Raw genomic sequence first — 110,975 nt, forward strand, 5'->3', positions numbered from 1 at the left:
TCCGGAATCGGGCGGGCCCCTCTCATCCCTCTTTCACCGAGTGCTCATACGGTGGGGGCATGACGCAGGAGACTCCCCCCGGGTGGTACCCCGATCCCGGGCAGACAAGTGACGGTCCCGCCGCCGAGCGCTGGTGGGACGGCAAGGCGTGGACGGAGCGGACCCGGCCCGCCGGCTCGGCCGCCGCATGGGGTCCCCCGGAACAGGTCGCGAGCCCCGGGGACGCCGGGCAGTACCCGGCCTTTCCGCCGTATCCCGAGCAGCCGCCGGCCGGATCGCGGCGCGGCCGCATGGGCATAGCCGTGGCGGTGGCGGTCGTGGTCCTGGCGAGCATAGGCGTGGGTGTGTACGCGCTGGCCGACAGCGGCAACGGCAACGGTGACTCCGCCACCTCGCAAGGGCCGGGAGGCCAGGGCGGCCCGGGCGGCACCGGGGGCCAGGGCGGGCCCTTCGGTGGCAACGGAGGGTCCGGCGGCTCGGGCGGCTCCGGCGGCAGCGGGGGTTCCGGGGGCGCGTCGCCCTCCCCGCAGGGGTCCGAGGCACCGAAGATCGAGAGCGGTTCGGTGACCGACTCGATCGACGGGATCAGCCTGCCCATCCCGGACGACTGGTACGGCCAGGAGATCCAGGTCGGCGCGTCCGTGACCTCGAACGACTCCTATGCCTGCCCCGGCGACACCTCCGAGAAGTGCACGAAGGGCGGTGCCTACTCGGCGCCCGCGCTGGCGCTGCGCACCAAGGGCAGTACGGCCGAGGCGGTCGCCAAGGCCGACATCGAGGCCAACGCCGAGCAGTCCTACGGCGGCAAGACCTACGGTTCGATCACTTCGCACGACGTCCTCGCCTCCAAGGCGGTGACCGTGGCCGGGCAGAAGGGCTATCTGGTCCGCTGGAAGGCGGTCACCAGCAAGGGCTCCGACGGCTATGTCGAGTCGCTGGCCTTCCCGTCCCCCGCGAACCCGCAGCAGATCGTCGTGGTGCGCTTCGGGGTCGACGTCGAGGAGGGCCAGAGCGTGATCGACGACATCACCAAGGGGATCAAGGTGTCGACGGGCGGCGGCAGCGGCCAGGACGTCTGACGCCGGCCCCGCACACCCGGTCGGCCGGGAGGGGCGCCTCTTTGCTCGAGAGGAACCCCACCCGGCCGGGGGGTGCGCGCCGCCCCCGTCCCCACGGTGCGGCGCGAGCAGGCCACCGTCCGGTCATCCCGTGGACGGCGGCCCGGGTCTCAGCTCAGCCCGAGTGCCGGAAGCAGGGCGGCCTCCACGAAGCGGACCAGGTAGTCCGGGTCGGCGTACTCGCCGTCGATGACGGGCCGGGCCCGGATGACGCCGAACATCTGGGCCGGGATGTACTCCAGCGCCGGGTGCCCGTCGGCGATCTCCCCCCGGTCGACCCCCCGCTGGAGGATGTGCCTCAGTGCGGCGATCTCCGGGTCGATGAGCGCCTCACGCAGGGCCTGCGCGAGCTCCGCGTCCTGGGTGACGGCGTGGCCGAGGGCCTGGTGCAGCTTGGTGTCCTGCATCGACCACCGGCCCGCGGCCCGGGCGGCCTCGCGCAGGTCTTCGGCGAGCGAACCGGTGTCGATCCCGTCGAACTTCGACCTGCGGCGGGAGCGCAGGGCGGCCACCACGAACTGGGGCTTGGTCTTCCACTGCCGGTAGAGGGTGGACTTGCTGCAGCGGGTGCTGGCGGCCACGCCCTCCATGGTCACGGCTTCGTATCCGCATTCGCGGACCTGTTCGAGCACGGCGTCGAAGAACTCCTGCTCACGCTCGGGCGTGATCTTGGAGCGGCGCGAGGCGGCGACCGTCTCCGGTCCGTCCGCGGCCTGCGACGTCATCAGCTCTCCCCTTCACTCGCTCCGCCGGCCGGGCCTGCTGCACGGCCGCCGCGTTTCATTCCCGGATTCCAGTGTGTCGTATGTCAATCGAAACGCCAGTGTACCGGTACCCGACCGTATCGGTACACTGGCGTATCGGTACGGTGTCGTACCGATGAGTTTTGGAATCGGAACGGGTCACCACCTCGTTCGGATTCACCACCTGCACCACCGCCAGCGAAAGGGCCGGGGGAATGAATGCCCGCACCGAGCCTTCAAAAGCGGAGCCGGGCGCCACAGCGCGGCCGCCGCTCGTCCGTGAGCTCCTGCTCGTCGTAGGACTCTTCCTCGTCTACAAGTTCGGCCGGCAACTGGTCACGGGCCACACCTCCGAGGCCTTCCGCAACGCCGACCGGGTGTGGGACTGGGAGCGGGCCCTGCACCTGCCCTCGGAGGGCTCGGCGCAGTCGCTGATGCTGCACGGCGACACCCTCGCGCACCTGGCGAACACCTACTACGCGACCGTTCACTTCCCGGCCACGGTCGCCTTCCTGGTCTGGCTGTACCTGAAGCGCCCCGCGCACTACGTCTGGGCCCGCCGCGTCCTGGCTGCCCTCACCGGCGCCGCCCTGGTACTGCACCTCGTCTTCCCGCTGGCCCCGCCCCGGATGCTCGCGGCGGCCGGTCTGGTCGACACCGCGAAGGTCTACGGCCCCTCGGTGTACGGCCCGCCGCAGACCGACACCCTCTCCAACCAGTTCGCCGCGATGCCCTCGCTGCACTTCGGGTGGGCGCTGATGGTGGCGATCGGCCTGATCGTGGCGACCCGCTCGCGCCAGCGTTGGCTGTGGCTGCTGCATCCGCTGGTAACCCTGCTGGTGATCGTCGGGACGGCGAACCACTACTGGATGGACGCGATCGTGGCCACGGCCCTGCTCGGCATCGCCCTGGCGGTCATCCAGGTGCCGCAGCGCACGGCCACGACCGCGGGCCGGGCGCAGGAGAAGCTCACCCCGGCCGAACCCGAGAAGAACGTCCTGGTCGGAGCGGCCCGATGAACGCCACCCTGCTCGCCCTGGCCCTCTCCCTGCTCTCCTCCGTCGCCTACGCTGCCGCCGCCGTCGCCCAGGAGCGCCTCGCCTCCCGCGACCCCGGCTCCGGTGTGCTGCGGATGCTGAGCTCGGGCGCCTGGTGGGGATCGGTCGCGCTCAACGCGGCGGCCGCGCTGCTGCACGTCGTCGCCCTCAAGTACGGCCCCCTGACCGTGGTCCAGCCGCTCGGCGCCCTCACCCTGGTCGCCGCGGTGCCATTGGGTGCGCGGATCGCGGGGCGCCGGGTCAGCACGACCGAGTGGCGGGGCACCGCGTACACCCTGGCCGGTCTCGCCTCGATCCTGGTGGTGGCGTCCGGGTCCTCGCCCGGGAGGGTGCTGAGCACCTCCGAGGCGGTGGCGGTGGCCGCCGTGACGGCGGCGCTGATCGGCCTCCTGGCCCGTCCGGGCGCCCGGCCCGGCATACGGCACGCCTCGGCGTCCGGGGTCGCGTCGGGCGTGGCCTCCGCGCTCACCCAGACCGTGACGGTGGCCGCGACGGACCGTTCCGAGTCGCTCCTCAGCGTCCAGGTGATCGGTGTGGCCCTGCTCGTGGCGGCCTTCGCCGCGGGCGGACTCCTGCTCTCCCAGACCGCCTACCGCGACGGACTGGGCGCCCCGCTGGCGGTGGTGACCCTGGCCAACCCGTTGGCCGCCGCGGTGATCGGCCTCTCCCTGCTGGGCGAGGGCCTGCGGGGCGGTGCGGCGGGCATGCTGCTCGCGCTGGCGGGAGCGGGCCTGGCGGCCTGGGGTGTGGTGCTGCTGACCCGCAGGCCACCGGTGCCGGCGGACGACGACCACCCGGTGGCGGCGGTGCTGGCCCTGGAGCCTTCGACCGCGTCCGTGGAACCGTCCCTGCGGGACATGACTGTGCCCCGGCAACAGGAGCCGGGGCACCTCACACCGCTCTAGACAGGCTCAGCCGAACCCGCGCGCGTCCTGCTTCAGCGCCGTGTCCACGGTCAACGCGGTGGCGACGACCAGGCTCAACAGCGGCTCGGGCAGCTGGTAGTGAATCTGCAGCACGTAGTTGTCCGCGGTCGTGAACATCGTCTTGGCGAGCCCCTCCCACGTCTTCGTGATCCGGGCCACCTCGTTCTCCGTGTGGTCGACGATCGCGAAGTTCCAGGCCCGCCAGTTCTCCGCCTTGATCGCGCCGACCTTCTGCCCGTTCACCATCAGCGCGAAGTTGATCTTCCCGATCATGTTCTGCTGGACGATCTCACCGACCGGCGAACCGTCCGGACGCTCCACGATCACCCGCGACTTGAAGATCTTCCCCGGCCGGGTGAGCAGCATGAGCGGCTGCCCGTGGGCGTCGCGGATCTCCAGCTTGATCTTCATGAACTGATCGATGCTGTAGAAGAACCGCACGATCTTGCGGAAGGCGCTCTGCCCGACCTGGGTGACGGAGCCGAGCTGGTTGCCGTTCTGATCCATGACCTTGTACTCGTTGGTCAGCTCGATCAGCTTGGCCTTCTGGTTGACCACGAGCACCGGCTCGGTGAACAGCGTGCCGCCGCCCGCCCCGCCCCCGCTGACCCCGGCCTGCTGCTGCACCTGACGCTGCACGCGCTGGTCGGGACCGGCCGACTGCTGAGGCATCTGCGGTGCCTGCTGGACCGGCGGGGCGGGTGGGGCCTGCACGGCCTGAGCGGTGCCCTGCCCCGCCCCCTGCTGGTCCTGGTGGGTGTGCTGGGTCCACTGCGCGCCGTCCCAGTACCGGAGCGTCTGGGCCGCTCCGTGCGGATCGGGGTACCAGCCTGCAGGTGTGTTCGAATGCGTGGTCACCGGGGCACACTACCCCGGGACCACTGCGATCCGGCCAGGTGAACGACAGCTCCGGCCGCGGCTTTACCTGGTGATGACGGCCGGATCGCTCACTCCGGTACGCCCGTTCTCGACATGTCCGGCGAATCGCCTCAGGAACGCCGGGTCGGCGTCGGAGGTGACCGTGAGGTCGTACCAGCGGCGGCTCCTGGCGAGGCGGAAGGTGTGCCGGGCGGTGGCGCCGGCCCGCACGGTGAAGGTCCTCGCGGGGTCGCCGTAGCCGCTCACGACCTTCAGACGGGCCGTGCCGGAGCCCTTGTTGGTGAAGGTCAGCTCGACGTCGTCGCCGGTGTGACGGGCGGTGACCTCGGGACCGGCGTTCTTGTTCGGCCCCTTGAAGACGCGCAGGAAACCGGCCGGGCCGTGCACGGTCAGGTCGTACGACCCCTTGGAGTACGCGGAGTTCCAGGTGTCCGAGACGGTCTTTCCGGCCTCGGTGGTGTAACTCCAGGGTCCGTCGGTGCGGTTGCCGGAGGTCACCAGGAAGGCGGCACCGGCCTTGGCGCCGGAGGCGAAGGTGAGCGTGAACCTGCCGTTCTTCGCGTCCACCGAACCGTCGACGCGCGGGGCGTACTTGAGCGGACGGGCGGGGCGCAGGCCGCGCTCCTGCTTCGGCAGGGCGCCGACGGCGGGCGGAACGGGCACGTAGTCCGGGTGGCGCTCGCGGTCCGGCGGCTCGTAGCCGTCGGTGTCCGGGAGGGCGACCGGCCTGGTGTCCTTGCGGGAGAAGTCGAAGGCGGCGGTCAGGTCGCCGCAGACGGTGCGCCGCCAGGGCGAGATGTTGGGCTCGTGGACGCCGAAGCGCCTCTCCAGGAAGCGGATGATCGAGGTGTGGTCGAGCGTCTCGGAGCAGACGTAACCGCCCTTGCTCCAGGGCGAGACGACGAGCATGGGTACGCGCTGGCCGAGGCCGTAGGGGCCGGCCGGGTGGCCGGTGTCGCCCTTGAACAGGTCGAGGGCGGGGTCGACGGTGGACTTGCCCTGCGCCGCGGAACCCGCCGGGAATGCGGGGACCACGTGGTCGAAGAAGCCGTCGTTCTCGTCGTAGGTGATGAACAGGGCCGTCTTCGCCCACACCTTCGGGTCGGAGGTGAGCGCGTCCAGGACCTGGGCGATGTACCAGGCGCCGTAGTTCGCGGGCCAGTTGGGGTGCTCGGTGAAGGCCTCGGGGGCGACGATCCAGGAGACCTGGGGCAGCTTCCCGGCCTTCACGTCGGCCTTCAGCCGGTCGAAGTAGCCCTCGCCCTTGGTGTAGTCGGTGCCGGTGCGGGCCTTGTCGTACAGCGGGTCGCCGGGCTTGGCGTTCCGGTACTGGTTGAAGTAGAGGAGCGAGTTGTCACCGTAGTTGCCGCGGTAGGCGTCCGGGATCCAGCCCCAGCTGCCGGCCGCGTCGAGGCCGTCGCCGACGTCCTGGTAGATCTTCCAGGAGACGCCGGCCTTCTCCAGGCGCTCGGGGTAGGTGGTCCAGCCGTAGCCGACCTCGTCGTTGCCGAGGACCGGGCCGCCGCCCTGGCCGTCGTTGCCCGTGTAACCCGTCCACATGTAGTAGCGGTTCGGGTCGGTCGAGCCGATGAACGAGCAGTGGTAGGCGTCGCAAATGGTGAACGAGTCGGCGAGGGCGTAGTGGAACGGGATGTCCTCACGGTTCAGATACGCCATCGTCGTGGACCCCTTGTTCGGGACCCACTTGTCGTACTTGCCCCCGTTGAAGGCGGCGTGTCCGTCGTTCCAGCCGTGCGGGAGGTCCTGGATGAACTGCAGGCCCAGATCGTCGGCTTCGGGGCGGAACGGCAGGATCTCCTTGCCGCCGGCGTCCGTCTGGTGCCACACGGACTTGCCGTTCTCCAACGTCACCGGGCGCGGGTCGCCGAAGCCGCGAACTCCCCTGAGCGAGCCGAAGTAGTGGTCGAAGGACCGGTTCTCCTGCATCAGGACGACGACGTGCTCGACGTCCTCGATCGTCCCCGTGCGGTGGTGGGCCGGAAGGGCGGCGGCGCGCTGGATGGTGTTCGACAGGGCGGTGAAGGCGGTGGTGGCGCCCGCGAGTTGCAGGAATCTGCGCCGGTTGACGTCGGACATGAGTGAGGGACCTCTCAATCCTGCGCATCGATGGCCCGAAGGTGACGGAAGGTGCGCGCAGCGAGTGTTCCAAGTGCACCAAACGTCAGGGAAGGGTCCGGTGTCGCTGATGTGAAAGTCGCGGGTGCGGGAGGTGTGCCGGACCTCGATCGGGGGATGGTCGCGATCATGACAGAGACGCCACTTCCGGACGCGCCGCCCACCAAACGGCCCGTACGCCAGCTGCTCGCCGCCTCCGTGGGCAATGCGGTCGAGTGGTACGACTGGTACGCCTACACGTTCCTGGCGACCTATATCGCCGCCGCGGTCTTCCCCAAGGGCGCGGACAACTCGCTGGTGCCGTTGCTGTCGACGTTCGCGGTATTCGCGGTGGGCTTCTTCATGCGGCCGGTCGGCGGGCTGCTGATGGGGGCGATAGCGGACCGCCACGGCCGGCGGGCCGCGCTGACGGTCACGATCCTGCTGATGGGCGGCAGCAGTCTGCTGGTCGGGCTGACACCCACGTACGCGGCGGTCGGCGTCCTCGCTCCGGTCGTGCTGGTGCTCGCGCGACTGCTCCAAGGGCTGTCCGTGGGCGGTGAGTTCGCGGCGTCGACGACCTTCCTCGTCGAGTCGGCGGGGCCCGGTCGGCGCGGGCTGTTCTCCAGCTTCCAGTACGTGTCCACCACGGCGGGGCAGCTCCTCGCGTCCGGGATCGCCACGCTGCTGGTGAACACGGTGAGCGAGGGCCGGATGGACGCCTGGGGGTGGCGGGTGCCGTTCGTGCTCGGGGCCATGCTGTCCCTGGTCGGGTTCTGGATCCGGCAGGGCGCCCAGGAGACCCGCAGCGAGGAGCAGCGGCGGGCGCCGCGTCCCGGGCTGCTGGACGGGTTGCGGCGCCATCCGCGCGAGTCCCTGCTGATCTGCGGGATCACGATGGGCGGCACCATCGCGTACTACACGTGGACGTCGTACCTGCCGACGTACGCCGAACTCAACGCCGGTGTCGACAAGTCCGACGCGTTGCTCGCGGGAACGATCTCGCTCGCCTTCTTCGGGGTGCTCCAGCCGCTGGGCGGGCTGCTGTCGGACCGCTTCGGGCGGCGGCCGCTGCTGCTCTTCTTCGGGGTGGGTTTCGCGCTGCTGAGCGTGCCGCTGCTGCACGCACTGCGGGACTCGTTCGTGGTGCTGCTGCTCGTGCAGTGCGCGGGGATGGTGCTGCTGACCGGGTTCACGTCGATCAGCGCGGCGGTGAACGCGGAGGTGTTCCCGGCGCGGGTGCGGGCGGCCGGGATCGGGTTCCCGTACTCCCTGACGGTGGCGTTGTTCGGCGGGACGGCACCGTATGTGGGCACGCTGTTCAAGCAGTTGGGGCACGCGGGACTGTTCCCCTGGTACGTGGCCGTCCTGTGCCTCGGCTCGTCACTGGTCTATCTGCGCCTCCCGGAGACCGCCCACGCGGAGCTGCGGCGCTAGCACCTGCTTCGCCACCGCTGTGCCCGCCCTCAGCGCGGCCACGGGATCGGCGGCCTCGTCGAGTTCGATCAGGACCGTGTCCGCGCCGGGAGTACCGGACATGGCGTCCGCCCAGCCCGCCCAGTCGACGATCCCCGTGCCCAACTCCGTCATGTACGGCTGCTGCTGGCTGTACACCGTGTCGTCGATCGTGAGGTGGACGTCGATCGGGCCGACCGCGTCCTTCCAGTGGGCCAGGGCGGTGCGCGGGGCGTGGCGGCGGGCCACCGCGACGGGGTCGCCGCCGCCCAGGGCGATGTGGCAGGAGTCGGGGCACAGCCACACGTAGCGCGGGTCGGTCAGGGCCATGAACAGGTCGATGTCCCGCTCGTACCAGAGGGTGCTGTGGGACTCGGTGTGGAAGGCCAGCCGCACCCCGTACCGGGACACCGCCTCGCCCACCGCGTGGGCGATGTCGGCCATGCGGGTCATGTAGGCGGCGTCGACGAAGAAGGGCGGTCGGGTGCCGTACGTCGTCCTCATCGGCAGCCCGGTGACGAGGACTTCGGCGCCGACCTCGGCGAGGAAGGCGGCGCGGCGCTCGGCGTCGGCGACGATCGCGGGGAGATTGTCGCCGTGCCGCCAGTCGGGGGCGTCGCTGTCGGCGACGAAGGCGCTGACCACGGCCAGGCCCCGCGCGGACAGTTCACGGCGGAACGCCTCCGCGCTGCCGAAGGCACGCAGGGCCGAGTCCGCGTCCCCGGGCGCGAACGTCAGCTCGATGCCGGTCACTTCGGTCTCGGCGAGGGTGTGCATGACCCGCTGCCAGAAGCGGTCCGGGTGATCCGCGGCCCAGGAGCGGACCGCGGCGGCGGAGTCGAGGTCCCAGAAACCGGGGTGGTAGAAGGTGATGACGTCGGTCGCGAAACGAGGGCTCATTCCGTTCCCCCGCGCGCGTTGTAGACGACGACCTCGTCCGACTCGTCAATTGCCTTGCGGTAGTTGCGGAACACCGTGAGCGCCTCGTCCCGCAGGACGTCGCCCACGACCTCGATGCCCCGGGTCTCGAACTGCTCGGCCCAGTCCGCGCCGAGCGGGCCCTCGTCGAACGTGGTGATCTCCTCCAGCTCCGGGCCCTGGCCGGCGACCACCAGGCCGCGTACCCCGGACCACATCGTGGCGCCGTAACACTGCACGCAGGGGCGCCAGTTGACGACCAGTTCGTGCGAGGGCAGGCCCTCGCCACCGAGGTCCCAGCTGCCGGTGGCCATCTGGGCGAGGCCGAGCGCGACGACCTCGGCGTGCGCGCTGGAGACTCCGCTGGACAGGACGACGTTCACGCCGACGGAGACGATCCGGCCGGAGTCGCGCTCGGCGACCAGTGCCGCGAACGGACCGCCGTTGCCCTCGCGCCAGTTGCGGTCGGCGAGGCGGTGCACGAGACGCATCCGGTCCTCGCGCAAGGGGACGGTGGCGGGCACGTCGGCGAGTTCGTCGTCGATCCAGGCGGGCAGGGCCACGCGGTATTCCTTGGCGATGTCGATCACTGGGCTGTTCCTCTCGGATGGTTCAGGTGCGTGCGGTGACGGCACGGGCGGCCCGTACCGCGGTGACGGCGCCGGTCAGGGTGACGTTGGCGGCCATTGCCGTGGGGACGACTCCGTTGCCCGCCAGATACAGGTTGTCGAAGCCCCACACCCGGCCGTCCGGGTCGCACACGCTGGTGCCGTCGTCGGTGACGCCTGCCCGGACCGTGCCGGTGAGATGCAGCGACGAGCCCGGCGGAAGCACCGTGGACTCGGTCGCCGGATCGAAGGGGCCGAACTCCTCGGCCACTGATCGGACTTCCTCCAGCGCCCGCCGGATCAGCGCACGGTCGGTCTCGGAGTAGTCGAACTCGACGCGGATGCGGGGCAGGCCGGCCAGGTCGCTCTCGCTCGCCGAGAACACCAGTCGGTTCTGCGGGCGCGACTCGACGGGCACGTACAGCGACAGGCCGACGGAGTGCGCGAGGGGCCGGCCGGTCTCGTCGACGTAGGTGCGGTTCATGATCTGGCCGTGGAAGGGCTGGGCGGGTCCGTTGCGTGGCAGCCACAGTGAGTCCGTGCTGAACTCGCCGGGGCGCGGCAGGGGCAGCACGTCGGGGTGGAGGCCGAACCGGTCGAGGTCGAGCAGGACACGGGCGGTGACGAAGGCGTGCTCGTTGAGGTGACGGCCCAGAGCCTCGGGGCGGATGCCGGAGGCGTACAGGAGTTGCGGGGTGCGCAGGGCGTCGGCGCACACCACCACGGTGTCGGCGCGGAGTTCGGTCTCGGTGCCGTCGGCGACGCGGCGCAGCCGGGCCCCGGTGACCCGGCCGGCGTCGCCTTGGATGAGTGCGGTCACCAGGGTGCCGGTGAGCAGGGTGAAGGCCGGATCACCGCCCGCCGCGAGTGCGGGGAGGATCGTCCCGGGTGCCGTGCGGGGCATGGGGCCCGAGGGTGTGGGCGTGACGGCCATGGGCATGGGCTGCGGGGCCCGGTCGGCGGGCCCGACACCGCCGTAGCGTCGGCGCAGGACGTCGAGGACGAGTTCGCCGACCTTGGTCGGGCCGATCGCGGCGGGGGTGACGGCGAGCAGGCGGTGTGCGGTGGCGAGGTCGGCCGCCCAGGCGTCGGGGTCGCCGAAGTCGAAGACCTCGTCCCCGGCGGGCCACGGGGTCGCGGCGGTCCAGTGGACGCCCATGCCGCCCGTGTTCCAGGCGAGCGCGGCCTGCGGCATCGCCTCGGCGTCCTGGCCGAAGGCGAGCGCGTGGAACATGCCGGGGGTCAGATCGGAGAGGCTGCCCGCGACCTCGCGGACCACCTCCGCTCCCGTGTACATGCCCTGGATGCCGGTGGCGACCCTTTCGTTGTAGCGGGACCACAGGTCGGGGTCGTCGAGGTCGTGCAGATGCCGTCCCGGCGTGCCGCCGATCGGGGTGCCGCCGTCGGCCATGGTGATGTGCAGGGCCGGATCGCTCTCGCGCAGGAGACGGGCCACGAGGGCTCCCATGATGCCGCTGCCCACGACGAGGACTTCGGTGCGGGGGGTGTGGGTCAACTGAACCTCCGGATAAGTGGGTTGTGGGGGTCAGTCGACCGGGGCGAGCGGTCCGAAGAGTTCGGTGTCCATGCGGTCCAGGGCGAGTTTCACCGCGCCGACGAGCGGGGCGTCGTGGCCGAGCGCGGTGGCGCGCAGTTCCACCGCGGGGGCGCGGGCGGCCCGCAGCGCGGCCCGCACCCGGGGCAGCAGGACGTCGGCCGCGTCCTCCAGGCCGCCGCCGAGGACGATCAGCGAGGGGGCGACCGTCCAGGACAGGGTGGTGAGGATCGACGCGATGTTCTCCACGAACTCGTCGACCTCGGCGAGTGCGGCGGCGTCGCCCTTGCGGGCTGCCTCGAAACGGGCCTGGGAGAGCGCGCGTTGGGCGGGCACAGGTGAGGTCAGGGCGGCTACGGGCCAGTCCTCGACCGAGCCGGCCGGCATCGAGGGGGCCTCGACGATCTCGCCCGCGGCGCCGTCGAGTCCGCGGTGCACGGCCCCCCGGATGAGAATGCCGAGGCCGGTCCGGTTGCCGAGCATCGCCCAGACGACGTTGTCGTGATCGGCGGCCACTCCCCGCCAACGCTCCGCCAGCGCGCCGAGGTTGGTGTCGTTGTCGGCGAACCAGGGCACCGGGACGCGGCGGCCGAGTTCCTCGGGCAGGTGCACGCCCTCCCAGCGCGTGGTGTGCACCAGGCGCCGTACGACTCCATCGTCGTCGATGGCACCGCCGCCCGCGATGGCCCCGGCGCGCAGCCGGTCCACCGAGCCGCCGGCGTCGTCGAGGGCGCGGAGGACCAGTTCGGCGGCGTCGTCGAGGGTGGTGTGCGGGTCCTTGTAGGCGCGCAGCGGCCGGTGGGCCCGGCCGAGGATGTGGCCGCGGACATCGGCGACGACGGCGGAGGCGTCGACGGTCGTGACGCGTACGGCCGCCAACAGGGCGTGTTCGGCCCGCAGTTCGTAGCGGCGGGCCGGGCGTCCGGCGCAGCCGCTGTGCGGCGTCCGGTCGAGTTCGGCGACCCAGCCCGCCTCGACGAGCGAGTCCAGGATCAGCTCGATCGTGCGGCGGGACAGGCCGGTCTGCGCGGAGAGTTCGGTGAGCTTGCGCGGTCCGGCCGACACCGCCAACGCCCGCAGGATCACTGAGGTGTTGACCCGCCGTACGGCACTCTGGTTCATCCCCGCCGTCAGCACGCGTCTCCTCCCGTCACCGGGTCGTACACGCCCCGGGTGTCGGCCGCGAGCGGTCGGCCGTACTCACGGGCCGGGTCGCCGAGCCGTCCCGCCGCCCTCCCCCAGGCCGGGGTCTGGCCGCGGACGAAGGTGACGAGGTCGGCGTGCATCCGGGCGGCCAGTTCGGCGGGCGGGTTCGGGCCGAGCGCCTCGGGGACGCCGGGCGCGTCGAGCACGTCGAAGAAGAAGGGGAGGTCGACGCAGTGGACGGCGCCGCCGAGGGCCGGGGAGGGCCATTCGAAGGAGTACAGCCAGGTACCGGAGGGTGCCTCGCGGCGGGCGGCCGCCGTGCGGGGGCACGCGGAACGGAACAGGGTGTCCGTGATCCGGGTGCCGGCCGCGCGCGACCCGCGCCCGCCGTCGCCGTCGAACTCGTCGCCCGTGGTGCCGAGCAGCAGCGGGACGTCCTGTCCGTGCCCGGCCAGCCCCTCGGCGAGCGGCAGCGGCAGGATGTCGTCGCCGACGACCGGGCCGAGCAGGAGTTGGTCGTCGTCCCTGCGCAGGTCGAGCACGCCCCGTTGCAGCAATTCCGGTGCGCACAGGGCGAATCCGGCTCGGGTGGGTGGCACGCCCAGGTGCTCGCCGAGCCGTGCCAGGAGGTCGCGGGTCCGGGCTGCGTCCACCTCGAACAGGCCGCCGGACAGGCTGACCGCCCGCTGGAACCGGCCGCGTCCGGCGGGTGACGACAGCAGTGCGAGCACCATCGCTCCCCCGGCCGACTGGCCCGCGACGGTGACCCGGTCAGGGTCGCCCCCGAACGCCGCGATGTTCTCCCGCACCCAGTCCAGCGCGAGGAGCACGTCCCGCAGCCCGAGGTTGGTGGGGACATCGTCCAGTAGGGCGAACCCGTCGACGCCGAGCCGGTAGCCGACGGTGACGGTGACGACTCCGTCGCGGGCGAAGGCGCGGCCGTCGTACCAGGGGCTGGCCGGGCTGCCCGCGAGGAAGCCGCCGCCGTGGATCCACACGAGCACCGGGCAGCCGTCCGCGTCGGGGGCCGTGACGGAGACGTTCAGTATGTCGTCGCCCGGCTCCGACGGTTCCGGGATGGTGGTCGTGGCGAACAGCGGCACGCGCTGCGCGGTGGCGCCGGGGCGGGAGGCGTCGTACGGCTGCGTGAAGGGCCCGCGTGGCAGCGGCGCGGCGAACCTCCGTGGGCCGGTGGGTGCTTCGGCGTACGGAATGCCCAAGAAGCGCCGCACGCTCCGGTGTCGGCGGCCGACGACGGTGCCCGTCGGAGTCCGGACGGTGACCGGCGTGCTCATCGCAGCCCCGTTCCCGCAATGCCCTGCACGAAGTACCGCTGCAGGAAGAGGAAGAGCACGAGGACCGGCAGCATCACGACGATCGCTCCGGCGAGCAGCAGGCCGTAGTCGGTGACGTGGGCGGCGGCCTGGCTGGTGGCGGCGAGGCCGACCGGGAGGGTGTAGGTGGACATGCTCTGGGCGACCACCAGCGGCCAGATGAAGTTGTTCCAGGAGTTGAGGAACGACATGATCGTGATCGTGGCGACGGCGGGGCCGGCCAGCGGCAGGAAGATCCTGAAGAAGATCCGGAACTCGCCCGCGCCGTCGATGCGGGCCGCTTCGATGAGTTCGTCGGGGACCGACAGGGCGTACTGGCGCACGATGAAGACCGACAGCGGAAGTGCCGCGCCGGGCAGGGCGATTCCGGTGAGGGTGTCCGCGAGGCCCAGGTCCACGGTGATCACGAACTGGGTGACGAACACCGCGGTGAACGGCACCATCATCGCCGCCATGACCGCGCCGAACGCGAACCGCCGGCCCCCGAAGTCGAGCTTGGCGAGGGCGTATCCGGCGGCCGACGCGGCCACGATGTTCCCGGCCACCACGATCAGCGCGACGACCACGCTGTTGACCAGGAACCGGCCGAAGCCCTGGGTCTCGAACAGCCGGGTGAAGTTGCCGAAGGTGAGGTGGTGCGGGATCAGGGCCCCGGGATCGGAGCGGATCTCGTCGAGGCTGCGCAGCGAGCCGCTCACGCCCCAGGCGAAGGGCAGCGTGGTGAGCAGGGCGCACAGCACGAGGGCGGCGTACAGGGCGGGGCGGGCGGCACGGTTCATGTGCGGGACCTCAGCAGCCGGAACTGGACGAGGCTCACCACGGTCACCAGCGCGAGCGTCACGAAGGATGCCGCCGAGGACATCCCGAACTCGCCCGCCCCGAACTGGCGGTAGGTGTACAGCGCCACCGACTCGGTGGAGCCGAGCGGGCCGCCGCCGGTGAGCAGGTAGGGCTCGTCGAAGACCTGGAGGTAGAAGACGGTCAGCAGGACGGAGACCATGAGCGTGGTGGGCAGCAGCAACGGCAGGGTGATGTGCCGGAGTTGGCGCCACCGGCCGGCCCCGTCGAGTGCGGCGGCCTCGTACACGTCCCGCGGGACGGCCTGGAGACCGGCGAGGAACAGCACCATCGCGATGCCGGAGTTGCGCCAGACGCCGAGCAGGATGACGACCGGCATGGCCAGGTGGGGGTCGTCCAGCCAGTTCGGTCCGGCGAATCCGACCGCGCCGAGCAGCTTGTTGACGGTGCCGTCGATGTGGAAGGCGTACTGCCAGATCAGTGCGACGGCAACGACGTTGGTGACGACGGGCGCGAAGAACACGGTGCGCAGGACACCGCGGAGCCGGCTGATGCCGGAGTTCAGCGCGAGGGCCAGGGTGAAGCCGATGCCCATCGTCAGGGGTACGCCCACGGCCACGAAGAGGGCGGTGTTGAGGATGTCCCGTACGAAGGTGTCGTCCTGGAACAGCCGCAGGTAGTTGTCGATGCCGGTGAAGTCGACGGCGAACGGGGTGCGCAGGTCGGCGCCGCGGATGTCGGTGATGCTCAGGGCGAGCGCGGCGACCGTGGGGATCGCCGTGTAGACCAGGAAGACAAGGCCGAAGGGGGCGAGGAAGAGCCAGGCGACGGCGGTGCGGCGGGCGCGGGACGTCCTGTGTGCCGCAGGCTTCGATACGGCCGTCGCCTTCTTGGTGGCCGGTGCGAGCGTCGTGGTCATCACTGCGTGCCCGTGCCGACGCTCTCGGCGTAGGCCTGGATGTTCGCGGCCGCCTTCGCCGCGGTCTGCTTGCCCTTGGCGACGGCCTCCACCTCCTTGCCCAGCCGGGTCGCGACCTGCTGCCACGTGCTGACCTGCGGGAAGGCGCGGGTGTTCTTGAGCTGGGTGAAGAAGGCGGCCAGCAGCGGCTGGTCCTTGATCGCCGGGTCGTCCCAGGCGGAGATGACGGCCGGCAGCGAGCCGTACGCCTTGTACTGCGCGACCTGTGTGCCGGGCTCGGCCAGGTGCCGGACGAGCTTCCAGGCGGCGTCCGTGTTGCCGCTGTCGGCGAGGACGCCCCAGGTGCCGCCCGCGGAGAAGGAGACGCTGCTCGACGCACCGGCGGGCAGCGGAGCGGTGGCGACATGGGAGGCGGTCCAGCCGCGCTTCTTGGCAGCGGTGTCGAGCTGGCCGATGACCCAGGGCCCGGTGATCATGCTCGCTGTCTTGCCGGAGACGAAGTACGGCTGTGCGTCCAGGAAGGTCGGCCCGCCCGTGTCCGCGGTCCCGGCGGTGAAGAAGGACGCGTTGTAGTCGAGGGCGTCGACCATCTGGGGCGTGTTCAGGTTCCACTTGCCGGCGGAGGTGACGAGGGAGCCTCCGGCCTGCCAGGCGTACATGGCGACGTCCTGGCCGTTGAAGATGTCCCATCCGATGTCGGCCCCGAGCGCGTGGGCCGCGCCGGCGCCCTGGAGGGCCTTGAGGAAGGGCTCCATGCCGGCCCAGGTGGTCGGCGCCTGGACGCCCGCCTTCTTGGCCAGATCCGATCGGTACACGAGCGCGTACGTGTACGCGTACCAGGGCACCGTGTAGGCCACGTCGTCCACGACTCCGGCGGCCCAGAGGCTCTTGAAGAAGCCGTCCGGATCCACCAGGCCGTCCGGCACCGGATGCAGGGTCGACGGGTTGAGGAACTGCGCCTGCGACTCGGGGAAGAACTGGGCGATGTCGGGTCCCTTGCCCGCCGCGATCGCCGCCTGGAGCTTGGTGTAGTACTCCGCGTTCGGGATCAGCGTGGTCTTCACGACCAGGTCGGGGTTGGCGGCCCTGAACGGCTTGACGACCGTGCCGAGCACGTCGGCGTCGCCCTGGGCGGCCCAGACGTTCACGGTGCCGGTGGCCGGGGACGCGTCGACCTTCTTGGCGGCGGAAGCGGCGGGCGCGTCGTTGTCGCGCCCGCAGCCGGCCAGGGGAAGCGCGGCGCCGAGCGCCATTCCGGCGGTCAGCCGCAGGGCGGTGCGACGGGAGAGGTTGGGCACGGGGACTCCTGTGACACGAGATTCCTCACGAGTACTGAGGGCGGTGGCGTGATGTGTCCCGACGCTATGAACCGCGTGTTTCGGCCACGTGGCGGTCCTCGCCCCGAATAATTTCGGAACTTGTAGCGAAATCGGCGTGACGAGGGCCCGGTGCGCAGCAGACGCGCACCGGGCCCTCGCCTTGCGGGGTGCCCCCTTACCTGTGACCGCCACTCGTGAACTTCTCGAAGACGTGGCTGAAGGCCCAGGTGTCCTGGGTGATGCCGGAGCAGGAGTCGGAGCCGCCGGTGCCCGGGCAGCCGCCGTTGTCGCGCTGGAGCGCCCAGAAGGAGAGCGTGTTGATCTGCTTGGCCTCGGCCCACTTCTCCACCGCGACCGCGTCCTCGACGGTGAAGGTCTCCTCGGGGCCGTAGTCGTCGATGCCGGGCATCTCGATGATGCCGATCATGCTCCACAGCTTGGCGGAGCTCTTGTGCGGGTGGAGCGCGGCGAGCTGGCCGTGCAGACCCTCGGCGGCCGACTGCGTGTCGGCGGCCATGTCGTGCGTGGCGCCGTCGTAGTAGTCGAAGGTCATGAGGTTGACGACGTCCACGCGCGCGCCGTTGTCGACGGCGTTCCGGAGCACGGCGAGACCGTTGGCCTCGAGGCCTTTCGTGAAGGTCGGGAGGGTGTAGGAGAACCGCACGGTGCGGCCGGTGCGTTCGGCCCAGCGCTGGACCTGGGCGATCGCCTTGTTGCGGCGGTCGATCCCGGCGGCGTTGTTGATCGAGTCGCCCTCGACGTCGAGGTCGATGCGGCTGATGCCGTACGTCGTCACGAGGCTCTTGAACACATCGGCGATGGCGTCGACGCTGGTGCAGCTGTCGGCCAGTTCGGTGCCGGTGGTGTCCGCGGACCAGCCGCCGAAGGAGGGGATGACGTCGCCGCCGCGCGCCTGGATGGCGGCGATGTCACGGCCGAAGGACGCCTTCGCGATCGGCTGGTCCGTCCGGCCGTTCCAGTAGGCGGTGCACGAACCCGCCGTGGCCGTCTGGAGGAAGGCCAGGGTGAGGTACTTGTTGCCGGAGGCGGCGGCGAGCGCGGCCGGGCTCTCGCCGGTCCACGACTCGACGTAGGGGGCGGACACATGGGCCGGCAGGGGCTTGCCGAAGGCCGCGGGCGAGGATGCCGGCGAGGGCGGGAGCGGCGCCGCGAGCGCGCCCCCTCCCCCGAGTCCGACGAGCCCTGCGGACAGCGCGCTGGCGCTCAGGCAGGACAGCAACGCACGAAGGTGACCAGGTCGTCTCACTGACGCTCCCAGGGGGAAAGGGCATGCGGGGACAGCGGAATGGCCGAACCGCGGGAAGAGGAACCGTGCCCATGATTGGACTAGACCACATAACTGTCAAGGTTCTTTACAGTTAGCTTGCCGAGCCCGCCCGGGCAGGGTGCCCGCGCCCTCGACCGCGAACTTCTGGTACAGGTGCGGGTAGGCGACGGTGCCGCCGGGGTAGTTCGCGAGGTGCGAGGCGAACTCCTGTGTCCCGAGCGCTGCGCGGAGGTGCCCGGTGGATTTCCGGACCGGTCCGGTCTCCTCCTTCTGCTGGTCGCGGAAGTGGGTGGACGCGTCGAGGTGGCCGAACGTGAACGTGGTCCTCCAAGAAAAACTGGCGTGTGGCGTGATCGGCCGCGGGCGTGTGGCGTTGTCCGTGCACAGCGAACCGTCGCCCGGGCACCACGTGATCGTCCGGGTCGTGGACGACGGCATCGGCGCATCTTCCACCGCTTCGAACGCCTTGGGCATCCCCGCCGACCTGCTGCCGCCGGCGGCAGCAGGCATCGGTCCGACCGTCGCCCGGGGCGTCGCCCCGGGCCCACGGCGGAGACATCACGACGGAATCCGACGGGCTGGGCAAGGGAGCAGCCTTCACCTTGCGCCTACCGCAGGATGCTCACTGACAGCCGGTCCACGAGTACGTCGGGCCGCATGGTCCGGCGACTACCGCACGCTCGGCGCGGACGATCGCATCGGGACGGTGCTCCGCGTCCAGGGGCCGGAACTCCTCCCCGCGCCGTACGTCCCCTCCTCGTGGTGGATCGGTCCGCCCGCCCCGGTCAGGGGCGTACCCGTCCCGCCCCGCCGAGTGGCGACGATCTCCGCCGCGATGGACAGGGCCGTCTCCTCGGGTGTGCGGGCACCGAGATCGAGTCCGATCGGCGACCGCAGCCGCGCCAACTCCCTTTCCGTCAGGCCCGCTTCACGCAGCCGTCGGTTCCGGTCGGCATGCGTGCGCCGTGAGCCCAGCGCGCCGACGAAGGCGGTCGGCATCCGCAGGGCCGCTTCCAGCAGGGGTACGTCGAACTTGGCGTCGTGGGTGAGCACGCACAGCACCGTGCGCGCGTCGGTCGCGGTGCCGCGCAGATAGCGGTGCGGCCAGTCGACCACGACCTCGTCGGCCTCCGGGAAGCGGGCCCTGGTGGCGAAGACGGGGCGGGCGTCGCACACGGTCACGTGGTAGCCGAGGAACTTGCCCACCCGTGCGAGGGCCGCGGCGAAGTCGATCGCCCCGAAGACGATCATGCGGGGCGGCGGCACACTCGACTCGACGAGCAAGGTCAGTCCGCCGGGGCAGCGCGAGCCGTCCGCCGACAGCTCGACCGTGCCGGTGCGGCCGGCGTCCAGCAGGGCGCGGGCTTCACCGGCCGCCGTACGGTCCAGCTCCGCGTGCCCGCCGAGTCCGCCGTCGTACGAGCCTGCTCCGGACCCCGGCCGGGAGGGCCCCGCTCCCGTTTCGCCCGGCCGCACCAGCAGGGCCGCGCCGAGGAGTTCGGCGGGGCCGCGTACGACGCGGGCGAGGGCTGCCGGCTCGTCCCGCGCGGCGGCCGACAGGGCCGACCGGAGCACCGACCGGGCCGACGCGTCCGTGCCGACCGGGGTGACCATGATGTCGATGGTCCCGCCGCAGGTCAGCCCGACCGCGAAGGCGTCCTCGTCGCTGTATCCGAACCGTTCGACGACCGTCTCACCGTCCTGGAGGGCCTGGACGCACAGGTCGTACACCGCTCCCTCCACGCAGCCGCCGGAGACCGAGCCGATGACCGTGCCCTCGCTGTCGACGGCGAGGGCGGCGCCGGGGCCGCGCGGGGCGCTGCCGCCGACGGCCACGACGGTGGCGACGGCGAACGCGCGGCCCTCCTCGATCCAGCGGTGCAGTTCCCCAGCGAGGTCAAGCACGGACGCCTGCCGTCAGGACGCGGTCGGGGCGGATCGGCAGGTCCCGGTGGCGTACGCCGGTCGCGTGCCAGACCGCGTTGGCCACGGCCGCGGCGGCGCCCACGATGCCGATCTCGCCGATGCCCTTGATGCCGACCGGGTCGTCGGGGTCCGGGTCGTCGATCCAGTCGGCCTCGATGGCCGGGACGTCGGCGTGGGCGGCGACGTGGTAGCCGGCGAGGTCGGCGCCGTAGTGGCTGCCCAGGGCCCGGTCGCGGACCGCCTCCTCGTGCAGGGCCATGGAGATGCCCCAGGTCATGCCGCCGACCAACTGGTTGCGGGCGGTGAGCGGGTTGACGATCCGGCCGGCCGCGAAGATGCCGAGCATGCGGCGCACGCGGACTTCACCGGTGGCGGGGTCCACGGCGACCTCGGCGAACTGGGCGCCGAAGGAGTGCCGTTCCTTCTGCGCGAGGGCGCCGATGGCCTCGGTGGTGTCCGACCGCACGGTGATCCCCTCCGGGGGGATGTCGGCGCCGAGGGCGAGCCGTTCCCGCAGTTCCCCGGCGGCGATCGTGACCGCCCAGGCCCAGGAGCGGGTGCCCATGGAACCGCCGGCGATGAACGCGGGGCCGAGGTCGCTGTCACCGATGTGCACGCGGATGTTTTCCGGTGCGGTCTCCAGGGCGTCGGCGGCGACGAGGGTGAGTGCGGTCCGGGCGCCGGTGCCGATGTCTGCGGCGTTGATCCCCACGGTGTAGGTGCCGTCCGCCTCCGCCGTCACCGCTGCCGTGGACGGGCCGGCGCCGGCCGGGAATGAGGCGGCCGCCGTGCCGGTGCCGAGCAGCCAGCGTCCCTCGCGGCGCAGGCCGGGGCGCGGGTCGCGGTCGGCCCAGCCGAACCTCCGGGCGCCTTCCCGGAAGCAGGCGATGAGGTTGCGGCCGCTGAACGGCAGCCCGGACACCGGGCCCGTCTCGGGGTCGTTGCGGGCGCGCAGTTCGATCGGGTCGAGGCCGCACTTCACGGCGAGTTCGTCCATCGCCGACTCCAGCGCGAACGACCCCGGTGCCTCGCCCGGAGCGCGCATGTACGTCGGGGTCGGCACGTCGAGTCGTACGAGCCGGTTGGCGGTGTGGTGGGCGTCGGCGCCGTACATGGTCCGGGCCGGGCCGGCGGCCGACTCGACGAACTCGTGCACGGTGGAGGTGGCGCTCAGCGAACGGTGCTCCAGCGCGCGCAGCCGGCCGTCGGCGTCGGCGCCGAGCCTGAGGCGCTGCCGGGTGGGGCTGCGGTAGCCGGTGAGGGAGAACATCTGACGGCGGGTCATGACCACGCGGACCGGGCGCTGCAGTTCGGTCGCGGCCATGGCGGCGGCCACCTGGTGGGCGCGGATGCCCTTGCTGCCGAAGCCGCCGCCGACGTGTTCGGAGCGCACCCGGACAGCGGACGGGTCGAGCGAGAACATCTGCGCGAGTTCGCTCGCGACCCAGAAGGTGCCCTGGTTGGAGTCGACGACGTCGAGCCGGCCGCCGTCCCAGCGGGCGGTGGCCGCGTGCGGCTCCATCATGGCGTGGTGCTCTTCCGGGGTGGTGTACTCGGCGTCCACGACGACGGCGGACGCGGCGAGTTCGGCCTCCAGGTCGCCCTTCTCGATCACCCCCGGCCCATGGAAGTCGACCGGGTACGCGTCGGGGTGCTCGCCGGTGAAGTCGACGTCGTGCGGCTCCTGTTCGTAGTGCACGACCAGCGCTTCGGCGGCCTCCCGGGCCTGTTCGGAGGTCTCGGCGACGACCAGCGCCACCGGCCAGCCCGCGTGCGGCACCCGGTCGTGCTGGAAGACGGTCGCGGTCGGGTCCGGGACGCCCAGCAGACCGACGTAGCCGGTCTCGACCCGTGGGGCGTTGCCGTGGTGCAGGACGGCGATCACGCCGGGCATGGCGAGGACGTCGGCGGTGTCGATGGAGCGGATGCGGCCACGGGCGACCGTGGACAGCGCCAGCCAGCCGTACGCGAGGTCGGCGAACGGGATCTCACCGGCGTAGCGGGCGGCTCCGGTGACCTTGTCGCGGCCCTCGACGCGGGTGTGCGCGGTGCCGACGGCGTTCTCGCGTGCTGTGGGGACGGTGGTCATCGGGCGGCCTCCTCGGCGAGTTCGGTCAGCACGGCCACGACGAGGTTGCGCATGAGGGTCACCTTGTACGCGTTGTGCAACAGCGGTTTCGCGGCGGCGAGTTCGGCGTCCGCGGCGGCGGCGAAGCTCCCGGCGTCGGCCGGCGCCCCGGTCAGGAGGCGCTCGGCCTCCGATGCGCGCCAGGGCCGGGCCGCGACCGCCCCGAAGGCGAGGCGCACCTCGCGTACGACGCCGTCCTGGACGTCGAGTGCGGCGGCGATCGAGCCGATGGCGAAGGCGTACGAGGCACGCTCGCGCACCTTGCGGTAGCGGGAGCGGGCGGCCACCGGAGCGGGTGGCAGGGTGACGCCGGTGATCAACGCGCCCGGCGGCAGCGCGGTCTCGCGGTGCGGGGTGTCGCCGACCGGCAGGTAGAAGTCGGCGAGGGGCAACTCACCCGGGCCGTCGGCGGTTTCGTAACTGACGACCGCGTCGAAGGCGGTCAGCGCGACGCCCATGTCCGAGGGGTGGGTCGCCACGCAGTGTTCGGAGGCGCCCAGGATGGCGTGGTTGTGGTGCTCGCCCTCGATCGCGGGGCAGCCGCTGCCGGGCACACGCTTGTTGCAGGGCTTGGTCACGTCGGTGAAGTAGCCGCAGCGGGTGCGCTGGAGCAGGTTGCCGCCGACGGTGGCCATGTTGCGCAGCTGACCGGAGGCGCCGGCCAGGACGGCCTGGGCCAACGCCGGGTAGCGGCGGCGGACTTCGGGGTGGGCGGCGAGGTCGCTGTTGGTGACGGTCGCGCCGATGCGCAGGCCGCCGTCCGCCGTCACCTCGATGTCGTCCAGCGGGAGTTCGCGGACGTCGACCAGGCGGGCGGGCCGCTCGACGCCGGTCTTCATCAGGTCGACGAGGTTGGTGCCGCCGGCGAGGAACCGGGCGTCGGGGTCGGCGTCCAGCAGGGCCAGGGCCCCGGAGACGTCGGGGGCCCGGTCGTAGCGGAACTCCCTCACGCTGCCGCCTCCTCGGACTTCGCTTCCGCCGCCCGGGCCACGGCCTGGACGATCGAGACGTACGCGCCGCAGCGGCACAGGTTGCCGCTCATCCGTTCCCGGATCTCCTCGGCGCTCAGGGGTGGTGGTCCGGCCTCGGGGCGGACGTCGTCGGTGACGGCGCTGGGCCAGCCGGCCGCGTGTTCCTCGATCACCGCGATCGCCGAACAGATCTGGCCGGGGGTGCAGTAGCCGCACTGGTAGCCGTCCAGGTCGAGGAACGCCTGCTGCACCGGGTGCAGCCGGTCCCCCTCGGCCATGCCCTCGATGGTGGTGATCTCGCGTCCCTCGGCGGCCACGGCGAGTTGCAGACAGGACACCGCCCGGCGCCCGTCGAGCAGCACCGTGCAGGCGCCGCACTGCCCCTGGTCGCAGCCCTTCTTGGTACCGGTCAGGTCGAGGCGCTCGCGCAGGGCGTCGAGCAGGGTGGTGCGGTGGTCGACGGGCAGGGTGTGCTTCTCGCCGTTGATGTTCAGGGTGATGTCACTGGACGTAGACGGTGGGGCTGGGGCCATGTTCAGCCTTCTTTCACGTGTCCCGGACACGTCGGGGCGTCGGTTCCGACGCTAGAGTGAGCTCAAGCGGACAATTGTCCGCTACCGATCCGAACGTAATGGACAGCTGTCCGGTTCTCAAGGACCGCTTTCGGACACGAGCCGGCGAGGAGGACGAGTGCGGCAGAAGAACGACCCGCGCCTGCGCTCGGACGCGCAGCGCAACCGCGAACGCATCCTGGACGTGGCCCTCGCCGAACTTTCCCGGGCCGCCGACACCCCGCTGAGCGCGATCGCCAAGAAGGCGGGCGTCGGCCAGGGCACGTTCTACCGGAACTTCCCCAACCGGGAGACGCTCGTCCTCGAGCTCTACCGCCACGGGGTGCAGCAGATCGCCGACTCCGCGTCCGAGCTGCTGGAGACCAGGGAACCCGACCAGGCGCTGCGGGCGTGGATGGACCACCTCGCCGGGTTCGCGATGACCAAGGCCGGCCTGGCGGAGGCGATCCGCCAGGCCACCTCGTCCGGGAAGGCGGCGAAGCCGGGCCACACCCCGGTGACCGACGCGGCCGACCTCCTGCTCCGCGCCTGCGAGGACGCCGGCACGATCCGTCCCGGCGTCACGGCCGACGACTTCATGCTGGCCATCGCCGGCCTGTGGCAGCTCGCCCCGCACGACGACTGGCAGTCGAGGGCGACGCGCCTGCTGGACATCGTCATGGACGGGTTGCGCGCGGGGGCACCCGGACGCCGGGATCTGTCCGGCGGATCAGGCCGGCTGTAGGCGACGGTGCCCAGCCGGCCGAGGGCTGTCCTGTCGCCGAAGCGCTTCGCGAAGTGCCGTGCCTTGATCATCTGCTCGCCCTTTGAACCAAGAGCGAGTGACTGCTGTCCCGAAGATCAGACCAGTCCAAGAAGCGCTTCGGCGTTGCCGAGCGCGTCAGGGGGTCTCGAAGTGGGCGAGGTTGTCCCATCGCTCCACCAGCATGGGCAACGCGCCGAAGTGGGAGTTGTGGATGCGCACGCGGGGAAAGCGCGTGACGAACCCCGGGTGATGAGCTGGGGCCGCTACGACCGTCGGTTCAGTCCACGGCGGGACGGGCGAGGCCGTGGTCGTAGGCGAAGATCACGGCCTGGATGCGGTCACGGGCACCGATCTTGGCCAGGACACGGCCGACATGCGTCTTGACGGTGGACTCGGACAGCACGAACCGCGTGGCGATCTCCCCGTTGGTCCAGCCCTTGCCGACCGCCACGAGGATCTCGCGTTCACGGTCGGTCAGCGAGGTGAGTCTCGGGTCCTCGGCGGGGTCGGAGCGGTGCGAGGGGACGTACTGGGCGAACTCCTCGAGGAGGCGGCGGGTGAGGGCGGGCGCGATGACGGCGTCGCCGGAGGCGACCGCGCGGATCCCGGCGAGGAGCTCCTCGGGGCGCGCGTCCTTGAGGAGGAACCCGCTCGCGCCGGCCCGCAGGGCGGCGTGGACGTACTCGTCGAGGTCGAAGGTGGTGAGCACGAGGACGTGGGAGCGACCGCCGGCGGCGACGATGCGGCGGGTGGCCTCGATGCCGTCCATGCCGGGCATGCGGACGTCCATCAGGACGACGTCCGGGCGCAGTTCGGCCGTCTTGCGGACCGCTTCGGCGCCGTGGGCGGCCTCACCGACGACGTCGGTCTCGGGGACGGAGTCCAGGAGCAGTTGGAAGCCGTAGCGTTGCAGCGGCTGGTCGTCCACGATCAGCACGGTGGTCACCGGTCACCGCCGCTTCCCGGCGTGAGGTCGAGGACGGCCTCGACGTTCCATCCCGCACCGGCCGCCGGTCCCGCGCTGACGGTGCCGCCGTACAGGGCCGCTCTCTCCCGCATGCCCACCAGGCCGTGTCCTTCCTCGTTCGGCGGTCCGGACGGTGCGGCCGGGCCGGTGTCCTGGACCCTGATGGTCAGCCGGCTGTCCTCGACGAGGATCGCCAGGTGGACCCGGGTGCCGGTGTCGGCGTGTTTCAGGGTGTTGGTGAGGGCTTCCTGGACGATGCGGTACACCGTCAGCTGCACCCCGCTGTCCAGGGCGTCCACCTCCCCGGAGGTCCGGTAGACCACCTCCAGTCCGGCGGCGCGCACCGTGGCGCACAGCGCTTCGAGGTCCGCGATGCCGGGCTGCGGGCTGAGTTCGGGCCCGCGCGACGGACCGGTCCCGTCCTGACGCAGCACGCCGAGCACACGCCGCAGCTCGCCGAGGGCCTGTCGGCCGGTGTCACCGATGAGCTGCAGGGCCTCCTTGCCCCGCGCGGGCTGGAGGTCACTGGCGTAGGCGCCGGCGTCGGCGAGGGTGATGATGACGGACAGGTTGTGGCCGACGATGTCGTGCATCTCGCGGGCGACACGGGTGCGTTCGGTGGCCGTGGCGAGTCTGCTGCGCTGGTCGCGCTCGATCTCCAGCCGGGCCGCCCGCTCGCGCAGTCCGGCGAGCTGGGCCCGGCGGATGCGGACCATCAGGCCGAGCGCGAGGGCCGCGGTCGCCGTGCTCAGCAGGAAGAACAGCGCGTCCCACACGGACACGGCCGCGGAGGCGCGCACCGCGACCAGCGCCATGGCGCCCGCCGTGACCGCACAGGCCCAGGGCAGCTGCCGCAGCCGCCCGTGCAGGGCCAGGCTGTACAGCGCGATCAACAGGGCGACGTCCGCGCGCATCGCGGCGCCCAGGGACCACTGCAGGACGAACACCGCGGCGATGGCGGCGAACGCCATCAGGGGTTTGCGTCGCCGCCACAGCAGGGGCAGTACCAGTCCCGCCTGGAAGGCCAGCATCCCCACGACGGGCAGGTGGGTGAAGGCGACCCGGAAACGGCGCGGGCTGTCGCCGTCGTCCACACCGCCGTGGATCAGGTCGGGCAGGCAGAACATCAGGAAGACCAGGACGACGACCGCGGTGTCCAGTACCCAGGGACGTGTCCGGTCGGCATGCCGCAGCCGCTGGCCGCCCCGGGACAGTCGCGCGACCAGCGGTCCCATCCCGCCGAGGTCATCGGTGGCCACGGACGTCACCTGTCCATGGTGCGGGCGTCAGACGTCACTGCGCACGAGCCGGTACGCCGCGCCGCCCAGCACCAGCGCCGTCCAGCACAGGAACACCAGCAGCCCCGCGCCCGGCGACAGGGTCGTGGAGTCGTGGGTCAGGGAGAACATCGCCTGGCCCGCGTTGGACGGCAGGTAGGGGCTGATGCCGTCCTGCCAGGAGCTGGGCAGGAGGGAGATCAGGCCGGGGATCAGCATCAGGGAGGCCACCAGGACCGAGATCCCGCCGGCCACGGACCGCAGCAGTGCACCCAGGGCGGTGCCGATCACCCCGACCAGGCCGAGGTAGAGCCCGGCGCCGAGCAGACTGCGCAGGACACCGGCGTGCGAGAAGCCCATGGCCGCGGGCGTGCCGGAGACGATGCCGCCCCCGATCACAAAGGCGACGAACGCACCCAGCGTGCCCACCGCCAGTGCGACCAGCCCGAACACGGCCGCCTTGGACCACAGCACGGGCAGTCGGCGGGGCACCGCCGCGAGGGTCGAGCGGATCATGCCGGTCGAGTACTCCCCCGCCGTGACCAGTACGCCGAGGACGCCCAGGGCCAGCTGGGCGAAGTTGGTACCGAAGAGGGACAGGCTCACGGTCGTCGAGTCGGCGAAGTCCCGGTCCAGGTTGCCGGAGTCGATCCCCGACTTGTAGCGGCTCGCGGCGATGACGCCGAAGGCCACCAGGAACAGCAGGCCCAGGCCCAGGGTGATCCAGGTCGAGCGCAGGGACCACAGCTTGGCCCATTCGGAGGCCAGCACACGCCGTCCGGTCACGCGGTAGGCGGGGCGGGGGCGGGTGGTCCGGGGTTCCTCGGTGGTTGCGGTGAGGGTGCTCACGCGGTCCTCCCGAGGGCGTCGATGCCGGTCGTGGTGCCGTGGTACTCCACGGCATCCCTGGTCAGGTCCATGAACGCCTCCTCCAGCGATACGGTCCGCGGGCTCAACTCGAACAGGGTGATCCCGTGCTCAGCGGCCTTGAGGCCGATCTCGCGGGCGCTCAGCCCGGTGACCTGCAGCTCCTCGGAGCCGACCTGGCCGGTGACGTCGACGCCCGGCCCGGCCAGCACGTCCCGCAGCCGCGCCGGGTCCTGTGTCGCCACCTTCACCGTGTCGCCGCCCGCCTCGCGGATCAGGTCGGCCACCGTGGTGTCGGCGAGCAGCCGGCCGCGTCCCACGACGATCAGATGATCCGCCACCAGGGCCATCTCGCTCATCAGGTGCGAGGACACGAACACCGTCCGGCCCTCGTCGGCGAGCCCCTTGAGGAGGTTGCGGATCCAGAGCACGCCCTCCGGGTCCAGCCCGTTGACCGGTTCGTCCAGCATCACCGTCTGCGGATCGCCCAGCAGGGCCGCGGCGATGCCGAGCCGCTGGCCCATGCCGAGGGAGAAGGCACCGGCCCGCTTCTTCGCCACGCTGTCCAGTCCCGCGAGGCCGATGACCTCGTCGACCCGGCGGCCCGGAATGCCATGGGTCAGCGCGAGGGCTTTGAGATGGTTGTACGCCGAACGGCCCGGGTGGATCGACTTCGCCTCCAGAAGCGCGCCGACCTCCTGGAGCGGCGCCTGGTGGCGGGCGTAGTGCTGACCGTTCACGGTGACGGAGCCGCTCGTCGGAGCGTCGAGGCCGACGATCATGCGCATGGTCGTGGACTTGCCCGCCCCGTTGGGGCCGAGGAAGCCGGTCACGGTACCCGGCTTCACGACGAAGTCCAGGCCGTCGACGGCCGTCTTCTCCCCGTACCTCTTGGTCAATTGCCGTGAGTCGATCATTCGCGCTCTCCCTCTGGGGCTCCGGCGTCCGTCGCTTGCGACGCCACACCGGCCACGCTAAGCGGCGAATCAGCCCGACCCGGTGGTACCGGGGGGCTGATCTACGCCGTACGCGTGGTACCGCGGTACTACGCGCCCACCTGCGGTGCTGTCCGGCGACGGCCGCCGACGAGTCAGTCCGACTTCTCGCCGCTCTCGGCCAGGATCCTGTCGAGGGCGCCGGCGAGGGCTCCTGCCATGGCTCCCTGCGGCCTGCCGAAGGTCGAGGCGGAGAACCGGGCGGGGCCGGTCTTGGCGGTGAAGGAGTGCGCGTAGGCGAACTCCCGCAGTCCCTCCTCCCCCTGCTTGCACCCGTAACCGCTGTCGCCGCGACCGCCGAACGGCACCGCGGGGTTCATGGAGAACACCAGTGCGTCGTTGATGCTGGTCATTCCGACGCGGAGGCGACGGGCGATGGCTTCGCCGCGGTCGCGGCTGAAGACGGCGCTGCCGAGTCCGTACCGGCCGGCGTTGATGTGGGCGACGGCCTCGTCTGCGTCGGCGACCTTGATGACGGCCAGCGTCGGCCCGAACGTCTCCTCCGTCGCCGCGAGGGCGTCGGGGGCCACTCCGACCAGGACGGTGGGCGTGACATAGCGGTCACCCACCGCGTCGAGGCCGCCTACGGTGGCTGTGGCGCCGCGCTCCAGAGCGTCCTGGATGTGTTCGCGGATGATGGAGGTCTGGCTCGGCAGCGGAACCGGCCCGATCTCCGCGTCCTCGTCGCTGCCGACGCGTACCTGCCCGGCGAGCGCGCTGACCTTCTCGACGAACTCGTCGTGCACCGACTCGACGACGTAGGCCACTTCGAGACTGATGCAACCGTGCCCGGTGTTCTGCATGGCGCCCCACACGACGTGAGCGGCGGCTTCGTCCAGATCGGCGTCCTCGGCGACGATGACGCCGTCCTTGCCGCCGAGTTCCAGCAGTACGGGGGTCAGGGTCTGCGCACACTGGGCGGCCACCGTCCTGCCCGTGGCGACGCTGCCCGTGAACGCGAGCTTGTCGAGGCCGGCCTCGATGAGCGCCTGGCCCGTGGCCCCGTATCCGTTCAGGTTCTGCAGGACGGCCGGCAGGTCCGGAACGGCACGCTGCCAGGTGCGGACGAGCCATTCGGCGACGCCGGGCGTGATCTGGCTGGGCTTGAGGATCACGGCGTTCCCGGCCGCGAGCGCGTCGACGAGGATGGCCGCCGGAGTGAGCAGGGGGAAGTTCCACGGGCCGATGACGCCGACCACGCCGTACGGCTGGTACTCGACCCACGCACGCTGGTTGGGCGTGGTGGGGCCGGCCGGAACCTCCCGGCGCCCCAGGGCGCGTGCGGCGTTGTCGGCGGCGTACTGCACGTGTTCGAGCGTGCCGAGCACCTCCACGCGGGCGTCGTCGAGGGGCTTGCCGTTCTCGGCGTGAATGAGTGCGGCGCTCTCCTCGCCGCCCCGGGCTATCTCCCGCCGCCATGCGCGCAGTCGCTCCGCGCGGCCCTCGAAGCCGAGGTCCCACCAGGCCCCGGTGACCGAGCGTGCGGCGGCGACGGCCGCGGCGGCCTCTTCCTTGCCGGCCACGGGATACCGGGCGAACTCGGCGCCGGTGGCCTGGTCGATGGTGACGACCTCGGTCGCGTCGTATCCGATGACGCCGTCACGTGTGATCGTCGAATTGTTGTCGGTCATGGGTCTTCCCCTACTCGGGTCATTGAGAACGTGTGCCATGCCGAACGCTCGGCAGGTGGGCACGGGTAGCCGCAGAGCGGGAAGCGCTCTCGGCGGACGGGCGGGCGTGGCGCAGCCGTCGGAGGCGGCCCACGGCCGGGTCCTGGGGCGCCGAGGAGGCGCCCGCTTCTACGCCCCCGGGGTGCGGTAGCGAGCCGCGAGGGTGGGCTGGTTGCCGCCGGTGAGCAGCGCGGACTCCGCGGTCAGCAGGGCGTCGAGGGCTGCGGCCTGGTCCTCCAGACCGGGGGCGCACACGGTCTCTCCCAGGCGCAGCCCTACGAGGCTGGCCGAGGCGACGTCCTGCGGGGTCATCGCCCAGGGGATGTGGTGGCCGGCGCCCTGGTTCCACTCCGTGGCCACGACGCCGGGCAGCAGCACCTGCGCACGGATGGGCGTGTCGGCGAGCTCGCCTGCGAGGGTCCGGGTGAAGGCGACGGTGGCGGCCTTCGCCGCCGCGTAGAGAGTGCGCCGGGGTGCGCGGGAATCGGCGAGGCCCCCGCTGAAGGCCAGCAGCGAGGCCACCGTGATGATCGCGCCTTCTCCGGCGGCGAGCATTCCGGGAAGCGCTGCGTGGACCAGCCGAACGGGGGCCACGGCGTTGAGGGTGAGCAGGCGGTCCACGTCGGCGGGGTCGACGTCGACGAGCGGGGCGTAGCCGCCGGCGCCCGCGTTGCTGACCAGCAGGCGCACGTCCCCCGCGGCGAGGCGGCCGGTGACAGCGGTGATGCCTTCGTGGGTGCCGAGATCAGCGGGCAGCACCTCCACGGCCGCGCCCCGGGCGCGGAGCTCCTCCGCGAAGTCGCCGAGCCGGTCCGCGCGGCGCGCCACCAGGACGAGGTCGTGGTCATCCGCCAGGAGTCGGGCGTATTCGGCACCGATACCGGAGGAAGCGCCGGTGATGAGGGCGATCGTTCGTGTCATACGTCGAGCATGCCTCAAGCGTTGGCTTACTGTCAAACGTTTGATACCAATGAAGTGTCGTACCCTTGGCGGGTGATACGTGATGACGATGAACCCGTGGGCCTCGGCGCGCTCGACCGCGTGACCTGGGCATTGCGCCGCGCGGAGCTGGCGGTGCTGACACTCAAGGAACAGCGGCTGCGCCCGCTCGGCATGGCCCCTGCGCACTACACCCTGCTGATGTCGGTGCACAGCGAACCAGGGCTGGCCGGCGCGGAGTTGGCCCGCCGCCTCAACGTCACCCCCCAGGCGGTCGCCTCCCTCGTGGCCCGCCTGGAGGGCCGCGGCCAGTTGGAAAGGCGCGAGCACCCACGCCACCGGCACGTGCAGGAGCTGCACCTCACCGACGCCGGACGGGAAGCGCTGCGCGCGGCAGACCAGGTGATCGCCGACATCGAGCGCCACGTCACCGAGGGGCTGGGACAGGCGGAGAGCACGCAGCTGCGGGCGCTGCTCGACCAGGTGAGCAAGACGGTGCGCAACGCCTGAGCCCGTCGGCCGGCGGGCCACGGGTGCGGTGACGGCACGGGTGCACCCCAGCGGGACCCGTACGTAGGCGGCCACGGCCATCCGCACGAAGCCACCGGTGCGGCCCTGGGGCGTGTCAGGGAACGAGGACGATCTTCCCCGTCGTATGCCTGGTCATGATCTGCCGATGCGCCGCGGCGGCTTCGCTCAGCGGGTGGGCGGCGGCAATCAGGACGCGCAGCCGCCCGGCCCCCGCGGCTTCGGTGAGCTGCAGGCGCGCGGCGGCGCGGACCTCCGTGCCGGGGTCCGCGCCGGGCCCGCCGCCCAGGAGCCTGATACCGGCTCGGGCCCCGCGCTCGAACGCCGCGACGGTCGCGATGCGGGACCGGTCCGCCACCAGTTCCACCGAGACGTCCACCGCCTCGTCGGTGCCCACCAGATCCGCAGCCGCGTGGACGCCCTGCGGCGCTGCCGCACGCACCCGGTCCGCCTGGCCCGGCCCGTACGCGATCGGAATCGCCCCCAGGTCGCGCAGGACGTCGTGCTTGGCCGGGCTCGCCGTCCCCAGCACCCTCGCGCCGCGCTCGACGGCCCATTGCACGGCCATCAGACCGACGCCACCGGCGGCACCGTGGATCAGCACCGAGTCGTTCTCACGCAGGCCGATCGATTCGAGGACGTGCACAGCGGTGACGCCCGTGACCATCAGTCCTCCGGCCTGCTCCCATGAGAGAGCGGCGGGCTTGGGCACCACCGACGAGGCCGGGACGACGAGTTCGGCCGCGTACGCGCCGGGCGCCCGGTACGCGATCACCTCGTCGCCGATCCGGACCGGGCCCGCGGGGCCGGTCGCGTCGGCACCGACAGCGGTCACCACACCGGCCGCTTCGGCGCCGAGCCGCATCGGCAGGTTCGCCGGATCGGTTCCGAAGACGCCGCTGTACATCTTGTGGTCGAAGGGGTTGACGCCGACGGCGCGGACCGCGATGCGCACCTGACCCGGCCCGGGCTCCGCCACATCGACATCGATCACCGACAGCACCTCGGGACCACCGTAGGCACGCGCTACCACTGCTTCGCTCATGTCACGGGACAACGCGCCACCGGAAAGCCCGATTCCCCTTTCCGGGACTTTTTTTGAGCGGAGCGCTCCGCTCCGATAAATTGGGTGATCGATCATCCGACGCGGAAGGACCCATGAACGTCACAACAAAGCCCACGGCCCTGGTGACCGGCGGCAGCCGGGGAATCGGGGCCGCCACGTCGCGGGCGCTGGCCGCTCGCGGCTACCGCGTGGCCGTCAACTACTTCTCCCGGCGCGAGGCGGCCGACCGGGTGGTCAAGCTCATCGAGGCCGACGGCGGCGAGGCCTTCGCCGTGCAGGCCGACGTGTACGACCCCGTCCAGGCGACCGAACTGCTGGAGCGCTCCGCGGTCGGCGGGCGCCTGGACGTCCTTGTCTGCAACGCCGGCGCCCGCTTCACCCCCGCTCCTGTGCAGACCCTCGCCTGGGACGACTTCAGGACGAAGATGACGGCCGAACTCGCATCCGTCTACACCCTCACCCAGCGGGCACTGGAGCTCATGGGAGCCCAGGGCCACGGCCGGATGGTGTACGTCTCCAGCGCCGTGGCCGATGGTCCGCCGGCCCCGGGCATGGCCGCCCACGGCACCGCCAAGGCCGCCCTGAACACCTTCGCCCGCTTCGTCGCCCATGAGGCCGGTCCGCTCGGCGTCAACGTCAATGTCGTGGCACCGGGTTACCTCCGCACGGAGAGCAGCGCGGGCATGCCGCAGGCGTTCCAGCGGCGGCTGGCGGAGAACACGCCCCTGGGGCGGGTCGCGGAGCCGGAGGACGTGGCCCGGGCGATCGTGATGCTCGTCGGCGAGGAGGCCGCCTTCGTGACCGGCGAGGTGATCACCGTCGACGGCGGGTACGGCCTGGCCCGCCGGTAGGGAAAAATACCCGTCCATGGGTGACACGCAGACCGGCAGACCGCGCGGCCGCCGACGGGAGGCGGACCGCAACGACGCCCGCCTCATGCAGGCCGCACGCGAAGTCTTCGCCGAGCTCGGCTGGGACGCCCCCGTCTCGGAGATCGCCCGCCGGGCGGGCATCGGCATGGGCAGCCTCTACCGCCGCTACCCCAGCAAGGAACTGCTGGCTCAGCGGATGCGGATCCTGGGGATGGAACAGCTCGTCGCCCAGGCCCGCACGGCTCTCGCCGAGGAGCCCGACCCTTGGGCCGCCTTCGCCCGCTTCCTGCGGGACGCGCTCTCGGACCAGGGGGCGGGCGGTCCGCTCCTCTCCCTGGTCGGTGGCCGGCTGCCGGCCACCGACGAGACCGTGGCGGCCGCCGAGCAGCTCCGGGCCGCCCTCGACGACCTCGTGGACGGCGCCCACCGCGCAGGAGTACTGCGCGCCGACTTCACCTCCGCCGACGTCCCCTTGCTCCTCGAACACCTCACCGCACGGATTCCCGTCACCGACGAACGCGCCACCACGCTCCACCTGCGGTACCTGGACCTGGTCCTCGCCGGGTTGCGCACGCCGGCCACCGACGGTCCCACCGCGTTGCAGAGCCCGCCTCCGGACTGGGCGGAACTCAGCGCACTGTGGAACGCCTCAGGGGGCTGAGCCCGGCGCCCCGCAGGCAACCGGCCGGCGACTCAGTGCTCCGCAGCGGCGTCACAGGACCAACTGCCCCTGCACGGTGACGGCCACCTGGCCGGGAAGATCGCGGCCGCCGAGGATCCCTACCGCAACCATGGCCACCACACGCCGTCTTGACCATCGCCGACCGACCGAAGTCCGCGCCGGCCGAGGGGCCCCTCAGGCCGCCAACAGCGCCGCCAGGGCGCGGTCCATCGCGGCGTTGAACTCTTCCGACGTCAGCGGCAGACGGGCCTTGACGTCCCGACTCCACTGGTCGGCGAGGACCTCGGCGGAGCCCGCCTCGACACCGTCGAGCGCCGCGTCGGCCAGGTCCGACGGAGCGATCTTGTCCACGGGCCAGCCCGCCGCCATGTCGGTGTCGGCCAGGCCGAGGTGCACCGCTGTGACGAGCGTGCCCTGCTCGGCGAGCTCCAGGCGGACGCCGTTGGTCATGGCCCAGGCGGCGGCCTTGGTCAGGTGGTAGGCGTTGGCGCCCTTGCCCCCGAACCACGACATGGCGGAGAGGACGTTGACGATCGCGCCCCCGCCGTTCCTGGCGAGCGCCGGCGCGAACTCCCGGGTCATTCCCAGGTGGCCGAACATGTTGGTCTCCAGCTCGTGCCGCACCGCGTCCAGCGAACCGGTCACCAGGTCGGTCCCCGTACTGATTCCCGCGTTGTTGATGAGCAGCGAGACGTCCGGGGCGGCCTCGGCGGCGGCCCTCACGGATGCGGGATCGGTGATGTCGAGGGGCAGCACCTCGACCCCGGGCAGGTCCACGGTCTCCGGCCGGCGGGCCGTCGCGTAGACCTTGCCGGCGCCCCGTTCGAGCAGGCGCTGGGCGAAGGCGCGGCCCAGGCCGCGGTTGGCTCCGGTGACAAGGGCTACGGAGTTGTTGATATCCATGGCCGTACGCTAAAACCTGACGTCAACGTCAGAGGCAAGTGCTGTCGTCAGGGCCAGGGCTGAGAGGAATCACCGTGGCTGTCCCAGTGGTCGCGGCCGAGCGGTTGATCCGCATCGGCGAGGTGACAAGAAGTGCCGACGTCTCGGTTCGCGTCCTGGTCCGCGTCTTCCGGCAGACGTTCGCCGCCGGCCTCACCAGCGGCTTACGCACTGCCGCCGGGCGAACAGTGACCCCGTAGCGCCCGCCGTTTCACCGGGCCGGTGTGACGCCGCACCACCGCGTCACCTCGAGAGCGGGCGCCGCGGTGGTGGGAGCGCGTCAGGCGGCGTAGGAGGCGAGCAGTTCGTTGTACTGCTTGGCGGCGGTGGCCAGGTCCTCGTCGGAGAGGCCGAAGGCGGCGCCGTACACCTTGACCATCGGCTTCTGGATGTCGAACTGGCACAGCCGCAGGGTCGCCTCCCAGTTGCTGAGGAGGGTCTCGATGGTGGCCTGGTTCGACCCTTCGGGGGTGTAGTGATCGGCGGGGACACCGGTCGTGACCGCGACGACGGCCTTCTTGCCGGCCAGCTGCGAGGTGGAGCCGTCGATGGTGAAGGCCCAGCCGAAGGTGAAGACCTTGTCCTGCCACTGCTTGAACAGAGGGGTGGTGTTGTACCAGAACACCGGGTGCTGGAAGACGATCACGTCGTGCTCGGCCAACAGCGCCTGCTCTGCGGCGACATCGATCTGGAAGTCGGGGTAGGTGGCGTAGAGGTCGTGCACCGTGACATGGGCCAGATCGCGGACGGCGTCCACGAGCGCCGCGTTGGCCCTCGACTGGGACAGGTCGGGGTGGCCTACGACAAGAAGAACCTTGGACATGAGGAGAAACCTTTTCGGTGATCGGTGATCGGTGAGATGGGTGAGCGGACGCGGGTCAGCGGTCAGTGGTCAGTGGTCAGTGGTCGATGCTGGACATGTTGGCCTCGTCATGGCGTTCTCCCGCGGCCGGTGTGAGGTTGTTGAGCCGGTCGAGCTGGGCGGGGGTGAGTCCGACGGCGTCGGCGGCGGTGTTCTCCTCGACGCGGGTGACGCGGCGGGTGCCGGGGATGGGGGCGATGTCGTCGCCGCGGGACAGCAGCCAGGCCAGGGCGGTCTGGGCGGGGGTGGCGTCGATCTCGGCGCCGATGGCGCGGACTTCGTCGACGATGGCCAGGTTGCGCTGGAAGTTCTCGCCGGTGAAGCGGGGGTTGGTCTTGCGCCAGTCGTCGTCGGTGAAGTCGTCGACGGTGCGGATCTGTCCGGTCAGCAGGCCGTGGCCGAGCGGGGAGTAGGGCACGAACCCGATGCCGAGCTCACGCAGCAGCGGGAGGATCTCGGCCTCGACATCACGGGTCCACAGTGAGTACTCGGTCTGCAGCGCGGCCACCGGGTGGACGGCGTGGGCGCGGCGGATCGTGTCGGGGCCGGCCTCGGAGAGTCCGATGTGGCGCACCTTGCCCTCGGCGACCAGCTCCGCCAGCGCGCCCACCGTCTCCTCGATGGGGGTGTTCGGGTCGACGCGGTGCTGGTAGTAGAGGTCGATGTGGTCGGTGCCGAGTCGCTCGAGGGAGCCTTCGACAGCGGTCCTGACGTTGGCGGGGCTGCTGTCGATGGCGCCGGGGCCGTCGCCGGCGTGGGAGACGAGGCCGAACTTCGTGGCGATGACGACGTCGTCGCGGCGGCCCTTGAGGGCCTTGCCGACGAGGTTCTCGCTGTGGAAGGGGCCGTAGATCTCGGCGGTGTCGATGTGGGTGACGCCGAGGTCCAGGGCCCGGTGGATGGTGCGGATCGACTCGGCGTCGTCGAGCCCTCCGCCGGTGGTGTAGACGCCGGCCATGGTCATGGCGCCCAGACCGATGCGGGAGACGTCGAGGCCGCCCAGTGATACGTGCTTCATCGCATACTCCTTGTCGTGTAGGCCGTCAGGCCTGGTCGGTGGGCATGATCCACAGTTCGGCGACGGAGGCGTGGCGGGGCCGGGTGACCATGTAGGTGACGCCGTCGGCGATGTCCTCGGGGGCGAGGATCTCGGTCGTGTCGAGGAAGGGCTGGATCATCTCGCCGTGGATCTCGGGCCTGTTGTGCGAGTCCAGTTCGGTGTTCACGCCGCCCGGCTCCAGGACACCGACGCGCAGGTGCCGCTGGGTGACTTCCTGGCGCAGGGACTCGGTGAAGCCGTTCACCCCGAACTTGGTGAGGTTGTAGACGCCGTAGCCGTTCCAGGCGACGCGGCCGGCGATGGAGCTGATGTTGACGATGTCGGCGACCCGGCGCGGACCGTCCTCGGCGGCCTGGAGCAGGTGCGGGAGGGCTGCGCGGGTGGTGTGGAGCAGGCCCTGCACGTTGACGGCGATCATGCGTTCCCACTCCTCGGCGTCCGCGCCGACGATCGGGCCGAGCAGCATCAGGCCGGCGTTGTTGACGAGGGTGTCCAGCCGTCCGAAGTGCGCGACGGTCTGCTCGACGGCGGCCTCGGCCTGAGCGCGGTCGGTGATGTCGGCCTCCACCACCAGCGCGGTTCCCCCGGCCTTCTCGATCTCGGCGGCGAGTGCGGTCAGACGGTCCTTGCGGCGGGCCACCAGGGCTACGGAGGCGCCGTGCTCGGCGAGTTGGCGGGCGGTGGCCTCGCCGATACCGCTGCTCGCGCCGGTGACGAGAGCGACGGTGCCGGTCAGTTTCGATGGCATGGGGGTGTCCTGTTCCTTGGTTCTCTGCATGTGCGTGCCGAGGGCGCGGCGAAGCGCCGGTCACCACCTCGGCGTGGGGGGATGCAGGTGAAGTACCGCGCTCCGCTGCTAGGCGGCGGGGATGGCGCCCATCTGCCGAAGGATGCCGAGCATGTCGAGCTGGGCGCGCTCCTCGACGATCTTGCCGTGGGAGAGGCGGTAGAACGCCATGCTCTCCGAGCGGATGGCCTTGCCCGTCGCCTCGACCCCGGCGAAGGGTCCTTCGTGGGTGCCCGTCATGGTGTAGCGGACGGCCACGGTGTCGCCCTCGGCCCGCATGTCCTCGACCGTCCACTTGAGGTCGGGGAACGCCTTCAGGTTCGCCGCGACGATGTCGAGATAGGTGTCCCGGCCCTGCCACGTCCGGCCGCCGGAGTGCACGACGATGTCCGGGCCGACGAACCTGCTCGCCAGAGCGGGATTGCGACCGGGCAGGTACTCACTGGTGTAGCGCTCGATGATGCGCTTGTTCACCTGAGCGCTCCCGTGGTTCCAGGAGACGGATTCCGCCGTGACGCGAGAAGGTGACCCGGAGCCGGTGGTGCGGTCGGCCGTGTCGGCCGAGGCTCCCGACCCGAAGGCCACGAGGCTGAGCGTTCCCAGCGCCGTGACTACGGCGGCCGGCTTGGCGAATCGACGCATGATCGTCCTTCTGGCTCTGGTGCTCACGGCGCCGACGGCGCCGTGAAGGGACGGGAGACCGGCGGCGCAAGCAGCGCCGTTCCGGGCCGTTCACACCGTCGTGGGCGGTGCACCACCAACAGAACCGGTTGTCACCGGCGCGTGGGAGTCCCTGCTGAGGGGGTCACTGACAGGGACCCCCAAGCCGGCGGAAGCGCCGCGATCACCACCGAGCAGCAACCGCCCCGCGCGGGCGCGTCGGCTCGGCGTCGGCGTCGGCGTCAGATGAGCAAGGAACCCCGACGAGCCCGTGCGACACCGCACCTGACGCCCATTGCGGGGAAGCGCTTCGACGCAAGGCTTCTCGGACTCGATGCAGTTTCCATACGGATCAGCCCATTCTCTCTGTCGCAGGGCTGCGCTAGGCTCCCGCAACGTGTCGAAGCGCTTCGACGTTGAGTAGGCGCCGCCGGCATGAGGGCAGGCCTTTCGACTCGATGGAGAGCTCTATGCCGAGTTCAGCCGGTTTCACTCGCCGCCAAGCCATGACGACCTCCGCGGCCCTCGCCGTCGCGGCGTTGTCCACCCCGTCGGCCGCCCAGGCCGCTGCCCGGTCCGCTGACTCCGACGCGTCGGAGTCAGCGCTGGACGTGGTCGCACACATGCAGCCGGGCTGGAATCTGGGCAACACCTTCGAGGCCATCGGCGCCGACGAGACGGCGTGGGGCAACCCGCGGGTGACCCGGGCGTTCTTCCGCAGGCTGAAGGCGCAGGGCTTCAGGAGCATCCGGATCCCGGTGACCTGGGGGCAGCACGAGGGCCCGGCCCCGGCCTACACCCTCGACCCGAAGTTCCTGGCCAGGATCAAGGAGGTGGTCGACTGGGCCCTGGCCGATGGTTTCCACGTCCTGATCAACATGCACGGTGACGCGTGGCAGTGGGTACTGAACATGCCCGCCCAGCATGACGCGGTCCTGGCCCAGTACACGGCAACCTGGCAGCAGATCGCGGCCACTTTCCGGAACGAGTCGCGCCGACTGCTTTTCGAGAGCGTCAACGAGCCCTTCTTCACCGGCAGTTCAGGCGACGAGCAGAACGCCGTTCTGATGAACGAGCTCAACACGACCTTCCACTCCGTTGTGCGCGCGACCGGCGGAGGCAACGCCGACCGGCTGCTTGTCATGCCGACCTTGGGGGACACCCCGGATCAAGCCAAGATCGACAGTTTGCTCGCCACCTTCGCCGCGCTCGACGACCCGAATCTCGTGGCCTCGGTCCACTACTACAGCTTCTGGCCCTTCAGCGTGAACCTCGCCGGCTACACGACCTTCAACGCGGCCACCCAGCAGGACCTGACCGACACGTTCGACCTGGTCCACAAGGCCTTCGTGGCCAACGGGATCCCGGCCGTCGTCGGTGAGTACGGGCTGCTCGGCTGGGACTCCGGCCCCGGCACGGTCGAAGAGGGAGAGACGCTCAAGTACCTCGAGTATCTCGGCCACTACGCGCGATACCAGGGCTTGACCACGATGCTGTGGGACAACGGCAGTCGCTTCAACCGCCGCACCCTGCAATGGAACGACCCGAGCCTCTATGCGCAGATACGGTCGAGCTGGACCGGACGCTCCGGCACCGCCTCCACCGATCAGCTCTTCGTGCCCAAGGGCAGGACCCCGGCGGACGCGGCGATCACGCTGAACCTCAACGGCACCAGGCTGACCAGAATCGATGTCGGCACCCGTCATCTGATCCGGGGGGTGGACTACACCGTCAGCGGCAGCACGCTGACGATCACGGCGGCGACGCTCGGCCGGCTGACCGCGTCGCAGGAGCACGGCACGAATGCCGTCCTGTCCCTCCGGTTCACGGAAGGAACTCCCTGGGCCGTCAACGTCATCACCTATGACAAGCCGGTGCTGACGAGCGCGACGGGTACGACCGCCTCGCTGGTGATACCCACCGCGTTCAACGGGGACAAGCTGGCGACCATGGAAGCCGTATACGCCGACGGCAGCCCCGCCGGCCCGCAGTCCTGGACGACGTACAAGCAGTTCAACGTGGCCTTCACGCCGGACTACACCGCGGGCACGATCACCTTGCCGACCGCGTTCTTCGGCGAGGTCACCGACGGCGCCACCGTGACCCTCACCTTCCACTTCTGGAGCGGGACGCGACTGACGTACACACTGACCAGGTCCGGCACCGCGGTCACCGGTACCTCCGCCTGAAACAGGAACGAGGCCCATCCTCCCTGAAGTGAAATGCCCAAAACATTACAAGGTGGAATAATCGACTTAACTCGGGAAACACCGTCACCGGTGTCCCCCCACTGACCGGGAAAAGGCGGATCGACCATGTCGAAGAAACCACATTCGTCCGAGCCACCGCACGGAAGGGGTCCCAGCCGGCACCAGGGCACCGGACAGCACGGCTGGTCGCCCGATGTGGACGAGACGCGCCAGCAGGACAACCCGAGCGCCGAACGCTCCTTCCGTCCCGAGCACGCCGCCAAGCCCGGTCCGGGCCGGACGAAGTCCGCCGAGGAGACGAAGTCCGTCCCCGGTGACACGGTCAAGAGCCCGAACGCGAGCGGCGAGGAATACGGCGACGCGGACGAGAAGGGCAGGCGCGACACCGGACACAAGGGCCGCTCCCAGCGCCCCAGCGGCACGAAGGACGCTGCCGCCAAGACCGGCGTGGACCCACAGGATCCGCCGCCCGCGCGCTGACCGGATCGACCCTCCGATCGGGCCCGGACGGCAGGCTCCCCGTCCAGCGACACCCCTGTCAGCAGATCCGCGGCAGTTGCTCCCCGATCGGCAGATCGACCACCCGCGTCCCTCCCAGGCCGGTCCGTGCCACGACCATGCCGGGATGCTCCTCCACGGCCTCGCCGATGATCACGGAGTCCGCGCCCAGAGGATGGGCGCGCATCGCCGCGAGGACGGCTTCGGCGTGCTCCCGCGGGACGAAGGCCACCAGCTTGCCCTCGTTGGCGATGTACATGGGGTCCAGTCCGAGAATGGCGCAGGCGTTGGCCACGGCCGGCGGGACCGGGACGTCGCGCTCCTGAATGACCACCCCGGCGCCGGAGGCCTGCGCGATCTCATTGAGCGAGGCGGCCAGGCCGCCTCGGGTGGGGTCGCGCAGGACGTGCAGATCAGAGGTGACGGCGAGCATGGCGTCGACCAGGCCGCCGAGCGCCGCGCAGTCGCTCTTGATCTCCACCCCGAATTCCAGTCCCTCGCGTACGCTCATGACCGCCACCCCGTGGACGCCGATGGCGCCGCTGACGATCACGACGTCTCCGGGGACGACCCGCTGAGGGCGCAGATCGACGCCCGCCGGGACGAGACCGATGCCCGCGGTGTTGATGTAGATCCCGTCACCGTGGCCCGCCTCCACCACCTTGGTGTCCCCGGTGGCCACCTCCACACCGGCGGTGCGCGCGGCCGCCCCCAGAGCCTCGGACACCCGAGTGACCACATCCAGCTCGACGCCCTCCTCCAGGATGAATCCGCAGGAGAGGTAGGCGGCGCGGGCACCGCTCATGGCGAGGTCGTTGACGGTGCCGTTGACCGCCAGGTCGCCGATGCTGCCGCCCGGGAAGAACAGCGGCCGCACCACGTAGGAGTCGGTCGAGAACGCCAGCCGGGCACCACCCAGGGACAGGACGGCGGCGTCACCCATCTGGGCGAGCACCTCGCCCCCGAAAGCGGGAGCGAAGATCTGCTGGACCAGTTCGGCGGACAGCACTCCGCCGCCGCCGTGGCCCATGACGACCCGCGGCCGGTCCCGCAGCGGCGCCGGACACGTCCACGCCTCGACGTCCAGGGCGGGGACGGGGAGATCGGTGGTGTCAGACAACGGGGGTCGCCTCCTGGACCTTGGTGGCGGGCATGTCCAGCCGCCGGTAGAGGTAGTACGCGGCGCAGGCTCCCTCGCTGGAGACCATGGTGGCCCCCAGCGGCGTACGAGGCGTGCACAGCGTGCCGAAGGCCTCGCACTCGTGCGGCTTGAGCAGTCCCTGCAGGACCTCTCCGCTGCGGCACTCGGCCGGCTCCTGCGTGCGGATGCCCTCGACGGAGAAGCGGTGCTCGGCGTCGTAGGCGCGGTACTTCGGCGCCAGCCGCCAGCCGCTCTGCGGGATCACCCCGATGCCGCGCCAGGCGCGGTCGGTGACCTCGAAGACGTCCTCCAGCATGGCCCGGGCGGCCGGGTTGCCCTCCGCGCGAACGGCACGGGCGTAGGCGTTGTCGACGGTGTGCTCACCGCGTTCCAGCTGCCGGACGGTACGGCGCACGCCTTCGAGGATGTCCAGGGGCTCGAAGCCCGTCACCACGATCGGCACCCGGAAGCGCTCCGCCAGTTCCGGGTACTCCCCCATGCCCATCACGCTGCAGACATGGCCGGCCGCGAGGAAGCCCTGCACCCGGCAGCTCGGCGACGACATGATGGCCTCGATGGCGGGCGGTACGCGGACATGGGACACCAGCATGCTGAAGTTCGGGATGCCCAGCTTCCGGGCCTGATGGACCGTCATGGCGTTGGGTGGTGCGGTCGTCTCGAAGCCGATGCCGAAGAACACCACCTCGCGGTCCGGGTTCTGCTGGGCGATCCGCAGCGCGTCGAGCGGTGAGTAGACGACGCGCACGTCACCGCCCTCTCCGCGGACCTGGAACAGGTCCCGTCCGGTGCCCGGCACCCGCAGCATGTCACCGAAGGAGCAGAAGATCACCTCCGGTCGGGAGGCGATCTCCAGCGCCTTGTCGATGACCTCCAGCGGAGTCACGCACACCGGACAGCCGGGACCGTGGATCAACTCGACCTTGTCCGGCAGGAGTTGGTCGATGCCGTGCCGGATGATGCTGTGCGTCTGCCCCCCGCACACCTCCATCAGGGCCCACGGCCTGGTCACCGCGGCGTGAATGTCGTCGAGGAGCCGGCGTGCCAGCTCCGGGTCCTGGAACTCGTCGATGTACTTCACTACTTGCGCACCTCTTCCACCGGGTCGACGCCCGCCTCCGTCGCCGCCATCTCCCAGGGGTCGCCGAACTCCTCCTGCAGCAGGCCGAGTTCGGCGAAGAGTTCGAGCGTCTGCCGCGCCGACTCCTCGTCCAGCCGTTGCAGGGCGAACCCGACGTGGACGATGGCGTACTCGCCGACCTGGAGGTCGGGCAGATACTCCAGGCACACCTCCTTGACCACGCCGCCGAAGTCGACGGTGGCCATCCGGGTGCCGTCCCGTTCCTCGATGTCCAGCACTCTGCCGGGTACCGCCAGGCACATGAGCCTCTCCTCGCTGTGGTCGCGCGTTTGCTCAGTCGGTGGGAGTGGGACCAGGGGTGGCGCGTGCGGCCACCATCAGTTGGCCCAGCGCCAGACCACCGTCGTTGGGCGGCACCAGGTGGTGCCGCAGGACCGTGAAGCCGTCCTCGCGCAGGGTGGCGGCACAGGCCGAGGAGAGCAGCGTGTTGGCGAACACGCCTCCCGTCAGGGCGACCGTGTCCAGTCCGTGCCGCTCTCGCGCCCGCGCGCACATCCGGTGCACCAGGCCGGTCACGCCCCGGTGGAAGCGCGCGGCGACGAGGGCCGGCTCGACACCCACGCGCAGGTCGCCGACGATCGCCGCGAGTACGGGTGCCGGATCGGCCCGTACGGCGCCGTCCTGGTTCTCCTCCGACGCGTGCAGGGCGAAGGCGTACGCGGTGGTGTCGTCGGCCGGTGCGTGCAGGGCCGCCCCCTCCAGTTCGACGGCGGCCTGTGCCTCGTATCCGGCTCGGTGGCACACCCCGGCGAGAGAGGACACGGCGTCGAAGAGGCGGCCCATGCTGGACGTGGGGACACAGTTCAGGCCGCGCTCCAACTGCCTTTTCAGGACGTGGAGTTCGTCGGGGGGGCAGGCGGTCGTACAGGCGAGGTCGTCGGACCAGTCGATTCCGGCCGCCCTCAGATGGGCCAGTGCCATGCGGTACGGCCGGCGCACCGCGGCGTCACCACCGGGCAGGGAAACATAGGCGAGATGTCCGAACCGGGTGAAGCGGTCGTAGTCCGCGAGCAGGAACTCCCCGCCCCATACGGCGCCGTCGTCGCCGTGGCCGGTGCCGTCGAAGGCGACGCCGATCACCGGCCGGGTGCCGTCCAGTCCGTGCTCGGCCATGGCGGCGGCGATGTGCGCGTGATGGTGCTGGACGCGTACGACGGGCCGGTGCGCCGCGTTCCGCTCGGCCCATCCGGCGGAGCGGTAGCCAGGATGCCGGTCGGAGACCAGGGTCTCGGGGCGCACCCCGGTAATGGACTCCAACTGCGCCACCGCGCGCTCGAAGACCCGCTGTGTGCCTACGTCGTCCATGTCGCCGATGTGCGCCGACAACCAGGCTTGACGGCCCGCCCCGAGACAGAAGGCGTTCTTCAGGTCTCCGCCGACGGCGAGGGCCGGCAGCACGGGCAGCGGGAGGGAGACCGGCAGCGGGGCGTAGCCACGCGAGCGGCGGATCACCAGTGGCTCCCCGTCGCAGACGCGGACCACGGAGTCGTCGCACGGGACGTGGATCGGCCGGTCGTGGGTGAGCCAGGCGTCGGCCAGGTGCGCGAGTCGCTCCAGCGCCTCGTCGTCGGTGACAATGGGCTCACCGGACAGGTTGCCGCTGGTCATGACGAGCAGTCCGGGGCCGTCCGGGTCGCCGGGCAGACCGAGCAGCAGATGGTGCACGGGTGTGTAGGGCAGCATCACGCCGAGGTCGGGGCTGCGGGGTGCCACGGCCTCGGCGGGCCGGGGATCCCCGCCGGCGTGCGGACGCCGTCTCAGCAGGACGACCGGTCTGGCCCGGCCTTCGAGGAGGTTCCGCTCCGCCGGGCTCAGCCGGACGAGGTGACGGACGTCGTCCGCGGTCCTGGCCATGACGGCGAACGGCTTGTCCCCGCGCGCCTTCCGCCGGCGCAGGAGGGCGACCGCTTCCTGGTTCGAGGCATCGCAGGCCAGGTGGTAGCCGCCCAGGCCCTTCACGGCGAGGATCGTTCCCCGCTTCAGCAGCGCGCGGGCCCCGGTGACCGGGTCCGCCCCCTCGACCTCGCCGAGCCTTGCCTCCTGGGCGAGGACCAGCTTCAGACGGGGCCCGCAGGCCGGGCAGGCGACCGGCTGCGCGTGGAACCGGCGGTCGGCCGGATCCGCGTACTCCCGGGCGCAGTCGGGGCACATCGCGAAGCCGGCCATCGTGGTGTTCGCCCGGTCGTACGGCACGCCGGTGACGATCGTGAAGCGCGGGCCGCAGTGAGTGCAGTTGACGAACGGGTGCCGGTAGCGCCGGTCCGCCGGGGCGGCCAGCTCGGCGAGGCAGTCGGCACAGGTGGCGGAGTCGGGGGAGACCAGGGTGCGGGCCGGTCCGCCGGTGCGCGAGGTGAGGATGGTGAACGCGGTGCCGCCGACGGGAGGCATCTCCCGGTGGTGGACGGACTCCACGCGGGCCAGCGGCGGTGCCTGGGCGGCGACGAGCTCGCAGAACCGGGCCACGGCCGAGGCGCTGCCCTCGACCTCCGCGACGACACCCTCCGGGGTGTTGGTCACGTGTCCGGCCAGGGCGAGTTCGGTGGCAAGGCCGTAGAGGTAGGGCCGGAAGCCCACGCCCTGTACCACTCCCCGGACGGTGACCCGGCGGCGTCGCAGGGTGTTCTCGGCGACGGTGGTGGGAGCCTGCGGACCGCTCACGAGTGGGTGTGGGCCATGGTGCCGGTGGCCTCCGGGTGCGTGTGCGCGTGAGTGTGCGGGTGAGGCTGCCGGGCCATGACCGGTGAGTGGACCGGTGTCCCGTCCATGGCGGCCAGCGCCCGGTCGAGCAGCGAGCCGACCCCCAGCCCCCGGCGTGCCGACGTCAGGATCACCTCGACTCCGGGGTTGACCTGCTCCACATTCGCGCGGAACGCCGCCTCGTCGAACTCGACGGCGTCCGCGATGTCGGTCTTGGTGACCACCACGAGGTGGGCGAGGCCGAAGGCGGTGGGGTACTTGAGCGGCTTGTCCTCGCCCTCCGTCACGGAGGCGAGGGTGACCCTCAGCGTCTCCCCCAGGTCGTAGGAGGCCGGGCAGACCAGGTTGCCGACGTTCTCCACGAACAGCAGCCGGGTGTCGTCGGGCAGCCACCCGTCCAGGTGCCCGGCGAGCATCCCCGCCTCCAGATGGCACAGTCCGTCGGTGAGCACCTGCTTGACGGGGACCCCCGAACGCGCCAGCCGGGCCGCGTCGTTCTCGGTGGCCAGATCGGCGCTCAGCGCCGCGACGGGAACGGCCCGCTCCCGGGCCCGCAGCAGTTCGCGCTCCAGCAGCGCGGTCTTGCCGCTGCCCGGACTGGACAGCAGGTTGACGAGCGCGATACCTCGAGCCGCGAGCTGCGCGCGCAGTTCGTGGGCGCTCGCGTCGTTCTTCGCGAGTACGGCCTGCCGCAGGTCGACGACACGACACATGGTTCAGCGCTCCTCGGAGATCGGTTCGCGGGTGGGCGTGTGCGCGGGGCCGAGGCCGTCCTCCCAGTGCACGTCGACGATCTGCAGTTCCCGGCCCGCGAGCAGGTCGGTCTGCGTACCGCCGCACGCGGGGCAGATCAGCCGGGGCGGCATGCCGACGGCCCATTCGTGTGCGCAGGGGGTGCAGCGGGCCCGCCCGGGCACCGCCTCGGTGATCAGCTCGGCGCCTTCCAACAAGGTTCCGGCGCAGGCCAGTTCGAAGGAGAAGGCGAGTGCGTCGGGTACGACTCCGGCCAGTTCGCCCACCTGGAGCCGTACCGATCGCACCGCCGTGACCTCGGCCCGTGCGGCGGCCTCTTCCACCTGGTCGACGACGGCCAGCGCGATGGACATCTCGTGCATGGTTGCCGTCCTTCCGTCCGCGGCTGCCTCCGGTCGGCCTTCATTAGAGGCGCGCGCGGCGGGTCGCACGGCCCGGCACGCCGTTGTCGGCCGGAGGGTAAGCCGTTCGACCCAACCGCGCGGCACTCCGGCGGCGGGTCCGATTCACATCCGTCTGATGCGCAGGTAGCGCCTCAGGTCGGGAAGCACCTCGACGACGACAGCGACCATGGCGGCGACGGCCGCTCCGCCGATGACGATCTTCTTCATCCCGTCTCTCCTCATGTCGGAGCCTCAGCGGTTGAGGCCTGCGCCACGGACGGCTCGCCGTCCCGCAGCAGCTCTTCGATCAGCCGGACGGCCTCCGGCACGGCTTCGGACACCGGCGGGCTGAGACCGATGCCCTCGTCCACCGAGGCCGGTTCGCATCCCACGACCAGGACGCGGCGTGGTGGCTCGCCGCCGGTCCCGGCGCACAGGGTGGCCAGCAGCGCGAGGACGGTGTCGGGGGTCATCCGGTGGCCGTCCAGCGCGGGGGCGGCGGGTGAAGGGCTCCCTCCGCCGACGTCGTGCTCGATCACGTACAGCGTGCCGGGGGCTTCGCCGCGAGCCGTGGCGTCCACGAGGACGAGGGTGTCGTAGCCGTCCAGCAACTGATAGGCGAGGTGCACTCCGCGCACCCCGATGTCCACGACCTCGATGTGTCCGGGCAGGTCGTGCTCGGCGAGCCGGCGGGCGGTCTCCACACCGAAGCCGTCGTCCCCGAGGAAGACGTTGCCGATGCCCGCCACGAGCGTCCTTGGACCCGGCGGTGGGGGAAGGTTCATACGTCGTCCTCCAGCGGTGTGACCTCGTCGGGCTGGAAGTACAGGAACCGTCCCTGCTCGCGGCGGACGTCGGCGCCCGGGTCGCCCTCGACGGTGACCGCCAGGTGCACCCCGCCGTCCACGTCGTGCAGCACCGCTTCGACCTTCGCGGTGCGGCCCCGCAGGAAGATGTCCTGCGCGTCGGTGCGCCGCGCCCCCGGACGCAACTCGACGCGGCTGCCTTGGCCCACCGACCGGCCGTCCACGACCACCCGGTCCTGCGCCGGGTCGAAGCCCGCGTCGCTCGCGGGGTCCCACCAGGGGGTGTCCGGCCGGATCACCCCGTATTCGTCGGGGAAGCCGCCGTCCGGGGCGGCAGGGCCGGGACCGGTCACCTCGCGCAGGCTCCGCACCGCCCCGTGCAGACGCTCCAGAACCTCGGGGGGCATCGAGTCCGCCAGCTCGATCACGGCGGCCGCCCGCTCGTCCGTACCCCGGGCCTCGCGTTTCTCCTCGTCGGTGAGGGCCGCGGTGCGCAGCGCGAGGATCTCGTCGATCTCAAGGGCGTCGTAGAGCGCGCCGGGGCTCTCCGGCGCGATGGCCGGATGGTCCTCCAGGATGATCGGCGAGGACAGCACGAGGTCGGCGCGGCCGGGTTCGCCGGCGAGTACGGGCCAGGTGTGCAGGTTGCGGCAGGCGGCGACCGCACCCTTCGCCCACTCGGGGGGATCGGTCATCGAGAGGAACGATCCGGCGCTGAGGGCCATGAGGAGGTGGGTGGCCACCAGGGAGCGCGGCAGTGCCGCCTCCCGGTCCGCGCCGCGGCCCTCGGGCGGTGTCCAGTCGCTGGTGTTCTCGACGACGGCAGTCAGCCGCAACACCCGGTAGGGGCCGTCGAGTTCGCGGGCGTACAGCCGTACGGTCCCGCTGATCTCCTCGCACCGCCGCACCAGTCGGCCGACGGCGCGGCCGGCCTCGTCCAGGACCGGCTCGGTGTCCTCGCGGGCCGGGAGCCGGAAGGGATGCGTGACGCCGTCACCGAGGAGCTCGTCCACCGCGGCGACCACCTCGACGCGCTCCTCGCCCCCCTCGTCCCAGGGCATCAACACCCGGTCGGCGAGGCGGAGTTCGGGCACAATGTCGAAGCCGCCGTCCGGACGGGCCCGCTGCACCGTGCGCCGCCGGGCGTGCAGGAAGCGCACCTCGACCGAGAGGGTCGACCCCGCCTTCGGTTCCATCAGACACTCGGTGTGCTGGAAGTCGTTCTCCTCGCGCTCGGTGCCCCAGCCGGGCGGCACGAGCACACCGAACTGCCAGCGCAGCCGGTTCTTGGCCGCCGAGGCGCGGTACGGGTAGAGCACATAGCCCTCGAAGAGGACGGCGTCGGCCACCTGCCGGGCGAGAGCGAGGCGCTCCTCGGTCTCGGGGGCGAACGCGGTCACGGTCACGGATCGGTCCTTCCGGTGGTGGCGGTGAGGGCGCGCAGCGGGTCGTGCGCGGGCGGGTCGGCACCCATCTCCAGGAGCGCCGCGACGGTCGCCTCCCAGGAGGGCAGGGCGTGCCGGGAGCGGTAGGCGAGGAGGGCGTCCATGGTGTCGCGGGGCAGCCGGATCCAGCCGCAGCCGGGGAAGTGCTGCTCGACCATCTCCCGCCAGGCGGTGACGGGCATCCGGAAGGCCGCCTCGCGGTCCCACGGGACAGGCTCCACCTGGAAGCCGCCGTCTCCGGTGAACGCCGTACCGGAGAAGAGCATCAGCAGGGGCACCTCGCCGTCGGTAAGGGCGGTGAGGTAGCGGGTGGCGGCGATGTCCATGTCGTAGGTGCAGGGCACGACGAGGTCGGTCTCGATCTCTCCGGTGAAACTCGGGACCATGACCGAGACCTGGGCGAACTGCACCGGCTGGAGCGTGCTGCCCCAGCGTGAGCGCTCGCCGAAGAGGTCCGCGAGACCGTCGGCCTCGGCGGGCTCGTAGCCGCGGCGGGCGGGTTCGATGCGGATCTGGCAGCGCAACGCGAGGGCGTGCACACGCGCGTTGTCGCCCGCGGTGACGCGCAGCCGGAAGACGAGGGTCGGTCCGGCGGCGTACTGGTCGGCGCGGACACCGGTGCAGGCGAAGGAGAACGCGGTCACGGGTGACTCACCTCGCCCACGGGCCGGACGCGCAGGGCGACGTCCGCGAAGAACGCGTCCAGCGCCGCTCGGGCCTCGGCTCCACCGTCGAAGCCCTGCCACAACAGGCGCATACGGCCGACGAGTTCGTAGCAGATGTCGATCGGTACGAGGTGGCACTTGAAGCGGCCGTCCGTGCGGCGCAGCAGCAGCGCCTCCACGTCGGGTTCGAGCAGTTCGGCGAGGCGGCTGCCGCCGAGGACGTCCGTCCAGGTGGCCGGTTCGAGTTCGCTCTCGGTGGCTCCGGCCGGGCTCGGGTAGAGGGCGACCAGCCGGTCGAGCGCCGCGTTGCGGAAGAGGAAGGCGACGCCGACCGGGATCTGCAGCGCCTCCCACGCGCTCTCGTCGAGGCGGTGTCCGGGGTCGGTGAGGTAGCGGGCCGGGACCGTACGGAAGCGGCCGGCGGCGGCGCCCGGCTGCTCCATCAGCAGCGCGCACGGAGGGCAGGCGCAGACGAGGGCGCGTTTCTCGGTGTCGACGAGATGACGGTGGCCCGCCTCCACCGCCACGGCGCACAGCTCACACCGTTCGGGCTGCGGAGGCCTCTCGGTGAGGAACCTCCGCAGGCCGGGCGTGCGCGTCGCCGGGGACGCCGTCATCGGGCCCCCGTCGGTGCGGTGCCGATCTGGAGGAGCGTCGGCCCCGGCGGGGCGGTCTGTACGTCGACCGCTCTGACCTCCGGTGCGAAGCACGCGAGCGCCGCCTCCGCGGCCTCCCGGGCACCCGTGCCGGAGCCGCAACCGCAGCCGCCGGCCTCCCGGGCCCGCACCGTCAGGGTGCCGCTCTCCTCGTCGAAGCCCACCACCTCCAGGGTGTGTTCCGGGACACCGTCGAGGGCGCGGGCGATGCGGGTGTCGCGGTCCTCGGGGTGCAGGTCGTGCAGGACGAGCAGGCTCGCGACCAGGTCGTCGCCCAGGAGGCGTGCGGCTGCTTCGCCGGGAGCGCCGGACAGCAGGTGGAGGATGCGGGCGAGGCCAGCGCCGTAGAAGTCCATGAGGGAGCGGACGAGTTCCTCCGCCGCCGCGGCGGCGGCCGTGTCGCCGCTCTCGACCAGCCCGTCGAGGATCTCCTCGACGCGGCGCCCGGTCTGCTCCGTGGAGCCGGCCGCGCTCATCCGCCCAGTCCGCTCAGGCCGGTGGGCACGTGCATCGACTTCACTGTCTTGCCGCCCCCGACGTACATGTGGACGCCACAGGGCAGACAGGGGTCGAAGCTGCGGACGGCGCGCATGATGTCGATGCCCTTGAAGTTCTCCGGGGTGTTCTCCTCGAAGATGGGCGTGTTCTGCACGGCGTCCTCGTACGGGCCGGGCGTGCCGTAGGTGTCCCGGACGCTGGCGTTCCAGGGGGTCGGCGGGTACGGGTGGTAGTTGGCGATCTTGCCGTCCCGGATCACCATGTGGTGGGAGAGGACACCGCGGACCGCCTCGGTGAAGCCGACACCGATGCTCTCGTCCGGAACCTCGAACTTCTCCCAGGTCTGGGTGCGTCCGGCGCGGACCTCCGCCAGTCCCTTCTCCGCGAAGTGCAGGGCGACGGCGGCGGCGTACGCCTGGAAGTACGTGCGGGCGCGGTTGCGCTCCAGCGCGTTGGACCACTTCGGGATCTTCCACTCGAAGGTGGTCTCCGGCTTGGTCATGGTGCGGGGCAGGTTGATGACCACGCTCTGGCCGGTGGCCTTGACGTACCCGATGTCGACGAGACCGGACAGGGCGGTCGACCACAGGCGGGCGATGGGGCCGCCGCCGGTGTCCAGGGCGAGGTGGTCCTTGCCGTCGAACCAGCGCGGGGACATGACCCAGCTGTACTTGTCGTCGAAGTTCCGCTTCTGCGGGGTGGGGATGGTGTGCTGGTTCCACGGGTGGCGCGGGTCCACCGGGTTGCCGAGCGGGTCATGCGTGACGAACTGCTCCTGGCCCTGCCAGTCCTCGTAGTAGGAGCTGCCCAGCAGAATGCGGATGCCGAGGTTGATCTCGGTGAGGTCGTTGGTGACGAGCTTGCCGTCCACGATGATGCCGGGCGTGACGAACATGCGCCGGCCCCAGTCGGTCATGTTGGCGTAGGTGAAGTCGCAGTACTCGGGGTCGTTGAGCGCGCCCCAGCAGCCGAGCAGGACACGTCGGCGGCCCACTTCCTCGTACCCGGGCAGCGCCTCGTAGAAGAAGTCGAACAGGTCGTCGTGGAGGGGCACGACGCGCTTCATGAACTCCACGTAGCGCATCAGCCGGCTGAGGTAGTCGGTGAAGAGCTGCACCGAGGCGATGGTTCCGACGCCGCCCGGGTAGAGCGTGGAGGGGTGCACATGGCGGCCCTCCATCAGGCAGAACATCTCGCGCGTGTAGCGGCTGACCTGGAGGGCCTCGCGGTAGAACTCGCCCTCCAGCGGGTTGAGCGAGCGCATGATGTCGGCGATCGTGCGGTAGCCGTGCTCCGCGGCGTGCGGGGCCTCGGTGCGCTCGGCGAGTTCGAGGACGCCGGGGTTGGTCTCCTTGACCATCTTCTCGCAGTAGTCGACCCCGACCAGGTTCTCCTGGAAGATGTTGTGGTCGAACATGTACTCCGCGGACTCGCCGAGGTTGATGATCCACTCGCCGAGGTGCGGGGGCTTCACGCCGTACGCCATGTTCTGCGCGTACACCGAGCAGGTGGCGTGGTTGTCGCCGCAGATGCCGCAGATGCGGCTGGTGATGAAGTGGGCGTCGCGGGGGTCCTTGCCGCGCATGAAGACGCTGTAGCCACGGAAGACCGACGAGGTGCTGTAGCACTCCGCGACCCGCTTCTGCTTGAAGTCGATCTTCGTGTGGATGCCCAGGCTGCCCACGATCCGGGTGATCGGGTCCCAGGCCATCTCCACCAGGCCGCTGCCGTCGCCGGCCGCCTTTGTCGTCGGTGCCATCTGTGTGCCGTGCCCTTCGTTGCGCGGGAGGTTCGAGTGGGGGGTGCACGAAGCGGGGAGCGGTTACGTGCGGCGGATCACCACGGCGGTCGGTATCCCGTGGTGATCCTGTCTCCGGTGCGGCGCCACTTGGGCTCCTTGTCCACCGTCTTCGCGGTGATCGACCGCAGCTTGCGGACCACGGCGCCGTACGCTCCGCTGGCGTTGCTCGACACCTTGGCGCCGGGGGGTTCGTCCATGAACGGCATGAACTTGTCGGGGAAGCCGGGCATGGTGCAGGCGATGCAGATGCCGCCGACGTTGGGGCAGCCGCCGATCCCGTTCATCCAGCCGCGCTTGGGCACGTTGCACTTGACGACCGGGCCCCAGCAGCCGAGCTTGACCAGGCACGTCGGCGAGTCGTACGACAGGGCGAACTGGCCCTGCTCGTAGTAGCCCGCGCGGTCGCAGCCCTCGTGCACGGTGGCCCCGAACAGCCAGGTGGGGCGCAGTTTGTCGTCCAGCGGGATCATCGGGGCGGCGCCGGCCGCCTGGTAGAGCAGGTAGGTGAGCGTCTCGGAGAAGTTGTCGGGCTGGATCGGACAGCCGGGGACGCACACGATGGGGATGCCCGCGTGGGACTTCCAGTCCCAGCCGAGGTAGTCGGGCACGCCCATCGCGCCGGTCGGGTTGCCCGCCATGGCGTGGATGCCGCCGTAGGTGGCGCAGGTGCCGATGGCGACGACCGCCAGTGCCTTCGGGGCGAGCCGGTCGATCCACTCGCTGGTGGTGATCGGCTGGCCCGTCTCCGGGTTGTCGCCGAAGCCGCACCAGTAGCCCTCGGGCTTGATCGCCTCGTTGGGGATGGAGCCCTCGACGACCAGGACGAACGGGTCGATCTCGCCCCGCTCCCCCTTGAAGAACCACTCGATGAACGTGTCCGAGCCGCCGACCGGACCGCACTCGAAGTCGATGAGCGGCCAGTGGACGGCGATCTTCGGAAGGCCCGGCAGCACACCGAGCACGATCTCCTCGATGCTGGGCTGCATGGCCGCCGTCAACGCGACCGAGTCACCGTCGCAGCTCAGGCCCGCGTTGATCCAGAGAATGTGGATCGTGGGTGTCTCGTCGGCGGGCGCGCCGCTCGCGTCCGCAGCGCCGACCGTGTCCGGCGTCGCCTCAGTCATGGGACCCTCCTGGGGAGGTAAGGGATGAAGGCCCAGATTTCGACCATCGCTTTTCTTCGTATCAGCCGTTCGGCCGTGATGTGACGCCATTGAGGGCCGTTCCGGTGACGTCCGCCGCGGAGGGGGTCGGACCGGTTTGCGCAACCTGGGCGGAACCGAGGTGCGGCGGGGTGCACGCCGGCCGCTCCTTGTGGACGAAGGCACGACGCAGCGAGTGGTACGGGGCGTCCGGGTCGTCGAAGGTCCGGCGCATGCGGGCCAGCTCCTGCTCACGGAAGCCGACCAGCGGGGTCACGCTCTCCAGCCGGTCCAGCTCCGTCTTCTTCGCGGTGATCCGTGACGCCGTCGCCGGCAGTGACGCCAGACGGGCCGCCAGGCCGCCGACCTCCCGCGCGAACTCGTCAGGAGAGCAGTCGACCACCCGGTCGACGAGCCCGAGGCGCAGTGCGCCCGCCGAACTCACCGGCAGGGCCTCGGACATGAGCCGTTCGGCCGTCGCGGGACCCACCTTGCGGGGCAGGGTGTGCGTCCAGTACTCGGAGCCGTACAGGCCCATCAGGCGGTAGTGAGGGTTCAGTACGGCGCCCGAGCGGCACCACACCTCGTCGGCCGCCAGGGCGAGCATCACCCCGCCCGCCGCGGCGTTGCCCGCGACCGCCGCGACCACCAGTCGGTCCGTCGTCGTCAGGACCGCCTCGACCAGATCGTCGATGGCGTTGATGTTCGCCCAGGACTCGGCAGCGGGGTCGTCCGCGGCCTCGATGACCCCCAGGTGGATCCCGTTGGAGAAGAAGTCCCGTTCGCCGCCCAGCACCAGTACGGACGTGGGCCGCTCGCACGCCTCCCGGTAGGCGTCCAGCAGACGTCGGCACTGCTCCGTGCTCATGGCGCCGCCGGGGAAGGAGAACGAGAGGAACCCGACGTTCCCGTCCTCCCGGTAGCGGATGTCCGTCCAGGTGCGGTGCCGCTCCTCGGGCAGCGGGGGCAGGGCATGGTCGGGCAGGGGCGGCAGCAGGTCGCCCAGTGCCGTCACGGCAGGCAGCTTGTACGTGGGCGGCTGCCCGGGCACGCGCCGGGGCCGCAGCTCGGGGATCCACACGGCGCCGTCCCCGGTGGCCCGGCACACCGCCCCGGCCCTGGTGGCCAGCAGCTCGCCCGGGCGGCCGCGCAGCACGCTCTCGGGGTGACCGCCGTGCAGATACCACTCACGGCCGAGCAGGACGTCCAGCACACCGGGCTGCGAGTCCGCCGCTCTCAGCTTGCGCAGGACGTCCTGCGTGGAGTCCTCGGCCCAGTCGATCCGCCGGACGTTCTGGTCGAGGTAGGGACGGGGCCTCAGACGGGTGTCGGCCGTGCCCGCCGCGTCCTGCTCGCGCGGTACGTAGGTGCCCCCGGCGAAGCGCTCCACCGCGAGCAGGACGGCCTCGAGGGCGGCGTCGGCGATCTCGCCCCGGTACAGCTCGCTCTTGGGAACCGGAGGGACCCGGCACGGTACACAGGCCCACACGTCACCGGCGTCCATCTCCCCGTCGGCCTGCAGGACGGTGACGCCCCACTGGTCGACGCCCTCGTGAATCGCCCAGTCCAGGGAGGAGGGACCGCGGTCGCCCACGGGCCCCGGATGGACGACGAGGCAGGTGTGCGCCGTCCAGACCTCCTCGGGAATCGCCGTCTTCAGCATCGGCGCCACGACGAGCTGCGGTGCGTGCCGCCGCACGGTTTCGGGCAACGGGCTGCCGGGCAGGGCGAGTTCCACCGCCACGGTGTGGCCACGGTCGCGCAGCTCGGCGTGGACACGCTGGGTGAGGCTGTTGAACGCACTGGCCAGTAGCAGGATGTGCACGGCTGCCTCCGGGACGGACGAACGGCAGGCAGGGATGGCCGCCGGACGCGATCCTCGGGCAAGGCGGCCTGCCGTTCGCAACGACAGGCGGTGGGATCATCCGAAAGCGGGCGCCGATCCGCCGTCCGGCCTCACTGGCCGCGACCGACGGCGCCACTGATGATCACGTGCGGCGCAGGCCGCTGGTGATGCGCTCCCACCGGGAGCGGGTGGCACCGAAGTGGGTCTCATGTGTCCAGATGTGGGTGCACGACCGGCACTGCAGGTGGAGCAGGCTGCCCACGTGGGACAGCAGGTAGCGCCAGTGCTCGGAACAGGTGCGCCCCTGCTCGCAGGTGGCGCACCCGCGACGGTCGTCGCAGTTCGGGCAGGCCACCCAGGCGCGGCGGCCCATGTCCGCCTGCGGGTCAAGCGGCAGCATCGCCGCCGCCTCTCCGCGGCAGCACGCCGGCCGAGACCAGCTCGTCGTACACGCGCTGTTGCTCCGCGCTCAGGCCGGAATACAGCAGCTCGTACGCCGCTTCCTCACCGCGCAGCGCGGCGACGGGGTCCCAGTCGGGGCCGAGAGCGTCCAGGACATGAGCGCGCCGGAGCAGTTCATGTGAGCTGAGGTCGATGTCCAGGTCGACCGTCGGGAGCGGGTCGCCTGGAACGGCGCGGCCATGAGAGGACATGGGACCGAACGTAGGCAAGCGCTTCTCGCCCCGGCAAGAGCAGGTGGGAGAAGTCACAGCAGGCCGCGCCCCCGGGGACGTCCGAGGGCGACCCGTACATGCCAGGTGGGCGGCCACAGAGCGACCATGGCGACCCACCGCCGCCAGGATGGCTCTCGCGCCCAGCAGACGCCGCACTCGCGCTATCCAGGGGCCGCTCCCTCCCACGAGCCAGGCGACGGCGAACGCGGGGACGACCATCCAGGCGGCGAGCATGTTGGTGAGGAATCCGCACCCGATCAGGAAGTGATGTCACTCCCCCAGACGAGCACCCGCCCTGAACAGGCATTTCCCCTGGCCCCTTCCGTGGGGCGGAAGGGGTATTGCGGTGTCGCGACACCCTTCCGGACGATGTCGTCATCACCCAACGACGGGAGCCGCAGCCATGCCACACACGACGAGTTTCGCCAGGAACCAGTGGTACGTCGCCGCCTACAGCCACGAGGTGGGCCGCGAGGAGTTGCTCGGCCGGACGATCCTCGGTGAACCGCTCGTCTTCTACCGGACCGAGGAGGACGGCACGCCCGTCGCGCTCGCCGACCGGTGTGTGCACCGCCGGTTCCCGCTGCACGAGAAGCCGAGCCGGCTCGACGGCGACCGGATCGTGTGCGGGTACCACGGGTTCACGTACGACACCACGGGCACCTGTGTGTACGTGCCGGGCCAGAAGCGCGTACCGCGTACCGCGCGCGTCGCCTCCTACCCCGTCGTCGAGCTGGACTCCCTGATCTGGGTGTGGATCGGCGACCCCGCGCTCGCCGACGCCGACACCATCCCGCGCGCCAGGCACCTCGACTCCCCCGGCTGGGTCACCGTCCGCGGCATGGAGCCGATCGACGCCGACTACGGCCTGCTCGTCGACAACCTCCTCGACCTGTCCCACGAGACGTATCTGCACGGCGGTTACATCGGCACCCCCGAGGTCGCCGAGACGCCGATCACCACGGAGGTCGACGAGGGCGCCGGCATCGTACGGGTGAGCCGGCACATGGACGACGCCGCATGCCCGCCGTTCTACGCGAAGTCCACCGGCATCGAGGGCCGGATCACCCGCTGGCAGGACATCGAGTACCACGCGCCCTGCCTCTATCTGCTGCACAGCCGTATCGCCCCGGTCGGCGTGCTCCCCGAGGCCGACGGCAGCGACCCGAACGGCTTCCACACCGAGATCACGTACGCGATCACGCCGTCGAGCGACGGTCACGTGTACGACTTCTGGATGGTCTCGCGCGACTGGGCGACCGAGGACACCGAGGTCACCGAGTTCCTGCGGGGCAACAACCACACCGTCGTCATGCAGGATGTCGACGCGCTCAACCTGCTGCAGAAGACGCTCGGCACCGAGCGCACCGGCTACCAGGAGCTGAGCATCAACATCGACACCGGTGGTCTCGCCGCCCGCCGCATCCTCGCCCGTCTCGTCGAGGAGGGCGACAAGCCCGTGGAGAAGGTCCTGTGAGTGCCGGAGCCACCGGGGAGATCTACCGCATCGACTGGCTGCCGGGCACCGACGTCCTGCACGGCACCTGTCACTGCGGCCGCGAGCACACCTCGCAGGACCCGATCGAGATGTGGGAGTGGATGCTCGCGCACCCGAACGGGCATGCCCCGCAAGGACACGAGCCGCCCCCGCACGAGCCGCAAGGAAACAGCTCATGAGTGACGCGTACGAAGCCGAACTCGTCGTCGACCGCAGGGACCCGGCGGCCGACGGCGTGCTCGCCCTCACCCTGCGCCACCCGCTGGGCGAGCAGCTTCCGGAGTGGGAGCCGGGCGCCCACATCGACGTGGTCCTCGGTCCCGGCCTGGAGCGGCAGTACTCCCTGTGCGGCGACCCGGCCGACCGTACGGCCTGGCGGATCGCCGTCCTCCGCGAGCCCGCCGGGCGCGGCGGATCCGCCCATGTGCACGGGCAGTTGAGGCAGGGCGACAAGGTCCGGGTGCGCGGGCCGCGCAACCACTTCGCCCTGCGGCCCGCGCCCCGTTACCGGTTCATCGCGGGCGGCATCGGCATCACCCCGATCCTGCCCATGCTCGCGGCGGCGGAGGCCGAGGGCGCCGAGTGGACCCTGTTGTACGGCGGCCGGACGCGTGAATCCATGGCGTTCACCGAGGAGTTGAGCCGCTACGGCGATCGCGTCACCGTCGCTCCCCAGGACGAGACCGGTCTCCTGGACCTCGCCGCGGTGCTGGACGGCGTTCCCGAGGGCACCCTCGTCTACTGCTGCGGGCCCGGTCCGCTGCTCGACGCGGTGGAGGCGCGCTGCCCGGCCGGACTGCTGCACGTGGAGCGGTTCGCGCCGAAGGAGCAACTGGAGGGCGAGAACACCGAGTTCGAGGTCGAGCTGGCACAGACGGGCACGACGGTCACCGTCCCTGCGGACGTCTCGGTGCTGGACGCCGTGCGTGCTTCCGGCGTCGAGGTGCTGTTCTCCTGCACGGAGGGCACGTGCGGCACCTGTGAGACCGACGTCCTCGACGGCACCCCGGACCACCGGGACTCCGTGCTCACGGACGAGGAGCGGGAGGCCGGGGAGACGATGATGATCTGTGTGTCCCGGTGCCGGGGGAAGAAGCTGGTACTGGACCTGTAGCCATCCGGAGGTCGGCCTCGATGCCGGCCACGGTCTCCAGCAGCGGCGGCAGCAGATCCCGCCGTACCGCGGCGAGTGTCGTACGCCCCGCCTGCACGGGGATGTTGACCGCGGCCACCACCTCGCCGCCCCGGTCCCGCACCGGGGCGGCGATCGAGCGCAGCCCCTCCTCCAGCTCTTGGTCGACGAGCGCGTATCCCTGTCTGCGCACCCGCTCCAGCTCGGTCCGCAGCAGCGCGGCGGAGTCGATCGTGCGAGCGGTCAGCGGAGTAAACTCGATCCGGGCCAGGCGCACTTCGGTCTCCTCCTCCGGCAGGTGCGCGAGCATCACCCGTCCGACCGAGGTGACATGGGCGGGGAAGCGGGTGCCGACGGTGATCGCCGCGCTCATGATCCGGCGCGCGGGCACCCGGGCCACGTACACGATGTCGTCGCCGTCGAGCACGCACAGGGACGACGACTCCCTTGTCCTCTCGACGAGTTGCTCCAGGTGCGGTTCGGCGATCTGGGCCAGCGAGAAGCTCGACAGGTAGGAGTAGCCGAGTTCCAGGACGCGCGGGGTGAGCCGGTAGGTGCGGCCGTCGGCGCGGACGTATCCGAGATCGGCCAGGGTCAGCAGGAATCGGCGGGCCGCCGCGCGGGTCAGTCCGCAGGCGCGGGCGACCTCACTGAGGGTCAGTTCCCGGTGGTCGGCGTCGAAGGAGCGGATCACGGCGAGGCCTCGCTCCAGGGAGCGCACGAAGTGAGGGGCGCGGTCTGCTTCGGGCATCGTCGCCTCCGATGAGTGAATGTCAACAATATTGTCAGCCAAAGGTGTTGACCCGACCCCCGCGAGCCCCATACCTTTCGCGCTGAGCACCACTGTGCGGTCTGCGCACAGCCTGTCGGAACAACAAGTCTGCACAGGAGGAGCCATGCGTCGTCTGCTCGTCGCCCTCGCGGCCGGAGCATTACTGGTCACCGCGTCGGCCTGTGGTTCGTCCGGCGACTCGGGGGGATCGGACTCGGGATCGTCGTCCGGCGGCACCACCACCGTCAAGCTCGGCCTCATTCCGATCGTCGATGTCGCGCCGATCTATCTGGGCCAGAAGAAGGGCTTCTACAGCAAGCACGGCCTGAAACTGGAGATATCGAACGCGTCCGGTGGCGCGGCGATCGTGCCCGGGGTCGCCAGCGGGCAGTTCCAGTTCGGCTTCTCCAACGTCACCTCCCTGTTGATCGCCCAGTCGTCCGGGGTGCCGATCAAGGCGGTCTCCACCGGCATCGCCTCAACGGGCGTACAGGGCAAGGACTTTGCGGCCATCGCGGTGAAGAAGGGCAGCTCGATCACGTCCGCGAAGGACCTGGAGGGCAAGAAGGTCGCCATCAACACGCTGAAGAACATCAACGAGTCCGCGGTGCGCGAGTCGGTCCGCAAGGCCGGCGGCGACCCGGACAAGGTGAAGTTCGTGGAGCTGCCCTTCGACCAGATGCCGGCCGCTCTCGACGGCGGTCAGGTCGACGCGGCCTGCGCGGTCGAGCCCGCGCTCGCCACCATCAAGAGCCAGGGCGGCCAGGTGATCGCCTCCCCGCTGGTGGACGTGGCCAAGGACACCACGGTCGCCATGTACTTCACCTCGACGCGGTACCGGCAGCAGAACGCCGACGTGGTGAAGAAGTTCCAGGAGGCCACCGCCGAGTCCCTGGCCTACGCGGACGCCCACCCGGACGAGGCACGCCGGATCATCACCACCTACACCAAGATCCCGGCGTCGGTGCTGGCGCAGGTGACCCTCCCGAAGTGGCCGGCCGAGCCGAACAAGGAGTCCGTCGAGGCGCTGGCGAAGCTGGGCGAGGGAGACGGGTTCTTCAAGAAGACCCCCGACGTCGACGCGCTGCTTCCGTGAGGTTCCAGAACGCGGCGCTGGGCGCCGCCGGGCTCGCGGCCTTCCTCGCCCTGGGCGAGGCGGTGCCGCGGCTCGGTCTGGTCAAGGATGCCTACTTCCCGCCGACCAGCCGGATCGCGCGCGCCTTCGCCGACGAACTCTCCGACGGCGCCTTCTGGACGGCACTCGGCGACACCCTCACCGGCTGGGCCCTGGGCCTGGCCATCGCCGCCTCGGCGGGGATCGTCATCGGCGTGATCGTCTCGGTCGTGCCGTATCTGCGCGAGGCGACGGCCTCGACGATCGAGTTCCTGCGCCCGATCCCCTCGGTCGCCCTCATCCCGCTGGCGGTGCTGCTGTACGGCAGCGAACTGCGCTCGGTGCTGCTGCTCGTCGTGTACGCCGGCTTCTGGCAGGTCCTCCTCCAGACGCTCTACGGCGTCCAGGACGTCGACCCCGTCGCCGAGGAGACGGCACGCTCGTACGGTCTCGGCACCTGGGCGCGGATCCGGCACGTCCTGTGGCCGACCGCGCTGCCGTATGTGATGACCGGGGTCCGGCTGGCTGCGGCCGTCGCACTGATCCTGGCCATCACCGGTGAACTGGTCATCGGGGCACCGGGGTTGGGCGCAAGGATCGCGGTGGCGCAGAACTCGCAGGCGGTCCCGGAGATGTACGCGCTGATCGTCGTGACCGGCCTTCTGGGGCTGCTCATCAACGTCGGCGCGCGTACCGTGGAGCGACGGGCGCTGGCCTGGCACCAGTCGGTGCGCGGGGAGGTGGCGGTGTGAAGCGGCTCGCTCTGCGGCTCTTCTTCGTGCTCGCGCTGCCCGCGGTGCTGGTCATGGTCTGGTGGCTGGCGTCGAACGGCAGCACCAACGTCTTCTGGCCGCCGCTGCGCACGATCCTGAAGACCTTCCCGGACGTGTGGACCGCCGACCGCCTGCGCGACGACGTCCTGCCCAGCATCTGGCGCCTGGTGGCCGGTTACACGCTGGCGGCCGTCGTCGGTGTCGCCGCCGGCACGGTCATCGGCTCCTACCGGCGGGTGCGGGCGGTGTGCGAACCGGTCCTGGAGTTCCTGCGTGCGGTCCCCCCGCCGGTCCTGATCCCGGTCATCATGCTGTTCGCGGGCATCGGCGACACCATGAAGGTCACCGTCATCGCGAGCGGCTGCGTCTGGCCCATCCTGCTCAACACCGTCGAAGGCGTGCGCGCGGTTGACCCGGTGATGCTGGAGACGGCCCGCTCCTACGGCATCACCGGCCCCTCGCGGCTGCGCAACCTGGTGCTGCCCTCGGCCGGCCCGCAGATCTTCGCGGGCCTGCGCCAGGCGCTGTCCATCGGCATCATCCTGATGGTCATCAGCGAGATGTTCGCGGCCAGCAACGGCATCGGCTTCACCATCGTCCAGTTCCAGCGCAGTTTCGCGGTCCCCGACATGTGGACCGGCATCCTCGTCCTCGGTCTGCTGGGGTTCGTCCTCTCCGTCGTCTTCCAGCTGGTCGAGCGGCGGGTCCTCGCCTGGTACCACGGCCTGCGCGCCTCGGCCCGGCGGTCCCCGTGAATCACCCGAACGTGAAAGGGCGGTCCATGCACCCGCTTCTCGGCGTGTCCGGCCTGAACAAGGTCTACGAGGGGTCCGGCCGCCGCGTGGAGGCGGTCCGCGATCTCACCTTCACCGTCGATGCGGGCGAACTCGTCTGTCTCGTCGGCCCCTCGGGCTGCGGCAAGACGACCCTGCTGAAGTGCATGGGCGGCCTGCTCACACCGACGGCCGGCGAAGTCCACCTCTCAGGACGGAAGGTGACCGGTCCGCCGCCCGGGATGGCCTTCGTCTTCCAGGAGTACGGCCGCAGCCTCTTCCCCTGGATGCGCGTCGCCGACAACGTCGAACTCCCCCTGAAGCAGAAGAACTTGACCAAATCGCGACGTCGCGAGCTGGTCGCCGACGCACTGGAGTCGGTGGACCTCTCCGACGCCGCCACGGCGTATCCCTGGCAGCTCTCCGGCGGGATGCAGCAGCGCGTCGCGATCGCCCGCGCACTCGCCTACGAGCCCGAAGTCCTCCTGATGGACGAGCCGTTCGCGGCCGTGGACGCCCAGACCCGCGCCGACCTGGAGGACCTCGTACGGCGGCTGTGGCGGGAGCGCGGCATCACGATCCTGTTCGTCACCCACGACATCGACGAGGCCGTGTACCTGGGCGAACGCGTGATCGTGCTGTCCGCCTCCCCCACGGTCGTACAGGAGCAGCTGAAGGTCGATCTGCCGGACGAGCGGGACCAGATCCACACGCGGGTGGCCCCGCGCTTCGCCGAACTGCGCACCCACGTCTACGAGCAGATCCAGGCGGCCAAGCGCGGGGTCGTGCGGGAGCCTCCGGTCACGAAGTCCGATACGCCTCCACTTCACTGAACTGCCCGGCCGGCCAGCCGGTGTTGGCGCTCACCGACAGGCGCAGATACCGCACACTGGTGCCGGGCAGCGTGACGGTGGCCGTGTTGCCGGTCGCCGGGTCGAAGCGGTAGCCCTGTGCGCCGACGACGGTGGTGTAGGTGCTGCCGTCGGTGCTGCCCAGCACGGTGACGGTCTGGGTGCGGGCCTGCCAGGCGCTCTGCGGAGGCAGTTTCAGCACCAGCCTGCGCACCGGCTCGGCCGATCCCAGGTCCACCGTCCAGGACTGCGGGAACGCGTTGTTGGCGGACTCCCAATAGCTGTTCGCGTCGCCGTCGACCGCCTTGCCGGGCGTGTAGACGTCCTGGGAGCCGCTCGCGGTGGCCGGGCGGCCCTTGGCGAGGTTACGGTTCGGGTCCGGGTCGGGGTTGCCCTGGCCCGGCTGCGGCCAGGTCGAGCAGTCCGACCAGGTGGTGTTCCAGCCGGAGTTGCCGCCGCCGTCGGTGAGGGCGAAGGTGCCGGAGCTCGCCGGGTAGGGGCAGTTGTAGACACCCGCCGTACCCACCGAAGTCGCCGTGACATCGCGGAAGGTCGCGGCGCCCTGGGCCTCCGCCTGCACGACGACCGTGCCGGTGTTGCGGACGGTCGCGCCGGACACGGTGACGTTCCGGACCGGATAGCCCTGTCCCCCGCCGGAGACGAACTCGAATGCGCTGTAGGGGCTGTCGGTGATGGTCGTGTCGGTGATGTTCACGGTGGCGTTGACGGCGCTGTCGTACGAGTCGACCCGCAGCGCTCCCATCGGGTGGTTCCAGTTGGGGTTCATCGCGCCGGTACGGACGAGGGTGTTGCCGTCGACCGTGATGGTGCCGGCCAGCGGGGAGAAGGGGTCGAGGAACTTCTGGTTGGAGATCGCGATGCCGCTGCCGAGGGCGTTGGTGTCGGAGACCAGGTTGTTCCGCACCGCGAGGTCGGTGCCGCCGTAGATCGCGATGCCGTTGGCGAGGTTCGGCTGGGTGACGGTGTTGTTCTCGAAGCTGCTGTTCGTGTCCGGTGCGTACAGGGACCACATGGCGAGCGCGTCGTCGCCCTGGTTGCGCAGGAAGTTGTTGCGGACGCGCACTCCGCGGGCGTTGCCGTTGAGGTTGAGGCCGTCGGCCGTCATGTCGAGGAAGCGGTTGTTCTCCACGACGAGGTTGTCGTTGGTGCCCGTCAGCCAGAGGCCGACCTTGAGGTGCTGGAGCCACATCCCGGCCACCGAACTCCCGGGTCCCAGAGAGCCGTTGACGAAGTTGTCCGGGTTGGAGTCGACGCGCTCGGTGACCTCGCCGACGACCGCGAAGTCCTTGATGTGGACGTTCCCCGGAGAGCCGGCCTGGTCGATGAAGCGGGAGGAGTGCACGACCGAGTGCCAGCTTCCGGCGCCCTGGAGAGTGACGTTCTGGACGCCGCCGAGGGCGGAGGTCAGCCGGTAGTCGCCCGGCGGGATCCAGACCACTCCCCCTTGGGCGGCGGAGATCGCGTCCCGGAAGGCCTGGGTGGAGTCGCCGTTCCCGGTGGGGTCGGCGCCCTTGGAGGTGACGGACACGGACCCGGCGGGCTGGCCCGCGGCCGCCGCGACCTGCTCGAAGTCGGCCACGTCGACGGTGACCTGGGTGCCGGTCGACTCGAAGGCGACCTTGTCACCGGCCTGGACGTCCCGGCCGAGCAGGAGGCGGGCGTTGTCGAAGAAGTGGTGCGTCCTGGCCCCGGGGATCCAACTGGTTTCGATGTAGGAGTACTTGGAGGTCACGGGAAGCGGCTTCGCGAGCCTGGTGCCGTTGACGTAGACGTTCAGCGTGCCCGACTGGCCGTCGGGGACGCTGTAGGCGACGTTCACGGCGTTGGCCGTGCGCGGCACGGTGAACTCGACCCGTTGACCCGAGCCGAGCCGTACCGCCTGCCGCCCGGACGCCTCCGAGGCGAGCGTGCCCTGCGTGTAGTCGGGGCCGATTCGCGTGCCGGTCGTGGTGGCGGACTCGGCCTCGACCGAGGTGAAGGGCAGGGTGGCTCCCGCGGCCGCGTGGGCGGTGGGGGCCGTGGCGGTGAGGAGGCCGGTGGTGAGGGCCACAGTGATGGCTGCTGACATGCTCCTGACAGATATGTGCATGTGCTGATCCCTTCGAGTGGGGGTGTGGCGGTCTCAGCCGTGCAGCCAGACCGCCGTGTCCTTCGGCAGTCGGCCCCGCGGGTCCAAGGGGCCACTGGCGAGCAGCAGTCGGGTGTGTGCGGGGAGGTCGGCCGGGCTGTCGTCGAGGTTCACCACGCACAGGGAGCCCTGCGCACGGGTGAAGGCGAGGACGCCCTCGGGTGCGGGCAGCCAGGTGAGCGGGCCGTCGCCGAAGACCGGCCGGATCCGGACGGCTTCCCGGTACAGGCTGAGCATCGATCCGGGGTCCAGGGCCTGCCGGTCGGCCGCGTACGAGGCCCAGTCGGCGGGCTGCGGCAGCCAGGGCTCGCCCCCGAAACCGGCGTGCGGCGCCCCGGCCGCCCACGGCAGCGGCACCCGGCATCCGTCCCGCCCGGGGTCCGTGCCGCCGGAGCGGAAGTGCATCGGGTCCTCGATGCGGTCGCGCGGGATGTCCGCCTCGGGCAGGCCGAGTTCCTCGCCCTGATAGACGTAGACGGCTCCTGGCAGGGCGAGTGTGAGCAGGGCTGCCGCCCGGGCCCGCCGGGTGCCGAGGGCCAGGTCGGTCGGGGTGCCGAAGGCCTTGGCCGCGAAGTCGAAGCCGGTGTCCGTACGGCCGTAGCGGGTGACCGTGCGGGTGATGTCGTGGTTGCACAGCACCCAGGTGGCGGGGGCGCCGACCGGGGCGTGCTCGGCGAGGGTCGTGTCGATCGAGGTGCGAAGACGCCCGGCGTCCCAAGGGCACGTCAGGAAGGAGAAGTTGAAGGCGGTGTGCAGCTCGTCGGGTCGCAGGTAGCGGGCGAAGCGTTCGGTGTCCGGGAGCCAGACCTCGCCGACGAAGACCGCGTCGTACTCGTCGGCGACGGCCCGCCAGGAGCGGTAGATGTCGTGGAGTTCGTCGCGGTCGACGAAGGGGTGCGGGTCGGGGTGGAGAGCGAGGTCTGGCAGGTCGGGGTCCTTGGCGAGCAGGGCGGCCGAGTCGACGCGGACGCCCGCCACTCCCCGTTCGAACCAGAAGCGCAGGACGTCCTCGTGCTCCTGGCGGACGGCCGGGTGGGCCCAGTTGAGGTCGGGCTGCTGCGGGGTGAACAGATGCAGATACCAGTCGCCGTCGGGCAGCCGCGTCCACACGGGCTCGGCCGAGCCGACGAACTGCGACGGCCAGTCGTTGGGCGGGAGTTCACCGTGCTCACCGCGTCCGGGCCGGAAGTGGAACAGTTCGCGTTCGGGGCTGCCGGGCCCTGCCCGCAGCGCGGCCCGGAACCAGGGGTGCTGGTCGGAGACATGGTTGGGCACGATGTCGACGATCGTGCGGATGCCCAGTTCCCGTGCCTCCGCGATGAGCTTCTCCGCCTCGGCGAGGGTGCCGAAGGCCGGGTCGATCGCGCGGTAGTCGGCGACGTCGTAGCCGCCGTCCTTCATCGGGGAGAGGTACCAGGGGCTGAACCACAGGGCATCCACGCCGAGTTCGGCGAGATACGGCAGCCTGGCGCGGACTCCGGCGAGGTCGCCGGTGCCGTCCCCGTCGCCGTCGGCGAAGCTGCGGACGTAGACCTGGTAGATGACGGCGGAGCGCCACCACTCGGTGGGCTGTCCCACGGGGGTTCCCTTCTGTTGGCGGACGGACGGTGTCAGCCCTTCGTGCTGCCCGCGCCGATCCCGGCGACGATGTGCCGCTGGAAGACGAGGAACAGGACGACCATCGGGATGCTGGCGATCACCATCGCGGCGATGAGCACGGTCAGTTGGATGTTCTGCGACAGCTGGACGAGTGCCACGCTGATGGGCTGCTTGTCGGTGTCGGAGAAGACCATCAGCGGCCACAGGAAGTCCTGCCAGACGGCGACCAGGGCGAAGATCGACACCACCCCGAGGACCGGCCGTGACATGGGCAGCACGATCGACCACAGGGTGCGCAGCCTTCCGGCGCCGTCGATCTCGCCAGCCTCCAGCACATCGCGCGGGAGCTGGTCGAAGAACCGCTTGAGCAGGTACAGGTTGAAGGCGTTGGCGACGGCCGGCAGCCAGATGGCCAGGGGGTCGTTCAGCAGTCCCAGGTCCGCCACGGTCAGGTACTTCGGTACGACCAGGGCCTGGGCCGGGACCATCAGTGTGGCGAGGATGCCGCCGAGGACCACCTTGCCGAAGACGGGCCTGAGCCGGGACAGGGCGTAGGCGGCGGCCGTGCACAGGACCAGCTGGAACGCCCAGGCGCCGGCGGCCTGGACCACCGTGTTCCACAGGTGCTGCGGGAGCTGCATGAGGTCCCAGGCGTCGGTGTAGCCGTCGAGGTGCCACTGTTCGGGGACGAGGGTGGGCGGCGTGCGCGTCACCTCGTCCGGCGACTTCATCGCCCCGGTGAGCATCCAGTAGACGGGGAAGAGGAACGCGAGCGCGAAGAGCACGACGACCGTGGTGAAGACGCTCCAGTACAGGGCCCTGCCGCGCGGGCGGGCGAGCGTCGCCGGGGAGATCAGGGTGCGGGTGCTCATGCGAGCTCCCCCTCTCCGGACCGGGTCAGCCGCAGGTAGACGGCGGAGAAGGCGCCCAGCAGCACCAGGAGCATCACGCTCAGGGCGCAGGCGCCGCCGAAGTCGTTGTAGAGGAAGGCGTACTTGTAGATCAGGTAGAGGACGGTGACCGTGGCGTTCTCCGGACCGCCGCCTGTGATCACGAACGGCTCGGTGAACACCTGCATGGTCGCGATGATCTGAAGGAGCATCAGCATGAGGATGACGAACCGGGTCTGAGGGACCGTCACATACCGGATGCGCTGGAGGAGCCCGGCGCCATCCAGTTCGGCGGCCTCGTACAGCTCGCCGGGGATCGACTGGAGGGCGGCCAGGTAGATCAGGACCGTGCCGCCCAAATTGGCCCAGGTCGCCACGATCACCAGGGAGACGAGCGCGGTGTCGGCGCCGTTGGACCAGTTCGAGGTGGGCAGGTGCACAAGGCGCAGCGCCTCGTTGGCGAGGCCGGCTCCGGGGTCGTAGAACCACTTCCAGAGCAGGGCGCTGACCACCGGCGGGATCATGACGGGCAGGTAGACGACCACCCGGAAGAACGCCTTCGCATGTCTCAGCTCATTGAGCACCAGCGCCATGACGAAGGGGATCGCGAAGCCGATGAGCAGGGCCAGCAGGGTGAAGGTGAGGGTGTTGCGCCAGGCGGCGGTGAACTCCGGGTCGTGCCAGACGCGGGTGAAGTTGGCGGTGCCGACCCATTCCGGCTCGGAGCCCGGCGTGTACTTCTGGAAGGCGATCACGACGGCGCGGATCGCCGGGTACCAGGAGAAGAGCGCGAAGCAGAGCAGTCCGCCGAGGAGGAAGCCGTAGGCGCGCACCTGGTCGGCGAGGCGGCGCCGCCTCCGGTCCCCTGCGGGAGGCGGCGCCTGGATCGGGAGTGCGGCGATGGCCGCGCGGGGCGGGCTGTCCACCGTCTTCATGGGGTCAGCTCCGGGCCAGGATGCCGTCGATCTTGGTCGAGGCGTCCTTGAGGAGCTGGTCGATGTCGGCGTCCTTCTTCGTGAGGACGGCGGAGACGGCACTGTCGAGGACGGAGTAGATCTGCTGCGCGTTCGGCGGCTCGATCTTCATCCGCAGGCTCTGGTTGCCGTCGAGGAAGGCCTGGTAGTTCTCCACGGGCACATTGGCGTTGGCCTTCTTGACCTGCTGGTCCTTGGCGTCGGCGGCGCCGGTGAACAGGCGCGGTTCCGGCAGGCCGACCGGGCCGTCGGCCTTCTTGGCGCGGGCGTAGTCGCCGAGGAAGCCGGCGCCGGGGGTGAGGAACATGTGGTCGAGCCACTGCAGGGCTGCCCGGATCTGGTCGGGGCTCGCCTTCTTGTTGACCATGTAGCCGTCGCCGCCGATGAGCGTGCCCTTGCCGCCGGGCATGGGTGCGAGGGCGAGGTCCTTGTAGTTGCCGCCCTTCTCCTTGACCAGGATCGGGATGTTGTCCGGGGCGGAGAGGTACATGCCGAGCTTGCCCGAGCCCATCATCTGCTGGACGTCGTTGATGACGAGCAGCTGCTTGCTGCCCATGGAAGCGTCGGTCCAGCGCATGTCGTGGAGGTTCTGCAGGACCGCGTGGCCCTCGAGGGTGTCGACGGTGGCCTTCTTGCCGTCGGCGCTGACGACGTCGCCGCCCTGGGAGTACAGCTCGGCCGTGAAGTGCCAGCCGCCCTGGTTCTGGGCGCTGTAGTCGGCGTATCCGACGGTGCCGTCACCGAGTGCGGCGATCTTCTTGGCGGCGGCGCGCAACTCCTCCCAGCTGGCCGGGGGTTGGTCGGGGTCGAGGCCGGCCTTCTCGAAGAGCTTCTTGTTGTAGATCAGGCCCATCGAGTAGCCGGTGCGCGGGATGCCGTAGATCTTCCCGTCGACGGTGTAGATGTCGCGGAGTTGCTGCTGGAGGGTGCCGTAGCTCTTCAACTCCTTGACATACGCGGTGAGATCGGCGGCCTGGTTGATGTCCACGACGTGCTTGGCGTCGGTGAAGTACGTGTAGAAGACGTCCTCCATCTGCCCGCCGGCGAGCTTGGCGTCGAAGGTCTTGGGGTCCTGGCAGGGGAAGGCGTCGTGCGCGACGACGTCGATGTCCGGGTGCTGCTTCTCGAAGGACGCGATGTCCTGCTCGAAGAACCGCCGATCGACCTTGGCGCTCTTGGGCGGCATGCAGTTGACCGTGATGCGGGTCTTGCCGCTCGCCGTGTCGTCGTCCGATCCGCAGGCGGAGACGACCAGGGCAAGCGAACAGACACTGAGCGCGGCGACGGTACGGCGGTACCCGGTGCTTCTCATCGGTGGACCCCTCGTGGGCAGGAGCGGTGGGCGCCGCACACTCAAGCACCGCCGACAACTGTCCGCAAGATGTCGCGCAGAATTTGAAATTATTCGACAGGGCGATGAGCGATGAAGAGAGAGTCGATCACCGAGCGCGCGGCCGTGGCGCGGTCGACCGGCCGGACGAGGCCGCGTCGGCAGCCGCGGTGGGCGTCGGCTGCGAGGTCCTGGTGGACATGGCCGTTCAGTCGCGAGGGGCTTGCGCGGTGGAGCCCCGGACCACCAGTTCGGGCTCGAAGAGCAGTTCCTCGGGCGGTACGGCACTCCCGCCGATCTGCGCGTTCAGCAGCTCGACGGCGGCTCGGCCCATGGCCTCGATGGGCTGGCGGACTGTGGTCAGCGGGGGTTCGGTGCAGTTCATCAGGGCGGAGTCGTCGTAGCCGACGACCGACACCTGGCCGGGCACGTCGAGGCCCTTGCGGCGGGCGGCCCGGATGGCGCCGAGCGCGAGGGGGTCGCTGGCGCAGATGAAGCCGGTGACCCCGCGGTCGATGAGCCGGGCGGCCGCCGCGTGCCCGCCCTCGATGGAGAACATGGCCCGCGCGATCCGCTCATCGGGCAGCTCACCGACCCCCTGTGCGGCGGCGAGCTTCCGCGCCGACGGGATGTGGTCCGCGGGTCCCAGCACCAGCCCGATCCGCTCGTGCCCCAGGGAGGCGAGATGCCGCCAGGCCTGTTCGACGGCGACCGCGTCATCGCAGGACACGCCCGGGAAACCGAGGTCGTCGATGGACGCGTTGACCAGCACCACCGGGATGTTCCGGTCGGCGAGCCGCCGGTAGTGGTCGTGGGGCGCGTCCGCCTGGGCGAAGAGCCCGCCGGCGAAGACGACACCGGAGACCTGCTGCTGCAGCAGAAGATCCACGTAATCGGCCTCGGAAACCCCACCCTTGGTCTGCGTGCACAGCACCGGCGTCAGCCCGAGCTGGGCCAGGGCACCACCGATGACCTCGGCGAACGCCGGGAAGATCGGGTTCTGGAGCTCCGGCAGCACCAGCCCCACGAGCCGGGCCCGCTCACCGCGCAACTGGGTGGGCCGCTCGTATCCGAGCACGTCCAGCGCGGACAGCACGGCCTGCCGGGTGCCCTCGGAGACCCCCGGTTTGCCGTTGAGCACCCGGCTGACCGTGGCCTCGCTGACCCCGACCTTCTTGGCAACCTCGGCAAGTCGTCGCGTCATGCGCGCAAGAATAGCGCAAGAAATGCAAGTGACTTGCGTAATGCGTCAGTGACCACGGGCGTCAGTGACTACTCAAAGCGTCGGTGACTACTGACCAGGCGCCGTCGGCGACCTGAACGCCGACGGTGCCCGTCAGGCCTCGGGGGTGGGCACCACCGTGAGGTGGGCCGCCGTGCGCCGCGGGCGGCGCCTGGTGGGAGTCGGGCGCAGCACCAGCGTCAGACGCGTGTAGCCCAGCTCGCGCAGGGTGCGCGGGGTCTCGTCGACGACCCGGCAGTCGGTGGCGCCCCAACGGGGGTCGGGGTGCACCAGGGGGCGTACGGAGCCGTCATGCTCCACGGCCCGCTCGCCGACCGCGCGGATCCAGTGCGGCAGGCCGTGCCGGTAGGCGGCGTCCATGATCGGGTCCTGGGCGATGTCCCGGCGGATCGCCTGGAGGCCGTGGTCATGACCGTGCCGCTCCACCGCGGCCGCGAAGTGCGCGAGCATCGGCAGACACCACCGCGACTCGTGCTCGCCGAGGACGCTGCCGGCGTCGGGGTGGAAGAGGACGAACCGGAGGAAGTTGTCCCCCGGCATGGCCGTCGGATGCGGACCCACGGCACGGAAAAGTGACGCGAAAGCGGTGTTGGCGAGAACGACGTCCCAGCGGTGGTCGAGGACGACGGACGGGAAAGCGACGGCTTCCAGGAGCGTGGCGTAGTCCTGAAGGTATGCCTGGGCTTCGAGCCCCTCGGGGACGGGCCGCAGTTCCGACCGCTGCCCACCTGCCTGATATGCCATCGGGAGGTCACCCCTCTTGCCTATGCGGCCTTCACGCGGCGCCTTGATCCTGCTTCTCCGGAACAAGTCGTGTCAACTATCGTGGCATTCCGTGGCGGTTGACGGCTGAAATTGGCCACAGTTGTGGCGACACCTGGATGTGAGTTCGAACAACGAGCTACTCTCCGGGAAGTTCACGGCGACCGCCTGTGAGAAGTCGGGTGAGAGACGTAGGAGATCTGTCGGTGTCGGATGGCTTCGAGAGCCCGGACGACGCGGCAACAGTCGTGCTGACGGCCGTCGTCGCCCGCGTCGGCGCACTCGCCGACCGGCTCGGCGTGCCGCACGCCCAGGTCTTCGACACCGGCCGGCTGTCCGTCGCCTCCGGCGTCCCCGAACCCGTGGTCAAGGCCCTGCTGAGCGGGCGCCCGGCGGGTGAGCCCGACGTCCAGGCACGGTTCCTGCAGCGGCTCGACCTGCTGCGCCGCACCCGGCTGAAGCCCAACGGGCGCAAGTACACCCAGCAGGAGATCGCCGACGGCGCGGGCATGTCCCGGCAGCAGGCGGGCGCCCTCATCAACGGCGACCGGCGCCCCACCATGGAGCACTGCGACGCCATCCAGCGGTTCTTCCGCGTGCACGCCGGATTCCTCACGGCGGAGGACCCCGAGGCGCTCGCGGGTGCCCTGCAGCACACCGAACAGGAGCTCCTGCACAAACTCGCCGACCGTGAGCGGGCGGCCGCGGCGGCCGCCCGCGACCCGCTGGAGCGGCTGCTGCAGGACCACGGCGTCCGCGGGATCGCCTGGCGGGCCGCGCAGCTGCCCACCGACCAGCACCGTGACAAGGTCGCCGAGTGGCTGGACATGCTCCTGGAGAGCGTCAAGCGGCCCGAGTCCTGATCCGGGAGACAACTGTGGGCATCGGTAAGCACATGCGCCGCCTGAGCGGCGAGTTGGTGGCGGAGCTGGAACTCGACGCCCCGGCACGGCCCGAGGACCTCTACGGCGCCCTGTGCAACGCGATGAGCAGACGCCGGGGCCGCCCGGTCCACTTCCGTACCGCGCCCTTCCCGCCCGGCACGGCCAGCGGACTGTGGCTCGACATGGCCGACCAGGACCTGGTCGTGATCGAGGAACGCACCGCGCCCGACCACCAGTTGGTCATCCTCGGCCACGAGCTGTGGCACATGAACGCCGGCCACTGCTCCCACCACGTCGAGGGCGCCGCGGTCGCCGCCCGCCTCCTCCATGACGACGCCGACCTCCACGCCACGGTCCGCAAGGTCGCCGCGCGCAGCCGCTTCGACCTCGACGACGAGCGGGAGGCGGAGAGCTTCGGGCTGCTGCTGGCCAGCAAGTGCCGGACGTGGCTGGCGGGTTCGCCGCTGCGCGGGCCGGCGCAGCGGGACCATCTGGCGGGACGGATCGAGGTGTCGCTGGGGTATCTGGGGCCGCAGGGCTGAGAGTTCGGCGAAGGTCACGTCGCGCTGCGCTCGCCGGCCTCCCTCAGCACACTCCCCGGACCGCCCTCACGCAACAGCTCCCTCCAGTGGTCCCTGCTCCAGTCCGCCGGGGCCGTGGTGGCGGTGAACTCCTCGACCAGGGAGACGAAACGGGCGGGGTCGGTGTGGAAGGGGAAGTGTCCCGCACCCTCGAAGATCTCCAGACGGCTGCCGGGCATCGCCTCGTGCGCCCCGAAGGCGTGCCGCACGGGCACCACGCTGTCCCGGTCGCCCCACACCAGCAGGGTCGGCATGCCCTCGGTGAGATAGCAGCGGTCGAGCATGGTGACGACCTGTCCGCGCCAGTCGACGACCGCGCGCAGGGTGCGGATGAAGGCGTTGCGGGAGGTCTCGTCGGGGAGCGCGTCGACGAGGTTCAGCAGGTCCGGGGCGTCCTGGCCGAGGTCGGTGTCCAGGAGCCTCATCAGACGGATCGCGAGGCCCAGTTGGAGTCGCATGCCGGGCAGCCGCAGCGAGGACAGCATGAGGTGGGCGCCGGGCAGGGACACCAGCCGCAGCACGGGGTTGACCTCACGGCCCACACCGCCCGCGCTGACCAGGATGAGCCGCTCGGTGCGCTCGGGGAACTGGTAGGCGAACTGCATGGCCACTCCCCCGCCCAGGGAGTGCCCGACCAGGGTGGCCGACTCGATGCCGAGGGTGGTGAGCAGATCACGCACGCCGTTGGCGTACGCGGCCACCGAGTAGTCGGCGCGCGGCTTGTCGGAGTCGCCGTGGCCGAGCAGGTCGGGGGCGATCACGGTGTGGGTGCGGGCGAGGTCGGGAATGAGTTCGGCCCAGGTCGCCGAGGAGTCGCCGATGCCGTGGATGAGGACGAGCGGCGGTCCCTCACCCGCCATGCGGAAGGCACGGCGGTATCCGTGCACCATGCGGTGCCGCAACTCCAGTTCGCCGTCGCCGACCGAGCGCAGCCGGACGGTGCGCGCCGGGCGTCGCCGCGGGTCGTCGACCATGTGCTCGCCTCCCGTTCTCCTGGCCGCGGATCAAGTCGGCCGAAAGCCCTTCCTCCCAGCGTAGGGCCGCTTTCCGCACGGTGATTTCGGTGAGGTTTCGCCTCCGCTAAGCGGGCGAACGAAGGGGCGCGGAAACCGGATTGTCAGTGGGGGACGGCAAGCTGGAGATGCACGCCCGTGCGGGGTGCGACCGACGTGCCCCGTCCGGGGGTGCGACCGACGCCGACTTGGGGAGAGCCGCCGATGCCCACCGCCGTACTGACCGACCGTGAGCGCACCGCCGTCCAGGCGTATCTGCGGCTGCTGCACACGGTCCGAGCCGCCTTCGACACCGCGGCCGGCCCACCCGACACCGCCTGGCCGCCGGTCGTCCCGCCGGCGGTCCTCGCCGAGGCCGAACACGCCTTGGCGGACGCGGGCCTCGCGGGCAACGAGGAGGCCTTCTTCAGGCTGCTGCAGAGCTGGTGTCCGCCGGAGTCCTAGACGTACGAGCCGCGCCGTGCGCTCAGGCGTGCGGCACGGTCACCGACGTGGCCACCAAGCCGGCCCGGACCGTCCAGCGGCCCTCGAAGACGCCGCGCCGCTCGCCGCCCACCAGGGGGCCGGGGACGAGGAGTTCGGCTCGCAGAGCGCCACCGGCGGGCTGTGCGGGGTCGACCAGGATCTCTATGTCGGCCTCGGAGAAGTCCAGCCACTTGCCGGTGAGCGGGAACCACGCCTTGTAGACGGACTCCTTGGCGCTGAACAGCAGCCGGTCCCAGTGGACCAGGGGGTGCGCCCGGGCGAGTTCCCGCAGCCGGACCCGCTCCCCCGGCAGGGAGACGCCCTCCAGCACGTCCTCCGGGAGCGGCCCGTGGGGTTCGGCGTCGATGCCGAGGGAGGCGAGGTCGGCGGCGCGGACCAGGGCGGCGGCGCAGTAACCGTCGCAGTGGGTCATGCTGCCGGTGAGTCCGGCCGGCCATCGCGGGGCGCCGCGTTCGCCGGGCAGCACCGGCTGCGGCGGCACCCCGAGCTTCTCCATGGCACTGCGGGCGCAGGCCCGCACCACGGCGAACTCACGGCGGCGCTTGGGGACGGCGAGCGCGACGAGCGCGGCTTCCTCGGGGTACAGCACGGCGTTCTCCGGCTCGTCGTGGCCGTGGACCTCGACGGCCACCACCGAGTCCGGCAGGAGTTCCTCGATCACAGCGCGCCGACCTCCCCGGGCACGATCCGGCGCAGCCGTCCCGGCGGCTCGGCCCGCTTGCGCCACTCCCGCGGATAGCCCACCGACACCTCCTCGAAGCGGACGCCCTCGTGCCAGGTGGTCCGCGGGATGTGCAGATGGCCGTAGACCATGGTCTCGACGCGGAACCTGCGGTGCCAGTCGGCGGTCAGCGTGGTGCCGCACCACATCGCGAACTCGGGGTACCACAGGACGTCCGTCGGGTGCCGGTCCAGCGGGTAGTGGTTGACCAGGACCGTGGGCAGGTCGTCGGGGAGCGCGGCGAGCCTGCGCTCGGTCTCGGCGACCCGGGCCCGGCACCAGGCCTCGCGGGACGGGTAGGGGTCGGGGTGCAGCAGGAACTCGTCGTTGCAGACGATGCCGGTGCCGTGCGCGTACTCCAGGCCCTGCTCCTTGGTGGTGCAGCCGGCGGGCAGGAAGGAGTAGTCGTACAGCAGGAACAGCGGGGCTACGGCGACGGGGCCGCCGGGGCCGTCCCAGACCGGGTAGGGGTCCTCGGGGGTGAGGACGCCGAGCTCCCGGCACATCTCGACGAGGTGCTCGTAGCGGGCAACCCCGCGCAGCGTGACGGTGTCCTTCGGGTGGGTCCACAGTTCGTGGTTGCCGGGGGCCCAGACGACCTGGCGGAAGCGGCCGGCGAGGGTCTCGAGGGCCCAGCGGACGTCGGCGACGGTCTCGGCGACGTCACCGGCCACCAGGAGCCAGTCGTCGTCGGTGCCGGGGCGCATCTCCTCGACGAGCCGGCGGTTCTCGGGATAGCCGATGTGCAGGTCGCTGACGGCCAGAAGCTGTGCCGCGTCACCGGCCGTAGACGTCACCTCTCGCCCCCTCCGAGCACCCGAGTGGGACCACGAGAACACATTTGTTTTCCCGGTACAAGAGCGGGCCGGGGCGGTGGCGCTTCATGATCGGGAATTCCGTAACACGGGCGTTGCACGCGTGCCCCCTTGAAAGCCGTATGATCGCCCCAACACCACCGCACGTACCTCCCTTCGCAAGGGGCGGTTTGGTGTCCCTCCAATCACCCTGCCCGGGCACGGGCCCGCTTCGCCCTGCCCGAAAACCCCGAAAGGCGGCCTGAATGCACTCTCGCGTACGCGTCTGGCTCAACCGCACGTACGCGGAGAACGTGTTCTTCATGGATCAGCTGCGGAGAAATCCCAGCGACAGAGCCGTCGAGATCCATGCGACGCACGCGGACGCCGACTCACCCGTGCTGGCGGCGGCGGACACCGCCGAGCTGGAGCCGGAGGGGCTGTCCCCCGCCGCCTACGTCGAGTACGCGCTCGACCAGTGCCACAAGCGGGGCATCGACGTGTTCGTGCCCCGGCTGCAGCAGGCGGCGATCGTCGCCCACCGCGCCGACTTCGCCGCGCTCGGTACGGCACTGCTCGCGCCGCCGCCGGAGGCCGTCGCCGTCTTCCACGACAAGGTGATCGCCTACGAGGCGGTCCAGGCGGTCGGTGTTCCGGTGCCGCCGTGGTGGCGGGTGCGGACCGCGGACGAGCTGGTCACGGCCGTCGAGAAGCTGGAGGCCGACGGCCACAAGGCCTGCTTCAAGCCCGCGTCCGGCGCGGGCGGGGTGGGCTTCCGGATCATCACGCGCGCCCCCTTCTCCCTCGCGCAGCTCAACGGATTCCCGGGCCCGTACGTGTCGCTCGACATGGTCGTCGAGGCGCTGGACCAGTCCGGGGAACAGGTGGACTGGCTGGTCATGCCGCGTCTCGAGCAGCCGGAGGTGTCCGTGGACACGCTCACCGGGCCGGACAACCGGGTGCGGCTGGCGATCGGCCGCACGAAGAACGGGCGGCGTCGCGGGTTCACGCAGGACGAACAGTGGCTGGAGCCTGCGCGGCTGGTCGCCGAGGGGTTCGGGCTGCACTATCTCTCCAACATCCAGTTCCGGATGCTGGACGACCGGCCGGTGCTGATGGATGTGAACACGCGCCCGGCGGGCGGGTTGCACCAGCTGTCCCTGTGCGGGGTCAACGTGCCGTGGGCCGCGGTGCAGTTGGCGCTCGGGGAGGACACCGGAGTGATCGAGCCGCCGTTCCTGGGACAGGACTACACGGTGGTGTCGGGGGTTCGGCAGCTGCGGCCGGTGACGATTCCGGGTCAGCGGGAGATTTCCGAGCCGCTGCCCGCGGTGCCCGCGCCTGCGGCTGCGGCCGCTGAGCCCGTTGTCGTCCAGGCAGCGGGTCAGGTACTGCCGCTCTAGGTTGCCCTTCACCCCCACCGGTATGGACCAATCCTGCCGCTCATCTTGACAGGTCGATTGGTCCATACCAACTTGGTTGCGCACCCCGCTGCACTCCCCTGCAGCTCTCTGCACTCCCGAACACCCCCATTTCTTCAGGGAGATCGCGTGCGCAACCCACTCAGACGTTCCAGACTCGTCGCCCTCCTCGGCTCCGCCGCACTGGCATTCGTCGGTGCCCTCGCTCTGCCCGGCACGGCTCAGGCGGCCAACATCCTGACCAACCCAGGCTTCGAATCGGGCAGTCTCTCCCCCTGGACCTGCACCGGAAACCTCGGTTCGGTCGTCTCCTCTCCCGTGCACGGGGGCTCCAAGGCCCTTCAGGGCGCGGTGAGTTCGAGCGACAACGCGCAGTGCAGCCAGACCGTCGCCGTCCGGCCGAACACGGCCTACTCGCTCAGCGGCTGGGTCCGCGGCTCCTACGTCTACCTCGGCGTGAACGGCGGCGCCTCCACGTGGACGAGCTCCCCGTCGGCGTACAGCCAGCTCACCACGAACTTCACCACCGGCGCCGCGCAGACCAGCGCCACGATCTACGTCCACGGCTGGTACGCCCAGGGCACCTACTACGCCGACGACATCAGCCTCGACGGGCCCGGCGGCGGGGGCGGTTCGGACACGCAGGCGCCGAGCGCGCCGACCGGGCTCGCCTCCACGGGCAAGACGTCGTCCAGCGTGTCCCTGAAGTGGAACGCCTCGACGGACAACGTGGGCGTCACGGCCTACGACATCTACAGCGGCTCCAACAACATCCTCGCCGTCTCCGGTACGTCAGCCACCGTCAGCGGTCTCTCGCCCAGCACGGCGTACACCTTCACCGTCAAGGCGCGCGACGCGGCCGGGAACACCTCCGGGGCATCCAACTCGGTGAGCGTGACGACCGACGCGGGCGGCGGGGGCGGCACCGGCTTCAAGCAGGCCGCGCCGTATCTGTACGAGGGCTGGGGCGATCCGCCGAACCCGAGCACGGTGATGAGCGCGACCGGCGTCAAGTGGTTCACGATGGCGTTCATGCTGGACTCCGGTGGCTGCAACCCCGCCTGGGACGGCAGCCGGCCGTTGACCGGCGGTATCGACCAGAGTGCCATCAACCAGATCCGTGCCGCCGGCGGTGACATCGTGCCGTCGTTCGGCGGCTGGCAGGGCAGCAAGCTCGGTGCCAACTGCTCCTCCGCGAGCGCGCTGGCGGCCGCCCTCCAGAAGGTGATCGACACCTACTCGCTCAAGGCGATCGACATGGACATCGAGAACAGCGACGAGTTCGAGAACGAGGCCGTGCAGGCGAGGATCCTGACCGCACTGAAGACGGTCAAAGCCAACAACCCCGGCCTGAAGACCATCGTCACCTTCGGCACCTCGACCACCGGCCCGACCTACTACGGCAACCGGCTCATCGAGCAGGCGCAGTCGCTGGGCGCGAACATCGACGTCTTCACCATCATGCCGTTCGACTTCGGCGGCGGCTCCGACATGTACGGCAGCACCGTGAACGCCACGGAGGGGCTGAAGGCCAAGCTGAAGTCCACCTTCGGCTGGGACGACGCCACCGCGTACGCCCACATCGGCATCTCCGGTATGAACGGCCTCTCCGACCAGCAGGAGAACACGACCCCGGCGATCTGGACCCAGATCCGTGACTGGGCGAACTCCCATCACCTCGCCCGGCTCGCCTTCTGGTCGGTCAACCGCGACCGGCCGTGCCCGGGCGGCGGAGTCGTCAGCAACTGCTCCGGCATCAGCCAGAGCACCTGGCAGTTCACCTCGATCACGGCCGGCTTCACCGGCTGAACCCGGTCCCTTGTCGATGCCGGGCCACAGCGGGCCGAGAACCCGCCGTGGCCCGGCATCGCCGTCAGGGCCGACCCGCCCCCCCGGTACAGCTCCAGTTGCCCGTCCAGTTCCACCTTGAGCACCGTGGCGTACGGATCGAGGTCGGCCTCGGCGGGCGGGTCGATCCACACGATGCCCACGGCCTCGTGGAGTCCGCCGACCACCTGGTGGCCCAGTTCCCTGCCGGTGCCCAGGACCGTGACCCTGCGGACCGGTGTGACCAGGCCCTTCAGGCCCACTTCGGCGCGGGGTGCGTCGTAGAGCACCAGGTAGAGCGTGCGGCCGTCCGCGGAGAGCGTGCTCGGCCCGTAGTGGTGCCCGGCGGGCAGCCCGCGCACGGTCCCGTACACCGCCTCGGAGTGCTTGCGGATCCACTCCCCCAGACCCTCCAGGCGCTCCACCTGAGGCTCCGGGATGGTGCCGTCCTCCATCGGGCCGACGTCGAGCAGCAGATTGCCGCCCCCGCCGATGGTCTCGGTGAAGTAGCGGATCAGCTGGGCGAGCGACTTGTGGTGGTGGTCCTCGTGCCGGTACCCCCAGGAGTCGTTGATCGTCAGGCACAGCTCCCATGGACCGTCGGGCGGTTCGATGGGAGCGCCCTGTTCGGGGGTGGCGTAGTCGCCCTCGCCGAGCATGCGCGCGTTGAAGACGACGTCCGGCACGTACGACCGTATGAGCGCGGCGAGTTCGGGGATGCGCCACTGCTCCTCGCTGCGCTCCCACTCGCCGTCGAACCACATCAGGTCGGGCCGGTAGTGGGAGGCGAGCTCCCGGACCTGGCCGTCCCGGTAGGCGATGAACCGCTCCCAGGCCGCCAGGTCCTCGTCCTCGGCGGCGACCTCGGAGTAGCGGTTGTCCTCCTGCTCCGGCGGGCGGCCCGGCTTGCGCGTGGAGGCGTAGTCGGGGTGGTTCCAGTCGGAGTGCGAGTAGTACAGGCCGACCTTCAGGCCCTTGTCCCGCAGCGCCTCGGCGTAGGGACCGAGGTAGTCCCTGCCGAGGTTCAGGTCGCCGAACTCCGTGTCCCACAGGGCCACTCCGTCATGGTGACGGCTCGTCAGCACCGCGTACTTCGCGCCCGCGCGTGCGAACAGGTCGGCCCACGCGCGGGGGTCGTACTTCGCCCCCGTGAAGCGCTCCAGCTGGGACATGTACTGATCGTGCGGGACGATGTCGTCGTAGAACGACCAGGACTCCTGGACGCCGTTCACGGCGTAGATGCCCCAGTGGACGAAGATCCCCAACTTGGCGTCGGTGAACCACGGTTGCATCGGCACGGGTCAGCCCCTGCTCAGCCGGAGCGTCAGCACCTGGAAGGGGCGCAGCGAGACCCGCACCCCGCCGCCTGTGACCTCGGCCCTCTCGTCCTCCAGCGGGCGCTCCAGCAGGTCGGTGACCTGGGCGCCGGCCAGCGGGAACCCGGTGCGCAGCACACCCTGGGCGCGGCCGCCGCCCGACTCGTAGAGACGGACCACGACGTCACCGGAGCCGTCGTCGGCGAGCTTGACCGCCTCGACGGTCACGCCCTGGCCGTCGACCGAGACGACCGGCTCGGGGGCACCGGCCGCGTCCGCCACCCGGAGCGGGAGGTTGAGGGAGTAGCCCTCGGCGACGGTGTCCTCGATGCTCGCGCCGGGCAGCAGCGCGTAGGTGAAGCGGTGCCTGCCCTGGTCTGCCTCCGGGTCCGGGATGCGCGGGGCGCGGACCAGGCTGAGCCGGACCGTGGTCGTCGTACCGCCGTCCTCACGGACCGTACGGGAGACGTCGTGGCCGTAGGTGGAGTCGTTGATCACGGCGACGCCGTAGCCCGGTTCGCCGACGTGCACCCAGCGGTGGCCGGAGACCTCGAAACGGGCCGCCTCCCAGCTGGTGTTGGTGTGCGTGGGCCGCTGGACGTGGCCGAACTGGATCTCCGCCGAGGAGTGCGCGGCCCGGACGTCGATCGGGAAGGCCGCCTTGAGGATCTTCTCGGCCTCGTGCCAGTCGATGTCGGTCTCGAAGTCGATCCGGGGACTGCCGGCACGCACGGTGATGGTCTGGGTGATCGTCGAGCCCTTGCCGAAGGACCGGGTCACGCGGATCGCGCCCAGCAGCGGGTCCTCGGAGACGACCTCGACCGAGGTGGGCTCCAGGAGATCCGTGTACCGGTTGTTGTAGTGCTTGTCGATGTCCCAGGCGTCCCAGTAGTTCGGGAGGTCGGTGTGCAGGCGGAGCAGGTTGCCCTTGTCGCCCAGCACCTCCCGGCCGGCCCGCAGGTCGAGGACGGACGACAGCGTGCCGTCCTCCGCCACCTCCACGCGCACCAGGCCGTTGTCGAGGACGCGGCCCTCGGCCTTCACGGGCCGGGCGGGCTCCGCCCCGGTCAGCGGCGCGCTGCCGCTCGCGGGCACCTCGACGTACGCGAGAGCGCCCTCGGAGGTGCGGACCACCTCGGCCCGGTCGAACGGGCTGGTGTTGAAGACCCGCGTGGCACCGGCCCCCAGCGCGGCCACCGCCTCGGCCGTCAGCGTCTCCAACTCCTCGGCCACGCGCGCGTATTCGGCCTCCGCCTCGCGGTGCACCCAGGCGATCGAGGAGCCCGGCAGGATGTCGTGGAACTGGTGCAGCAGGACCGTCTTCCACAGCCGGTCGAGCTTCTCGTACGGGTAGGAGTAGCCCGGCGCGTGCAGCGCGGCCGTGGTCGCCCACAGCTCGGCCTCGCGCAGCTTGTGCTCGGAGCGGCGGTTGCCCTGCTTGGTGCGGGCCTGGGAGGTGTAGGTGGCGCGGTGCAGCTCCAGGTAGAGCTCGCCGACCCAGACCGGGGCGTCCGGGTACTCGGCGCGGGCCTGGGCGAAGAACTCGTCGGGGTGCTCGACGACGACCTTGGGCGAGCCCTCCAGGTCGGCGAGGCGCCGGGCCCGTTCCATGATCTCGCGGGTCGGGCCGCCACCGCCGTCGCCCCAGCCGAAGGGGGCCAGCGAGCGTGAACCGCCGCCCTTCTCCGAGTAGTTGCGGACCGCGCGGTCCATCTCCTCGCCGCTGAAGCGGGCGTTGTAGGTGTCGATGGGCGGGAAGTGGGTGAAGATGCGGGTGCCGTCGATGCCCTCCCACCAGAAGGTGTGGTGGGGGAACTTGTTGGTCTGGTTCCAGGAGATCTTCTGGGTGAGGAACCAGTCGTTGCCGGCCAGCTTGGCGAGCTGCGGGTAGGCGGCGGTGTAGCCGAAGGAGTCCGGCAGCCAGACGCCCTTGGTCTCGACGCCGAAGTGCTCGATGAAGAACCGCTTGCCGTGGATGAGCTGGCGGGCGATGGCCTCGCCGCCGGGCAGGTTGCCGTCCGCCTCGACCCACATGCCGCCGACGGGGGCCCACTGGCCCTTCTTCACGGACTCCTGGATACGGGCCCAGACGTGCGGGTAGTTGTCGCGGACCCACTCGTACTGCTGGGCCTGGGAGCAGGCGAAGATGAAGTCGTCGTACTCGTCGGCGAGCGCGGTGACGTTGGAGAAGGTGCGGGACGTCTTGCGCTTGGTCTCGCGGATGGGCCACAGCCACGCGGAGTCGATGTGGGCGTGGCCGACACCGGAGATGGTGTGGGCGCTGGCGTGGGCGGGCTTGGCCAGCACCGGCGCGAGGACCTCGCGGACCGCCGCCGCGCTGCCGGAGACGTCGTCCAGGTCGAGGGCGTCCATGGCCCGGTCCAGGGCGTGCAGGATCTCGTGGCGGCGGGGCTCGTGCTCGGCGAGGTGGACCATGAGCTCGCGCAGCACCTGGAGGTCCAGGTCGAGGTGGAAGACCTCCTCGTCGAGGACCGCGAGGTCGGCGTGCTGGAAGGTGTAGAGGGGCGCGGAGCCGGCCGTGAGCTTGTCGCCCATCGGCGTGACCTTGGAGAAGTTGTCCTTGAGGATGTCCGGGTTGGAGGCGGCCTCGACCAGGTAGTCGATCTCCTCGCCGCCGTTCGCCGGATTGGCGATGGGGACGTACTGGTTGAGCGGGTTGACGGCCTTCAGAGGGCGGCCGTCGGCCAGGTGGACCAGGGCCTCGGCCTGGTTACCGGGCCAGTCACCCACGAAGCCGAGGTCGATGACGGCCTCGACGCGCTTGCCGGCCCACTCGGCGGGCACCCGGCCGCGCATCCGGAACCAGGTGGTGCCCCAGGGCGGACCCCACGGGGTGTCCATCGCGAAGGGCGTGTAGCGGGCGGCCGCGGCCTCCTCGAAGGAGACCGGTTCGCCCGGCGCCTGCCAGGCCTCGACCTCGAACGGGACGGTGGCCGCGTAGATCGCGGGCTTGATGCGCTGGTCGTGGGCGCGCTGGACGCGCTCCTCGATGCGGCGGCGTTCGTCGTGCATGAAGGGTCTCCAGGGAGGGAGAGGGCGAGCTGGTGGGGCCGGGGAGCGCGGGGAAAGCGCTTTCCAGAAAGAGACGCTACTTAAGGTACGCGAGCCCCGGATGCACCGAGGTGTAGCCCTCGACCAGCTTGCGGGCGACATTGACGGAGTCGACCAGCGGGTGCAGCGCGAAGGCCTTCACCGCGGTCGTGCGCGAGGCGGACTCGGCGGCGGCCAGCACCTCGCGCTCGACCGCCTTGACCGAGCAGACCAGGCCGGTGGCGTGGTCGGGCAGCGGGGCTACGGAGACGGGGTGGGCGCCGTTGGCGTCGACGAGGCAGGGCACCTCGATGACGGCGTCGTGGTCGAGCACGGAGAGCGTGCCCTGGTTGCGGACGTTGAGGATCAGGGTGGCGCGCTCGTCGCGGGCGATGGCCCGCATCAGGGCGAGGGCGACCTTCTCGTAGCCGCCGGAGAGGTCGTCGGCGTCGCGTTCGCCGGCGCCGGCCGTCTCCCGGTTCTCGGACATGTAGGTGGCCTCGCGCTCGGCACGCGTGCGGTCCCAGACGTCCAGCGCCTTGGCGCCGGGCGCGCCGACCTCGTCGTAGAACCGTGCCTGCTGGTCGGCGAGGAAGGCGCCGCGGGTCTTCTCGGCCTGCTGGTAGGAGCGGACGGCCTCGCGGTTGAAGTAGTAGTAGTGCAGGTACTCGTTGGGGATCGCGCCGAGCGACCGGAGCCAGTCGACGCCGAAGAGCTTGCCCTCCTCGAAGGAGCCCAGCAGGTCGGGGTCGGCGAGCAGGCGCGGGAGCTCGTCCCGGCCGGCGATCTTCAGGCCCCGGACCCAACCGAGGTGGTTGAGGCCGACGTAGTCGATCCAGGCCTCGTTGGGATTGGCGCCGAGCACGCGCGCGATACGGCGGCCGAGGCCGACCGGGGAGTCGCAGATGCCGATGACGCGGTCGCCGAGGTGGCGGGACATGGCCTCGGTGACCAGGCCCGCCGGGTTGGTGAAGTTGATGACCCAGGCGTCGGGGGCGAGGCGGGCCACGCGCCGGGCGATGTCCACGGCGACCGGGACCGTGCGCAGGCCGTAGGCGATGCCACCCGCGCCGACCGTCTCCTGGCCGAGGACGCCCTCGGCGAGGGCCACCCGCTCGTCGTCGGCACGCCCTTCCAGGCCGCCGACGCGGATCGCCGAGAAGATGAAGTCGGCGCCGCGCAGGGCCTCGTCGAGGTCGGTGGTGGCGGTCACCGTGGGGGCGTCCGGGACTCGTGCCGCCTGCTCGGCGAGCACCCGGGTCACCGCGGAGAGCCTTCGGTCGTCCAGGTCGTGCAGGACGACCTCGGTCACCCGGCCCTCCGCGCGGTCCGTCAGCAGCGCCCCGTACACGAGCGGGACCCGGAAGCCGCCGCCGCCAAGAATCGTCAGTTTCACCGGGTGCCTCCAAAAATGCCCCGGCGTTCAGGCTGGGACGAATCATCTCCGGACAGCGCGTCGCGAGAACCGGGCACGCGCTGCCTCCTTGCACTTGCTCCGAGAACCCGGGCCGGCGTCGACCCGGCCACTGTCGGTCGCATACGACCCGGGCGCCCACTGAGCGGTCGGGCGGCGTGAGCCAGGGATCTCCTTCGATTCCGGGGGCGCGGATTCAAGCTTGAGCCTTTCCTGCCAGGACCACCTCGACGCCCGCCTCCTCCAGGGAGGACCGGGTCACCGCGTCGACCGGCGCGTTCGTCACCACCACGTCCAGGGCCTCGGGACCGCAGACCTTCGCCATGCCCGTGCCCGGGAACTTGGCGGTGTCGGCGAGCAGGACGACCTTTTCGCTCGCCTTGATCATCGCCCGTTTCACCGGCACCTCCACGACCGTCGTGTCCATCACCTGCCCGCCCGGGCGCACTCCACTGGTGCCGAGGAAGAGCCAGTCGGAGTGCAGCTGGCGCAGGTTGTCCTCGGTGAGGAAGCCGACCAGGGAGCGGTACTCGCGGCGGACCATCCCGCCGAGCAGCACCAGCTCGATGCCCTCGTCGTCGGCGAGCTCCTCGTAGACCACCAGGTTGCTGGTGATCACGGTGAGCCGGCGGCCGTGCAGCTGCCGGGCCAGCCGGTAGGCGGTGGTGCCGATGTCGAGCAGCACGGACTGGCCGTCCTGGACCAGCGCCGCGGCGCGGGCGGCTATGGCGTCCTTCTCGGCCACCCTGACCTCGGCGACCTCGGCGAAGGGCTGATCGCCCTCCTCGGCGCGCGCGCCGCCGTGCACCCGGGTGAGCAGCCCGTCCTCCTCCAGCTTGACGAGGTCACGCCGGATGGTGGCGGGGCTCACACCGAGCTGCTCGGAGAGGTCGGTCACAGCCGCGGGGCCGCCGGAGCGCAGGGCCCGCAGGATGAGTTGGTGTCGTCGTTCAGCCAGCACACCGTGAACACTACTCGTCATCTTCAATCATTTCTATGCTCAGTTCTGCTTGGGTATTGACCAATCTCGTCGAGCGGCGCACGATTCCCGTCATCGAAATTGACGAGTTTTGACGAGAGGCACTCACGTGGACGACGACCGGCCCGAGGTGCTGCTGACCGGGCTGCTCTTCTACGACCTCGTCCTGACGGGTCTGGGAAAGCCGCCGACTCCGGGTGAGGAGATCTGGACGGCCGGTATGGGCTGCGGCCCCGGCGGCATCGCCAACCTGGCGGTCGCAGCGTCCCGCTTCGGCCTGCGCACCTCACTGGCCACGGTCTTCGGCGACGACTTCTACGGCGCCCACTGCCAGGAGATCCTCGCGGGTCAGGAGGGTGTCGACCTCTCGCTCTCGCGGATCGCGGAGGGCTGGCACACCCCGGTCACCGTCGCGCTCGCCCACGGTGACGACCGTGCCCTGGTCACCCACGGCCAGGAACCGCCGTACTCCCAGGACACGCTGATGGGCGACCCGCCCGAGGCGCGCACGGCCCTCGTCCACCTGGAGGCCGAGCCGCGCGCCTGGCTCTCCAAGGCCGCCGCGAACGGCACGCACATCTACGCGGACGTCGGCTGGGACCCCACCCAGGTGTGGTCCACCGACCTCCTCGACCAGCTGGCCCTGTGCCACGCCTTCCTGCCCAACGAGGGCGAGGCGATGGCCTACACCCGCACCGACAGCGCGGTCGCGGCCCTCGGCACGCTCTCCGAACTGGTCCCGGTGGCCGTGGTCACCCGGGGCGGGGACGGCGCGGTCGCCGTCGACCAGGTCACCGGCGAGTACGCGGACGTCCCGGCCCTGCCCGTCGACGTCCTCGACGCCACGGGCGCCGGTGACGTGTTCGGCGCGAGCTTCGTCGCGGCCTCGCTCGGCGGCTGGCCGCTGGAGGAACGGCTCCGGTTCGCCGTCCTCGCCGCCGGTCTGTCCGTACGGCATCACGGCGGGGCCCTGGCGGCCCCGGGCTGGTACGGAGTGGACCGGTGGTGGCGCTCGCTGACGGACCCCGCTCTGAAGCGCGCGTACGGCTTCCTGGCCGACCGCATCCCCGCGGACGTGGGCCCGCCGGTGCACCACGCGCCGGTCACCCCGCCGGCCAGGCCGGCACCGGTCGCGCCGCCGGCCCGCCTCTCACCCGAGCACTCCCCCGTGCTCCCACCCGACACCGCACGGCAGCACTGATCCGCAAGCCCCCACGAGCCCCCTCACATGCACGTCCCGAAAAGACCCGAAAGGCGGTGGGAGCTGTGCGGCTCTCACGAAGAGGCCTGCTCCGCGCGGGCCTGGGCGGTACAGCCGCCGCGGCACTCGGCGGCCTGGCCACCGGCTGTGCCGTTCCTGCCGGTTCCACCGGCCGCAACATGGTCCTCTGGTACTGGAGCGGCGGTCTGAGCGACACCATCGTCAAGAACGCCAAGGCGCGTTACGGCAGTTCGGTGGACCTTCAGGCCATCCAGATCGGCGGCCAGTACCGCTCGAAGCTCATCACCACCATCACCGGCCGGGCCCACATCCCCGACATCGCGGGGCTCAAGGGCGAGGACATGGCCGCCTATCTGCCGAACGCGGACCAGTTCATCGATCTGCGGACGCTGGGCGCGGAGAAGTACAAGGACCAGTACCTGTCCTGGAAGTGGGACCAGGGCATCGCCGACGACGGCACGATGGTCGGCTTCCCGATCGACTGCGGACCGGTCGCGCACTTCTACCAGTACGACGTCTTCCGCAAAGCGGGGCTGCCGTACGAGCCCGACGACGTGAGCGCGCAGCTCGACACCTGGGAGAAGTTCTTCGACGCGGGCGTGCGGCTGGGCCGGCGCGTGCCGGGCGCGAAGCTGCTCACCGACGTCAACTCGGTCTTCGAGAACGTCGTGCAGCAGGGTGCGAAGCGGTACGTCGACAAGGACCGCCACTTCATCGGCGACCAGGAGCACGTGCGCCGGGCCTGGGCGCTGGCCGTGGAGGCCAAGCGGCGGAAGATCGTCTCGGACCTGGTCAGCGGTACCCCGGACCAGCTGTCGGCGATCCAGGACGGCAAGCTGCCGAGCCAGCTCAACGCCTCCTGGGCCTCCTTCGACATCAAGAACGGCGTGCCCAGGACCAAGGGCAGGTGGCGGGTGGCGCAGATGCCGGTCCGGCCCGCCAACAACGGCGGCTCCTTCCTGTCGGTCACCAAGGAGTGCCGGGAGCCCGAGCAGGCCTTCGAGATCATCACCTGGATCCTCAACGCGTCGAACCAGGCCCAGGGTTACGTCGACGCGGGGCTCTTCCCCTCCACGCCCGCCTCCTACCGGCTGAAGCAGATGCGGGAGCCCGACCCGTTCTTCGGCGGCCAGGTCACCACGGACGTCTTCGGACCGGCCGCGCAGAAGATCGTGGTCGCCTACAACAGCCCGTTCGACATCGCGCTCGGACAGCCCATCAAGGACGAGATCAAGAACGTCGGCGTCCTCGGCAAGGACCCCAAGAAGGCCTGGAGTGACGCCATGAGCAAGTGCCGGCGCATCGCGAAGCACCTGGGGGTGAGCTACTGATGGCCGTCCTGGAGCAGACCGCGCCCACGGTGGCACAGCCGTCGCCCACGCAGCCCAGAAAGGGCTGGCGCGCGTACTGGCACCTCTACGCCGCGATCTCCCCCTTCTACCTGATCTTCCTCGGCTTCGGCCTCTTCCCGGTCGGCTTCTCGCTCTACCTGTCCTTCCACCGCTGGGACGGCCTCGGCCCGATGGAGTGGGCCGGACTCTCGCAGTACCAGTACCTGCTGAGCGACAGCGACTTCTGGAACTCGATCGGCAACACGCTCATCATCTGGGCGCTGGCCACCTTCCCCATGATCCTCCTGGCGATGGTCACGGCCGTGATGCTCAACTCCGCGGTCCGCTTCAAGGGCCTGTACCGCGTCGCGTACTTCCTGCCGAACGTCACCTCGGTCGTCGCGATCGCCATCGTCTTCGGCTCGATCTTCTCCACCAACGCCGGCATGGTGAACGCCGTCCTGCACGCGGTCGGGATCGACCAGGTGGCCTGGCTGAACACCCCGTGGGGCATCAAGGTCACCATCGCCGCGCTGATGACCTGGCAGTGGACCGGCTACAACGCCATCATCTTCCTCGCCGGACTGCAGACCATTCCGGGCGAGCTGTACGAGGCGTCGCGTGTGGACGGCGCCGGGCCCGTCCAGACCTTCTTCCGGATCACGCTGCCACTGCTGCGGCCCACCCTGCTGTTCGTGCTCGTCGTCTCGACCGTCACCGGTCTGCAGAGCTTCTCCGAGCCACAGGTCCTGCTCCAGACCTCCTCCAACGACTCGACGTTCGCGGGCGGTCCGGGCCACTCGGGCCAGACGATGGTCCTCTACTTCTTCCAGCAGACCTTCGACAACAACGACTTCGGGTACGGCGCCGCGGTGGCCTGGGGCATCTTCCTCGTCGTCGTCCTCTTCTCGATCATCAACTGGCGCCTCGTGCAGCGCCGGGGCGACTAGGAAGGGCCCACCATGGCTGCCATCAAGGGGTCCCGCCGCAGAGGGATCGCGCTGCACCTCCCGCTGATCATCGGCACCCTGATCTCGGCGTTCCCGTTCTACTGGGCCGTGATCATGTCGACGCACAGCTCGACGGAGATCTTCTCCTACCCGCCGAAGCTGCTCCCGGGCACGCACTTCCTGGAGAACGTCCGCCATCTCTTCGACGCCGTCGACTTCTTCGGGTCGATGTGGAACTCGCTGCTGGTCGCGGTGTCGGTGACCTTCCTGGTCCTGCTCTTCGACTCCCTCGCCGCGTTCGTCTTCGCCAAGTTCGAGTTCCCCGGCAAGAACGTGCTGTTCGGGCTCCTCATGGTCATCTTCATGGTGCCCGCGCAGCTCTCGGTGATCCCGCAGTTCGTCATCATGGCGAAGATCGGCTGGATCGGCTCGATGACCGCGCTGATCGTGCCGGCCGCGGCCAACGCCTTCGGCATCTTCTGGATGCGCCAGTACATGAAGACGGCCATCCACGACGAACTGCTCGACGCCTCCAAGCTGGACGGCGCCAACTTCCTGCGCCAGTACTGGCACGTGGCGCTGCCGGTGGTCCGCCCCGGCCTCGCCTTCCTCGGCATCTTCACCTTCATGGGCCAGTGGAACGACTTCGCCTGGCCCCTGATCGCCCTGACCAACCCCGGCAACGTGACCCTCCAGGTCGCGCTGTCCCAGCTCAACGGCACCCACGGCACCACCGACTACGGCATCGTGATGACCGGCGCCCTGCTCGCCCTCGTCCCGCTGCTCATCGTGTTCGCGATCGGCGCCAAGCAGATCATCGGCGACCTCGCGAAGGGAGCCGTGCGCGGATGACGGACGATCCCCTGATCGCCCTGCGCCCCTGGGAGGCACCCGAGGTGACCTCCTGGGGACGGCTGCCCATGAACGCCGTCGACCGGCGCTCCGGAGCACTCCCCCTGGACGGCGACTGGCGTTTTCGGTTGCTGCCCACTCCGGACGCACCGGTCGGCGGTGCCTGGTCCTCGGCATACGTCCCCGGCGTCTGGACGATGCAGGGCACCGACGACCTGCCGCAGTACCTCAACGTGCGGATGCCGTTCCCCGAGTTCCCGCCCCACTCCCCCACGGCGAATCCCACGGGCGTGTACGAGCGTGAGCTGGACGTCCCCGCCGAGTGGGCCGGACGCCGGATCGTGCTCCAGGTCGGGGCCGCCGAGAGCGTGCTGCTGGTGCACGTGAACGGCCGGCCCGTCGGCGTCTCCAAGGACTCCCATCTGGCCGCCGAGTTCGACCTGACGGGCCTGGTCACCCCCGGCTCGCCCAGCACGCTGCGGCTCACCGTCGTCAAGTGGTCGGACGCCTCGCACATCGAGGACCAGGACCAGTGGTGGCACGGCGGGATCACCCGCTCGGTGCTGCTGTACGCGACGGACCCGCTGCATCTGGCGGACGTGACCGTGCGGGCGGCTGCCGACGGGGATCTGCGGATCGACTGCCAGGTGCGGAACACGGGCGGGGCGCTACCCGAGGGGTGGTACGTCACCGGGGAGCTGGACGGTCTACCGCTGGCTCAGGACGCGGAGTTCGACCGGTTCAACCGGGAGGACGACCGGGTCTCCGACTTCCTCGGCGAGGCACGTCTGGCCGCCACCGTCCCGGACGTCCGCACCTGGAACGCCGAGCAGCCCGAGCTGTACGGCCTCGCCGTCCGGCTGCACCGCGCGGACGGCACGGTCGCCGACACCGCACGGCACCGGATCGGATTCCGGGACATCGAGATCGCCGGCCGGGATCTGCTGGTCAACGGCGAGCGGGTGTTCATCCGGGGCGTCAACCGGCACGACTTCCACCCGCTGACCGGGCGGACGGTGTCGTACGACGACATGCGCGCGGATCTGATCACGCTGAAGCGGTTCGGGTTCAACGCGATCCGCACCTCGCACTACCCGAACGACCCGGCGCTGTACGACCTCGCCGACGAGTTCGGGTTCTACGTGGTCGACGAGGCGGACATCGAGTCGCACGACCACGCCCACGAGATCGCCGACGACCCGCGCTATCTGAACGCCTTCGTGGACCGGGTCTCGCGGATGGTGCTGCGGGACAAGAACCACCCGTCGGTCATCGTCTGGTCGCTGGGCAACGAGTCCGACTACGGGGCGAACCACGACGCGGCCGCCGGGTGGGTGCGCCGCCACGATCCGACACGGCCGGTCCAGTACGAGGGCGCGGCCAAGCTCGACTGGGCGGCCACCGACGACGCGTCCGACATCGCCTGCCCCATGTACGCCTCGCTGGAGGAGTGTGTGGAGCACGCGCTCTCCGGACGGCAGACCAGACCGCTGATCTGGTGCGAGTACTCCCATGCCATGGGCAACAGCAACGGCACGCTCGCGGACCATTGGGCGGCCATCGAGTCAACCCCGGGTCTTCAGGGCGGGTTCATCTGGGAGTTGTGGGACCACGGCATTCTCCAGCGTGTGAACGACGGCAGACCGGTCGGGCGTGGGGGCGCCGGGCTGTATGACAACGGTGTCGCCGCGCCCGGGCATCGCTGGGCGTACGGCGGCGACTTCGGCGAGGTCCGCCACGACAGTGCCTTCATCGCGGACGGTGTGGTCCTGCCCGACCGCACACCCAAGCCGGTGATGTACGAGCACCGGGAGATCGCGGCGCCGGTGCGCATCGAGTGCTTCCGGCACGAGGGCATCGTGCTCGGCAACCACCAGCACTTCCGGGGCCTGGACTGGCTGGCCGCCGTGTGGGAGCTGTCGTTGGCCGACGGGCAGACGCTGACCTCACCCGCCGAGCTGCCCGATCTGCGGCCCGGCGAGACGGCGGCGGTGCCGCTGCCGTTCGAGCTGCCCGAAGACGGCGGCGAGGCGTGGCTGACGCTGCGGGTGACGACCGCGGACGACGAGCCGTGGGCGCCGCGCGGAACGGTGGTGTGCGCGCCCCAGGTGCGGCTGCGGGAGGCCGTCCCGCATGCTCCTGCGGCCGTGCGGAACCGTTCCGTCAAGATCGACGACGACGGTCTCCTGGTCCATCCCCTGCTCACCCGCGCCCCCACGCTCTCCCTGTGGCGCGCCCCCACCGACAACGACGAGCTCGGCGGCATGGCGGCGCGCTGGCGCGACTGGGGTCTCGACGCGCCGGTGCGCAAGGTCGCGCACATCCGGCAGACCCCCGGACAGGTCACCGTGCATGCCGAGTACGCCTGCGAGGCCGGTGTCGTCCGGCATGTGCAGGTCCTCACCGCCGTCGAGGGCGGAATCCACATAGCGGAGTCGGCCGAGCTGCCGGAGCGGCTCGACGACGTGGCACGGGTCGGCTCCGTGTTCGAGACGATCGCCGGGCTCGACCTGATGGAGTGGTACGGACAGGGCCCCTGGGAGTCGTATCCGGACCGCGCCTTCGGAGCGCCGGTCGGCCACCACGCGGTGCCCGTGGACGAGTTGTTCACCCCCTATCTGCGCCCGCAGGAAAACGGTGGCCGGCACGGTGTACGGCACTTCACGCTCTCCGCGCCGGACGCCACCGGCCTGACGGTCGTCCTGGACGAACCCCGCCAGGTCGGCGTGAGCCGGTACCGCACCGCGGACCTCACCTCTGTCACGCACCACGACGAACTCGTCCCGCGGGCCGGCTGTGTCGTGCACATCGACGCGGCCCACCGGGGCCTCGGCACCGCCTCGTGCGGACCCGACACGTTCGCCTCCTACCTCGTCACGCCGGGCGTCCACCGCTGGAGCTGGACGCTGCGCGCGCTCTGAATCCCCCTTCTTCTTCACTTCCCTCGCAACGGAGCACACGTGTGTACTTCACATGAGCACGATCAGGGCGAGGCCGCCCAGGCCGGTGCCGGACGGCGCAGTTTCCTGCGGGCGACGGCACTGCTGGGCGCGGTCGCCACAGCGGGGGTCGCCCTGCCGACCGTGGCCGAGGCCGCGGTGTCCGGGTATCGTCCCGACACCCGGAGCCGGCGCTTCACGCTCGCCGTCATGCCCGACACGCAGTACCTCTTCGACGGGCCGAGCATCGACAAGGCTCCCGTCGAGGCCTCGCTGCGGTATCTGCTGGAACAGGGGAAGGACGAGAACATCGTCTTCCTGTCCCACCTCGGCGACCTCACGCAGAACGGCGCGGCACCCGAGTGCGCCGCGATCGGTGAGGCGTTCGAGCTGCTCGACCGGCGCGGGGTCGGCTACAGCGTCCTCGCGGGCAACCACGACGTGAAGTCGTCCACCACCGACCAGCGCGGCGCGACGCCGTACCTGGACGTGTTCGGTCCCGACCGGTTCAAGGGCCACAGGACGTTCGGGGGCGCCTCCCCGGACGGCTACAACACGTACCACCTGTTCGAGGCCGCGGGCCGGGAGTGGATGGTCCTCGCCCTGGACTGGCGGCTGTCGGACCAGGGGTACGCGTGGGCGAAGAGCGTCCTGGCCGCCCACCCGACGACGCCGGTAATCCTGACCACGCACGAGCTGGTCGTCGAGGACGACACCCTCTCGGACTACGGTCAGCAGCTGTGGGACCGGCTGGTCAAGGACCACGACCAGATCTTCCTCACCCTCAACGGCCACTACTGGCCCGCCGGCCGGGCGACCCGCAGGAACACGGCGGGCCACGACGTCCATCTGCACCTGACGAACTACCAGAACCGGTACTTCGGCGGCGCGGCCATGATCCGCCTGTACCGCTTCGATCTCGACCGCGGTGTGATCGACGTGGAGACGGTCTCCCCGTGGATCCTCGGCCGGGCCGCCAAGGGGCTCAACGAGCTGGAGCGGCAGGAGATCGAACTCAGCGGTGACGCCGACCGGTTCTCGGTCGACATCGACTTCGCCTCGCGCTTCGCCGGCTTCGACCCGGTGCCCGCGCGTGCGGCCCGCCCGGCGTCGAAGATGCTGATCCCCGGGACGGCCGCGTACTGGCGCTTCGAGTCGGCGGTCTCCGGCACGGTCCGCGACCTCTCCGGCCGCGGCAACGACCTCACCGTCGTATCGGTGGGCGGCGGTTCGCTGGGCTGGTCCGCGGACCACCACCCCGACCAGCCCGGCCACGGCAGCCTGGAGTTCCAGGGCTACAAGTCGCCGCTCAAGGGCGCCTATCTCCAGACGGTCGACAAGGCCCCGCTCAACTCAGCGGTGTTCAAGGACGGTTACACCATCGAGGTGTTCTACCGTATGCCCGCGGACTGGGACCCGGACCACAACGCCTGGTCGGGGCTGGTCAGTCGGCGGGGAACCGGCGGCGCCGCGGGCAAGACCGGTGACGATGCCGACGAGCCGCTCGCCACCCTCTCGCTCTCCAACGACCGCGAGCCCCAGTGGGCCATGCGCCCGCTCAACCAGGAGGGCATCGCGACCAACTGGGGCCAGGAGACACCTCTGGAGACCTGGTGGCACCTCGCCGTCGTCAACGACGGCAGGCACACCACGCTGTATGTCCAGGGCTGCCCGGTGGTCCGCAATCCGAAGGCGTCCGCCGTCGGGATCGCCTCGGTCGGACTGCCGTGGCTGGTGGGCGGCTACACGTACGCCGACAAGATCGACCAGATCTTCCACGGCCGTCTCGGTGACGTCCGGATCGTCTCACGGGCGCTCCCCGTCTCCTCCTTCATGACTCGCTGACCCCTTTTCGAGGATCACCATGACCGAGCAGCAGCTGCCCTCCTGGGCGGACCCCTCCGTCAACTCCGCCGACCTCGACGCGCAGGGCGTGTCGAGACGCGGACTCCTGCGCCGCGCGGGCCTGTTCGGGGCCGCGTTCGCCCTTGGGTCGGCGACGACGCCCGCCTTCGCCGCTTCCGGGAAGCGGGGCTTCGGCGGCGAGGACCCACACCTCGCCTACCTGGTGGGCGACCACCACGTGCACTCCGTGTACAGCCACGACGCCAAGTACACGTTCTCCCAGCAGGCGCAGGCCGCGGCGAAGTACGGCCTCGACTGGATGGTCTTCAACGAGCACTCCAACTTCGGACACGCCTACTACGGCGCCGCGATGGAGCACAAGGAGATCCTCAAGGCCAGGGCCGAGAACCCGCGCCAGCTGATCTTCCAGGGCCTGGAGTGGTACATCCCGGCCGCCGAGCACTGCACGGTGTTCGCGGCCCCGGGACCGCACGAGACCGACCTGCTCACGCAGTTCGAGCTCGCCTACGACGGCAAGCTCCTGGGCTACACCGAGGGGTCCGCGGGCGCCGCCGACACCGCGCGCAACGAGGCCCACGCCGTCAAGGCGATCAAGTGGCTGGCGGAGCAGCGCCGTTCGGGCTATGTCGACGACGTCCTCGTGCTCGCCAACCACCCGCTGCGGCTCGGCATCGACTCCCCGCACGAGCTGCGGGGCTGGCGGGACGCGGCCCCCGAGATCATGATCGGCATGGAGGGCGCCCCGGGCGCCCAGGGCGCGGCGATCCCCGGCTGGCGCGGGGCGAGCTCGATCCGCGGCGAGTACGAGAACAAGCCCTCGGCGCAGTCATGGTCGGGCTATCCGGCGGACGCGTATGTGACGTACGGCGGCTTCGACTGGGCGACGGCGACCGTCGGCGGGCTGTGGGACTCGATGCTGGCCGAAGGCAGCCTGTTCTCGATCACCACGAACTCCGACAACCACCGCACCGTCTTCGACACCTGGAAGAACGGCGACTGGCCGGCGGGGCAGAACTTCGACAACACCGGCAGGCTGCCCGACCCGGTGAACACCGACACCCCGCAGCCCGGCAGCGACTTCTGGCCGGGCGAGTTCAGCCGCACCCACGTCGGCGTGACCCGCTACGGCTACCGCGCGGTCATGGCGGGGCTGCGCGCGGGCCGTGTCTGGGCGGACCACGGGCATCTGCTCGACGGACTCGACGTGCGCGTGAAGCGGGACTGCGACTCCGGGCGCGGTGTCACGCTGGGCGGACGGCTGCGGGTCCGCAAGGGCGAGCGGATCACGCTGTACGTGACGGTCACCAGCGCCTCCCGGCCCAATCCCCAGGGAATCCTGCCCGAGTTGGCGCACGTGGACGTGATCCGGGGCGCGGTGCGCGGTCCGGTGAGCGACCGGGACGGCTGGAAGGCGCCCGACACCAAGGTCGTCCAGACGCAGGACGTCTCCGGGCGGAAGGGGACGTACACCCTGCGTATCCCGCTGACCGCCGGGGACGAGTCCTTCTACGTCCGGCTGCGCGGCAGCGACGGCAACCGGCACGGTACGGGGTATCTCGGCGCCTCGGTCGACCCGCACGGCCCGATTCCGCACGAGCCCGGCAACGGTGACCCGTGGGCGGACACCTGGTTCTATTCCAACCCCGTCTTCGTGGACGTGGCAGGGGCCTGACGGTTAGTCACCTCTTCGCTCACTTTGAGTAGGCGCCAGAGCCTCACAGCCATGCGCTATACGTGTCCGGATCGCTACTCAGAGTTGAAGAAGGGGTCGATATCGATTGCCCCCGATCTCCCCGCACCAGCGTTTCGGCGGGGCGGCAGGCGCGAACAGGAGGGACGAGTGGACCGGCGACGATATACCTCCGGCGCCATTCGAGAGGGGCGCCGACCACGCTTCCTAATAAGTTCGCCCATTTTCCCCTCCGCCCACCTCCCCAAATCGGATCACATCACCACGGCAGGGTCGGTCGACGGAATTCAGTTGCGGCTAATGCGGTTCCGATGCCAGTGAATATGCCGGGTAGATTTATGCAGGGACGAGCACATACTGCATACACCGAACACGCGAGCGACCACCTGCACAGGGAGGCTCATCTCGCGTCAACCGGTCCGGAATGGTCCGCAAGTGATCGACATCCACCACTGATGCACTTAGCCGCAAGAGGAATCACACAAGAGGCGGAGCATAGGCTCCATATACGACAAAGGGTGCATACGGCCCACCGGGCGGCCGCGCGGGTAGCCGCCGACCTCGCCCCCCAAGTCGACAGCACAAACCCCTCCCCGTGGGGGCTCCGGGTGAGGGACTTGCCGCCCCATGTGACCTTGTCCAGGCATGTGGTGTTTACTGGGTATCGGTCTGAACCTCGACGGGTCCAGGCCCTTTCCGGAGGCTCCGGGGGTGGTTCCCCGGAGCCTCCTCATTTTCCTTCGCGTTTACCACCGCGGCTCCCGCTGCTCATCTGCGGTAATGACTCCCGAAAGTCCGCATGGATTATCAACGGCCCCTCTTGCGGATAAAACGGTGTTGATCCACCTCCCTTAAGGACCCTGTGATGGACATCACAGAGGCCTGGAAGCCGGTGCGGGAACTCCCTCTCGCGAGGGAGTCATTTCCTCCCCCGGCACCCTCCACAGGAAACTTTGCTCTCTGTCATCGGTGACTGGCGATTTCCTGGGGCAGCGGGGTAACTTGTCAAAACGTCTTCGCCTCGCAGCCCGGCTAACCACCGGACCAACAACGCGAGGGAGAGGATCTGGACCCGTCGCCCGGGTGGGCCGCAGCCAGCGGTGCACCCGGATCCCACCCTCCCCGGCAAGAAGGACCTCAGACCGATGAACACCGCCATCGCCGATGGCTTCGGCATACCCCCCACCCAGCCTCATGACGCAGCGTCACACCTAACCCTGCGTGACGACCACCGTGTGGTACAGCGGCCCGGCCGCCCGCCCACGACCGCGCCCCGCGGGACCGGGGTCCGGTAATGGTCCCCAAGGTCGATGCCTTCCGGACCGGCGATGTCCTCAAGGGGCGCCAGGCCATGCGGCCCGGCAGCTTTCTCGCCCATCTTCCGGATGGGGCTTGGCCGTTGCTGGTCAGCGCCTGGGGCGCGGACAGCCGCGTCTACCAGCGCGACGACGAACTGCCCCTCGGGCCGGACGACGAACACGTGCACATCGTCCTGGGCGGCTGTGTCCGGCAGGAGCGCCACCCCTTCGGCCCTGGCGAAGACGCACCCAAGATCACCCGCTTTCGTGGCGTCGGCCAACTGCTCGGCGAGACCAAGCTCATCGAGCCGGACGCCACGGTCGAGACGACCTGCCTCACCACAACCTGGGTCATGCCCTGCCCCCTGCAGGACATGAACCTCCTCCTACGCCGGCGCCCTCACATCCAACTGGCCCTGCTGCGCAGCCTGGAGGACCGTAACCGCACCGACGAGATGATCTACGGCACCCTGACCCGCACGCCCCGGCAACGGGTCAGTGCGCTGCTCGTCCATCTCGCCGCGATCGCCGGGACCGCCGAACTCGCCGAGCCCCACCAGGTCATCATCCAGGGACCGAGCCAGAGGGACCTGGCGGATGCCCTCCTGCTGGGCGTCTCGACCGTGGAGAACACCCTCCGTCTGCTTCGCAACCCGAGCAACGACAGCGGTCTGCCCCCTGACGGTGTACTGCGCAGCGGATACCGACAGTTCGTCGTGACGGACCTGCCCGCACTCCGCCGCACGGCCGGGATCCCGTAGACCCGCGCGACCGCTTCCGGCCCCCGCCTCCGCCCCCGAACGTATCCCGCACGCTTCTTCAGGGGTGCGCGTGCGCGTTCTCACGAACGGATCACACCATGATGTCCAGCACGACCCTCTTGGCCGCCGGAGTAAGCACAGGATCCGCCCTGGTGGGCGCCGTGTGCGGCGCGGCCACGGCCTTGATCGCCGTCCTCACCTTCCGTCACCACCGGCAGGCGCTCGCCTGGATCAAGCAGATGCGCAGGTCCGACGAAGACGGACACGACTTCGACGACGCCACGACCTACCTGAAGAGGCTCGTCGAGAAGTTGTGCGAATACGCTCACAGGCCGTGCCGCGCGGCGGACTTCGAACCGCTGCACGGCCTGCGACACCTCCTCGAAGACACCGCACAGGGCACGGAGCCCATCCGCACCGAACTCCAGACCGTCGTGGAGCGCCTCGACCGCTATCTGACCGCCGTGCTTCCGCAGGTTCCGGCAACGGGTGGGATCACGGCCGCCGAACTGATCGCGCACCAGGAGGCTGCGATGCAGCAGGAATACTCCCGTATCGAGCTCAAGAACGCTGCCGGCGTCACGCTTCAGCGGATCCGCACCCTGCGCAGGGCGACCTGATCAGGCGTAGAACCGCGACAGGCTCTGCAGCACCGCCGCCGGCTTGGCCCCGCCCTCGATCTCTATCGCCCCGTCGACGGTGACCTGCACACCGCCGGGGACCTCCTCGACGTCCGTGAGCTTGGCGACGAGGCGGATGCGGGAGCCCACCTTCACCGGGGAGGGGAAACGGACCTTGTTCAGACCGTAGTTGACCTTGGTGGTGACGCCCTGGACGTCCAGCAGCTCGGTGAAGAGCGGGATGAACAGCGAGAGGGTGAGGTAGCCGTGCGCGATGGGGGCGCCGAAGGGGCCTGCCGCCGCCTTCTCGGGGTCCACGTGGATCCACTGGTGGTCGCCCGTGGCGTCGGCGAAGGTGTTGATGCGCTCCTGGGTGACCTCGATCCACTCGCTGGTGCCGAGGTCGCTGCCGGCGAGCTTCTTCAGTTCGTCGATGCCGTTCACGGTGACGCTCATGTAGCTGTCCTTACTCAAGAGTTGGAGCCGAAGCGCTTGCGCACCCGGGATTTGAGGAGCTTGCCGGAGGCGGTGCGCGGGAGTTCGTCCGCGATCACCACCGACTTGGGGATCTTGTACTTGGCGAGCCGTCCGGCCAGGGAGGCCAGGACCTCGTCGGGATCGGGCGCGGCGCCCTCGCGCGGCACGACGACCGCCCGCGGCACCTCGCCCCACTTGTCGTCCGGGACGCCGATGACCGCGCACTCGGCGATGTCCGGATGGCCGAGGAGCAGGTCCTCGATCTCGGCGGGGTAGATGTTCTCGCCACCGGAGATGATCATGTCCTTGATGCGGTCGACGATGAAGACGTATCCGTCCTCGTCGACGCGGGCCGCGTCCCCGCTGCGGAACCAGCCGTCCGCGAAGGAGGCGGCGGTCTCCTCGGGCAGTCCCCAGTAGCCGGGCATGACGTGCGGACCCCGGAGCACGACCTCGCCGGTCTCGTCGACGTCGACGGGCGCCAGGTCCGGCCGTACGACCCGGACGTCGCTGAAGAAGTGCGGTACGCCCGCCGAACCCGCCTTGCTGATGGCGTGCTCGGCGTCCAGGAACAGGGTCCCGGGAGCGGCCTCGGTCATGCCGTAGCCCTGGAGGAAGGTGAGCCCGCGCTCCTGGTACGCGGCGATCAGGGGCGTCGACACCGGGGAGCCGCCGCAGGTCAGGATGCGCAGGGAGGACAGGTCCGCGTCCGCCCAGCGCGGGTGCCTCGCCACCTGCTCGAACATCGTCGGCACCCCGAACATGAAGGTGATCCGGTGCCGTTCGATCAGGTCGAAGGTGGCGCTCGGGTCGAAGGCCTCGACCAGGACGCAGGTACCGCCCTTGAGCAGCACCGGCAGGGTCAGCATGTTCAGGCCCGCCGTGTGGAACAACGGCGCGGAGACCAGGGCGCGTTCGTCGGCGATCAGGTCGGTGTCGACGAGGACGTTGATCGCGTTCCACGTCAGGTTGCCGTGGGTGAGCATGGCGCCCTTGGGCCGGCCGGTCGTGCCCGAGGTGTACATGATGATGCAGGTGTCGTCGGCGGTGACCGGCTCGTCGATCGGTTCCGCCGCCGACTCGGCGAGCAACTGCTCGTACTCGGCGCCGACTTCGACGTACGTACGCACGTCGGTGCTGCCCGGCAGTCCGGCGACGAGCCCCGCGTGCGAGGGGCCGTAGACCAGTGCCCTGGCTCCGGAGTCGGAGAGCTGGTAGCCGATCTCCGGCCCGGCGAGGCGGGTGTTGAGGGGGACGAAGACCGCGCCGAGGGAGCCGGCCGCGAACAGGGTCTCCAGGTAGGAGGGGTGGTTGGGGCCGAGGTAGGCGACGCGGTCGCCGCGCCGGATGCCCCGGGCGCGCAGGGCGTGCGCGAGGCGGGTGACGCGGGTGTGCAGTTCGGCGTAGGTGACCGTCGTGTCGCCGTGGATCAGGGCGGTGCGGTGCGGGGTCTTGCGGGCCCGGCGTGCGGGCCATGAGCCCAGTCCCTCGTTGCGCATCTGAGGCCCCTTATGGCTTGGTGAGCCCGAGCAGCCGGGCGGCGTTCTCCTTGAGGATCTTCGGCTTCACCTCGTCCTTGATCGACAGCTTCTCGAAGTCGGCGAGCCAGCGGTCGGGGGTGAGGACGGGGAAGTCGGAGCCGAAGAGGACCTTGTCCTTGAGCAGCGTGTTCGCGTACTGCACGAGCTGCGGCGGGAAGTACTTCGGCGACCAGCCGGACAGGTCGATGTGCACGCCCGGCTTGTGCGTGGCGACGGCGAGGGCCTCGTCCTGCCAGGGGAAGGACGGGTGCGCCAGGATGATCTTCAGGTGCGGGAAGTCGGCCGCGACGTCGTCCACGTGGAGCGGGTTCGAGTACTTGAGGCGAATGCCGCCGCCGCCCGGGACGCCGGCGCCGATGCCGGTCTGGCCGGTGTGGAAGAGGGCGATCGTGCCGGTCTCCTCGATCACCTCGTAGAGGTCGTAGGCCACCGAGCGGTCGTTGGGGAAGAAGCCCTGGATGCTGGGGTGGAACTTGAAGCCCCGCACCCCGTACTCCTCGACCAGGCGCCGGGCCTGCTTCACGCCCGCCTTACCCCGGAACGGGTCGATGGACGCGAAGGGGATGAGGACGTCGGCGTTGGCGGCCGCCGCCTCGGCGACCTCCTCGTTCGGCACCGGCGCCGTGCCGGTCGCGGACTCGGCGTCCACCGTGAAGATCACGGCGGCCATCTTCCGCTCGCGGTAGTAGGCGGCGGTCTCTTCGAGGGTCGGCTTCCGCTTGCCCTCGACCTTGAAGTAGGCGGAGGACGCGTCGTGCAGGTCGTCGTCGAGGGAGGAGTGGCCCTTGGAGGACACCTCGGCATGGGTGTGGACGTCGATGGCGACCAGGTCCTCGATGTTCATGGACAGGTCCATCACGCCTCCGGAAGCTTCGGTGCCGGGATGCCGACCGTCTGGAGCTCGGCACCGACCGACGTCGGGAAGGCGTCGGCCAGGGTGTCGGGGGTCCAGCCGCCGTCCGCGTACGCCGCCTTGATCTCCTGCGGATGGGACCAGAGTGCCACCTTGTCGCCGCCGATGCCGATGGCCTGGCCGGTGATGCCCCGGGCGGCCTCGGAGGCGAGGAAGGGGACGAGGGCCGCGCAGTCCTCGGGGGTGCCGAAGCCCTCGCCCTTGCGGAGGAAGTCCGGGAGGGGCTCGCCGTTCCTCATGGCCTCGATGTACGGGGCGAAGGCCGGGATCGTCTCGGTCATCGCGGTGGCCGCGACGGGCACGATCGCGTTGACGGTGATGTTGGCGCGGCCCAGTTCCATGGACCAGGTGCGGGCGAAGGCGGCGATGCCGGCCTTGGCGGCGGCGTAGTTCGTCTGACCGAAGTTGCCGCGCTGCCCGGCCGGGGAACCGACCAGGATCAGGGAGCCGCCCTCGCCCTGCTCGCGCATCCGGACGGCGGCGGCGCGGGCGCAGGTGAAGGTGCCCTTGAGGTGGGTGGTGATCACCGCGTCGAAGTCGTCGTCGGTCATCTTCCACAGCACCTTGTCGCGCAGGATGCCCGCGTTCGTGACCAGGATGTCGAGCCGTCCGAACTCCTCCACCGCCCGGCCCACCAGCCGCTCGGCGGCCTCGGTGGTGCCGACCGGGACGACCTCGGCGACGGCGGTGCCGCCCGCCTCGGTGATGGACTTCACGGCCTGCTCGGCGACCGCCTCGTCGATGTCGTTGACGACCACGCGGGCGCCGTGGGCGGCCAGGGCGTGTGCGTAGGCGAGGCCGAGGCCACGGCCACTGCCGGTGACGACGGCGACCTTGCCGGTGAGATCGATGCTGGGCACGAGGAGGTCCCTTCACGAACGGATGCATGGGGGTGCGGCTTCGAGATCGAAGCTAAGAGCAATAATTGTTGACGTCAATAGTTGTTGGAGACCTGTCCGTAAGTCATGCTGGAATGCGCATGCCGCACCGACCCAGGGAGCCCGCCATCACACGCCAGCACGTCACCCCGAAACCCATCGACTCGGAGGAGCCGTGGATGCGCGGGCTGCACGCGGACACCGGTTATCTGCTGTACCGCCTCGGCCTGCGCTCGGGTCAGCTGTTCAACACGTTCCTCCAGGAGTCGGGCCTCAGGCTGCGGCACTACGCGGTGCTGCGCTATCTCGCCGGAACCGAGGGCGCCCTCCAGCGGGAGCTGAGCACCCGGCTCGGCTACGACCCCAGCGCGATCGTCGGCCTGGTCGACGACCTGGAGAAGCTGGGCCTGACCGAGCGCCGCCCCTCCCCGGACGACCGCCGCAGCAAGATCGTCGTGCTCACCGAGGACGGCCGTGCCTTCCTGCGGGGCACCGACGAGGCGGGCCGGCGGGTCACCAACGACCTGCTCGCCCCGCTCGACGCCGCCGAACGCGAGACGCTCCAGACCCTCCTGCTGAGAGTCGCCGACCGGCCATGACCGGGCACCCCCACTCCCGGCTTCGCTCGCGCGGGGGGACCCCCACCGCGCCGGACCGGCTGCTGTCCGTGCTCGCCGCGTTCGACCACGACCATCCGGCGCTGTCCCTGACGGACATCAGCCGGCGGGCCGGGCTGACGCTGACGACCACGCACCGGCTGGTGGGCGCGCTGACCGACTGGGGCGCGCTGGAGCGGGACGACGACGGTGTCTACCACGTCGGACTGCGCCTGTGGGAGGTCGCCGCGCTCGCGCCGCGCGGGGTCGCGCTCCGGCAGCTGGCGCTGCCGTATCTGGAGGACCTGTACGAAGCCACCCACGAGAACGTGCAGTTGGCGGTGCGGGACGGCTCGGACGTCGTCTACATCGAGTGGATCGCGGGGCGTTCGTCGGTCGGCGTGCACATCCGGGTGGGGGCGCGCTGGCCGCTGCACGCCACCGGCGTCGGCCTGGTGCTGCTGGCCCACTGTGCGCCGCGGGAGCAGGAGGAGTACTGCGCGGGCCCACTCGCCGTGTTCACGCCGTACACCCTCGCCGAACCGGTGCGGCTGCGCCGGGTCCTGGCCGAAGTCCGGCGCACCGGAGTCGCGGTGAGCAGCCGTCAGGTCACCGACGACGCCCTGTCGGTGGCCGCCCCCGTGTGCGGGCCCGACGGGTCGGTGGTCGCGGCGGTGTCGGTCGTCGTGCCCCACGCCGACGCCCAGGTACCGGCGCTGATCCCGGCGGTACGGCTCGCGTCGCTCGGGATATCCCGGGCGCTGGGCTGGCAGCCGACGGTCGCACCCCGCTCGGGCGCCGGATATCCCTCGCACCGGTGAGGCCACGGCCGCACCGGCGTCGTGATACTGGAACGGCCCCGGCCCCGAGGAGCCGCTCATGTCCGCCGCCGCCCGGTCCTGGTACGCCCCCGTGGTGACCCGTCTGAGGACGACGAATCCCTACGTCGTCGACAGCGCGCTCGCCGTGCTGGTGCTGTTCGCCGCCTCCCTGCAGTGGATGTTCCCGGACGAGGGCGACGACCCGCTGAGCCTGGCGGGCTGGCTGCTGGGAGCGGCCACCGCCGTCCCGCTGGTCTGGCGCCGCCGCTGCCCCTACGCGACCGCTCTGGCGGTCTCGGCGGCCACCACGGCGATGGCCTACCACCACGCACCGCCCCCCGATGTGCTCTACGGCGGACTGGTCGTCCTCTACACCATGGCCGTCCAGGGCCTGCCCTGGCAGCGCCGCTCGATGCTGGCGTGCTGGCTGCTCGGGGCCGTGCTGACCATGCAGCACAAGGAGCACTCCGAGCCCTTCGAGTACGCCTTCCACATCACGGGCATGATCTGCGCCTACGGCCTCGGCGTCCTGGCCCGCGTCCAGCGCGCCTACACAGCCGCCGTCGAGGACCGGGCCCGCCGCCTGGAACGGGAGCGGGCCGCGGAGACCGCGCGGGCCATCGCCCAGGAACGCAGCCGCATCGCCCGGGACATGCACGACATCCTCGCGCACGCGGTGAGCCTGATGGTCGTCCAGGCGGAGGCGGGACCTGTGGTGGTGCGCAGCGATCCGGCCCGTGCCGAGGCCGCGTTCGACGCGATCGCGGCCAGCGGCCGGGACGCCATGGATCAACTGCGGCGCATTCTGGGGGTGTTGAAGGAGGATGAGCGCCGGTCCGGAGCCGCCCGGCTGCCTCAGCCGGATCTCGGCGGGCTTCCGTCCCTGGTCCGGCAGGTCGCCGAGTCAGCGGGGCTGCAGGTCGAGTTGAGCGTGCGCGGCCGACCTCGCCCGCTCCCCCCGGACACCGAGGTCGCCGCCTACCGCGCAGCACAGGAAGCCCTGACCAACACGGTGAAGCACGCGTACGCTTCCTGCGCACAGGTGGACCTCGACTGGTCGGAGGACGAGTTGACCCTCACGGTGACCGACGACGGCAGGGGCCCCGCACGCACGGGCGGCGGGCACGGACTGATCGGCCTCAGGGAGCGGGCGGCCGCCTGCGGGGGCAGCGCGGAGGCCGGGCCGGGTCCGGACGGGGGCTTCCGGGTCGTCGTGCGGCTGCCCGTCACCGCGGACCGGGAAGCGGCCCTCGGGTGAGCATCCGGGTGGTGGTCGCCGACGACCAGGAACTGGTCCGCAGCGGCTTCACCATGATCCTTGAAGCGCAGCAGGACATCGAGGTGGTCGCCGAGGCCGGGGACGGCGCCGAGGCGGTGGCCGCGGTGCAGCGCCACACGCCCGACGTGCTGCTCCTCGACATCCGCATGCCCGTCATGGACGGCCTGGAGGCGGCCCGGCGGGTGTGCGCGCAGTCCAGCTGCAAGGTGGTCATGCTGACCACGTTCGACCTCGACGAGTACGTGTACGACGCCTTGTACGCGGGCGCCAGCGGCTTCCTCCTCAAGGACGTGCGCCGGGACGACCTCGTGCACGCGGTCCGGGTGGTGGCGGGCGGCGACTCGCTGCTCGCGCCGACCGTCACCCGCCGCCTGGTCGCGGACATCGTGCGGCGCCGCCGCGAGGAGGCCGCCACCGGGGCCACCCCCGACCGACTGGACGTCCTGACCGCCCGCGAGGTGGAGACCCTGCGGATGCTGGCCCGTGGCCTGTCCAACGCGGAGATCGCCACGACCCTGTTCGTGAGCGAGCACACGGTCAAGACCCACGTCAGCAACGTGCTGAGCAAGCTGGGGCTGCGGGACCGGGTCCAAGCGGTGATCTGCGCGTACGAGACGGGTCTGGTGACGCCGGGTACTGCCTAAGTTCCCGACTGGTCCCCGAGTTCGGTGAACAGGGTCAGCTGAAGCGAACCGGGCGCCTCCAAGCGGGAGTTGAGCGAGTTCCAAGGCGTACGGGTCGGCTCGGCGACCACCTCCGCACCGGCCTCGGCCAGCCTGGCGGTGGTGCCGGCCGAGTCGTCGACCTCGAAGGCGACCCTGATGTGCCCGGCGACCCGTCTGCCGACCTCCACGTCGTCGATGAACGCGGCATGGTTCGGATCGGTGAGTTCCAGTGTGGCCCGCCCGGCCTCCAGGATGGTGACCCGCCCGCCGGGCGAGGAGAACGCGGCCCGTTCGGGCAGTCCCAGGACGTCCCGGTAGAAGCGCAACGCCTCGTCGTAGTCGTCCGCCGTGACGACGAGACGGAGTTCACGGACAGCGGGTGGTACCTCGGACATACGGCCTCCTCGATGGTGTCTGCCTGGGCAACTCCCGGACCGGTAGCGAAGATTGCTCCCTCCGGAGAATGAGGGAGCACCCTGTCTCACCCGTACGGCGGAGGCCCGGAAACCGCCCGCCCCGGCGATCCGGTGATCACGCCCGCGCCGCGAGTCTGAGGGCCGTACCACTCCTCAACTCGCCGGGAGGCGACCGTGCTCTCCACCCTCGCCCGGGCGGCGACCCGCCGCCCGCTGACCGTCATCGGCCTGTGGGCCGCCTTCCTCCTCCTGGGCTTCGGCCTCGGGACGGGCGTCTTCGCCGACCTCTCCGACGACGTGCCCGACGTGCCCGGCACCGAGTCCGACACGGCCGACGACTATCTTTCCGGCGTGGACCCGTCCGGCGAGTCCGTCACCGCGGTCGTGGCGGGCCGGGCCGTCTCCGACGCGGCGCTGCGCGCCCAGGTCGAGCGGACCGTCGCCGAGGTCCGGAGGATCGCCGGGGTGGCCGACGTACCGGACCCGTACACCACCCCCGGTCTCACCGCCCGCGACGGACAGGCGCTCATCATCCCCGTCACCTTCGAGGGCGGCCTCAGCGACGAGGCCGAGGAGCAGGCGACGGACACGGCCGTCGAGACCGTCAAGCGCATCGACGCGCCCGACGTCCACGTCAGCGGCGGCGAACTGCTCGGGCGGCAGCTCGGCGAGCGCGCCCAGGAGGACGTGAAGAACGCCGAGTTGATCTCCCTGCCGGTCGTCCTCGCCCTGCTGCTCGTCGTGTTCGGCGGACTGCGCGCCGCCGCGCTGCCGCTGGTGATCGCGGTGAGCGGGATCGCGGGCGCCTTCCTCGGACTGTTCGCCTTCAGCCAGGTCACCGACATCTCGGTGTACGCGATCCAGGTCACCACCATGCTCGGCCTCGGACTCGCCGTCGACTACGCCCTGTTGATGCTGGTCCGCTTCCGCGAGGAACGCCGGCACACCGACGATGTGGTGGAAGCCGTGCACCGCACGGTCGACGCGGCCGGCCGGACCGTCCTGTTCTCCGGGCTCACCGTGGCCGTCAGCCTGACCGGGTTGCTGGTCTTCCCGAGCGTGTTCCTGCGCAGCATGGGCCTGGCGGTCGCCGCCGTCGTGGTGGTCGACATGCTGGCCGCGGTCACCCTGTTGCCCGCGCTGCTCACGAAGTTCGGCGGGCGGATCCGGCCCTCGAAGGCGCGCTCCGAGGACGAGGAGGGCCGTGTCTTCGCCCGCCTGGCCCGCTTCGCGCAGCGCCGCCGGGTCGCCGTCCTGGTCACCGTCGTCCCGGTCCTGCTGGTTCTCGCGCTGCCGCTGACCGGCCTGCGCATCGCCATCGGCGACGCCCGGCAGCTGCCTTCGAGCACCGAGGCACGCCAGTTGTTCGACACCGTGGACGCGCACTTCCCGAAGGGCACCGGGGTCTCCCCCGTGGTCGTCGTCCTCAAGCCCGGCACCGGCACCGCGACCGCCGACCGGATCCGCGCCCTGGTCCCGAACGCCGGGTCCCGCCGACTGCCGGGCGGCAACACCGTCGTGGAGCTCCAGCCGCCCGGCGGCGTGGACGGCGGGGCTGCCACCGGCCTGGTCGAGCGGGTACGGGAGCTGCGCGGCGGCGAGCCCGTCGAGGTGACCGGGGTCGCGGCCCGGCTGGTCGACTTCCGCGCGATGCTCGCCGAGCGGGCACCCTGGGCGGCACTGACCGTTCTGGCCGGCATCTTCGTCCTGCTGTTCGCCTTCACCGGCTCGGTGCTTATCCCGCTGCGCACGATCGCGACCACCCTGCTCAGCCTGGGCGCGGCGCTCGGCGTGGTGGTGTGGGTCTTCCAGGACGGCCACGGGGCCGGGCTGCTCGGCGGTGAGGGCCTGGGCGCGCTGAGCCTGACCGCACCTCCGCTGATCGTGTCGATCGCCTTCGGGCTGGCCATGGACTACGAGCTGTTCATCCTGGCCCGGATGCGGGAGGCCCGACAGCGCGGCGAGGACCACGAGAAGGCCGTCGTGACCGGGTTGCGCCGGTCCGGGCGGGTCGTCACCTGTGCCGCGCTGCTCCTCGCGGTCGTGTTCGGCGCCTTCATGACCGGCGGGTTCTCCCCCATCCTCCAGATCGGCCTCGGTCTGACCCTGGCGGTGCTGATCGACGCGACGGTCGTACGGATGCTGCTGGTCCCGGCGACCATGGCGCTGCTGGGCCGGCGGGCCTGGTGGGCGCCGAAGCCGCTGCGCGCGGTGCACGACCGGTTCGGCCTGCGGGAGGCGGCCACGCCCGAACGGTCCGTGTCGACGAACACCTGACGGCGGCGGGCACCCGCAGAGGGCCCTCATCGGAATCTCAGCCAGTGGCCCGGTGATCCCACGGATGCTGCCGGTCCCGGCGACCATGGCGCTGCTGGGCCGGCGGGCCTGGTGGGCGCCGAAGCCGCTGCGCGCGGTGCACGACCGGTTCGGCCTGCGGGAGGCGG

102 protein-coding genes and 1 pseudogene are annotated in these 110,975 nt (G+C 70.6%); 37 read left to right on the forward strand and 66 right to left on the reverse strand.

The features are described from left to right. Window positions 1-59: 59 nt before the first annotated feature. A complete protein-coding gene (locus tag ACZ39I_RS10720; RefSeq protein ID WP_467244115.1) occupies window positions 60-1,079 on the forward strand; it encodes a DUF2510 domain-containing protein in 1,020 nt (339 codons plus the stop codon). Window positions 1,080-1,228: 149 nt separating this feature from the next. Here ACZ39I_RS10720 and ACZ39I_RS10725 read toward each other — a convergent pair whose 3' ends face one another. Beyond that, the gene (locus ACZ39I_RS10725) at window positions 1,229-1,843 is read right to left on the reverse strand and encodes a TetR/AcrR family transcriptional regulator (RefSeq protein WP_467244116.1); all 615 of its coding nucleotides are present in this window, start codon (window positions 1,841-1,843) and stop codon (window positions 1,229-1,231) included. Between the two features lie 233 nt (window positions 1,844-2,076). Between ACZ39I_RS10725 and ACZ39I_RS10730 the strand changes: the two genes are divergently transcribed. Together ACZ39I_RS10730 and ACZ39I_RS10735 are read left to right on the forward strand one after the other, a co-directional pair. Next, entirely contained in the window at window positions 2,077-2,880 is an 804-nt protein-coding gene (locus ACZ39I_RS10730) for a phosphatase PAP2 family protein (protein WP_467244117.1), read from the forward strand. Then, window positions 2,877-3,824 carry a DMT family protein gene (locus ACZ39I_RS10735; RefSeq protein WP_467244118.1) on the forward strand — a complete coding sequence of 316 codons (948 nt, stop codon included), beginning with the start codon at window positions 2,877-2,879 and terminating at the stop codon, window positions 3,822-3,824. The genes ACZ39I_RS10730 and ACZ39I_RS10735 overlap by 4 nt, the downstream gene beginning before the upstream one ends. A gap of 6 nt (window positions 3,825-3,830) precedes the next feature. On the opposite strand, the gene ACZ39I_RS10740 is transcribed toward ACZ39I_RS10735, so the two are convergent. Both ACZ39I_RS10740 and ACZ39I_RS10745 read right to left on the reverse strand, forming a co-directional pair. After that, window positions 3,831-4,703 (reverse strand): LURP-one-related family protein, encoded by an 873-nt coding sequence (locus ACZ39I_RS10740; RefSeq protein ID WP_467244119.1) that lies wholly within the window; start codon window positions 4,701-4,703, stop codon window positions 3,831-3,833. Window positions 4,704-4,766: 63 nt separating this feature from the next. Beyond that, the gene (locus tag ACZ39I_RS10745; RefSeq protein WP_467244121.1) at window positions 4,767-6,821 is read right to left on the reverse strand and encodes a phosphocholine-specific phospholipase C; all 2,055 of its coding nucleotides are present in this window, start codon (window positions 6,819-6,821) and stop codon (window positions 4,767-4,769) included. A gap of 156 nt (window positions 6,822-6,977) precedes the next feature. On the opposite strand from ACZ39I_RS10745, the gene ACZ39I_RS10750 reads away from it, so the two are divergent. Continuing rightward, a complete protein-coding gene (locus ACZ39I_RS10750) occupies window positions 6,978-8,276 on the forward strand; it encodes an MFS transporter (protein WP_467244374.1) in 1,299 nt (432 codons plus the stop codon). Here the strand turns inward: ACZ39I_RS10750 and ACZ39I_RS10755 are convergent. The 14 genes from ACZ39I_RS10755 to ACZ39I_RS10820 all read right to left on the reverse strand — a co-directional run bounded on the left by ACZ39I_RS10755 (window position 8,223) and on the right by ACZ39I_RS10820 (window position 23,737). Further along, on the reverse strand, window positions 8,223-9,194 hold the full coding sequence (locus tag ACZ39I_RS10755) for a sugar phosphate isomerase/epimerase family protein (protein WP_467244122.1): 972 nt from the start codon (window positions 9,192-9,194) through the stop codon (window positions 8,223-8,225). The two genes, ACZ39I_RS10750 and ACZ39I_RS10755, sit on opposite strands and share 54 nt — an antisense overlap. Beyond that, the gene (locus ACZ39I_RS10760) at window positions 9,191-9,802 is read right to left on the reverse strand and encodes a nucleoside deaminase (RefSeq protein WP_467244124.1); all 612 of its coding nucleotides are present in this window, start codon (window positions 9,800-9,802) and stop codon (window positions 9,191-9,193) included. The genes ACZ39I_RS10755 and ACZ39I_RS10760 overlap by 4 nt, the downstream gene beginning before the upstream one ends. A 22-nt stretch (window positions 9,803-9,824) precedes the next feature. Beyond that, complete coding sequence (locus ACZ39I_RS10765; protein WP_467244126.1) at window positions 9,825-11,336, reverse strand: GMC oxidoreductase; 1,512 nt, start codon at window positions 11,334-11,336, stop codon at window positions 9,825-9,827. A 30-nt stretch (window positions 11,337-11,366) separates the two neighbouring features. After that, a complete protein-coding gene (locus tag ACZ39I_RS10770; RefSeq protein ID WP_467244127.1) occupies window positions 11,367-12,512 on the reverse strand; it encodes an ROK family transcriptional regulator in 1,146 nt (381 codons plus the stop codon). Beyond that, a complete protein-coding gene (locus ACZ39I_RS10775) occupies window positions 12,506-13,816 on the reverse strand; it encodes a carboxylesterase family protein (protein WP_467244129.1) in 1,311 nt (436 codons plus the stop codon). Before ACZ39I_RS10775 ends, ACZ39I_RS10770 begins: the two co-directional genes overlap by 7 nt. Further along, complete coding sequence (locus tag ACZ39I_RS10780) at window positions 13,813-14,634, reverse strand: carbohydrate ABC transporter permease (protein WP_467244130.1); 822 nt, start codon at window positions 14,632-14,634, stop codon at window positions 13,813-13,815. The genes ACZ39I_RS10775 and ACZ39I_RS10780 overlap by 4 nt, the downstream gene beginning before the upstream one ends. Next, the gene (locus ACZ39I_RS10785; protein ID WP_467244132.1) at window positions 14,631-15,572 is read right to left on the reverse strand and encodes a carbohydrate ABC transporter permease; all 942 of its coding nucleotides are present in this window, start codon (window positions 15,570-15,572) and stop codon (window positions 14,631-14,633) included. Before ACZ39I_RS10785 ends, ACZ39I_RS10780 begins: the two co-directional genes overlap by 4 nt. Next, complete coding sequence (locus ACZ39I_RS10790) at window positions 15,572-16,870, reverse strand: extracellular solute-binding protein (RefSeq protein ID WP_467244134.1); 1,299 nt, start codon at window positions 16,868-16,870, stop codon at window positions 15,572-15,574. Before ACZ39I_RS10790 ends, ACZ39I_RS10785 begins: the two co-directional genes overlap by 1 nt. A gap of 196 nt (window positions 16,871-17,066) precedes the next feature. Further along, complete coding sequence (locus ACZ39I_RS10795) at window positions 17,067-18,131, reverse strand: chitinase (protein ID WP_467244136.1); 1,065 nt, start codon at window positions 18,129-18,131, stop codon at window positions 17,067-17,069. 123 nt (window positions 18,132-18,254) lie between these two features. Further along, the gene (locus tag ACZ39I_RS10800) at window positions 18,255-18,689 is read right to left on the reverse strand and encodes a hypothetical protein (protein WP_467244137.1); all 435 of its coding nucleotides are present in this window, start codon (window positions 18,687-18,689) and stop codon (window positions 18,255-18,257) included. A 159-nt stretch (window positions 18,690-18,848) separates the two neighbouring features. Next, on the reverse strand, window positions 18,849-20,084 hold the full coding sequence (locus ACZ39I_RS10805; protein ID WP_467244138.1) for an XdhC family protein: 1,236 nt from the start codon (window positions 20,082-20,084) through the stop codon (window positions 18,849-18,851). Next, on the reverse strand, window positions 20,077-22,194 hold the full coding sequence (locus ACZ39I_RS10810; protein ID WP_467244139.1) for a xanthine dehydrogenase family protein molybdopterin-binding subunit: 2,118 nt from the start codon (window positions 22,192-22,194) through the stop codon (window positions 20,077-20,079). Before ACZ39I_RS10810 ends, ACZ39I_RS10805 begins: the two co-directional genes overlap by 8 nt. Further along, window positions 22,191-23,183, reverse strand: coding sequence for an FAD binding domain-containing protein (locus ACZ39I_RS10815; protein ID WP_467244141.1), 993 nt, complete (start codon window positions 23,181-23,183; stop codon window positions 22,191-22,193). Before ACZ39I_RS10815 ends, ACZ39I_RS10810 begins: the two co-directional genes overlap by 4 nt. After that, complete coding sequence (locus ACZ39I_RS10820; RefSeq protein WP_403671487.1) at window positions 23,180-23,737, reverse strand: 2Fe-2S iron-sulfur cluster-binding protein; 558 nt, start codon at window positions 23,735-23,737, stop codon at window positions 23,180-23,182. Before ACZ39I_RS10820 ends, ACZ39I_RS10815 begins: the two co-directional genes overlap by 4 nt. 157 nt (window positions 23,738-23,894) lie before the next feature. On the opposite strand from ACZ39I_RS10820, the gene ACZ39I_RS10825 reads away from it, so the two are divergent. Continuing rightward, a complete protein-coding gene (locus ACZ39I_RS10825) occupies window positions 23,895-24,500 on the forward strand; it encodes a TetR/AcrR family transcriptional regulator (protein WP_467244142.1) in 606 nt (201 codons plus the stop codon). Between the two features lie 298 nt (window positions 24,501-24,798). Here ACZ39I_RS10825 and ACZ39I_RS10830 read toward each other — a convergent pair whose 3' ends face one another. The 6 genes from ACZ39I_RS10830 to ACZ39I_RS10855 form a co-directional block, all read right to left on the reverse strand. Further along, window positions 24,799-25,467: a response regulator gene (locus ACZ39I_RS10830; RefSeq protein ID WP_467244144.1), complete on the reverse strand. Its 669-nt coding sequence runs from the start codon at window positions 25,465-25,467 to the stop codon at window positions 24,799-24,801. Then, window positions 25,464-26,747: a sensor histidine kinase gene (locus tag ACZ39I_RS10835; RefSeq protein ID WP_467244146.1), complete on the reverse strand. Its 1,284-nt coding sequence runs from the start codon at window positions 26,745-26,747 to the stop codon at window positions 25,464-25,466. The genes ACZ39I_RS10830 and ACZ39I_RS10835 overlap by 4 nt, the downstream gene beginning before the upstream one ends. Before the next feature lie 27 nt (window positions 26,748-26,774). Next, window positions 26,775-27,614 carry an ABC transporter permease gene (locus tag ACZ39I_RS10840; RefSeq protein ID WP_467244148.1) on the reverse strand — a complete coding sequence of 280 codons (840 nt, stop codon included), beginning with the start codon at window positions 27,612-27,614 and terminating at the stop codon, window positions 26,775-26,777. Beyond that, the gene (locus tag ACZ39I_RS10845) at window positions 27,611-28,549 is read right to left on the reverse strand and encodes an ABC transporter ATP-binding protein (RefSeq protein WP_467244150.1); all 939 of its coding nucleotides are present in this window, start codon (window positions 28,547-28,549) and stop codon (window positions 27,611-27,613) included. The genes ACZ39I_RS10840 and ACZ39I_RS10845 overlap by 4 nt, the downstream gene beginning before the upstream one ends. A 173-nt stretch (window positions 28,550-28,722) precedes the next feature. Next, the gene (locus ACZ39I_RS10850) at window positions 28,723-30,258 is read right to left on the reverse strand and encodes an aldehyde dehydrogenase family protein (protein ID WP_467244152.1); all 1,536 of its coding nucleotides are present in this window, start codon (window positions 30,256-30,258) and stop codon (window positions 28,723-28,725) included. A 168-nt stretch (window positions 30,259-30,426) separates the two neighbouring features. Beyond that, window positions 30,427-31,218, reverse strand: a complete 792-nt coding sequence (locus ACZ39I_RS10855) for an SDR family NAD(P)-dependent oxidoreductase (protein WP_467244153.1) — start codon at window positions 31,216-31,218, stop codon at window positions 30,427-30,429. Between the two features lie 72 nt (window positions 31,219-31,290). Between ACZ39I_RS10855 and ACZ39I_RS10860 the strand changes: the two genes are divergently transcribed. Beyond that, on the forward strand, window positions 31,291-31,746 hold the full coding sequence (locus tag ACZ39I_RS10860) for a MarR family winged helix-turn-helix transcriptional regulator (RefSeq protein ID WP_467244155.1): 456 nt from the start codon (window positions 31,291-31,293) through the stop codon (window positions 31,744-31,746). A 115-nt stretch (window positions 31,747-31,861) separates the two neighbouring features. Here ACZ39I_RS10860 and ACZ39I_RS10865 read toward each other — a convergent pair whose 3' ends face one another. Then, entirely contained in the window at window positions 31,862-32,809 is a 948-nt protein-coding gene (locus ACZ39I_RS10865; RefSeq protein WP_467244157.1) for a quinone oxidoreductase family protein, read from the reverse strand. A gap of 113 nt (window positions 32,810-32,922) precedes the next feature. On the opposite strand from ACZ39I_RS10865, the gene ACZ39I_RS10870 reads away from it, so the two are divergent. Together ACZ39I_RS10870 and ACZ39I_RS10875 are read left to right on the forward strand one after the other, a co-directional pair. Further along, window positions 32,923-33,681: an SDR family oxidoreductase gene (locus ACZ39I_RS10870; RefSeq protein ID WP_467244159.1), complete on the forward strand. Its 759-nt coding sequence runs from the start codon at window positions 32,923-32,925 to the stop codon at window positions 33,679-33,681. Window positions 33,682-33,697: 16 nt separating this feature from the next. After that, entirely contained in the window at window positions 33,698-34,363 is a 666-nt protein-coding gene (locus ACZ39I_RS10875; protein WP_467244160.1) for a TetR/AcrR family transcriptional regulator, read from the forward strand. Window positions 34,364-34,558: 195 nt separating this feature from the next. Here the strand turns inward: ACZ39I_RS10875 and ACZ39I_RS10880 are convergent, their stop codons facing one another. Then, window positions 34,559-35,287, reverse strand: coding sequence for an SDR family oxidoreductase (locus tag ACZ39I_RS10880; RefSeq protein ID WP_467244162.1), 729 nt, complete (start codon window positions 35,285-35,287; stop codon window positions 34,559-34,561). 74 nt (window positions 35,288-35,361) lie between these two features. On the opposite strand from ACZ39I_RS10880, the gene ACZ39I_RS10885 reads away from it, so the two are divergent. Beyond that, window positions 35,362-35,526 carry a hypothetical protein gene (locus ACZ39I_RS10885; RefSeq protein WP_467244163.1) on the forward strand — a complete coding sequence of 55 codons (165 nt, stop codon included), beginning with the start codon at window positions 35,362-35,364 and terminating at the stop codon, window positions 35,524-35,526. Between the two features lie 80 nt (window positions 35,527-35,606). On the opposite strand, the gene ACZ39I_RS10890 is transcribed toward ACZ39I_RS10885, so the two are convergent. The 4 genes from ACZ39I_RS10890 to ACZ39I_RS10905 all read right to left on the reverse strand — a co-directional run bounded on the left by ACZ39I_RS10890 (window position 35,607) and on the right by ACZ39I_RS10905 (window position 38,677). Next, window positions 35,607-36,149 carry an NAD(P)H-dependent oxidoreductase gene (locus tag ACZ39I_RS10890; protein ID WP_467244164.1) on the reverse strand — a complete coding sequence of 181 codons (543 nt, stop codon included), beginning with the start codon at window positions 36,147-36,149 and terminating at the stop codon, window positions 35,607-35,609. Between the two features lie 76 nt (window positions 36,150-36,225). Beyond that, complete coding sequence (locus tag ACZ39I_RS10895) at window positions 36,226-37,206, reverse strand: aldo/keto reductase (RefSeq protein WP_467244165.1); 981 nt, start codon at window positions 37,204-37,206, stop codon at window positions 36,226-36,228. Window positions 37,207-37,231: 25 nt separating this feature from the next. Continuing rightward, window positions 37,232-37,996, reverse strand: coding sequence for an SDR family NAD(P)-dependent oxidoreductase (locus ACZ39I_RS10900; protein ID WP_467244167.1), 765 nt, complete (start codon window positions 37,994-37,996; stop codon window positions 37,232-37,234). A 108-nt stretch (window positions 37,997-38,104) separates the two neighbouring features. Next, entirely contained in the window at window positions 38,105-38,677 is a 573-nt protein-coding gene (locus ACZ39I_RS10905; protein ID WP_467244169.1) for an ester cyclase, read from the reverse strand. A 524-nt stretch (window positions 38,678-39,201) separates the two neighbouring features. On the opposite strand from ACZ39I_RS10905, the gene ACZ39I_RS10910 reads away from it, so the two are divergent. Both ACZ39I_RS10910 and ACZ39I_RS10915 read left to right on the forward strand, forming a co-directional pair. Next, window positions 39,202-40,884 (forward strand): cellulase family glycosylhydrolase, encoded by a 1,683-nt coding sequence (locus ACZ39I_RS10910; protein ID WP_467244170.1) that lies wholly within the window; start codon window positions 39,202-39,204, stop codon window positions 40,882-40,884. 126 nt (window positions 40,885-41,010) lie between these two features. After that, window positions 41,011-41,385, forward strand: a complete 375-nt coding sequence (locus tag ACZ39I_RS10915) for a hypothetical protein (RefSeq protein ID WP_467244171.1) — start codon at window positions 41,011-41,013, stop codon at window positions 41,383-41,385. Window positions 41,386-41,443: 58 nt separating this feature from the next. On the opposite strand, the gene hypE is transcribed toward ACZ39I_RS10915, so the two are convergent. From hypE to ACZ39I_RS11000, 17 genes are all read right to left on the reverse strand, one after another. Next, window positions 41,444-42,523, reverse strand: coding sequence for a hydrogenase expression/formation protein HypE (gene hypE / locus ACZ39I_RS10920; RefSeq protein WP_467244173.1), 1,080 nt, complete (start codon window positions 42,521-42,523; stop codon window positions 41,444-41,446). Next, a complete protein-coding gene (hypD, locus tag ACZ39I_RS10925; protein WP_467244175.1) occupies window positions 42,516-43,643 on the reverse strand; it encodes a hydrogenase formation protein HypD in 1,128 nt (375 codons plus the stop codon). Before hypD ends, hypE begins: the two co-directional genes overlap by 8 nt. Then, a complete protein-coding gene (locus ACZ39I_RS10930; RefSeq protein WP_467244176.1) occupies window positions 43,643-43,945 on the reverse strand; it encodes a HypC/HybG/HupF family hydrogenase formation chaperone in 303 nt (100 codons plus the stop codon). Before ACZ39I_RS10930 ends, hypD begins: the two co-directional genes overlap by 1 nt. A 31-nt stretch (window positions 43,946-43,976) precedes the next feature. After that, the gene (hypF, locus tag ACZ39I_RS10935; RefSeq protein ID WP_467244177.1) at window positions 43,977-46,361 is read right to left on the reverse strand and encodes a carbamoyltransferase HypF; all 2,385 of its coding nucleotides are present in this window, start codon (window positions 46,359-46,361) and stop codon (window positions 43,977-43,979) included. Beyond that, window positions 46,358-47,113 carry a hydrogenase nickel incorporation protein HypB gene (hypB, locus tag ACZ39I_RS10940; protein WP_467244178.1) on the reverse strand — a complete coding sequence of 252 codons (756 nt, stop codon included), beginning with the start codon at window positions 47,111-47,113 and terminating at the stop codon, window positions 46,358-46,360. The genes hypF and hypB overlap by 4 nt, the downstream gene beginning before the upstream one ends. Before the next feature lie 3 nt (window positions 47,114-47,116). Beyond that, window positions 47,117-47,515, reverse strand: a complete 399-nt coding sequence (gene hypA / locus ACZ39I_RS10945; RefSeq protein ID WP_467244180.1) for a hydrogenase maturation nickel metallochaperone HypA — start codon at window positions 47,513-47,515, stop codon at window positions 47,117-47,119. Window positions 47,516-47,659: 144 nt separating this feature from the next. Beyond that, the gene (locus ACZ39I_RS10950) at window positions 47,660-47,764 is read right to left on the reverse strand and encodes a DUF6893 family small protein (protein WP_371563411.1); all 105 of its coding nucleotides are present in this window, start codon (window positions 47,762-47,764) and stop codon (window positions 47,660-47,662) included. Between the two features lie 11 nt (window positions 47,765-47,775). Beyond that, window positions 47,776-48,321 (reverse strand): hydrogenase maturation protease, encoded by a 546-nt coding sequence (locus ACZ39I_RS10955; RefSeq protein ID WP_467244182.1) that lies wholly within the window; start codon window positions 48,319-48,321, stop codon window positions 47,776-47,778. Continuing rightward, window positions 48,318-49,748, reverse strand: coding sequence for a hypothetical protein (locus ACZ39I_RS10960; protein WP_467244183.1), 1,431 nt, complete (start codon window positions 49,746-49,748; stop codon window positions 48,318-48,320). The genes ACZ39I_RS10955 and ACZ39I_RS10960 overlap by 4 nt, the downstream gene beginning before the upstream one ends. After that, window positions 49,745-50,431, reverse strand: a complete 687-nt coding sequence (locus tag ACZ39I_RS10965) for a DUF6084 family protein (protein ID WP_467244184.1) — start codon at window positions 50,429-50,431, stop codon at window positions 49,745-49,747. Before ACZ39I_RS10965 ends, ACZ39I_RS10960 begins: the two co-directional genes overlap by 4 nt. Continuing rightward, on the reverse strand, window positions 50,428-51,069 hold the full coding sequence (locus tag ACZ39I_RS10970; RefSeq protein ID WP_467244185.1) for a DUF5947 family protein: 642 nt from the start codon (window positions 51,067-51,069) through the stop codon (window positions 50,428-50,430). Before ACZ39I_RS10970 ends, ACZ39I_RS10965 begins: the two co-directional genes overlap by 4 nt. Beyond that, complete coding sequence (locus ACZ39I_RS10975; protein WP_467244186.1) at window positions 51,066-51,584, reverse strand: hypothetical protein; 519 nt, start codon at window positions 51,582-51,584, stop codon at window positions 51,066-51,068. The genes ACZ39I_RS10970 and ACZ39I_RS10975 overlap by 4 nt, the downstream gene beginning before the upstream one ends. Then, window positions 51,581-53,365 (reverse strand): nickel-dependent hydrogenase large subunit, encoded by a 1,785-nt coding sequence (locus tag ACZ39I_RS10980; protein ID WP_062047154.1) that lies wholly within the window; start codon window positions 53,363-53,365, stop codon window positions 51,581-51,583. Before ACZ39I_RS10980 ends, ACZ39I_RS10975 begins: the two co-directional genes overlap by 4 nt. 77 nt (window positions 53,366-53,442) lie before the next feature. Beyond that, window positions 53,443-54,531 carry an NADH-quinone oxidoreductase subunit B family protein gene (locus tag ACZ39I_RS10985; RefSeq protein ID WP_467244188.1) on the reverse strand — a complete coding sequence of 363 codons (1,089 nt, stop codon included), beginning with the start codon at window positions 54,529-54,531 and terminating at the stop codon, window positions 53,443-53,445. 61 nt (window positions 54,532-54,592) lie between these two features. Then, window positions 54,593-56,374: an enoyl-CoA hydratase-related protein gene (locus tag ACZ39I_RS10990; protein ID WP_467244190.1), complete on the reverse strand. Its 1,782-nt coding sequence runs from the start codon at window positions 56,372-56,374 to the stop codon at window positions 54,593-54,595. 163 nt (window positions 56,375-56,537) lie between these two features. Beyond that, window positions 56,538-56,795: a hypothetical protein gene (locus ACZ39I_RS10995; RefSeq protein WP_467244191.1), complete on the reverse strand. Its 258-nt coding sequence runs from the start codon at window positions 56,793-56,795 to the stop codon at window positions 56,538-56,540. Continuing rightward, window positions 56,782-57,048 carry a DUF6400 family protein gene (locus ACZ39I_RS11000; RefSeq protein WP_352381000.1) on the reverse strand — a complete coding sequence of 89 codons (267 nt, stop codon included), beginning with the start codon at window positions 57,046-57,048 and terminating at the stop codon, window positions 56,782-56,784. The genes ACZ39I_RS10995 and ACZ39I_RS11000 overlap by 14 nt, the downstream gene beginning before the upstream one ends. A gap of 424 nt (window positions 57,049-57,472) precedes the next feature. On the opposite strand from ACZ39I_RS11000, the gene ACZ39I_RS11005 reads away from it, so the two are divergent. The 3 genes from ACZ39I_RS11005 to ACZ39I_RS11015 are packed head-to-tail and all read left to right on the forward strand — an operon-like array spanning window position 57,473 to window position 59,681. Beyond that, the gene (locus ACZ39I_RS11005) at window positions 57,473-58,546 is read left to right on the forward strand and encodes a Rieske 2Fe-2S domain-containing protein (protein WP_467244193.1); all 1,074 of its coding nucleotides are present in this window, start codon (window positions 57,473-57,475) and stop codon (window positions 58,544-58,546) included. Further along, window positions 58,543-58,746 (forward strand): hypothetical protein, encoded by a 204-nt coding sequence (locus tag ACZ39I_RS11010; RefSeq protein WP_403667791.1) that lies wholly within the window; start codon window positions 58,543-58,545, stop codon window positions 58,744-58,746. The genes ACZ39I_RS11005 and ACZ39I_RS11010 overlap by 4 nt, the downstream gene beginning before the upstream one ends. Then, window positions 58,743-59,681 (forward strand): PDR/VanB family oxidoreductase, encoded by a 939-nt coding sequence (locus tag ACZ39I_RS11015; RefSeq protein WP_467244194.1) that lies wholly within the window; start codon window positions 58,743-58,745, stop codon window positions 59,679-59,681. Before ACZ39I_RS11010 ends, ACZ39I_RS11015 begins: the two co-directional genes overlap by 4 nt. Here ACZ39I_RS11015 and ACZ39I_RS11020 read toward each other — a convergent pair. After that, window positions 59,596-60,450 carry an IclR family transcriptional regulator domain-containing protein gene (locus ACZ39I_RS11020; RefSeq protein ID WP_467244195.1) on the reverse strand — a complete coding sequence of 285 codons (855 nt, stop codon included), beginning with the start codon at window positions 60,448-60,450 and terminating at the stop codon, window positions 59,596-59,598. The two genes, ACZ39I_RS11015 and ACZ39I_RS11020, sit on opposite strands and share 86 nt — an antisense overlap. A gap of 145 nt (window positions 60,451-60,595) precedes the next feature. Here ACZ39I_RS11020 and ACZ39I_RS11025 point away from each other — a divergent pair, with 145 nt between their 5' ends. From ACZ39I_RS11025 to ACZ39I_RS11040, 4 genes are read left to right on the forward strand one after another with little or no spacing between them, the layout of a single operon-like run. Next, the gene (locus tag ACZ39I_RS11025) at window positions 60,596-61,567 is read left to right on the forward strand and encodes an ABC transporter substrate-binding protein (RefSeq protein WP_467244196.1); all 972 of its coding nucleotides are present in this window, start codon (window positions 60,596-60,598) and stop codon (window positions 61,565-61,567) included. Then, window positions 61,564-62,337, forward strand: coding sequence for an ABC transporter permease (locus ACZ39I_RS11030; RefSeq protein WP_467244198.1), 774 nt, complete (start codon window positions 61,564-61,566; stop codon window positions 62,335-62,337). The genes ACZ39I_RS11025 and ACZ39I_RS11030 overlap by 4 nt, the downstream gene beginning before the upstream one ends. Next, complete coding sequence (locus ACZ39I_RS11035) at window positions 62,334-63,113, forward strand: ABC transporter permease (RefSeq protein WP_467244199.1); 780 nt, start codon at window positions 62,334-62,336, stop codon at window positions 63,111-63,113. Before ACZ39I_RS11030 ends, ACZ39I_RS11035 begins: the two co-directional genes overlap by 4 nt. Before the next feature lie 26 nt (window positions 63,114-63,139). Further along, entirely contained in the window at window positions 63,140-63,964 is an 825-nt protein-coding gene (locus ACZ39I_RS11040; RefSeq protein ID WP_467244200.1) for an ABC transporter ATP-binding protein, read from the forward strand. On the opposite strand, the gene ACZ39I_RS11045 is transcribed toward ACZ39I_RS11040, so the two are convergent. The 7 genes from ACZ39I_RS11045 to ACZ39I_RS11075 all read right to left on the reverse strand — a co-directional run bounded on the left by ACZ39I_RS11045 (window position 63,933) and on the right by ACZ39I_RS11075 (window position 72,911). Further along, complete coding sequence (locus ACZ39I_RS11045) at window positions 63,933-66,071, reverse strand: discoidin domain-containing protein (protein WP_467244202.1); 2,139 nt, start codon at window positions 66,069-66,071, stop codon at window positions 63,933-63,935. The genes ACZ39I_RS11040 and ACZ39I_RS11045 overlap by 32 nt on opposite strands. A 54-nt stretch (window positions 66,072-66,125) precedes the next feature. After that, window positions 66,126-67,709, reverse strand: a complete 1,584-nt coding sequence (locus tag ACZ39I_RS11050; protein ID WP_467244203.1) for a glycoside hydrolase family 13 protein — start codon at window positions 67,707-67,709, stop codon at window positions 66,126-66,128. A 32-nt stretch (window positions 67,710-67,741) separates the two neighbouring features. Next, a complete protein-coding gene (locus tag ACZ39I_RS11055) occupies window positions 67,742-68,602 on the reverse strand; it encodes a carbohydrate ABC transporter permease (RefSeq protein ID WP_467244204.1) in 861 nt (286 codons plus the stop codon). Then, window positions 68,599-69,555, reverse strand: a complete 957-nt coding sequence (locus ACZ39I_RS11060) for a carbohydrate ABC transporter permease (protein ID WP_467244205.1) — start codon at window positions 69,553-69,555, stop codon at window positions 68,599-68,601. Before ACZ39I_RS11060 ends, ACZ39I_RS11055 begins: the two co-directional genes overlap by 4 nt. Before the next feature lie 4 nt (window positions 69,556-69,559). After that, a complete protein-coding gene (locus tag ACZ39I_RS11065) occupies window positions 69,560-70,906 on the reverse strand; it encodes an ABC transporter substrate-binding protein (protein WP_467244206.1) in 1,347 nt (448 codons plus the stop codon). 226 nt (window positions 70,907-71,132) lie between these two features. Beyond that, window positions 71,133-72,128: a LacI family DNA-binding transcriptional regulator gene (locus ACZ39I_RS11070; protein ID WP_467244208.1), complete on the reverse strand. Its 996-nt coding sequence runs from the start codon at window positions 72,126-72,128 to the stop codon at window positions 71,133-71,135. A gap of 132 nt (window positions 72,129-72,260) precedes the next feature. Next, on the reverse strand, window positions 72,261-72,911 hold the full coding sequence (locus tag ACZ39I_RS11075; protein WP_467244209.1) for an MmyB family transcriptional regulator: 651 nt from the start codon (window positions 72,909-72,911) through the stop codon (window positions 72,261-72,263). Window positions 72,912-73,135: 224 nt separating this feature from the next. On the opposite strand from ACZ39I_RS11075, the gene ACZ39I_RS11080 reads away from it, so the two are divergent. Further along, window positions 73,136-73,792, forward strand: a complete 657-nt coding sequence (locus tag ACZ39I_RS11080) for a helix-turn-helix domain-containing protein (RefSeq protein ID WP_467244211.1) — start codon at window positions 73,136-73,138, stop codon at window positions 73,790-73,792. Window positions 73,793-73,824: 32 nt separating this feature from the next. After that, entirely contained in the window at window positions 73,825-74,355 is a 531-nt protein-coding gene (locus ACZ39I_RS11085) for a toxin-antitoxin system, toxin component (protein WP_467244375.1), read from the forward strand. Window positions 74,356-74,369: 14 nt separating this feature from the next. On the opposite strand, the gene ACZ39I_RS11090 is transcribed toward ACZ39I_RS11085, so the two are convergent. Beyond that, window positions 74,370-75,368 (reverse strand): alpha/beta fold hydrolase, encoded by a 999-nt coding sequence (locus ACZ39I_RS11090; RefSeq protein WP_467244213.1) that lies wholly within the window; start codon window positions 75,366-75,368, stop codon window positions 74,370-74,372. A 243-nt stretch (window positions 75,369-75,611) separates the two neighbouring features. Here ACZ39I_RS11090 and ACZ39I_RS11095 point away from each other — a divergent pair, with 243 nt between their 5' ends. Beyond that, complete coding sequence (locus tag ACZ39I_RS11095) at window positions 75,612-75,851, forward strand: hypothetical protein (protein WP_467244214.1); 240 nt, start codon at window positions 75,612-75,614, stop codon at window positions 75,849-75,851. A gap of 22 nt (window positions 75,852-75,873) precedes the next feature. Here the strand turns inward: ACZ39I_RS11095 and ACZ39I_RS11100 are convergent, their stop codons facing one another. Together ACZ39I_RS11100 and ACZ39I_RS11105 are read right to left on the reverse strand one after the other, a co-directional pair. Next, window positions 75,874-76,554 (reverse strand): 4'-phosphopantetheinyl transferase family protein, encoded by a 681-nt coding sequence (locus ACZ39I_RS11100; protein WP_467244215.1) that lies wholly within the window; start codon window positions 76,552-76,554, stop codon window positions 75,874-75,876. Then, window positions 76,551-77,411, reverse strand: coding sequence for a metallophosphoesterase family protein (locus ACZ39I_RS11105; RefSeq protein WP_467244217.1), 861 nt, complete (start codon window positions 77,409-77,411; stop codon window positions 76,551-76,553). Before ACZ39I_RS11105 ends, ACZ39I_RS11100 begins: the two co-directional genes overlap by 4 nt. A gap of 263 nt (window positions 77,412-77,674) precedes the next feature. Between ACZ39I_RS11105 and ACZ39I_RS11110 the strand changes: the two genes are divergently transcribed. Next, a complete protein-coding gene (locus tag ACZ39I_RS11110) occupies window positions 77,675-78,811 on the forward strand; it encodes an ATP-grasp domain-containing protein (RefSeq protein WP_467244218.1) in 1,137 nt (378 codons plus the stop codon). Window positions 78,812-78,958: 147 nt separating this feature from the next. Continuing rightward, window positions 78,959-80,638: a carbohydrate binding domain-containing protein gene (locus ACZ39I_RS11115; protein WP_467244219.1), complete on the forward strand. Its 1,680-nt coding sequence runs from the start codon at window positions 78,959-78,961 to the stop codon at window positions 80,636-80,638. Window positions 80,639-80,712: 74 nt separating this feature from the next. Here ACZ39I_RS11115 and ACZ39I_RS11120 read toward each other — a convergent pair. From ACZ39I_RS11120 to ACZ39I_RS11135, 4 genes and pseudogenes are all read right to left on the reverse strand, one after another. Continuing rightward, window positions 80,713-81,954 (reverse strand): annotated as a pseudogene (locus tag ACZ39I_RS11120) (alpha-L-fucosidase); the annotation flags it as partial. 3 nt (window positions 81,955-81,957) lie between these two features. Continuing rightward, window positions 81,958-85,005, reverse strand: a complete 3,048-nt coding sequence (locus ACZ39I_RS11125; RefSeq protein WP_467244221.1) for an alpha-mannosidase — start codon at window positions 85,003-85,005, stop codon at window positions 81,958-81,960. Between the two features lie 76 nt (window positions 85,006-85,081). After that, window positions 85,082-86,419, reverse strand: a complete 1,338-nt coding sequence (locus ACZ39I_RS11130) for a 6-phospho-beta-glucosidase (protein ID WP_467244222.1) — start codon at window positions 86,417-86,419, stop codon at window positions 85,082-85,084. 214 nt (window positions 86,420-86,633) lie between these two features. Next, window positions 86,634-87,398 carry a DeoR/GlpR family DNA-binding transcription regulator gene (locus ACZ39I_RS11135; RefSeq protein ID WP_467244376.1) on the reverse strand — a complete coding sequence of 255 codons (765 nt, stop codon included), beginning with the start codon at window positions 87,396-87,398 and terminating at the stop codon, window positions 86,634-86,636. A 127-nt stretch (window positions 87,399-87,525) separates the two neighbouring features. Between ACZ39I_RS11135 and ACZ39I_RS11140 the strand changes: the two genes are divergently transcribed. The 9 genes from ACZ39I_RS11140 (at window position 87,526) to ACZ39I_RS11180 (ending at window position 100,945) form a co-directional block, all read left to right on the forward strand. Beyond that, a complete protein-coding gene (locus ACZ39I_RS11140) occupies window positions 87,526-88,617 on the forward strand; it encodes a carbohydrate kinase family protein (protein WP_467244223.1) in 1,092 nt (363 codons plus the stop codon). Between the two features lie 65 nt (window positions 88,618-88,682). Further along, entirely contained in the window at window positions 88,683-89,969 is a 1,287-nt protein-coding gene (locus tag ACZ39I_RS11145) for an extracellular solute-binding protein (protein WP_467244224.1), read from the forward strand. Next, a complete protein-coding gene (locus tag ACZ39I_RS11150; RefSeq protein ID WP_467244226.1) occupies window positions 89,969-90,919 on the forward strand; it encodes a carbohydrate ABC transporter permease in 951 nt (316 codons plus the stop codon). The genes ACZ39I_RS11145 and ACZ39I_RS11150 overlap by 1 nt, the downstream gene beginning before the upstream one ends. Before the next feature lie 12 nt (window positions 90,920-90,931). Then, on the forward strand, window positions 90,932-91,771 hold the full coding sequence (locus tag ACZ39I_RS11155; protein ID WP_467244228.1) for a carbohydrate ABC transporter permease: 840 nt from the start codon (window positions 90,932-90,934) through the stop codon (window positions 91,769-91,771). Then, complete coding sequence (locus ACZ39I_RS11160) at window positions 91,768-94,692, forward strand: glycoside hydrolase family 2 TIM barrel-domain containing protein (protein WP_467244230.1); 2,925 nt, start codon at window positions 91,768-91,770, stop codon at window positions 94,690-94,692. Before ACZ39I_RS11155 ends, ACZ39I_RS11160 begins: the two co-directional genes overlap by 4 nt. A 39-nt stretch (window positions 94,693-94,731) precedes the next feature. After that, complete coding sequence (locus ACZ39I_RS11165) at window positions 94,732-96,555, forward strand: LamG-like jellyroll fold domain-containing protein (RefSeq protein WP_467244231.1); 1,824 nt, start codon at window positions 94,732-94,734, stop codon at window positions 96,553-96,555. Window positions 96,556-96,574: 19 nt separating this feature from the next. Further along, window positions 96,575-98,248 carry a PHP domain-containing protein gene (locus tag ACZ39I_RS11170; protein ID WP_467244232.1) on the forward strand — a complete coding sequence of 558 codons (1,674 nt, stop codon included), beginning with the start codon at window positions 96,575-96,577 and terminating at the stop codon, window positions 98,246-98,248. A 1,312-nt stretch (window positions 98,249-99,560) separates the two neighbouring features. Beyond that, the gene (locus tag ACZ39I_RS11175; RefSeq protein WP_467244234.1) at window positions 99,561-100,325 is read left to right on the forward strand and encodes a Crp/Fnr family transcriptional regulator; all 765 of its coding nucleotides are present in this window, start codon (window positions 99,561-99,563) and stop codon (window positions 100,323-100,325) included. A gap of 98 nt (window positions 100,326-100,423) precedes the next feature. Continuing rightward, window positions 100,424-100,945 carry a hypothetical protein gene (locus ACZ39I_RS11180; RefSeq protein ID WP_467244236.1) on the forward strand — a complete coding sequence of 174 codons (522 nt, stop codon included), beginning with the start codon at window positions 100,424-100,426 and terminating at the stop codon, window positions 100,943-100,945. Here ACZ39I_RS11180 and ACZ39I_RS11185 read toward each other — a convergent pair whose 3' ends face one another. The 4 genes from ACZ39I_RS11185 to ACZ39I_RS11200 are packed head-to-tail and all read right to left on the reverse strand — an operon-like array spanning window position 100,946 to window position 104,736. Further along, window positions 100,946-101,401 carry a MaoC family dehydratase gene (locus ACZ39I_RS11185; protein WP_352381062.1) on the reverse strand — a complete coding sequence of 152 codons (456 nt, stop codon included), beginning with the start codon at window positions 101,399-101,401 and terminating at the stop codon, window positions 100,946-100,948. Window positions 101,402-101,415: 14 nt separating this feature from the next. Further along, window positions 101,416-102,921, reverse strand: coding sequence for an o-succinylbenzoate--CoA ligase (gene menE / locus ACZ39I_RS11190; protein ID WP_467244238.1), 1,506 nt, complete (start codon window positions 102,919-102,921; stop codon window positions 101,416-101,418). 10 nt (window positions 102,922-102,931) lie between these two features. Further along, window positions 102,932-103,807, reverse strand: a complete 876-nt coding sequence (locus tag ACZ39I_RS11195) for an amidohydrolase family protein (RefSeq protein WP_451473209.1) — start codon at window positions 103,805-103,807, stop codon at window positions 102,932-102,934. 11 nt (window positions 103,808-103,818) lie between these two features. After that, entirely contained in the window at window positions 103,819-104,736 is a 918-nt protein-coding gene (locus ACZ39I_RS11200; protein ID WP_352381066.1) for an SDR family NAD(P)-dependent oxidoreductase, read from the reverse strand. Between the two features lie 119 nt (window positions 104,737-104,855). On the opposite strand from ACZ39I_RS11200, the gene ACZ39I_RS11205 reads away from it, so the two are divergent. The 4 genes from ACZ39I_RS11205 to ACZ39I_RS11220 are packed head-to-tail and all read left to right on the forward strand — an operon-like array spanning window position 104,856 to window position 108,094. Beyond that, window positions 104,856-105,353: a MarR family winged helix-turn-helix transcriptional regulator gene (locus ACZ39I_RS11205; protein ID WP_393598312.1), complete on the forward strand. Its 498-nt coding sequence runs from the start codon at window positions 104,856-104,858 to the stop codon at window positions 105,351-105,353. Next, window positions 105,350-106,171 carry an IclR family transcriptional regulator gene (locus ACZ39I_RS11210; protein ID WP_393598314.1) on the forward strand — a complete coding sequence of 274 codons (822 nt, stop codon included), beginning with the start codon at window positions 105,350-105,352 and terminating at the stop codon, window positions 106,169-106,171. Before ACZ39I_RS11205 ends, ACZ39I_RS11210 begins: the two co-directional genes overlap by 4 nt. 58 nt (window positions 106,172-106,229) lie before the next feature. After that, on the forward strand, window positions 106,230-107,429 hold the full coding sequence (locus tag ACZ39I_RS11215) for a sensor histidine kinase (RefSeq protein WP_467244241.1): 1,200 nt from the start codon (window positions 106,230-106,232) through the stop codon (window positions 107,427-107,429). Next, on the forward strand, window positions 107,426-108,094 hold the full coding sequence (locus ACZ39I_RS11220) for a response regulator (protein WP_467244242.1): 669 nt from the start codon (window positions 107,426-107,428) through the stop codon (window positions 108,092-108,094). Before ACZ39I_RS11215 ends, ACZ39I_RS11220 begins: the two co-directional genes overlap by 4 nt. Here the strand turns inward: ACZ39I_RS11220 and ACZ39I_RS11225 are convergent. Continuing rightward, window positions 108,091-108,510, reverse strand: a complete 420-nt coding sequence (locus ACZ39I_RS11225; protein ID WP_467244244.1) for a VOC family protein — start codon at window positions 108,508-108,510, stop codon at window positions 108,091-108,093. The two genes, ACZ39I_RS11220 and ACZ39I_RS11225, sit on opposite strands and share 4 nt — an antisense overlap. 195 nt (window positions 108,511-108,705) lie before the next feature. Here ACZ39I_RS11225 and ACZ39I_RS11230 point away from each other — a divergent pair, with 195 nt between their 5' ends. After that, a complete protein-coding gene (locus tag ACZ39I_RS11230) occupies window positions 108,706-110,808 on the forward strand; it encodes an MMPL family transporter (protein ID WP_467244246.1) in 2,103 nt (700 codons plus the stop codon). Window positions 110,809-110,975 lie beyond the last annotated feature (167 nt).

It is taken from the genome of Streptomyces sp. NPDC024687 (assembly GCF_055559055.1).

Excerpts from the sequence above, each read along its gene's own strand:
- ACZ39I_RS10720 (WP_467244115.1), top strand. The coding sequence starts at position 60 with ATGACGCAGGAGACTCCCCCCGGGTGGTACCCCGATCCCGGGCAGACA.
- ACZ39I_RS10725 (WP_467244116.1), bottom strand. The coding sequence starts at position 1,843 with ATGACGTCGCAGGCCGCGGACGGACCGGAGACGGTCGCCGCCTCGCGC.
- ACZ39I_RS10730 (WP_467244117.1), top strand. The coding sequence starts at position 2,077 with ATGAATGCCCGCACCGAGCCTTCAAAAGCGGAGCCGGGCGCCACAGCG.
- ACZ39I_RS10735 (WP_467244118.1), top strand. The coding sequence starts at position 2,877 with ATGAACGCCACCCTGCTCGCCCTGGCCCTCTCCCTGCTCTCCTCCGTC.
- ACZ39I_RS10745 (WP_467244121.1), bottom strand. The coding sequence starts at position 6,821 with ATGTCCGACGTCAACCGGCGCAGATTCCTGCAACTCGCGGGCGCCACC.
- ACZ39I_RS10750 (WP_467244374.1), top strand. The coding sequence starts at position 6,978 with ATGGTCGCGATCATGACAGAGACGCCACTTCCGGACGCGCCGCCCACC.
- ACZ39I_RS10755 (WP_467244122.1), bottom strand. The coding sequence starts at position 9,194 with ATGAGCCCTCGTTTCGCGACCGACGTCATCACCTTCTACCACCCCGGT.
- ACZ39I_RS10775 (WP_467244129.1), bottom strand. The coding sequence starts at position 13,816 with ATGAGCACGCCGGTCACCGTCCGGACTCCGACGGGCACCGTCGTCGGC.
- ACZ39I_RS10780 (WP_467244130.1), bottom strand. The coding sequence starts at position 14,634 with ATGAACCGTGCCGCCCGCCCCGCCCTGTACGCCGCCCTCGTGCTGTGC.
- ACZ39I_RS10785 (WP_467244132.1), bottom strand. The coding sequence starts at position 15,572 with ATGACCACGACGCTCGCACCGGCCACCAAGAAGGCGACGGCCGTATCG.
- ACZ39I_RS10800 (WP_467244137.1), bottom strand. The coding sequence starts at position 18,689 with ATGCCTGCTGCCGCCGGCGGCAGCAGGTCGGCGGGGATGCCCAAGGCG.
- ACZ39I_RS10810 (WP_467244139.1), bottom strand. The coding sequence starts at position 22,194 with ATGACCACCGTCCCCACAGCACGCGAGAACGCCGTCGGCACCGCGCAC.
- ACZ39I_RS10820 (WP_403671487.1), bottom strand. The coding sequence starts at position 23,737 with ATGGCCCCAGCCCCACCGTCTACGTCCAGTGACATCACCCTGAACATC.
- ACZ39I_RS10845 (WP_467244150.1), bottom strand. The coding sequence starts at position 28,549 with ATGATCGACTCACGGCAATTGACCAAGAGGTACGGGGAGAAGACGGCC.
- ACZ39I_RS10850 (WP_467244152.1), bottom strand. The coding sequence starts at position 30,258 with ATGACCGACAACAATTCGACGATCACACGTGACGGCGTCATCGGATAC.
- ACZ39I_RS10855 (WP_467244153.1), bottom strand. The coding sequence starts at position 31,218 with ATGACACGAACGATCGCCCTCATCACCGGCGCTTCCTCCGGTATCGGT.
- ACZ39I_RS10865 (WP_467244157.1), bottom strand. The coding sequence starts at position 32,809 with ATGAGCGAAGCAGTGGTAGCGCGTGCCTACGGTGGTCCCGAGGTGCTG.
- ACZ39I_RS10870 (WP_467244159.1), top strand. The coding sequence starts at position 32,923 with ATGAACGTCACAACAAAGCCCACGGCCCTGGTGACCGGCGGCAGCCGG.
- ACZ39I_RS10875 (WP_467244160.1), top strand. The coding sequence starts at position 33,698 with ATGGGTGACACGCAGACCGGCAGACCGCGCGGCCGCCGACGGGAGGCG.
- ACZ39I_RS10880 (WP_467244162.1), bottom strand. The coding sequence starts at position 35,287 with ATGGATATCAACAACTCCGTAGCCCTTGTCACCGGAGCCAACCGCGGC.
- ACZ39I_RS10890 (WP_467244164.1), bottom strand. The coding sequence starts at position 36,149 with ATGTCCAAGGTTCTTCTTGTCGTAGGCCACCCCGACCTGTCCCAGTCG.
- ACZ39I_RS10895 (WP_467244165.1), bottom strand. The coding sequence starts at position 37,206 with ATGAAGCACGTATCACTGGGCGGCCTCGACGTCTCCCGCATCGGTCTG.
- ACZ39I_RS10900 (WP_467244167.1), bottom strand. The coding sequence starts at position 37,996 with ATGCCATCGAAACTGACCGGCACCGTCGCTCTCGTCACCGGCGCGAGC.
- ACZ39I_RS10905 (WP_467244169.1), bottom strand. The coding sequence starts at position 38,677 with ATGCGTCGATTCGCCAAGCCGGCCGCCGTAGTCACGGCGCTGGGAACG.
- ACZ39I_RS10910 (WP_467244170.1), top strand. The coding sequence starts at position 39,202 with ATGACGACCTCCGCGGCCCTCGCCGTCGCGGCGTTGTCCACCCCGTCG.
- ACZ39I_RS10915 (WP_467244171.1), top strand. The coding sequence starts at position 41,011 with ATGTCGAAGAAACCACATTCGTCCGAGCCACCGCACGGAAGGGGTCCC.
- ACZ39I_RS10930 (WP_467244176.1), bottom strand. The coding sequence starts at position 43,945 with ATGTGCCTGGCGGTACCCGGCAGAGTGCTGGACATCGAGGAACGGGAC.
- hypB (WP_467244178.1), bottom strand. The coding sequence starts at position 47,113 with ATGTGTCGTGTCGTCGACCTGCGGCAGGCCGTACTCGCGAAGAACGAC.
- hypA (WP_467244180.1), bottom strand. The coding sequence starts at position 47,515 with ATGCACGAGATGTCCATCGCGCTGGCCGTCGTCGACCAGGTGGAAGAG.
- ACZ39I_RS10950 (WP_371563411.1), bottom strand. The coding sequence starts at position 47,764 with ATGAAGAAGATCGTCATCGGCGGAGCGGCCGTCGCCGCCATGGTCGCT.
- ACZ39I_RS10955 (WP_467244182.1), bottom strand. The coding sequence starts at position 48,321 with ATGAACCTTCCCCCACCGCCGGGTCCAAGGACGCTCGTGGCGGGCATC.
- ACZ39I_RS10970 (WP_467244185.1), bottom strand. The coding sequence starts at position 51,069 with ATGACGGCGTCCCCGGCGACGCGCACGCCCGGCCTGCGGAGGTTCCTC.
- ACZ39I_RS10975 (WP_467244186.1), bottom strand. The coding sequence starts at position 51,584 with ATGAGCGCGGCCGGCTCCACGGAGCAGACCGGGCGCCGCGTCGAGGAG.
- ACZ39I_RS10980 (WP_062047154.1), bottom strand. The coding sequence starts at position 53,365 with ATGGCACCGACGACAAAGGCGGCCGGCGACGGCAGCGGCCTGGTGGAG.
- ACZ39I_RS10985 (WP_467244188.1), bottom strand. The coding sequence starts at position 54,531 with ATGACTGAGGCGACGCCGGACACGGTCGGCGCTGCGGACGCGAGCGGC.
- ACZ39I_RS10995 (WP_467244191.1), bottom strand. The coding sequence starts at position 56,795 with ATGCTGCCGCTTGACCCGCAGGCGGACATGGGCCGCCGCGCCTGGGTG.
- ACZ39I_RS11000 (WP_352381000.1), bottom strand. The coding sequence starts at position 57,048 with ATGTCCTCTCATGGCCGCGCCGTTCCAGGCGACCCGCTCCCGACGGTC.
- ACZ39I_RS11005 (WP_467244193.1), top strand. The coding sequence starts at position 57,473 with ATGCCACACACGACGAGTTTCGCCAGGAACCAGTGGTACGTCGCCGCC.
- ACZ39I_RS11015 (WP_467244194.1), top strand. The coding sequence starts at position 58,743 with ATGAGTGACGCGTACGAAGCCGAACTCGTCGTCGACCGCAGGGACCCG.
- ACZ39I_RS11020 (WP_467244195.1), bottom strand. The coding sequence starts at position 60,450 with ATGCCCGAAGCAGACCGCGCCCCTCACTTCGTGCGCTCCCTGGAGCGA.
- ACZ39I_RS11025 (WP_467244196.1), top strand. The coding sequence starts at position 60,596 with ATGCGTCGTCTGCTCGTCGCCCTCGCGGCCGGAGCATTACTGGTCACC.
- ACZ39I_RS11040 (WP_467244200.1), top strand. The coding sequence starts at position 63,140 with ATGCACCCGCTTCTCGGCGTGTCCGGCCTGAACAAGGTCTACGAGGGG.
- ACZ39I_RS11045 (WP_467244202.1), bottom strand. The coding sequence starts at position 66,071 with ATGTCAGCAGCCATCACTGTGGCCCTCACCACCGGCCTCCTCACCGCC.
- ACZ39I_RS11055 (WP_467244204.1), bottom strand. The coding sequence starts at position 68,602 with ATGAGCACCCGCACCCTGATCTCCCCGGCGACGCTCGCCCGCCCGCGC.
- ACZ39I_RS11060 (WP_467244205.1), bottom strand. The coding sequence starts at position 69,555 with ATGAAGACGGTGGACAGCCCGCCCCGCGCGGCCATCGCCGCACTCCCG.
- ACZ39I_RS11065 (WP_467244206.1), bottom strand. The coding sequence starts at position 70,906 with ATGAGAAGCACCGGGTACCGCCGTACCGTCGCCGCGCTCAGTGTCTGT.
- ACZ39I_RS11070 (WP_467244208.1), bottom strand. The coding sequence starts at position 72,128 with ATGACGCGACGACTTGCCGAGGTTGCCAAGAAGGTCGGGGTCAGCGAG.
- ACZ39I_RS11075 (WP_467244209.1), bottom strand. The coding sequence starts at position 72,911 with ATGGCATATCAGGCAGGTGGGCAGCGGTCGGAACTGCGGCCCGTCCCC.
- ACZ39I_RS11085 (WP_467244375.1), top strand. The coding sequence starts at position 73,825 with ATGCGCCGCCTGAGCGGCGAGTTGGTGGCGGAGCTGGAACTCGACGCC.
- ACZ39I_RS11090 (WP_467244213.1), bottom strand. The coding sequence starts at position 75,368 with ATGGTCGACGACCCGCGGCGACGCCCGGCGCGCACCGTCCGGCTGCGC.
- ACZ39I_RS11095 (WP_467244214.1), top strand. The coding sequence starts at position 75,612 with ATGCCCACCGCCGTACTGACCGACCGTGAGCGCACCGCCGTCCAGGCG.
- ACZ39I_RS11110 (WP_467244218.1), top strand. The coding sequence starts at position 77,675 with ATGCACTCTCGCGTACGCGTCTGGCTCAACCGCACGTACGCGGAGAAC.
- ACZ39I_RS11125 (WP_467244221.1), bottom strand. The coding sequence starts at position 85,005 with ATGCACGACGAACGCCGCCGCATCGAGGAGCGCGTCCAGCGCGCCCAC.
- ACZ39I_RS11150 (WP_467244226.1), top strand. The coding sequence starts at position 89,969 with ATGGCCGTCCTGGAGCAGACCGCGCCCACGGTGGCACAGCCGTCGCCC.
- ACZ39I_RS11155 (WP_467244228.1), top strand. The coding sequence starts at position 90,932 with ATGGCTGCCATCAAGGGGTCCCGCCGCAGAGGGATCGCGCTGCACCTC.
- ACZ39I_RS11160 (WP_467244230.1), top strand. The coding sequence starts at position 91,768 with ATGACGGACGATCCCCTGATCGCCCTGCGCCCCTGGGAGGCACCCGAG.
- ACZ39I_RS11170 (WP_467244232.1), top strand. The coding sequence starts at position 96,575 with ATGACCGAGCAGCAGCTGCCCTCCTGGGCGGACCCCTCCGTCAACTCC.
- ACZ39I_RS11175 (WP_467244234.1), top strand. The coding sequence starts at position 99,561 with ATGGTCCCCAAGGTCGATGCCTTCCGGACCGGCGATGTCCTCAAGGGG.
- ACZ39I_RS11180 (WP_467244236.1), top strand. The coding sequence starts at position 100,424 with ATGATGTCCAGCACGACCCTCTTGGCCGCCGGAGTAAGCACAGGATCC.
- ACZ39I_RS11185 (WP_352381062.1), bottom strand. The coding sequence starts at position 101,401 with ATGAGCGTCACCGTGAACGGCATCGACGAACTGAAGAAGCTCGCCGGC.
- menE (WP_467244238.1), bottom strand. The coding sequence starts at position 102,921 with ATGCGCAACGAGGGACTGGGCTCATGGCCCGCACGCCGGGCCCGCAAG.
- ACZ39I_RS11195 (WP_451473209.1), bottom strand. The coding sequence starts at position 103,807 with ATGAACATCGAGGACCTGGTCGCCATCGACGTCCACACCCATGCCGAG.
- ACZ39I_RS11205 (WP_393598312.1), top strand. The coding sequence starts at position 104,856 with ATGCCGCACCGACCCAGGGAGCCCGCCATCACACGCCAGCACGTCACC.
- ACZ39I_RS11210 (WP_393598314.1), top strand. The coding sequence starts at position 105,350 with ATGACCGGGCACCCCCACTCCCGGCTTCGCTCGCGCGGGGGGACCCCC.
- ACZ39I_RS11215 (WP_467244241.1), top strand. The coding sequence starts at position 106,230 with ATGTCCGCCGCCGCCCGGTCCTGGTACGCCCCCGTGGTGACCCGTCTG.
- ACZ39I_RS11225 (WP_467244244.1), bottom strand. The coding sequence starts at position 108,510 with ATGTCCGAGGTACCACCCGCTGTCCGTGAACTCCGTCTCGTCGTCACG.